The organism is Bacillus sp. FSL L8-0199 (genome assembly GCF_038005705.1).
Taxonomy (GTDB): Bacteria; Bacillota; Bacilli; order Bacillales; family Bacillaceae_G; genus Bacillus_A; species Bacillus_A cereus.
Window position 1 is genome coordinate 891,158 of sequence record NZ_JBBOTS010000001.1, and the last position, 114,949, is coordinate 1,006,106.

The following is a 114,949-nucleotide window of genomic DNA, read 5'->3' on the forward strand; positions in this document are numbered from 1 at the left end:
ACATGCGCTAGATTCTCTTGCGGATGCGCTAGAAGTTATCATCTCATTAGCACGTGCAGAAGGTGCATCGATTGAAGATGTAGAACGCCTTCGTAAGCAAAAAGAGATAGAGCGCGGTGGATTTGAAAGAGGGATTTATTTATTAGACGTTTCAGAAGAATAGTTTTATAGGAAAAGCATAGCGTTACTGAGTAACGCTATGCTTTCTTGTTGCAATGAAGCTAATAATGAAGAAGATAGCTGTTAATATCCAGCCGATTGTAATAGAAGTAGTAGTATGAATGGCATAAGAGATTTGTAAACAAAATAATGATGCTAAAAACCAAATGAGTGCAATGTGTATATATTTTTTTGATATATTCATATTTCAAGGCTCCTTTTGTATACTAAAAAGAATTTTACTACAATTTAGAAAATTAGGCCATATAAGTAGAGGTTTTCTGGCGAATTTTGTATACTGAATAGTAGAGAAAATGAGGAGGAAACGACAATGGCACACCATACGAAAGAAACGATGGAACTGATTAAGGAGCTTGTCTCTATTCCAAGTCCATCTGGAAATACAGCAAAAATTATTAATTTCATTGAAAACTATGTCAGTGAGTGGAACGTAGAAACGAAACGTAATAATAAGGGAGCTCTTATTTTAACGGTAAAAGGGAAGAATGATGCGCAGCACCGCTTATTAACGGCACACGTTGATACGTTAGGTGCGATGGTGAAAGAAATTAAGCCTGATGGTCGCCTGAGTCTTTCTATGATTGGTGGATTTCGCTGGAACTCTGTAGAAGGGGAATATTGCGAAATTGAAACATCAAGTGGCAAGACATATACAGGAACGATTTTAATGCATCAAACATCTGTACATGTATATAAAGATGCAGGTGAAGCAAAACGCAATGAGAAAAATATTGAAGTTCGTATTGATGAGCGCGTATTTTCAGCTGATGAAGTACGCGAATTAGGAATTGAAGTAGGAGACTTCATTTCATTTGATCCGCGCGTTCAAATTACAGAGAGTGGATACATAAAATCACGTCATTTAGATGACAAAGTAAGTGTTGCAATTTTATTAAAATTAATTAAAAGATTACAAGATGAAAACGTAACATTACCATATACGACGCATTTCTTAATTTCTAATAATGAAGAGATTGGATACGGTGGTAACTCTAACATTCCAGAAGAAACTGTTGAATACTTAGCAGTTGATATGGGAGCGTTAGGTGATGGACAAGCATCTGATGAATATACAGTATCTATTTGTGCAAAAGACTCTAGCGGCCCGTATCATTATGCACTGCGCAAACATTTAGTAGAGCTTGCGAAAACGAATCATATTGAATATAAAGTAGATATTTATCCGTACTACGGATCTGATGCATCAGCTGCGATTCGCGCGGGATTTGATGTGAAACATGCGTTAATTGGAGCGGGTATTGATTCTTCCCACGCATTTGAACGTACGCATGAAAGTTCTATTGCGCATACAGAAGCATTAGTGTATGCATATGTAATGTCTAATTTAATTGAAGAATAATTTCATAGATAATAGAGAGCTGATTAAAGATATTATTTTTAATCAGCTTTTTATTTGGCAAAGCGATTAGGAGACATGTCCTAATCGCTTTTTTATCCCGCTATTTGCCGGGCAGTAAGACTCCTACCTCAAAATTCAGCGAAAGCAAAAAAGTTAGATGGGGGCGGGCTGCCCGTAAAAGCCCGATTGGTGAGGGCTGATTAAAGTTTTTTATATACATTCATTATAAGTTATATATATGCGATTTTTGTTATACGGCCGGAAACGTATTTACTATAGATATATAATGTTATACACTATGAAAGGAATTAATTAATAGTTAATATTTTTTAGTTAGCTTGATTAAAAAAATGAATGAATATGAAGTTTTGAGAGGAGATTTATTTTTCATGAAGTACAAAGCAATAGCCGCAGGTTTATTAGCAGCAAATTTACTAGCACATCCAATTAGTAGTTTAGCAGAAACGAAGAAATTTCCTGATGTTTCAGATAGTGCGTGGTCAAAAGACGCAATTTATTATTTAGTAGAGAGAAATGTAATTAACGGTATGCCAGATGGTAACTTTATGCCATACGGAAATTTAACACGCGCTCAGGCAGCAAAGATTATCGCAACAGCAATTGGTGCTAAAATAGATCCAAATGCAAAGCCGTCTTATAATGATGCAAAAAATAGTTGGGCAGCTTCATTTATTGCAGCCATGGAAAAAGAGAATATTATTAAAGGGCGAGAACCAGGAGTATTTGATCCTGAAGGAAAAGTAACTCGTGCTGAAATGGCAGCTATGCTTGTAAGAGCATATAATCTGAAAAGCAAAGTAACAGGACCAGTTCCTACAAAATTTGCTGATTTAGAGAATCATTGGGGTAAAGAAGAAGTTAATATTTTAGTAGAATTAAAACTTTCTTTAGGTACAGAGGATGGCTGGAAACCGAATGATTCTATTACGCGTGAACAAGCAGCTCAACTTACTGCGCAAACAGATAAATTTAGCAAGAATAGTGATCGTCCAGTAGAAACAAAGAAAATGTACATAGATAGAAAATTCATTACATATCACGCACCATCATTAAGTTCTGGGATTAGTGCAAATCAGCATAATCCACAAATGGTTGAAATTAAAGAAGAGCGAGATGGATGGATCAAAATTGCAACAAGTAAAGGTGATAAATGGACACCTTTAGTAGAGAAAACAGAAGTTATTAATGAAGGATTCACTACTTATGCAGAAGCTTCTTCTTCTTCAAAAGTAATGGGAACACATAACGCACAGCAAGTAACTGTTATTGAAGAGAACGGCAGCTGGATTCGTATCCGCATGGGCGCTGGTTTCCAATGGGTTAATAAAAATCAATTAAATCCAGTGAAGCAAGGTAACTTCTTAGAGGGCAAAGCGATTATCATTGATCCAGGTCATGGTGGAGTTGATTCAGGTAATCCAGGTTATTATGAGAAAGAAAGTGAAACTGTATTAGATGTATCACTACGATTACAGAAGATATTTGAGAAAAAGACACCATTTACTGTGTTATTCACTCGTACAGATGATACACGTCCAGGAACAAGTGCTTCTGATTCTTTAAAGAAACGTGTAGAATTTGCTCAAAAAAATAATGGGGATATTTTTGTAAGTATCCATGGTAATGGTACGGAAAGTAAAAATGGGCAAGGTACAGAAACGTTTTACTATGAATCAGCGACAGCAAGAGGAACAAATCCTAACGTATCAGAAAGTCGTTTACTAGCAGAAAAAATTCAAGAGCGTCTTGTAGATGCACTGGGAACAAAAGATCGTGGTGTGAAAAAAGGCGATTTATACGTAATTAGAGAAAATACAATGCCAGCTGTATTAGCAGAATTAGCATTTGTAGATAATAAAAGTGATGCAGATAAAATAGCTACACCAGCGCAGAGACAAAGTGCAGCGGAAGCAATTTATCAAGGTATTTTAGATTACTATGAAGAAATGGGTAACAACGTGTCTTCTTTCCGTTAATAAATAATAAGAGATTGCCATTGGCAGTCTCTTTTATTTATTAACGTTTCTCTTTATTTCCGGCATATGATATCATTTAATTTTATATACAAAAGAAAAGTATTTGAGTAATTGTAATCAGAACAATTTTAAACGATAGAGGATGATAATAGATTGAATAATCATAGTAAAACACCTGCCTGTATATATACGTATGCATTTCGTGAGGAGGAGCGTGCTTTATGTTACTTGGAAATGCGCTCGTTCTTTGGAATGGAGTCCCACGTTAATATTTTAAAAAGTGATGTCAAAATTGACCCGAGTAGAAGTGCGTTTATAAAAGAGCGCGTTGAGGTTATGTATGAAGGGGACGACTTAGAAAGTATCTTAAAACAAGTGGAACAAATTGATTTGGCGGGAGCGACATTTAAAGTTATCTTCGTTAAAATCAATGACCTCGTTGGAGAGAATAAAATTGAATATGGAGAAAGACGTCTTATTGAACGAGACCTCGGCATGCATATTGAAGGAGAAGCGGATGTTCGTAATCCAGAGCGTGTATTCGGGATTGTTCCTCTTGGAGGACGCTGGTACTTCGGGCACTATGTAGAAAGCGAACCCGTTTGGTATCATCACATAAAAAAACCGCATAGTTATTCGACATCACTTAGCACACGTGTTGCGAGATCGGTTGCAAATATCGCTGTACCAAATCCAGAGGGAGTACGAGCAATTGACCCGTGCTGCGGTATTGGAACAGTAGTAGTAGAAGCACTTTCTATGGGGATTAACATCGTTGGTAGAGATATAAATCCACTTGTAGTTCTTGGAACAAGAAAAAATATCGCACATTTCGGATTTGAAGGAACAGTAACAAAAGGACCAATCGAGGAAATTACTGAGAACTACGACGTTGCCATTATCGATATGCCGTACGATCTATTTACGCACGCCACACCAGAAGATCAACTATCAATTCTTTCAAGTGCACGCCGCATCGCGAAAAAAGTAGTCGTTGTCACGATGGAAACAATGGACGACATGATCCATGAAGCAGGATTTGAAATTACAGATCGCTGTATTACAAGAAAAGGGTCATTTACTAGACAGATTCTTGTTTGTGAATAAGAAAGAAAGGTCACCCGTTTGGGTGACCTTTTTTGTTTGTATTGATGTGTAATTGGTTGGTGGTTTAGGTAGATGAATTAGCGAAATTTGTCGGTAAGTCGATATTGCATGTCGAATCGCCGATAAATTTAAAAAATCGCTGATATATTGTGTTGAATCGCTGATAAATTTAAAAAATCGCTGATATATTCCGAGAATCGCCGATATCGTTACATTAGAATGTTACTGTTCTTTTAATTTCTCTTGTTGTGCAAGTAGTAAATTGCGCAAGATGTGTCCGCGGTAACTTTCTAGTTTTCGTCCTTCATGATAGCGTACGCCTAATTTTTTTAGTTCAGCTACGTACCAGCCCTTTGTTCCGTAATACATGGGATCACTTCCTTTTTGCTTTTGAACAGTATATGTTGGGGGTGGAAGTAACTTTCCAGTGAAAATAATAAGAATGGTTGTATCAAGGGGCTCCATAACATAGCCTCTGGACAGTGTATAAAAAAATAGACAGTAATGTATACTTTTTTAAACAATGTATACAAATTTATACCCTATGCGTTGGCATGATATTTGCAATGAAAAGAGTATCAACATATAGGGGAGAGATAGAAATGAAGGTTAGTAAAGTGTACACGACAATTGATGCTCACGTAGCTGGGGAACCGCTTCGAATTATTATGGGCGGAGTGCCAGAAATAAAAGGAGAAACGCAGCTGGAAAGACGCGTCTACTGCATGGAACATTTGGACCACCTTCGTGAGGTTCTTATGTATGAACCGAGGGGGCATCACGGGATGTATGGTTGTATTATTACCCCGCCTGCAAGTGCTCACGCTGATTTTGGCGTATTATTTATGCACAATGAAGGCTGGAGTACGATGTGTGGGCACGGTATTATCGCTGTTATTACAGTTGGAATTGAAACGGGTATGTTTGAAGTAAAGGGGGAAAAACAAAAGTTTATTATTGATAGCCCGGCTGGGGAAGTCATTGCGTATGCAAAATATAACGGGAGCGAAGTAGAGTCCGTATCATTTGAAAATGTTCCTTCATTTGTATACAAAAAAGACGTTCCTATTAAAATAGATAACTATGAATTTCAAGTAGATATCGCGTTTGGCGGAGCTTTTTATGCGGTAGTAGACTGTAAAGAATTTGGCTTGAAAGTCGATTTCAAAGACTTATCTGCTATTCAAGCGTGGGGCGGTAAAATTAAGCACTACATCGAGAGCAAAATGGAAGTGAAGCATCCACTTGAAGAAGGATTAAAAGGGATATACGGCGTTATTTTTTCAGATGAACCGAAAGGGGAAGACGCAACTTTACGAAATGTAACAATCTTTGCTGATGGGCAAGTAGACCGTTCTCCTTGCGGTACAGGAACTTCTGCGAGAATCGCAACTCTTTTTGAAAAAGATGCTTTACAAAAGGGAGAAATTTTCGTCCATGAATGCATTACTGACGGGAAATTCGAGGGGGAAGTATTGTCGGTAACCGCAGTAGATACATATGAAGCTGTCGTTCCAAAAGTAACGGGGCATGCCTTTATTACAGGATTTCATCAGTTCGTTGTAGACCCGAGAGATGATTTGAACCGTGGATTTTTGTTAGGATAGAAGGAGGGGGTGGAAAGATATGCTAGTCATAAGTGCGAACGAACAAAGAAACTTAGTAAATATGAATGAAGTTATTGAATACGCGGCGCTTGCTTTAAAAGAATTTTCCGCAGAAAGAACAATCACGCCAATTCGAGGTTCATTACCATTTGCGAACGAGAAAAATACGGCATTAATTATGCCTTCAGTAGCGGAAGGGCTTGAGGCACTTGGCTTAAAAGTAGTAACAGTAGTCCCCGAGAACAAAAAGGTAGGAAAGAAAACGATCAACGGGATTGTGATGCTATCAGACTTTCAAACGGGAGAACCGCTCGCACTTTTAGAAGGATCGTACTTAACGATGATTCGAACAGGCGCCTTATCAGGAGTAGCGACAAAATATTTAGCTCGTCATAACGCAAAAACTTTATGTATCATCGGGACGGGTGAACAGGCGAAGGGAATTGCTGAAGCTGTATTTGCGGTAAGAGCTATCGAAAAAGTCATTTTATACAATCGAACAGAAGAAAAGGCGTATGTATTTGCGGAGTATATACAAGAGAGATTCAACAAACCTGCATATGTTCACACAAATGCAAATGAAGCAATAAGCGAAGCAGACATCATCGTCACAACTACGAACGCATCCACACCAGTCTTCTCAGAAAAACTACAAAAAGGCGTCCACGTAAACGCCGTCGGCTCATTCAAACCGAGCATGCAAGAACTACCCTCACATGCCATAGCTAAAGCAAACAAAGTAGTAGTCGAATCAAAAGAAGCAGCACTAGACGAAACAGGAGACCTTCAAGTTCCAATAAAAGAAGGGCTATTCAAAGCAAACGCCATTCACGCTGAACTTGGTCAAATTATAAGCAAAGAAAAAGCTGGACGCGAAAATGATGAAGAGATTACTATTTTCAAATCAGTTGGTTTGGCGGTAGTAGATATTATCGTTGCGAAGTATTTGTATGAGAGAGCGGTGGAGCAAGGAGTAGGGAATAAGATTGAGTTTTGAGGGACTGCCTTTTGGTGGTCTTTTTTGTCAGGATGGGTGTGCTAGTATTTATAATTAAATACTTTTAATATTATGTTTAAATATATGAATTCTGCGCGGACATCACATCATTCATTCAATTGGTGTATGAAAAAAGCTGTACCTCTAATAATTAGAGGTACAGCTTTTTACCATTCACGCCATTCTTCTGTTATATCTTCCTCGGATTCTAAGCCAGCTATTCGTGCTGCTGTATCGATAAATTCATAGAGATCTTCTCTTTCCATTGTTTCGATAAAATGTTCATGTTCGATATTTAATTCATTTAATTTAATAACTACCTCTTTAACAACTTGCATTACTTCGACTTCGGTTGGATTCTCTCCTAATCGCTGTAAGTTGTTAATGTAAGTGTCAAGAACTGTATTTGTTGCACTTATATTTTCTTCAGTAAAAAATTCCCCATCTTCATCATACTCAACCCATGAGGTTGTTGGTTTATTTTTTTTCAATTCATCAAATGTCATGATAACCTCCTAAATGTGTTTTTTGTCTTTAATTTCATTCTACATTTTCGATCATATAAAACAATCATTTTAGAGGGGTTTTCTGTAAGTTGATAGTTTTTTAACTCATTTTATGAGGCTACTTATTCGTGGTCTTTTTATTTTCTCCTCCGCATAAATATAGTTTATCCCGCATTAACGGGCAGTAAGACTCCCACCTCAAAACTCGGCGAATGCGGAGGAGTTAGGTGGGAGTCGGGCTGCCCGTAAAAGCCCGATTGGTTCAACTAATAATCAGTGGGGGATGGACAAACCCTCCACTGATTAAAGTTTCACTTTATCGCAAGAATGCATTAATAGATTACAAACTTTCTACCTTTGCGAAAAAGTTTGACAATACATACCGGTAGTGGTAATTTAAAACCTATAAGAAAACTCGGTATTAATTCCGAGTTTTCTTATAGGTGTAAATAGTCGAGAGGGGTCGAAATATGAAGAAGAAGTTGTTTGTATTACCATTTGTCCTACTATTATTTATTGCATTAGCTGCTTGTTCAGGGGAAAAAGATTCGAAGCAAGCGGGCACTAGTAAATCAGGGACTCCGAAAGATGGAGGAATGTTAACGATTGGTGTTAGCGATAATCCAGATACGATGAATCCACTTTATGCGAATGATCGTGTGTCATTAACTGTGCAGCAAGCTTTATATGCGCCGCTATATCATATGGAAGACGGTAAGAAAAAGTTTGTTCTTGCTGAGAGCTTTACGCCTTCAGAAGATCAATTAACGTGGACATTGAAATTAAAAGATAATTTGAAATGGCATGATGGTAAGAAAATTACATCAGACGATATAGCATTTACATTCCAATCTATTTTGGATGAGAAGCAAAATAGCTCAAGTCGTGAAAACTTTATTTTTAAAGGAAAGCCGCTTGAGGTGAAAAAGGTAGATGAGTTAACAACTCAATTCGTTTTACCACAAGTAAGCGCATCTTTCGAAGGTGTGATGAATGATTTCTTCCCAATTCCGAAACATGTATTTGAAGGGGAAGCAGATTTAGCGAAGAGTAAGAAAAACTTACAGCCTGTAGGGTCAGGGCCGTTTAAATTTAAAGAGTATAAATCAGATGAGTACGTTGCATTAGATCGATTCGATGATTATGTAGGTGGGAAAGCTAAGTTAGACTCTATCGTATACCGAGTTGTAAAAGACCGTAATACAGCAAATGTTTCACTGCAAAATGGTCAAATCAACATGAAGATGATTGAGCCGCAAGACTTTAAGAAATTAGATAGCACTGGGAACTTCTCAATGGTGACATTCCCTGAAGGTAGATTATTCTACTTATCTTATAACATGAATACTGATCTTATGAAGAAAAAAGAAGTGCGTCAAGCAATTGCGCATGCGTTAGATAAAAAAGAAATGATTAACTCAGCATTCGTTTCAGGTGAATTTGCAGAACCAGCAAATTCAATCTTAACGCCAGACGCTATGTATTATGCGAAAGATATTAAAGACTATAAGTATGATAAAAAAGAAGCGAAAGATTTATTAGCAAAAGCTGGCGTGAAAGATAAGGAAAAAGTACGTGTGATGTATGTAACGAATAATAAAATTATGGAAAGCTTAGCGTTATATACACAACAAAAATTAAAAGAAGTTGGCTTAGAAGTTGAACTAAATGCATTAGATGCTAGTGCGGCAAGTGAAAAAGGCTTAGATAAAGAGAATAAAGAATATGACATTACATTTGGTGGTTACATAATGGGACCTGAGCCAGATTCATATAAGAGCTTATTCTTAAGCAATGCTGAATACAATTATGCACGATATAAAAACGCTGATTTCGATAAGTTATGGGAAGAAGCTGCAGTTGAGACAGATAAAACAAAACGCGCAGAGCTATACCATAAAATTCAAGAGACAGCTAGAGAAGACGTACCTTATCTACCAATCGCGTATCCGAAAGCAGTTATTGCAGTAGATAAAAAGTTTGATGGATTAAAAGAAGCGAAAGCAATTCCTGTCACAATGTTTGAAGATCTATCTAAGATTTATGAAGTGAAATAAGAAACAATAAAGAAGCTGGTGGAAATCAGCTTCTTTAGCTTGAGGGGGGAAGTTTGTGTATAAAGTAATTGCGAAGAGGCTTTTAAATGCAATTCCGCTTTTATTTGTTATTTCTATTATTTCTTTTCTATTAATAAAACTAGCACCGGGGGATCCGGTTCGAAACTTTGTAACGCCAAACATGAGTCCAATTGATGTGGAGCGTATTCGCAAAAGTTTAGGACTAGATCAACCAATTTACGTGCAGTATTTTTTATGGTTAAAAAACATTTTAACAGGAAACTTTGGTTACTCACTTCAAAATCATCGTCCTGTTTTGGAACTTATCACAGAAAGATTACCTGCAACAATTGGGTTAATGGGATCATCTTTACTCGTCTCATTCGTAATCGCAATACCGCTTGGACTATTTACAGGTGTGAAAAAGAATTCATTCTTTGACCGCATTGTAAACTTTATTTCATACGTTGGTATTTCTATGCCGGTTTTCTGGTTTGCACTACTATTAGTCTACTTATTCTCTTTAAAATTGAACCTACTTCCGAGTATGGGTATGCGCACCGTTGGTAAAGATTCTGTCTGGGATATTGTGCAACACGGCATTTTACCTTGTATGGTGCTAGCGTTCCAAAACGTATCTGTTTATATGAGATATATTCGTTCAAGTACGATTCAGCAATTAGAAGAAGAATATGTACAAATTCAATATGCGTACGGCGCTTCAAAGAAAACAGTGTTATTTAATCACGTACTTCGAAATGTACTAATACCGATCATTACAATTTTCGGATTATCGATTCCAAGTTTAGTAGGCGGAGCGTTTATTACAGAAACAGTATTTTCATGGCCGGGTCTTGGTTCACTGGGGGTAAATGCTATTTTTAGATTTGATTATCCGATTATCATGGCAATTACATTACTATCATCATTCATGTTAATTCTCGGTAACTTAATTGCTGATATTTTATATGGCGTAGTAGATCCGCGCATTCGAATGAGGGGGTGATTTGGAATGAATAATAGGAGATTTCAAACGATAAAACATAGCTTTACGAAAAATAAGTTTGTTGCAATGGGAGTTATTATACTTGCGATTTTAACGGTCGCATCAATTTTCGCATTCGTATCGCCGTACGATCCTAGCAAAATGTCGATTCCAGATCGCTTACAAGAACCAAGTATGAGTCATCCTTTCGGAACGGATGATTACGGAAGAGATTACTTAACGAGAGCGTTATATGGCGGACGAGTTTCACTTGCGGTCGGTTTTCTTGCGATGGTTGTTTCTATTACAATCGGTACCGCAGTTGGAACAATTAGCGGATATTTTGGTGGAAAGTTAGACAACTTCTTAATGAGGGTTGTTGAAGTACTTATGTCAATTCCATCATTCTTTTTAATGCTACTATTAAATGCGTATTTAAAACCAGGAATTACGACGTTAGTTCTTATTATCGGATTACTAACATGGATGGACACCGCCCGTATTGTAAGGGCAGAAACGTTATCTGTAAAAGAGCGTGAGTACGTTTTATACGCAAAAGTATCAGGACAAAAATCACTTATGATTATTGTAAGACATATCATTCCTAACATTTTATCAACCATTATTATCGCTGCGACATTAACAATTGCGACATCGATTTTAATGGAATCATCACTTAGTTTTTTAGGTTTAGGTATTAGAGAACCAGATTCTTCTTGGGGCAGCATGCTAAACAATGCGCAAGGATATATTGGTGAAGCTTGGTATTTAACACTCTTCCCAGGATTCCTTATCCTTTTAACGGTACTTAGTTTTAACGTAATTGGTGAAGCATTGAAGAAAGCTTTCGCACCAAAAGGAGCCGGACATGAAAACTAAAGTGTTAAGTGAAAGGAGTGAGAAGCGTGTCTGAAAAACTACTAGAAGTGAAAAATTTAAAGACTTCTTTTTTCATAGAAAGTGGCGAAGTTGAAGCGGTTCGCGGCGTTACATTTCGCTTAAATAAAGGAGAAGTAGTCGGTATCGTTGGGGAATCTGGAAGCGGAAAGAGTGTAATGGCGAAGTCTGTTATGTCTCTCGTTACGTCACCAGGAAAAGTGAAAGAAGGGGAAATCCTTTTTCATAATGAAAACATACTTTCTAAATCTGAAAAAGAATTACGTTCTATTAGAGGAAATCAAATTTCACTTATCTCTCAAGACCCAATGTCAGCGCTAAATCCAGTCGTGAAAATTGGGAAACAAATGACGGAAGTAATTATACGTCATCAAAAAGTGAAAAAGAAAGAAGCAGAGCAGATTGCGATCAACTTGTTAAAACAAGTCGGCCTTTCGTCACCAGAAGAAAGGGTAAAACAATATCCGCATGAACTAAGCGGTGGTATGAAGCAGCGGGTTATGATCGCAATGGCGATGTCTTGTAATCCGGACCTTCTTATTGCTGACGAACCGACGACTGCACTTGATGTAACGATACAGGCGCAAATACTAGATTTAATGAAAAACTTAAAAAACGAAACGAACATGGCGTTACTTCTTATTACGCATGACTTAGGAATAGTCGCACAAAACTGTACGCGCGTTATCGTTATGTACGGCGGGCTTATTATGGAAGAAGGACCTGTACTTGATATTTTCCAATCGCCGAATCATCCATATACGAAAGGGCTATTAAACTCTTTGCCAAAAATAGCGAACGGAAAAGAAAGACTCGCTCCTATTCAAGGTGTAACGCCAAACTTATTAAACCCGCCACAAGGTTGCCCATTCGCAGAGCGTTGCCCGTATGCGATGGATATTTGTGAAAAAGAACGTCCACCATATTTTGAAATCGGAAACGAACGACGTTCCATGTGCTGGCTAAACGATAGGGCGGTAGGTGATTTCCATGCATGAAGAAAACTTAATTGAAGTTCGGAACTTAAAAAAGTATTTTCCTATTAAAAAAGGACTATTTGGCAGGAAAACAGAGCAATTAAAAGCAGTCGATGACTTAAGCTTCACTATTAAAAAGGGTGAAACATTCGGGTTAGTAGGAGAATCTGGCTGCGGAAAATCAACGACAGGAAGAAGTATCATTCGCTTACACGATGTCACTTCAGGTAACGTTTTGTTTGACGGAAAAGATATCGCAAGTTTAAAGGAAAGTGAACTAAAAGAATATCGAAAAAGAATGCAAATCATTTTCCAAGATCCATACGCATCATTAAACCCGGCAATGAACGTATTCCAAATTATTAGCGAGCCAATGAACATTCACGGCTCTTACGAAAAAGAAGAACAAAAAGAAATCATTTTAGACCTTCTGAAAAAGGTAGGATTAAAAGAAGAACACTTATATCGCTACCCGCACGAATTTAGCGGAGGCCAAAGACAGCGCATCAGCATTGCGCGCGCACTATCTGTAAAACCAGATTTCATCCTATGTGACGAACCAATCTCAGCACTAGATGTTTCCGTCCAAGCACAAGTCGTAAACATGCTGCAAGACATCCAAGAAGAAACAGGCGTCACATATTTATTCATCGCGCATGACCTATCCATGGTAAGACACATATCAGACCGAATCGGAGTCATGTACCTAGGAAACATAGTAGAAATTGCCGACAGCGAAGACCTATACACAAAACCGGCACATCCATACACACAAGCACTACTCTCATCTATGCCAGAACCAGATCCAACAAACATAGGAAAAGAACGGATCATCCTAGAGGGAGAAGTGCCAAGCCCACTAAACTCACCATCCGGCTGCAAATTCAGAACGCGCTGCAAATTCGCCACTGAAAAATGCGCGCAGGAAGTACCGAAGATGGTGGAGATTGCGAAGGGGCATGAGGTGGCTTGTCATTTGTTTTAGAGGGAGAGCACTAGGGGGGACCTGGTGCTTTTTTCTTTGCAGGGGTATTACGATTTACAAACGCTTAAAGCTGAAAAAGGAAATGTGGAAATTCCTTATGAGGCAGCAGTTGAAGAAGGTACGATTTTATTGCAAGTCACAAAAGATGATAAGGTCATTTATGAAGAAGAAGTCACTTCTCAAAAAGAAGGTTTGCTTTCTTTTGAAGCGCCAAAACCTGGGTCATATGATTTAATTGTACGCGTGAAGGGTGAAGAAGAGAAAGCGAAAGGGATTCAAATACATACGAAGCTATGAAAAAACGGCAAGCGGAGTATACTCGCTTGCCGTTTCCATTTCCAGTTGGTTCTGGCATAACAAATGCTCATCAATTTTAAAAAGTAAACGTAAAGTAATTCTAAAATATACAATATTTCACTTTCGGCGATGTAATCTCTAATAAAAGATTCAATAAATTTCATAATATAAATAATTAATTCTAATCATTAAAAATCCTACTTTTTCTTACTTTAATTGTTTCTAAAATATAAAGAAGAATACCTAAACCAAATATTTTTTCAGCATTAGAAATATTATTACCTAATTTAATAATCGGTACATTTAAGCCAAATCTTTCACTCCATTCTAAAGGCATATATCCCCTCTTGCAGTTTATTAATATACGATCATCCATTGTACGAAAAGACGTTTCGAAAAAATCAAATTCCACTTCTATCTCAGAAATTTTTATCTCTTTTTCATTCATCAAAGAACCACGTACCATTCCAAATCCTTGTATCATATTTTCTTTAAACATACCTACACAATTATAATTCGAATCATAAATAGCCCAATCATAATTTTCAACTTCACTTTGAAAATATGCAAGAATTTCTCCATCACTTGCTTCCAATCCAAAAACTTCTTTATTTTTTAAAATAGGTAATGTTGAAGAAATCATCTTTGTTCCTGCTGCATATCTTCCATCAGGAGTATATAAACCTAAATGTTTATTATTGCCGGGTAATTCTAACAAAACATAAGTATCAATATCCCAAAATGTTAAATCATTTTTAATTATATTTTTTTCTAGTAAATTTCCTTTTCTTAATTGCCAAAATCCAATACTAAAAAATACAAGAGAAGCTATAATAATTAAGATTATTGGTCCCCAATTAATATTACCCCAAGTATTATACATGCCACTTAATCCATAAAGAAAAAGCCCAGTTCCAATTAAACACTTCAACTTCCCCTTTTTTTTATAATACTCAAATAATTCCACGCAAACACCTCTATCAGTTGGTCTTAATATTTCAATTATCCTTCAAATGGGGGGCACATTACCGAAAGTAAAAAATTGTATGCTAACGGTGTAAAAACCTATTATAGCAGGTTTTATAGACGTTATATTTACCTTTATAATAAAAGAGGACGTGGAGTAACTTGATTATTCTTAATCATTCGACAAGATGCAACAATTTAATGTGGTGTTTTTTGCTATGATAAGTAAGAAATTTACATATCGTGTTATTGGGGGATAAAAAGAGATGTTGAAAAAATTTACTACATGTATTTTAGGTGGCGCTTTAGTATTCAATTTATCTGGTTGCGGCAATACATCCGACAAAACTTCTTCAGAATCTAAAGAAACCAATTCTAAACAAGAAGAAAAGAAAGTGCAAACGACTGATGAGACGAAAACGAAAGAGAATACAAAGCAGAAAAATACAGAACAAGCAAAAGAGAAATCAAAAATAAAAGAAAAAGAGTATGCTGTAAACAAGGATTTTCATACACCTAAATTTGATGTAACTGTAAAAAGAGTTGTAGAAAGAGATAAGGTTGGTAAAGAGAGTATAGGATTCCAAAAACCTGAAGATGGACATGTCTTTATTGTTGTAGAAGCAGAAGGGAAAAATATCACAAACGAACCGATGAAATTAGCCGTTTTACCATCAGTGGATTTAGTAGATGAAAATGATAATGCTTACCAAAGTGATGTGTTGGCAGCTAGTAGTTATGCGGTTGAAAAAGGCGAGACCTCTAGTATTACTAAGGGATTAAAACCAGGGGAGGTAATGAGAGAAAGTAAAGTTTATGTGATTAATAAAGAAAAATTTGATACAGGAAAATGGTATGTAGTTGTTAACCGTGAGTACAAGGAACAAATTAAATAGTGTTTATTTATTAAGAGGAGATGGCTCCTCTTTTTTTGTTACAAGTTAACACAGAATTTCGTTATAATGTAGAAATTTAATGTTTTCGAAAAAAAGAATTGACTTCTATATTAGTTGTAACTAAAATGGTTACATAATGATGTAATTAATTTAGTTACAACTAATATCTGCTAAAAATATGATTTATATATTTAATTAAGGATGGTGGTCCATACGTTGCCACCCGGTGTAGAAAGTTACTAACACATTCAAATCAATGCATATTCCAAGCTTTAGTATTTTCTGTTACGGGGCAATAAAGTGCAATGTTATCTTTTGTTAAAAATCTTGGTGGGTCTTTCTTTGGAAATATTAGTTTTGGGGAAATATAGTAAGGTATCTAAAAAAGAATAAGGTATAAAAAGATGTACCTATATAAACCAAAAATTTAGTTGAGCTGGATAATAAAAAAAAGGTAGGAGATTTAAATGGAGACGAAACAAGATAATCTTATTTACGTATGGGATGCATATTGTGGATGGTGCTATGGTTTTTCAGAAAGTATTAAAGGGTTTTACAAAAACCACACTGAAGTGCCATTAACGGTTTTATGTGGAGGGTTATTTTTAGATAATTTACCAATGAAAAACTTCTCATATATAGAAGAAGGAAATAAAAGAATTAATCAACTTACAGGTGCTGAATTTGGTCCTTCATATCAAAAATTAGTGGAGGAAGGGACTTTTAAAATGAATTCGAAAGATGCTGCAATTGGCTTTTCAGCTTTACGCTCATTAGCGCCAGACCGTTTATTAGAATTCACTTCGGCTATGCAAAAAGCGTTTTATTATGAGGGCCAAAGTCTGAGTGATCCTGAAACATATCGCAAGATTGCAATCGAGCATGGTTTAGACCCTGAACAAGTATTAGAACGTTTAAACGCTCAAGAAACAATAATAGATGTCCAAAATGATTTCAATAAAGTTCGACAGCTTGGTGTTAATAGCTATCCTTCATTACTTTTACAAAAGGATAATCAAATTATTCCTATTGGTGGTGGTGTAATGACGCCGGATAAAATTGAAGCGCGTTTTAAAAATTTATATTAAGAAAATTTAGGATATGGTAGCAAACATGTTATCTTAGGCCACCTGACATTCATCTCCGGAATATTCGCCAGTACTATTACACTTTGAGATAAATGGGAGTGGGAGATTTTATCCCGCTTTAACGGGCAGTAAGACCCCCACCTCAAAATTCAGTGGAAGCAAAGAAGTTAGGTGGGGGATCAACTGTCCGTAAAAGTCCGATTGGTTCAACTAATAATCAGTGGGGGATGAACAAAACCCCCACTGATTAAAGTTTCACTTTATCGGAACATGATAAAAATATGATAATTAGTTAATAACTTTAACAAAAGGAGAATAACATACTATGTTTAAAACAATCGATACAAATCAAAAAGATGTGAAATTAACGGTGTTTAGTTCGGACGAAAAAAGCTTTATGGTCACAGCAACATTAGTTGAGAAAGCAGGACATGCATTTTTAATAAACTCAAAATTTACGCAGTTTGATTCGAAAGAAATTGTAGAGTATTTGAAAAAAAACAACTTATCTCTAGATAAAATCTTTATTATTCATGGGGATCCAGACTACTACTTTGGATTAGAGAGCATTAAAGCCGTTTACCCAGAAGCTATAGCGTATGCTACGGAGTCTACTGTTGAACATATCGTTCATTCTGTCTTAGGGAAATTAAAAGTTTGGAAAGACGCCCTTGGAGAAAATGCACCAAGTAACGTGGTATTACCTCAAGTATTTAAAGAAAAAGCGATTGATTTTCAGGGGTTAACATTTGAACTAGTAGGCTTAGATCATTACAGAACTAGCCTATTTAATAAAGAACTAAAAGTATTAATTGGTGGTATTGATGTATTTAACGAAATACATGTATTCTTAGCGGATACTAACTCAAAAGCGGCTATGGAGGCATGGATTGAGAACTTGAAAGTATTACAAGCATTACATGCTGACATAATTGTGCCTAGCCATGGATCAATCGAAAAATCCCTAAATAATCAAGCACTTACTGCGACAATGGATTATCTAAGAACGGCGGTTCAAGCTTCTGAGGAAAGTGGAACTTCAAAAGATTTTGTGGCAAAACTTGAAGCAGCATATCCAGGCTATGCAAATAAAGGTGTATTAGAATTAAGTGCAAAAGTTGTAACAAAAGAAATGCCTTGGGGTTAATGATATGAATAAATATCAAAAACTATTACATGAAACGTATGTGTTAACTGGCGAAGGGAAATTGGATGCGTTCAAAACGTATTTAAGTGAAAATGTATCTTGGACAGAAGCTGCTGGGTTTCCATATGCAGGTACTTATATAGGTCCAGATGAAGTAGTGAAAAACGTACATGAACGTCTTGGCACGGAATGGGATGACTATAGTGCTAAAGATGAAATTTATACTTTTAATAACGATACTGTTATCGTGTATGGAAAATATAGTGGAACATATAAAGCTACAGGGAAGTCATTTGTAGCAGATTTTTGTCATCTTTATAAGTTTGATGAGAACGATAATGTTAAGAAGTTTATTCAAATTGTGGACAGTGCAACTGTTAATGAGGTATTAAGTTAGAGTTAATCGTTTCTAATATGCCTTGTATAGGGGGAGGTTAGGATAAATGAAATTCCTAACATTACCCCTGACATTACATTTTGGGGAAGGTTTCTCCTTCTTCAAGCTTTTTATAGAAGAAAACTTATTTAAGTAGAAGAGGTAGGTATATATGAAATTAGAGAAAAGTTTAATAGTAATAATTATTTCTGTGTTTATTTTAGGAATTGTATCGACTTTGATATTTCAAGCTTCCACCGGTAATAACAAAGGGAACTCAATAAAGAGCGAAAATGTCGCTTCTGTATCAAAAGAAGTAAAAGAAAATGAAAAGAATAAAAAGATGGTAGTTGATTTCTATAATGAAGTTTTTAACAAACATAATATCGATACTATCCCTAAATATGTTAGTGAAGATTATAAGCAACATAATCCTTTTGTTGCTGATGGACGAAAAGCCTTCATGGATTTCTTTAAGGAGGATTTTGTTAAAAATCCTAATTCCTCTGCAGAGATTAAACGTGTAGTAGCTGAAGGGGATACAGTTGCTCTTCATGTACATTCTCGTACTAATTCTCAAGATAAGGGAGTTGCTATAGTGGATATATTTCGTATCAAGGATGGAAAGATTGTCGAACACTGGGATGTAATTCAAGAGATTCCAAGTGAAGCAGCTAATGATAATACGATGTTTTAGTTAGAAGATATATTTAATAATTGTTTAAATGATAGTGCTGTATAGAGTTTAGAAATTTAGATAAGTAAAGGAGATGTCCTAGTACCATGCCTGGGACATCTCCTTTTTGTTTTAATGATATTTAATTTATTGTTATTTGTATTTTTTTATGTACTACTATTCAAGTACATATCATTTCAGGCGGTTTTCTTTTATCCCGCATTAACGGGCGGTAAGATCCCCATTTCAAAATTCAGCGGAAGCAAAGAAATTAGGTGGGGGGGCGGGCTGCCCGTAAAAGCCCAATTGGTGAGGGCTGATTAAAGTTTCACTTTATGTTTCTATATCTTTTCCCTCTTCTACACCAGCAGAAGCAAATCAGATAAAAATGTAGGGCTTAAGTAACTAAAATAAAGAAAAAGCCATACAAGTAGTATGACTTTCTTTGCAGAACAATTAAGCTTGTGGTGCAGGCGGTCTTCCATTGAAGTTAGAACGTTTTGGAATTCCTTAAATTAAGAACAGAGTGGGATTAATCCTAGCCCAATTACTAGCGCTGTTTTCTACATACCTTACTTTTTTACGAACAGATTTCAACTGATTTAATAATTCATCACTATTAAATCGTTATAAGCTTCTTTTATACAATATTTCATACAACAATATCAGCTTCTCGATTTTTTGCAACAGGCCCCATTTTAATGACTTTAATAAGGATACGTATAGTAACGAAGAGACGATTCTATAAATACATAAAAATCGTCCTTTCGTTTTGCAAATGATGCATTAATATCAGTCTCATACTATTTTAATGGTAGGGGTAAAAATAGTTTCTTTTTAACCTACGCTAAATTGTTATAATTTTTTTTGCTCTAGAGGCCAATTCCATATCATGTGTAACAAATATTATCGTTTTTCCATCTTCATTAAGGTCTTTTAATATATTAAACACTAAATCTCGATTATTGTTATCTAAATTACCAGTTGGCTCATCAGCTAAAATGTAGTCGCATTTTTTAATAAGTATTCTTGCTAAAGCGATTCTTTGTTGTTCTCCACCACTAAGCTCAAAAATTTTTTTCTTCTCATAATTAGGCAAATTCACTTTTTGTAAAGCTTCTTTTATTATTTTTCTTTTATCGATATTTTTTTGATATTCTAGGGCTATTAATAAATTTTTCTCTACCGTTTCGTTTTCCATTAAAGCGTAATTTTGAAATAGATAAGCTAATTTTTCACGTTGCAATAGTAAGGTTTGCTTTTTGTTTGGATTCATTTGTTCTTCTATAATTATATCTCCAGAGTCGCTTTGTTCTAATAAACCAATAATATTTAATAACGTCGTTTTTCCTTTTCCACTTTCCCCAACGATTGCGATGAAGTCTGTATCTTCAATCTTCAATGAGAAGTCTTTTAATACAACTTTATTACCAAATTTCTTATTTATATTCACTAATTCAATCATTACTAATGTTCTCCTTTTATGATAGCATTGAATGTTTGATTGCTTAATTTCTTATCAAAGAAATAGCTTATTAAAATTTCTAAGATTAGGATCAAAATACCTATAGAAATCACATAAGTATCAATAACATATATAGATACAGATATAATAGGTATAATATTTACTAATAACAATAAAGTAATCATAATTTTATTGCGCTTTATAGCGCTAAATCCAAATAATTGTTTAATATACAAATTGAACTTGTTTTTTTCATAGTAACTAGAAATAGTGTTATAAGTTATTAGAAAATTCGAGACGATTAATATGATCATTGCGATCAATAAATTTTCTTTTTCTGTTTTTAGGTTTTGAATTTCAAACGCTAAACGATCATATACTGAGGTGATATTTTGTATAGTTGATTGAGCCTCATTTTTAGTAATAGTAGCCCTTATACTATCGTATGGTTGCTCACTATTAGTTTTAAAATAAAATTCAGATGCAACATATGACAAATAAAAGGATTGATTGAAGATACCTGTATCAATAATTGCAATAGGATCTCTAATGAGATTTTTATCTTCCGCTTTTATAGTTGAATCATAAGTAAAATAATCTTGATTATTTTTTACATATATAATATTTATATTTAACTCTTGTTCTTTAGTATTATTTTTCTCTCTTCCTAGTTCCTCATTATAAATGTTATCAACTTCAACTTTTTGGAAATAAAAATGTTTTCTATAATTCTTATATATTTCCTTCTCATATTCCTTTAATTTTTCAGGCACTAATATATTCATAGTATTCGAATCATGAATAATTTGCTCTTTGATTGTTTTTTTAACTGATTTAATAGGATTATAAGATAAATAGTTTGAATTTATAGTAACACTATTTCCAGAAGGTTCTAACTTCGGATCCCCATTTTCATTATTTAAATCATAGATATACTTTCCATCTATTTTGTCATAATTTGACGTACTAATTAGAAAGCCACCATGTTGTTTTTCCATATCCAAGTAAAGGTCTTTCATTTTTTTGCTAATTTTTTCTTCCGCACCTAAATCGTCGCCCTTAGCGAAAGTAACTTGAGTTTTATAAATATGTTTAGTTTTTGACCAATTAGATAAATTATCTATCTTTTGATTGAGTTCATTCGATAGGATTTTCCAATGATACGTGGACAATAACATTACGACTATAAATAGAAATTTTAAAGTGAAATTTAATGTGCTAACTAATATATATGGCTTGTTACCTTTTATTTTTGAAACATTTATATTTCTAGTAAAGGCTACTATCGTAATTATTGTGATAGGTATAATTAAAATAAAACTCAATGTAATTGCTATAATCCAAAAAATACATGATAATTCAAAATAAAAATCTGTACTATCTGTAAATATACAATACATAATAAATAATACATAAATCATAAGACTTGATAGTATCATGATTTTCCCTAAATTAAAGATAAAGAAGCTAACTATTTTTTTTCTTGTATAGCCCAATGTTTGCATGATAGCTATATCTTTCAATCTACGAATGATATAGTGAATAATCGCAACAAAGATGCATAATACAATCAAAAATATACAAAATATTTGAAACCCATTGCTCTCAAGTAAATATATAAAATTGGCTTTATTTTCGCCAAAAATTTCTGTTTTAGCTACATTTTCATTTAGTTCTTTTAACATGGCATTTATTTTTTCTTTATCTTGAGTCGAGATATAGTACATACCACTTCCATCAAAATTTTCATCTGCACTTAAAGGTTGGATAGTTATTTTAGTTTTCGAATCTATTCTTTTTATAATACCAATTTGATCTGTGCTCTCAATTTCAGAAGTACTTATAAATTTGTTTGAATTTACTTCTGGAAACTTCCCTGATTTTAACTTGATATGGTTATTTAAACCAGTATCAGTTGTGAAAATATGTAAATCATTTTCTCCCGGGTATATGTATTTTGAAATATTCACATTATATTTCTTTGCTAAAATTTGTAAAAATTCAATGTAATTCTTAGTGTAACTTTTCTCTTCTTCAAAATTTAAAGTAATACTAGTTGTATTTTTATAGAATAACTGTTGTGTTTTATATTCTTTAAAAATATTTAAAGATAAAAATGCAGTTAATGCCAGCGTTGCTGCCATTAAAATAAAAATGATTTTTTTCATGCAAACACCTCTTAGAAAAATCTAATATCACTAATTATCTATATTCAAAAACAAGAGAAGTTTTTAAACTTCTCTTGTTTTTGAATATTATTTATTATCGTAATTCGCTTTATTTGTACCACTAGATGTCCATGTAGCTTTTGCTTTGCTAAATACATCTTTCTTCTGCCATTTTCCATCATTGTAGACGCCTTTTCCATTTGTAACTGTTGCTCTACCTTGTTTTGTATAATGTTTATATTCGGAAATGACGTTTCCATCTCTTTTTCCTCTAATCCAATACCCACCGTCTGCTTTACCAGACGTTACACCTGCGTATAACTGAGGTTTATTGCCAGAATTGTTTTCATCTGCTACAAATCCTTCAGTTATTGTGCTATCCGCTGTCACAATTTCGGACTTTCCAACTGTTTTTTCTGCGGCAAATACATTCATTGAAGCTGGAACTACTAAAACACCTGCAGCAATTGCACCGATAATAGCTTTTTTCATACTAATTCCCCATTTCTATCAGTTTATATTTTGTTAAGATTTTACACTAATGTAAAATCTTACAATTTAAATTTACCATATCCTCATTTTTTTGTAAATAAAAAGTAAATTTTCAGTTTATAATAATTGTTTTTAATTCATTGTTCATATATTCATCTTTATTATTTTTGCGGGATCAAGAAAGGGTATTTTAAGATTTAAATGTTAGTTGAAATAATAACGCCTTTCAAATAAGTTAAGAGGTTTTATTATTATTTTATGAGAGAACAACAGCGAAAAAAGCAGTGAAATAGAAGTTTCTAGTAACAAATATTACTGTGGAAAATTTAATAATTATTGGTAATATTGGGATATACTTATATGTTAACATAATATAGGATTGTATTGTTATTAAAAATTAAAATATTCAAAATTAAAAAAGATCAACTCTATTAAAGAGTTGATCTTTGTAGTGGAAGTAGTTTTTAATTGGACAAATTACCCTATGAAAAGAAAACAGTTCTGGTGCAAAAATAAAATACAATAACTTAACATGGCACAATAATATTTGGGACAGAATCCAATACATATTATTAAAATTAAGATAGTTCAAGTCGGCAGAAGGCACCTTTAGGTGTCTTTTTTTATGAATTTCAAGCCCACCTATTTCCGTAGGTGGACTACTTGTGATTTTACACAATTAAGTTATAGCAAAAGCATTTATATCGAAAGTAATTAAAATTAACTTTGTAACCCTAATAATCTTCATTGTTTTATTATCTTTTATTTTAAAATGAAGTCTTTTCCCTATACGTTCACTATATGTAATCAATTTACAAACAATTGATAAGCGAGTAGAATTCCCTAATAACCCTAAAACTTTTATATTTTCTGTATAGAAGCTAAAATCCATATGAAAAGCATGTAACAGATCTTCCAACCTCCTAAAATAAGATGAATATCAACCAAAATATCTTAACATAAAAATAGTGAAAAACCTAAAATATTCCAATTGTTCATTAGGAAAAATAATACTTGAATGGGAGTCCAATACATATTCTTAGAATTAAAGTGATTCAAATCGGAGGAAGGAACCTTTGGGGTGCCTTTTTATTTATGGAGTTTATTAGAAAATATTTGAAATATAATACAGTAGATTATATTATTATGTGTGTATGATTTCTGGTTTTAAAAATTACAAAAATTAATAGGGGGGAAACAATAATGAAGTTAGGAAAATTAGCATTAATTGGGGCATTAACTTTTAGCGGTTTTACTGCAATAGAAATGAGTAAACCTACCTCACAAGCAACTGCAGCTTACTCAGATCCACTTAATGATGATTGGGGATTTAAAACCATTGTGGATTTACAAAATTCAGAGGAAAGTACATATCAACCAGATTGGAAGATTGGGAATTTAATAACTGGTGATACATTTTACTTAACACAGCACTTTGGTAGAGAACATTTTGGTGCGCAAATGAAAATTTTTAAAATCCACACAAATGGTACCCTAGAACGATTCCAAACAATAGAACCAGAATTTATTCCTGGAACAGAAATTTGGCAAACCCCTATCACAGATAGCTATACAAGCGGTACTTATGTCGCTGCAATTAAATATCGTGGTGAATTCACGTATTCAAATCAATTTACAATCAATTAGGGATATAACGTGATCATTTATTTTTTACGAAACCCACCCTTTTGCTTCCGACGGCGACGAGGAAGCAAAAGGGTGGGTTTTTTGTTATCTTTTTCTAAAATTTGTTTCCTAAAAACATACGCAGACACTTCACGTACAATGGCTTTCACAAATTCTTTTAGAAGCTCAAACAAAAACTCCATAGGTATATTACCCCTTTCCTTCCAAATGGAAAGAAGGGATAACCAATCAAACTCACAATAAACAGTTAATCCTATTTTATTATACTAGTACAATCTCACCAATATAAAAAAGACCACCATTACTGGCAGTCCTTTTTTGGTAGTTTTAGAAATTAAATTATAACATATTAATATACGAATTATAAATATGCTTTTACAAAAGATACTATAAGTTTTTTATAATTCTTGATTTCTCAATTTTCATTGCATAATGAATTTTTCTATGAGTATTAACAACTAACATTAAAATTATCAATTCACTAGATTTTTAGAAAAAACTGGTTATCTATATAATTATTTGGTAAAATATAGATATAATTTAAGGGGTAAAGTTAATATAGATCAACTAAGTAATGCTAAGAAAATGTTTTATTGCATAAAAAAAGGCTCCATTGCTGGAGCACTCAAAATAAACAAACGAATTAAAACAAGAAACAGACAATTTAACTATATATATAAAACATAAATAAATCTATATATATGTAAAAATACATATAAAAACTCTATTTATTGATGCTATAATAGGTTTACTCGATGATTGTTATATTTTTTTATGGTTTTTAAGCAATAAATACCTTCTTAACACCAAGTGTACAAGAAAAGAAGACATCTTAAGCGATGTCTTCTTTTCTTATATAATAACAACACAATAAAATTAAGATGGTTCAAGTGGGAGGAAGGCACCTTTAGGTGTCTTTTCTTTGTCGAATTTGCCTAATAGGGCAGCACCACATTGCTATCAAGTTAAAAATTTTTTCACCCAAAACAAAAAAACGAGCTGAATTCACATAAATAACTATGGAAGAAAACAAAAACTTGGGATTAAAGAACTTGTGATGTATGACTATATTGGCTGTTTTTATCCAGAAGGATACATGAATCCTGATTATACATTTGTATTTAATCATGAGGATATTGAAGGAATTATATTTGTAGGTTTTATAGATGAGGAAGAAGAGGCATTTGTAGGATTGCTTAATTGAATAGGATCTAGAAACAGGTAATCTTCAAATTTTGATAAAACTAGCAATCTCCACGCCGAAATTGGTTAAATTATAAGGGGGAAAAGCTGGTCACGAAAATGATGAAGAGATTACTATTTTCAAATCAGTTGGTTTGGCTGTAGTAGATATTATCGTTGCGAATTATTTGTATGAGAAAGTAGTGGAGCGCGGGACGGGATTGAGTTTTGAGGGACTGCCTTTTGGTGGTCTTTTTTGCATAAAATCTTGTAAAGTAAGAAAAAGTTGAATATTAATATTCTAATATTCAATAGAAAGATAAAATGTTTTAAAGTTCAAAATAATACATTATAATATATTTAGTAAAATTAACCAATTTATATTTTGCTCATTATGTATTAAAGGGGAAATGAAAATGGCTGGACAAATTCGTATGTCACCAGAGGAGCTTAAATCGAAAGCAGCTCAATATGGACAAGGTGCAAATCAAATTGAGGACATTTTAAGTCAACTACAAAATTTACAAAATGAATTAAGAGGAGAATGGGAAGGTCGTGCTTTCGAAGGTTTTGATCAACAGTTCAATCAATTAAAGCCAAAAGTACAAAACTTCGCACAGCTATTACAAGAAATTAATATGCAGCTTAATAAAACTGCAGAAGCTGTTGCTTCTCATGATGAAGAATTATCACGTAATTTCGGTTTGAAATAAAAATTGTCATACTCTATATAACAGGCATTTCAAATGAGCCATACAGCTTATAGTGTATGGCTCATTTGATTGCGTGCCCAACTTAGCTGGACACACGTTTAAAAAGAGTGATATTAATAGGGAATTTTCATATATTTATTGGGATTTCTTTGGCATCTTCTGAAAATTAGAGAAAGGATTTGAGTGATGGGACAATTTCAAAGTAATTTTCAAACGGCACAACAAATTGCTACGCAGATGAGAACAGCTTCGAATATAATCCAAAGTGCAACAAATCGTTCTATAACAAAGGCGACGCGTACAACACTATCTGTTAATTCCAAAGCACAAGAAGCGAATCAACAAATGTTAGATTTTACGAAACAATTTTCCACTGCCTTTCAACAAGCGGTCGATAATATTCATTCAGTAGCCCAAGAGTTTGAGAGAATGGATAACGAACTTCACAACACTTTTCGCTAATGTGACAACCTACGTAAAGGTAAAATAGTAGGAGGAATATAATGAGTCAAGATATTGAAAAACAAATCAATCAAGTAAATCAAAAGTTAAGAAGTGTATTTGAAGAACAAGACCGAAATCAATCCGCGATTCACATTCAGGAGCAAGCGGAAGCAGATTTTTATGAATGGAGAGGTCGAAACCATCGTTTGTTTGATCGAATTTTAGGAACTTGGCATGGTGATAGAGAAATGTCTCAGTTTTTTATGAATACATATCAAGAGGCACAACATATTGAACGAAAAGTCACATTTGAATTGGAAAACCAAAAAGAAACGTTGCTTAAAGAAAGACGAAACCTTAGTGATTTAGAAAACGACCTTTCCTATCAACAACAACAATTAGCGAGGGAGGTCAATGCATGAGCTTAAATATGTATTTAGGAGAAGTACAAGGCCAAACTCAAAGTATGAATGCTGTATGTAACGCTACTATTCAAGGTATGGAACAAGTCATTCAGTCAATTGATGCCTTTGCAATTGATACTGTTCTACAAGGACAAACTTATAGCAGTGCAAAATCATTTTTTGTACAAACCTTTCGTCCTTTAGCGCAAGGAATCATTTATCTGTGTGAAGAGTTAATTCGCCAGAACGATGCTTTTCCAAGTCAATTTCAATCACAAGTCGCTTCCACAGATGTAATTGAACAAGAAATATTAGAACAAATTCGAGAAGTTGACCGAATGAAAGCAAGTATGGAAGCCATCAGTCAAGCTATGCCAATCCCAGGTATGGACGCTATGGCGAATCTTTTTACTGTGATGAGGAAAAAACTGCAAGAAAAGCTGGATCATTTGTATCAATTCAATCAGACCTCTAGTAATAATTATAGTACAGCCCTTCAATTAGCAGCTAGTATTGCTGCAGGTCTTGCAGAAGTTCAAAGTGGGAAAGGGTTTAGTCCTGCAAGTGGTACATTTAGTACGCAAGGGTTGAATATGGAATGGACAACTTCAATTCAAGCGATTACAGAAGAGAGGGCACGACAAGCTGCCAATTCAATTGAAGAAGGTGAAATGTGTGGTAAGCTACCTGAAAAATCTACTGGTGAAAAAATTTGGGACGGTATTGTAGATGGTACGGGACAAGCAGTTAGCGATACAATAGACGGAATAAAAGCTTTAGGAGATTGGGAAACGTGGGAAAACATGGGGAACGCTGCTTTGCACCCTATTGATACCCTCAGTACGATGTATAATGTATTGTCAGATTCATTTATTAATGATGTAATAAATGGAGATGCTGAAAGTCGTGCTAAATGGGGAAGTTATGCTTTAACACAAGTTGGATTAGGACTTATTGGTGATAAAGGATTAAGTAAAGTATCGAAGGTAGCAACTACTGCAAATCTAACAAAATTCTCAGAAGGTATTTCGTCTGTTTCGAATCATTTACCATTGAAAGAACGATTTGCATTCGCAGGTACTAGTGGCTTTGGTAGCAATCAGATAAAAACATTTGAAGCTTTACAAGAAGCCCGTGATACATTTATGTTTTCTGAAACTGGTGGAAGAAGTAGAGTTAAAGGTGTACAAGAAGTAATAAAAGATTATGCGGATAAAGTTCTTGATAGAGTTGAAGTGAAAAATGAGTATCCTGATTCGTATACAGCATCTAAAATATTACGTGAAGAACTTAAGGATGCAGGGATTGAACCACCCCCATATTCTAATGCAGCACATCATCTAACACCTTGGAATGATAGTAGGGCAGAAAAGGCACAAAAATTATTAAAGGAATTTGGGATAGACCATGATTCGGCGGCTAATGGAGTATTTTTACCTTATAAAGTTAATAAATACGTGACTACTGAAGTCTTACACATAGGAAAGCATAGTTCAGAGTATATACTTGAAGTAGAGAGAGTATTAAGTCTTGTTAAGAAACGGGGCGGTACTCAAGAAGATGCTGTTGACGCCTTACATGATATAAGAGAACGTTTATTGAATGGTGAATTAAAATTAAATAAACCGAAGAAAGAGTAATCTTATAATAGAAAAATAACAAAGGAGAGTAAAAATGAAAATTTGGGAATTAAAGAGTTCATTTGATGACTATGAATCCTTTCAACTATTGAACTTAGAAGAAGATTCTAAAAAGTATTTTGAAGGGAAAATTGACTCGGCAGTAAAAGCATCTGATTCATGGGGAGAAATACGTATTAAATGTGTAGAAGAAGGAAATCAAAGTGATTTGCCTCATTTTTGGGGAGAAGTTGGTACGCCAATGGTTAGTGGGAAAGCTAAAAAATTTTTAGAGTCTATACTTGGTGATAATGTAGAATTTCTTCCCCTAATTCATGATGTGACGGGAGAAGTGTATTATATAATTAACGTTTTAAATGCACTAGATGCTATTAACTATGAGAAAGCTATACTAAAGAAACTACGTTCTGGCTTAGTAATAGATTTCAAAAAATACGCATTCTTACCTAATATGGTTAAGAACCAAACAATATTTAAAGTTTACTTAAATGAAATATTACATATTCCTTCCGTTTTTGTATCAGATGAATTTAGAAATACAGTGTTAGAAAGTGATTTAAAAGGTTTTGAATTTATCGAGGTATGGGATTCAGAAGCAAACATGTAAAAGAAAGTCCTAAAATAATTGATAGGAGTTAGTGACATGGATGTAAAGGATTTAAAAATTCTAAGAATGTTAAACAATTATGAGGGAAATGAAAAAGAAATTTTTGAACTGATTCAAGCTGAAGCAATAGTGAAATTTATATGTGGAAAAATATGATTTTGGAAATTGGAGATATATTGAAAAGTGTTAATTATAAGCTGAATACACCCGCAACGGATACTGAAGTTCAAAGATTAAGAGAACATGTAAAAGAGAAATTTAATGTTGATTTACCGAGGGAATACGAAGAGTTTCTTAAAACTGTAAATGGTTTAGACTTTGATGGACTGGTACTTTACGGAGTTGATTCTTCTTTACTAGAAACAAAAAAAGATGAACATATTTGCGGCTTTATAGACACGAATAAGATTTGGTATGAAAATGAATTTCAAAAAGAGTATCTTTTCTTTGGCGATTCAAATATTGCGTGGTTTTGTAAGAGCTTATCAGACGGTACTTATTTAGAACTTGATAAACCATCAGGTACGGTAATGAACACATATAATGATTTTAATACAATGCTTGAGGAAGCGTTAAAAATAACCCTTCTTTAATAGGGGGTATTAAAAATTATGTTTAATTTTTTAAAAGAATATGTTGTAGCAGACAGAAGTGTCCGTTCTAAACAAAAACCTATTTTCTATCCTATATATCAAGATGAGATAGATGAGGCAGAAAGCTTATTACAAATGGAACTTCCAAAAGAACTGAAACGCTTTTATCAAGAAATAGGTTGTGGTTTTTTAAGTCTGATACAAGAACGTTTTTCAACAGATTTATGGACCCGATTTCAGTTGCAGATTTCCGTTTAAGGCAAGATATTTATGAATATAATCCAAACCTAGATGATGATTCATTAGTGTTTTTTGAAGTAACAGAACTTAACTTTTTAACAATTAAATTTAAAGAGGAAAATGAATTAGGTCAATGTCCTACTTACTCTGAAGATGAGAAAATAGCGGATTCTTTAGAAGAATTTTTAATTAAAATGGATGAAAATCCTGACTATTATATTTAACCTTTTTAAGACTTGCTTTAAGGTGTAGCATTTGAAAAATATCTAATCATGAGTAAAAAAGCTTATGTATAACCTGCATAAGCTTTTTTAATGTCCATAATAGGTAAAAAGTATCAAAAACATTCACCATTAAATCACTTGAAAGTTTAAAGCGACTCCTAAATTAGAAAATCATATTAAAAATATAGATCCCTCTGTTCCAAGAAGGAGAGGTATTGATGGAGCACACAACAGTGAAGAGTTCTTTAAAAACAATATTAAAAATAGTCAGTGAATCACCTTCAAAAATTCTAGGTGTAAAAACAGTAGAATACAATATGCCTAAGTTAAATATGGATGGCACCCCTACAGGAGAGTATGGAAATAAAGTATTCACAAACAACATTTATGATCCTAAAATTATAAGTGATAAGGAATTTATTAACCGTGGAATTGAAGCAGCTAATGACGCTAAATTAAAAACCAGTGATGGAGTTCTTTCGAGAGAATGGACAGGTGTTGACGGTAAAGAAATAACTTGGAGAGGATACCATAAAGGTGGAGAAATCTCTTCTTTTTTCCAGAATAGATTAAAGATATACGAGGAGAGATATGTATGCAAAGAGAATTTAGATTAAAAGATGAGGATTTACTAGATTTAACCCATTTTCCTATACAAGCAGTGTTTAATATGGTAGATGATAAAAGATTTTTAAAGGTAATCAATTCAGTTTGTGAAGGAGTAGGATTTGGAGAGGAATATGGCGCATGTACTTTTCCAAGAGATTTGGATGAGTATGATATTGCCAATGGAGATTCATTTGAAGGGGGAGAATTTGCATTATACAGTGGTGATGAGGTAATAATTAATTATCAAACACTTTATCATTATTTAAAAAAAATGTGCGAGGGTTATTCAAAAAAGTATCCAAACACAATTAAGAGATTAGAAGACAGTCTTAACAAATTTATTGAATTATACAATATTAATAGGTAGAGACTATTTATAACTTATCCAAAATCATTATAAAAGGTAGAATGTTTCATGATTAGAATTGATTATATGCTAATATTCAATAGAAGATTAGAAGTTTGAAAATTCGCAATAAAATCTTATGATGCGTTCGGTAAAATCAACCAATATATATTTTGCTCATTATGTATTAAAGGGAAAATGAAAAAAACTTGGTCAACAGTAGCGGGGTGGTTTAATTAACATAAAAAAAATACAGATTTTAATAAAAAAGCTTTTGAATATTATATGGCTCTTTATGCTGTAAATGATATAAGATCGACTATAATTACTCTTGTGATTGGGTGCAATAGGTTTGAAAGGTAGTGTTGGAAAAGAAACTGGTATAACAGTTCCTGTTTTAGAGGGGTTTACTATGGGAAGTAGTTTTAAATTTGAAAAACCTGAGGAGAAAAAATGATATGAAAACTCCATCGTATAAACCATTATATATTTTAGTTTATGTCGTAATATCTGTATCTATTATAGGATTAATGATTACTCCATCCAACAATTGGTGGGAAAAATTGTTAGGAACTATCGTTCTCATTCTTTTGGGAGCAGGTTTAATATGTTTTTTAAAATTTGGACGGTGGGCGCAAGAGAAATTTTATGATAAATTTACAAAAAAACGGGATTAATATAAGACTGGAGTAATTAAGATATGCGTACAATAAATAGAATTCTGACTTTTACTGTATGTATTATGTTGTTAATTGGGGCTTCTTCTACTATACGGTTAGAAGATAAAATTTTACTTATAGGTTTGCTGCTAATTTGCAATGTTATTGCATACTTTACAGTAGAGTATATCTATAAACGTATAGACAATAAGAAAAAGAATTGGATTTATAATTCGCAAAATTCATTTAATATTTAGAAGGCAAAAGTATCAATGAAACTATTACCAAATGGTTGGTTTTACAGTAGCCCAGGCCGGAATAGAACTAGAGAATATTAAAGGATTTGGGATAGGAGCTGAAGCTACTCTAGTAAAATATGAGAGTGCTATAAAAATTCCTATTCCATTTATGGATAAAAAGTTACAAACTGGGGGATCAGCATCGCTTGGAACACTCGGGGGATCTTTTGAAGCTGGAAAAAGTGGATTCAAATTCCATGCACCATTTGGTCCTGATGTAGGTTTATGGGGATTTGGTTTAGAAGTTAATGTTAAGGAATAAAGGAGATAAGTAGCATGAATAAAAAAGTGAAACAATTTAAATATTTTATGATTATATTAGCTTGTATTGCAATTTTTGGTACAATTTTACCTAATGCATTGGATCCAAATGAAACATTAGCAGGTAACATTTCGGTTGCAGTTTTTGGTACAATTGGTACTTGTTTGTTGTTTTCTATCACTTATTTCCTTATAAAAAAGGCTATTTTAAGAAGGGGAAACTAAGATGGTACAAAATTTAGAGTTAGAACTACTTCCAATAGGTTCGGTTGTGAAATTTAAAACATGGGAGCAACCTTTGATGATATATGGTAGAAAACAGGAAGATTCAAAAACTAAGGAAACTTGGGATTATGTGGCTTGTTATTATCCTATTGGAAATGTTTCAACTGAATATAATATGTTTTTTAACCATGAATATATATCAGAAGTTATTTTTACTGGTTACATAAATGAGGATGAAATTAAGTTGCGTGAAGATTTGAAATAATAATTTGAAATTTATAACTATAATAAAACATATATATCTTAATGGATATAATTTTTTATTATAGTTATTTTTATAAGTTTAATGGTGAAAATTTTATTGGGAATAGAAGGGGTAATGATAGTGGGGATTTTTAAAAATACAATTTTATTTGTTTTGTGTTTAGTAATTCTTAGTGGTTGTTTTACAAGAGAGGGAACTATTGTTGGTGGTAAAGTTCATGGTTCTTCAGATAGTGTATCAGGTAGTATCTCTGGAGATTATAGAAAATTTACTGGATCTGCAACTCAAGATAGGAAAGTTAAAAAAGGTGAGAATTGGATTTTTTCTTTTGATGATAAAACTAAACAAGGAACTATAATTGCTTATGTTGTGGATTCAAATGATAATACAATACTAGAGTTTAATAGTGGCGAAGGCGAAAAAAATATTAAAGTGCCTAAGGATGATACATATAAGGTTAAAATTAAAACGGAAGAACATGGTGGGGAATTTCGAATATCATGGAAAAAAGAAAAATAGTTTTTGGATTGAAAAAAGCATCTAAAGATAGAAGCTTTTTTTAGTCTTTAATTAAATAGTTTTGAATCTGTATTCTGGTGAAATATATAGTAGTCATGTTTTTTAAGTAGAGAATCAGCTCCAATTTAATTCAAAGAATTATTAAGTAATGTTTTTAAATCTGATTGTATATCAAATTTTTCTTTATGTTGATCATATATGATTAGATATACAAATTATCTAGTATATTATCTTTTTCTTCCTTATTGATGCCAATATATTTTAGTGTAATTTATGAGGTGCTATGATTGAGTATTTCTTACAATATAGCGAAATCTTTTGTTTATTTATAGAACCAATAGCCGAAGGTTTTGCACATGGTGCGAGTCCCAATAGATTCGATACCAGAAAACTCTCCGGCTTTTTGAAATTTTTGATAAGCCTAGATCTTATTAATGGGTTGATCTTCTTTTCGAGAAGGGAATAATATTTCACAGAAGGTGTGAAATGGGATGTTGATTTAGATGATGATGGTGAAGATGATAGTATTAAAGATATGGTGAAAACGGGTGTGAAAAAAACTTAGTCAACAGTAGCGGGGTGGTTTAATTAACATGAAAAAAAGTATAGATTTTAATAAGAAAGCTTTTGAATATTATATGGCTCTTTACGCTGTAAGTGGTATAAGATCGACTGTAATTACTCTTGTGATTGGGATAGCAGATATATTTGTGCTTTTACCTGCTTTTGCAAATCCTGTTCAACCGATATATATGTACATAATAGTTCCACCAGTTGCTTTTTTAAATGTATGGGCAATATGGATTGTTATAAATCCTAGGAAGCGGCAATTACAATACACTCTATTTCGTGGGGTATTTGGCATCGTATGTTCAGTAGGATTATTAGTTATAACCCAAAAGTTTGCATATGGAATGTTAGGATTACAAACTCCTATCTATTTTATTTTTTCGGTTGGTTTGTATATTTTTGCTTTGTATTATTATTATAAAAATCATATTAAAAAACTTCAGGAATCAATCAAAAAATCAAAAACATTGAAAAAAAACTCTGGTTTTGGAGTAGTGGCTTTTGTAGGATTGGGTCAACTCATTGCTAATATCAGTCTTGGTTTTGCAACGCAAAAGATGGTAGCAATTGTATTAATGTGTGTATACTCCATGCTTTCGTTTATGTTGTTTCATTTCATTATGGAACTCCATAGGTACTATTATTTAAGGAAGCATATAGAAGATGGGGGTAGAACACATGAAACCTTTTAAAGAGGTTTATTGAATTTTAAGTATTGTGATTTATGGAAGGAAACAAAAACTTATGGTTAAAGAACCTGTGATGTATGACTATATTGGCTGTTTTTATCCAGAAGGAGGAAAGCTGATATGCAAGCATTTAAAGTTGGGAAATTAGTCACATTCGTTGCAATTATAATACTTCTTGTAGTTGCTATTTTATCTCCTTACAACTTATTTAAAAAGATTTATTTTATTATTGGTGTTCTTATTATTGGCGCAATTTCACTTGGTACAAATAAATTCTTTGAACTGATACACAGTAAATTTAATAAGAAATGATATTACTTATGTGATAAAGAAATTCCTCTCTAAATCCTTAACGATTTAGAGGGGAATTTCTACAATATGATTTTACTGGATTACGTGGAACTAAATTAGTCCATCACCATATTGGTGGTGGTCAAGCTGTTGGTGTTCCGCTGCCACTACATCCTGGTTTTGGAGGGATTCATAACGCAGAAAAATCGATTGGAGCATGGGGGAAAAGATGCAGGATATGTAGAAATGCTTCAGAAATTTATTGAACATCATACATTAGGCGGTAAATAAAAAAATGAAAAATGAAATGAAAAATTGTTTTGATAAAATAATTAGAGAGTGGCAAGATTGTAATAATTCATTGCCAAAATCTTTATGGATAGAAGAAGCAGAGGCTTTTATCTATGAAGGAGAACCAGATATAGAGGGATACGTATTCTGGAAACCGTTAGAAAAAAATATAATTCATGATTTTTCTAATATAGAAAAAGATTTGGGGATACAATTATATAATTCAATTAAAGAATATTATAATTCTTATTGGTTTTTAGACTTAGGAGGTAATTATTTAGGTTATGATTTTGAATTAAATTCTGTTATACCAGGAATTGAACTGCATGATTTTTATGTATCTTTACAAGGGTACCAAGGCGCACATGATAATCAACTGAATAATATTCCTATTGGTATGGAATTCAATGGTCTCTTGGTAGTTGTAGATAATGAAAATGGACAAGTAAAATTAGAAGCTTATGAAAGCGGAAGCTTCGAAGTAATCTGTGATAGTTTAGCAGAATTAATTTTAAATCTTTCATAATCAGGAACCTGGTCGAATACAACTTGTAGATTATCAGATACATCACGATACTGGTCATACAGGTGGATATAAAATTTGAGGAAAAGATAGGGCGGTTTATAATTATGAACAACATTACATGGATTAATGTAAGTGAGAAAAAAGTTACAGATGAACAAATTGAACAATTAGAAGAGTACTTTGGTATTAAATTTCCTAATGATTTTATTGAGTGTGTAAAGAAATATGATGGTGGCTATCCTACTCCAGATACATTCAATATTCCTAATCAGGATGAAGATTCACTTAATAACCTTTTAACCTTAGACTCTGAGAGAAAAATTTCTATGCTGCAAACATATAATAGTATAAAAGATAGATTGGTAGATAAAGTATATCCTTTTGCTAGAGGCCCGTTTGGTAACCTTCTATGCTTTGATTACCGAAATAATCCTCAGTCACCAACAGTCGTATTTTGGGACCATGAGGAAGAAGAAATGGAAGAATCCATCTATCCTGTTTGTTCATCTTTTGCAGAATTACTTGATAGCTTATATGAGTTTGAAGACGAGGACGAATAATTAATTATGAGTAACAAAAGTAAGACTTATGTGAATTACGCATAAGTCTTTTTAATATTATCTCAAAGTTAAGAAGATTGAGGGGGAAAATTCTCATGAATCTAGGGGAGCTAGTTTAAAAGAAATTAAAAGACAATTAAATATACCTAGATTTCAACACCCGATTAGTCAAAAAATGGTACCATTAACAGATAGTAATGGTAAAAGGATATTAAATGATAATAAACAGCCTATTATAACTCGAGAATTTACATATGAAGTAAAAGGTCAAAAAATTATAATTCAAGATCATTCAGAGGGTCATAAGTTTGGAGAAGGTGGAATTGGAGATCAGTCACCGCATCATAATGTAAGACCTGAATACAATACACGAACAGGACAGGTAGATCGTATGGAGGATCATTATTATTTTGAGAAGAGAAATAAAAAATAGGAAGTATAAAAATGATTGATCAATTTAAATTTTTAAATCCACAAGCGTTAATTAGTATTTTTGGGAAAATACCAAAGTTTGAAGAATCAGAGTTATTAGATGTGCGTCTTAAAAGAGATGGTCCTACTTTAGTTATTCAATTGATGACAAAGGAAAATGTTGAAAACAAGCCAAAAAGATGGGATAAGTGGGATGTAATTTATGTAGAGATATCTTTCTTTACTATTCATAATTTAACAATAAAAGGTTTAGGGACAGAAAATATAATTGATTATTTTGAAATAAATACGATAGAAGAAGGTTTATTAAGAATTAAGTGTAAGAATCAAATGTTAGTTGAGTGCTCGTTTGAATGGGCGAAGGTAGAAGGAGTAATCCCAGGCTTAATAGGATTACCGTAATTTTGATGGGAAGTAGATAGTTAATTTTTATAATATTCATATTTTAATGTTTTGGGGTTAAATAAGGAATGTATAAAGGACATTTGAAACGTTGATAGTGTTACAAACATATGAAGCGGAAATTACTAAAATTAAGATACCTAATTATATACCTGTATTAGGTGATTATGATATAAGTTCCAAAGGTGAGATTGTAATAGGTGGGTATGGTTATAGATTCCGCAGGAGTTTCATTTAAGTTTGAGAAGGAAGCGAGATAATAGAATGCGAAAATTTTCAAAAATAGTTATATGTGTTGGTGCGTTAATAATGATTATACTAGGCATGATTGTACATGATACATGGAAGGATAGGATTTATTTTTCTTTAGCTGTACTTTTTGTTACCGTACTTTCTTTACTATGGAATATAGTTGCTCATAATATTATGGATAAATTTAGGGGGAGAGAATGAATAGTTATGAAACTTTTACTGATTGGAACAGTAGCGGGGTGGTTTAATTAACATGAAAAAAAGTCTAGATTTTAATAAGAAAGCTTTTGCACATTATATGGCTCTTTATCCTGTAAATGAAATAAGAGTCCACGTAATTGGTCTTGTCCTTTTGGGGGCAGATGTGTTTGTTCTTTTGCCTGCTTTTGCGAATCCTTTTCGATTACTCTATGTATATGTAGTAACTCCTCCAGTTGTTTTTTTAAATTTGTGGGCGATATGGATTGCTATCAATCCTCGGAAACGACAGTTACAATACACTCTATTTCGAGGAGTATATGGCGCCATATGTTCAGTCGGATTATTAGTTATAACTCAAAAATATGCTTATGAAGTGTTACAATTACAAACTCCCATCTATTTTATTCTTTCATTTGGTTTGTATAGTTTCGCTTTGTATCATTTTTATAAAAATCATATTGAAAAACTTCAGGAACCAAGAAAAAAATCAAAATCATCGAAAGGAACTGGTGGTGTAAAAGTAGCAGCTATTGCAGCTGGATCGGGGCAGTTAATTGCTAATATAATTCTTAGCATTGCAACACAACAGATGGGGGCAATTGTATTTATGTCTGCATGCACAGTGTTTTCGTTTGCTTTGTTTTATATGATTATAGAACTGCATAAGTATTATTATTTACGTAAGCATATAGAAGATGGAGGGAAAATACGTATAGGCTTTTAAAGAGGATTTGTTGCATTTCAAGTGTATAATTGCATTCTTCTTATGGAAGCCATTTACGAGGCTTATAGCAATAAAAGATGTATAAGTGGAAGATTATATTGTGGTAAAACATCTGAAGGAATGGAAATTAGGTTTGTTCTTATTGATGATAAGATTATAGCTGTTTATCCCGTGTATTAAAGAATGTGAGGTACTCAAAAATGAAAGTAACTAATCAGCCCATAGTTAAAAATGTAAGAAAATATAGAGGTAATTGCTAAGAAGCACTCCCCCTAAGTTTCAGATGAAATTAAATAATTGATTATTTACATTTAAATAATCGACTATTTATGCTTTAATATTTATATGTACATAATTGGGATAATTAGGGATTTACATTTAATATGTTTTAAGAAAGGGGAATGTTTTTTATATGGAAACTCCAGAAAATCAATTTAAACGTGCGCTTAATCCTTGGTTCTCCATTTGGACAAAACCACGTGATACAATGAAAGAAATTTTTATATCCAAACCAAAGAATGTGTTTTTACTCATTTTACTAGGCTCATTCGTACAGACTTTAGATCGAGCATCTTCTAAAAATATGGGGGATTCAATAAGTAGTCCAGTTTCAATAATCTCAATGGTTATATTCGGTACCTTCGTTGCTTTCTTAATTTATTATTTTTTGCTACCAGCGTTATTTAATTGGGTGGCAAAAAAACTTGGTGGACAAGGTACCTTTGAAAAAACACGTTACGCAGTTGCCTATTCTTATATCCCTTACGTTTATTCTCTTATATTAGTTTGGGTGCCTTCATTTTTCTTGTTTGGGATAGAAAACTTTACGAGTGAGACACCGAAAATGGAGAGTAGCATAACTTTAACGATTTTGTTTCTTATTTTTGCCATAATTGATATAGTTATTGGAATTTGGACAATCATTATTTCCTTAAAATGTTTAGGAGAAGCACACCAATTTTCAGCATGGAAAGCATTATTAACAATAATAATATCCTTTATGATTATCATTCTTCCTTTAGTAATAATAGTATTTCTTATAGTAGGGGTTACAACTTTTTAATCATTTATTTGCCTCTTATTTATCCAAATGTTTTCTACGCGCTGTTAGTAATTGTTACAGGGGAACAACCACATGATTCGGATGTTCCACTTGGCGAAGCGTATGACCTATATGATCAAATTGATCGCCCGTTTTACGGCCTGTTTTTCTTATTATCAGTGTTAACAGGAATTTGTGAAGGCAAACTTGAAAATCAAATATTAAACTATTAAAACCTTAAGGGAGCTGAGTAGATTATCTTTGTTCGTCTCTTATTTTCCAATTGGAGGCTAATTATTACCAATTGGTTCTGTAGCTCTTATAGAAGAAATTAATCAACCTCTTATGATTTATGGAAGAAAGTAACAACAAGCTGATAATAAATTATGCGATTATGTTTCTTGTCCATATCCTCATGGTAATTTATCAAAAGAATATAATGTGTTTTTTAATCATAATCAAATAATTCATTTATTATTTAAGGGTTTCGAAACAGAGGATGAATTAGAATTAAGAAGTAAATTATCTGAGTTTTAGTGAAAATGGAGAAAATATAATATGATTTTAGGAATTTCATATTCTGATATTTTTCGTATCATAATTATTGTTTTGGTTTTTTTCATTTTTTGGAGATTGAATACTTGGTATAATAAAAAATATAATGTTCCTAAGGTTTTTCAATGGTTTCCTAGAAGATGGGGAAAAAGAAAAGTTTCAGAGCATTTGTCTCAACTAGATAAAAAGTTAGAAGCTGAAGGTAAAGGTATCTGTGTTACAATCTATGCTATTGATTTGTACATTGTAACTATTCCTTGTACAGTAAAAAAATATAAATCTTAATACATATATGTTTATAAAAAAGACCTTTTATTTTAAAATAAAAGGTCTTTTTTATGATGATTGAAATAGTAATTTTAAGTGAATTAAATTTGAAATGTATCAAGAATATTATCTTTTTCTTCTTTATTAATTCCAATATGTTTCAGGGGGATGTGTGGTGTGCTATGGTTAAGAATTTCTTGTAACATAGCAACATCTTTTATTTGTTTATAGAACCAATAGCCGAAGGTTTTTCGCATGGTGTGAGTACCAATGGATTCTACATTGGCAAAATCTCCGGCTTTTTGCAATTGTCGATAATACGTGTTTTTTCGTCATACAAAAACCCCTACATATAAGTAGAGGTTTTTAAATTATATCTTAATGAATTATGCCTTCTTAGATAAAGTAAATCGAGTTCAGATAAACGAAGATTATAGAATACATCATTTTAACTAGATTTATTATTAACTAAATTGTCCCCACCACCAAGCTCTGCCTCAATCTGCGAAGTCTTCGATGACTCATCCATACGCCAATACGTAATAAAGCTGATCGCGATACATCCAGCTACGTAGAAGTAGAATAGTGATTCCATTCCGATACTTTTTAGCCATAATGCGATGAACTCAGCTGTTCCGCCAAATATCGCAACTGTTAGTGCATATGGTAAACCTACGCCAAGTGCGCGAATTTCAGTTGGGAAGAGTTCTGCTTTTACAATTGCGTTAATAGAAGTGTAACCAGTAACGATAATGAGACCGACCATCATGAGTAAAAATGCTACGATTGGTTCTGTCGTTTTTTCCATGAAGAAGAAGATCGGTGCTGTTAGTAATGTTCCAAGAATACCGAATGCCATTAATAATGGGCGACGTCCAATTTTATCGGATAGTAGCCCAGCAATTGGTTGAAGTACGACGAAAATAAGTAGTGCGGCAAAGTTAATCCAGCTTACAACTTCTTTCGGAAGACCGACTGTGTTTACCATGAACTTTTGTAAATATGTTGTGTACGTATAAAATGCAACAGTGCCTCCTAATGTTAGGCCGACTACTGTTAATACTGCTTTCGGGTGTTTCATAAGAGCGCGAACGGTTCCTGCGCTTTCGCGTTTTTGTGATTTTATGTTTGCGAACTGCTCCGATTCATCCATCGTGCGGCGAAGCCATAATACAGCTACTGCGCCCATCGCTCCAATAATGAACGGAATGCGCCAGCCCCAAGCTTTCATATCGGGTTCGCTTAGCAATTGCTGAAGAACAATTTGAACGCCTAACGCAACCATTTGCCCGGCAACGAGCGTTACATATTGGAAACTTGAATAAAAGCCACGGCGACCACTACTAGCCATTTCAGATAAATATGTTGCGGAAGTTCCGTACTCTCCGCCAAGTGATAAACCTTGCAGTAAACGGGCAAGAACTAAAATAATGGGTGCCATAATCCCGATGCTTTCGTAACTAGGGGTACAGGCGATAATTAAGGAACCACCGGCCATAACCGTAATGGAAAGCGTTAATGCTGCCCGGCGTCCGTGCCGATCCGCATAGCGTCCCATTAATAAACTTCCGATAGGGCGCATTAAAAATCCAACTGCGAAAATAGCTGCTGTGTTTAGTAACTGACTCGTTGGATCGCCTTTAGGAAAGAACTCTGCTGAAAAGTAAACAGCGAAAGCAGAGTAAACGTACCAGTCATACCATTCAATTAAATTACCGACAGAACCTTTAAAGATATTGCCGGCGACTCGATTAGATTTTGCTTGAGCCATACTAATTCCTCCTCTTGCTTAGAAATAAAAGGTATATATGAAAGCGTGTTCAATATAGTTGGATTGTACTGTCTACAGAATGAAATCTCAATATTATGACAATTTTATTCTTTTTGTACTTTATGTACATGGAGAGTTTTAATAGTTGCTTCATTATTCGTTTTGTCATAATAATAGAAAAAGGAGATTGATAGTTTTGAATATTTTATCAAAGGATATGAAGTATGAAGAAATCACGCAAAGTGTCATTACAAACGAAAATAGTAAGCTTAATTATTGCGTTAATTTTATTTGTCGTTCTCCTATTAACGGGAATATTTGTTTACATTCAGTCCGTTGATACGAAGCGACAAGTGGAACAGTTAGCACTGCAAACAGCTAAATCTCTTTCTTTTATGCCAGCTATAAAAGAAGCTTTTCAAAATAATGAGCATAAAAGTACGATCCAATCCATTGCGGAACAAGTTCGCGAGCAAGCTGGTGCGGATTATGTAATTGTGGAAGATCGCTATGGGGTTATGTATTCCCATTCTAATTCTGAGTTGATTGGAACAAAGAGTAACAACCCGTATAACTATGAGGCACTTACTTTTGGTGGTTATTATACACTCGAAGGAAATGGTACAAGTGGTCCAGCTTTAATGGCGAAGGCACCTATTATTGTTCATAACGGAGATTACGATCAAGTAGTAGGTGTTGTGACAGTAGAGTTTTTAATAAAAGGTATTGAATCTAACATACTGAGCAGAACGAAAGAAATTATACTCTTTTCCTTAGCTGTATTACTAGCTGGAATTGTTGGTGGTATTCTTTTAGCGCGTAGCATTCGTAAAGATACACTCGGTTTAGAGCCGAATGAAATTGCAGCGTTATACCGGGAACGAAGTGCGATATTACTATCTATAAAAGAAGGAATCATCGCCATTGATCAAAACGGTTTTATTACGATGATGAATACGTCGGCAGAAGAGATGCTTCATGTAAATGGTGATTATATGCAGCAACACATTTCAAAAGTTTTACCAGAATTTAATATGGAAAGAGTGCTAGAAAACGATCAAGAAATCGCGTTTCAAGATAAAGTGTTTATTTTAAATAGGACGCCGATACTTGAAAATAACAGTACGGTAGGCGTTGTATGTAGTTTTAGAGATAAAACAGAACTGCAAAACCTTGTGAATACAATATCTGAGGTAAGAAAGTATTCAGAGGACTTACGCGCTCAAACACATGAATTTACAAATAAGCTGTTCGTCTTATCGGGATTACTTCAGCTAGGACATTACAAGGAAGCGATTGAATTTATTCAGCAAGAATCTAACATTCATCAAAGCCAAAACCATATTTTATTCCATCAAATTCATGATGCGAAAGTACAAGCTATTTTATTAGGGAAAATCGGAACAGCGTCTGAGAAGAAAATCGATTTTCATATTGAAGGAGATAGTGCACTTCATCCGTTACCAGACCATATAAAAGTTTCGCACCTTATTACGATCCTTGGAAACATAATCGATAATGCATTTGATGCGGTGAGTGAACGAGAGGAAAGGAGTGTTTCCTTCTTCGTTACGGATATTGGGCACGATATTGTGTTTGAAGTGATAGATAGTGGAGCAGGGATACCGGTAGAAAAAATTACGACCATTTTTCAAAAAGGGTTTTCAACGAAAGGAAATGATCGTGGTTACGGACTAGCAAACATGAAAGAAATGGTAGATGTACTAGAGGGAACAATTGAAATTCAAAACGAGAAAAATGGGGGAGCTATTTTTACAATTTACCTTCCGAAAACATTGAAAGAAAGTACATGACAAACAGGGGGATGGGCATATGTTGAAGGTTGCAATTGCAGAAGATGATTTCCGCGTCGCGCAAATTCAGGAAGAGTTTTTATCAAAAATAAAGGACGTAAAAGTGATTGGAAAAGCATTGAATGCGAAAGAAACGATGGAATTACTACAAAGGGAAGAAATTGATTTACTTCTATTAGATAATTATTTACCAGACGGAATTGGAACCGACTTATTACCACAAATCCATGCTGATTTTCCAAACGTTGACGTCATTATGGTTACTGCGGCAAATGAAAACCATATGCTAGAAAAAGCAATTCGAAACGGCGTAAGCAACTATCTTATAAAACCGGTCACGTTAGAAAAATTCGTTCGCACAATTGAAGACTATAAAAGAAAGAAGCAATTATTACATAGTAACAATGAAGTGAATCAAGCACTTATCGATAACTTCTTTGGCCTTTCGCAAACACAAGACATAAAAAACTTACCGACAGGTGTAGATCCGTTAACACTGCAAAAAGTGAAAGGGATTATAAAAGGATTCGAAGAGGGCATTACAATAGAAGAAATGGGCGAACAAATGGGGGCCTCCAGAACAACCGCAAGAAGATATTTAGAATACTTAGTAGCGACCGGCGAATGCACAGTAGAGTACACATACGGCATTATCGGACGACCAGAACGAAAATACCGAATAGGAAGAGGACTATGAAAAAACGATTATTACTATGTATATGGATCATGACAGGAGTAATAGCAGGTTGTTCCTCGGAAGAATCCCATATGAATAAAGTGAACATCGACAAAGTAGAAATCGTTGCGCCGAACGTTCAAGGAGCTGGATGGGACTTAACAGCACGGGCGATGCAAAAAACACTAACAGAAGAAAAAATCTTCACAAAACCAATCACTGTCACAAACAAAGTAGGTGGCAGCGGTGATGTCGGATGGAAATATACGAAACAAAAAGGTGGTCACGTACTGGCGATTAACTCAAGCTTACTCATAACGAACAACCTACTAGGCCACAGTAAACTAACATATAAAGACTTCACCCCGCTCGCAACATTAGCATCGGACTGGGAAGTTGTTGTCGTATCAAAAGACTCAAACATAGAAAACGCAAACGAACTAATGAAACAACTAAAACAAAACAAGAAAAACTTCAAAATCGGAGTTGCCCCCGGCCTAGGAAACGACGATCACCTATCCTTCGTACAAGTAAGCAAAGCATTCGGCATAAACCCAGCCGAACTACAATTCTTCGTCTACGAAAATAAAGAAAAAATCATAAACGCCCTAACGAACAAACAAATAGGCGCCGCAACCATGACCCTATCCGAAGCCGAAAAACAATACAAAGCCGGCAAAATAAAAATACTAGCCGTATCCGCACCAAAACGTCTAGACCGACTACCAGAAATCCCAACATGGAAAGAACAAGGAATCAACGTCATCTTCCAGCACTGGAAAGGAATCATGGGACCGAAAGATATGACAGAGGAAGAGGTTGCTTATTGGGATGGTGTGATTAAGAGGATGGTGGAGAGTGATAGTTGGAAGGGGATTTTGAGGGAGCGGGGTTGGGAGAGTTTTTATAAGGGGAGTGGGGAGATGAGGGGGTTTTTGGAGGAGAGTAGTGGTTGGTATGGGGGGATGGTTGGTGGAGCTAAAGTTGATAAGTAATTTTAGGGACCTCTACTGATGAAATATTGATATCATTTTTAGTATATTTATTTAGAATTTTAAATAGAGAGTATTTAGTTCAATAAGTTTTTATATAGATTTTTCCTCTTATGATAATAATCAATTATCATGGTTTTATAGTTTAAGATAGAAAGGGAAATCTAAAGAGGAGTATAATTGAACTGAATGTTAAAACATTAAAGGTGTAGGACGGGGGAATTATGATGATACATACTTTAGTAAGGGGACAAAAGATAGACGTCACAAAGAATCATCCAGAGATGAAAGGATTACTGGTAGATTTAACTTGGGATGCCCCGATAAATATGGATGTAGATGCATCAGCTTTTTTAGTAGGTTTTAATGGGAAAATTACTAAAGAAGAGGATTTCGTTTTCTATGGACAACCTTATTCTAGTTGTCGATTTGTTCAATTAGATCAAAATATCACAAATGGAAGTAAACAAAGATTTTCAATAGATTTTACTCATATAAAAGATGACGTACAAAAGATTGTATTTTCGATTACAATTCATAATGCCGAAGAGAAGAAACAGGCGCTACGAGATGTTACACATATTCAATTGAAAATAAGCAACGCACAATCAGGATTAGAAATTATTCATTTTCCTATCACACATCCATTTACAGATGAAAGTGCCATTATTGTTGGAGAGCTGTATCGACATGGGGGAGGATGGAAGTTCAATCCTATTGGAGCTGGCTATTTTGGTGGGTTAGCTGCATTGTGTAAAAATTTTGGGATAGAAATCGCAGATGATGAAAAACAAACTGCTCCCCCTGTAGAGAAGAAAATAGTTCCTACTCCGCCTCCAGTACAAAAAACTATTAATGTAGTGAAGGTTGAATTGAAGAAAAAACAATCTATAAATATACAAAAATCTAAAATGGTAACGGCTACTTTAGAATGGGAAACAAATAAAGATTTAGACTTATACTGTTTTTACGTAACAACTAATGGAGAAATAGGAAAGGTTTATTATAAAAATCTAGGTTCGTCTAAAGTCTCTCCGTATATTGTGTTAGATGGTGATTCGCAAGAGCCAGGAAAAGAAACAATTCGTATTTACCGACCAGAAGCTTTAAAATATGTTTTATTTGCTGCGTATAGTGCTGTCGGAAATGGAATAGGTAGTTTCTATTCTATGAGGGCTAAAGCTGTTGTCGATAATCATATGGGAAGCGTTGTAACAGCACCGTTATTAGAAATAAATGACCATGCTTATTGGGTGTGTATTGCTCATATTGATTTTACCAATTCAAATGAGATGAAAATTTCACATGTAGAAAGCTACTCAAAAGACCATTCAGAGGCTTCACCACTATTGTATGAGAACGGGAAATTCCGAATGGATGTAGGGCCAATTGAATTTAAAAATGAAGAGGATTATCAGAAGTATTTTAAGTGAAAATGAAGAAACAACTGATTTCGCATAGGTGGAATTATTGTTAAATATTGTATATAACGTGTATTAATTTTAACGATATATATTAAATGGATTATATCTAGGTAAGTTTTTATATACTATCTAGATATAATCCATTTTTGTTAATAAGAAAGATAATTATTTATTCGTTTTGTTAATGATTTGGGCGATATAAGAGTTATTTAACCAATAACATTGCTTTGTAATATGCTGACCATCAGGTAAAGCTACTTTATCGGCACCGTTGCGGGCTTTTGGTCTAATGTGCGCGACACCGTTGAAGTTTATTTTTGGTAGGTTATTTGCTTCGACGACTTTGTCACCGCGTTTTTTATATTCAATTTGAATACCCTCATGTATTACTTTATTAACTTCTTCCCATAGTTCACGTATTTCTTTTTCTATTGTAGGAGCAGGCATGTTCCAAAGTTTAATACCTTTAAAGTAGAGTTTACGATTTGGATTTTCTTTTTTTGTTTGGTTAAATTCAAAAATTACGAATAAAAACTTTGTTTGATAGAAGCGTTCTCTAATTTCGCTTTCTTCCCATGATTCGTTTGTCCATTGATGAAAATCGATTGTTTCAAATGACATGCTTTGTTCGGGTTTACCGTTAGGCTCTAAACGAACTGTTTTAAATTCTATATTAGCTTTCGCAAATTCTTCAATTTTATCGAGTCGAGTTCCTTTGATACCAAGTAAAGAGCTTACTAATAGTGGAACAAAGCTTTTGGTTGTAGGTTTGTAATCAATAGATAATTTTTGAGCGATTTCTTGATCAGTTAAGCCTATGTAATTTTCAAATTTTGAATAAAGGATTTCTTCTAAAGATTTTCCTTTTAGTTCATTTGTTGTTGTAAAACTTACTAGTTCTTCGTTTAGGTGATACCTGCGAACTAGTGCTGTCATGTAAGAAGGCTTTAACGAAAAAGCTCTTTGCATTGCTGGAATTTCAGAATACGGTTGTGAGCGAAGTGAGTTTTTATTGGAACCCTTAGTGCAAGCTCCTAAATAGTTTGTATCACCTTCAGATAATTCATGTGCTTTGCCGGCACGAATTTTATTTACGATGGTTTCCCAGTCTTGTCTAATTATTTCTAAATCAGCTTCGGGATAGGTGAATAAAAGGCTTTTTGTAATGTGAAAATCTTTACGGTCTACACCAGGTACCCATTCATAGAACATTAATAGTAGTTTTTCGTTTTTCTTCCAAAAGCTTGATGTTTCAAAGTGTGTATGAACTTCTTCCATATAGTTGATAATATTTAAGACTAGCCGCTCTTTGGCAGATAGTGAACCGTTTTTATTTTGTTTAAATGCAGTTACTTTAAGTTCAACACCAAGGTGTTGAAAGTCAGCTTCTGCGTTTGAATTGACTTCATATCCAAAAAAGCTTTCCTCGATTACTTGCCCTAGTCCACCTTTTGATTTCGCATTTGCAAGTCGGTCAGTTGTATCGATTTCACCAAATGTTTTTCCTTCAGCTTCATGTGCTTTTTTCATTAGTTCTTCTATTGTAGTATAGTCCATAATAAACTCCTTTCTGTATCCAGTGCTGCGTTGTATGATTTTAAACAATACATATTAAATCTATGCTATAATAAAAAGCTGTTTCAATTTTATACAAGTAAAATTTATAAGAAGGAAAAGTCAGTTTGTTCTATTAAAGAACAGTTATATTGGATCTATTCAAGGCGATTTGTTTCGTTTATACTATTGATATAGTAACGAATTATTTTCTTAACGGTTACAAGTCAAAAAAGGAACTGTAAAAAAATATGATTCCTAAAATGTTATAGTTGATCTTTTCCTCACTTTTTATTATAATGAAGCATAGATAAATAAAATACCGAAAGGATGTTCGTGTATTTATGGTGAAAGTAGTAGAACTTTTCGCGGGAGTAGGAGGTTTTAGATTAGGACTAGAAGCAAACGAAAACTTTGAAGTTCTTTGGGGAAACCAGTGGGAGCCCTCAACTAAAGCACAACATGCATTTAATTGTTATGCAACTCGCTTTGAAAATAAAGGAATACATGTAAATAGAGATATAGCAGAAGCTTGGCCGGAAATACCTGAGCATGATTTATTAGTAGGTGGATTCCCTTGTCAGGACTATTCTGTAGCACGTACTTTATCAAATGAAAAAGGAATACAAGGAAAAAAAGGTGTTCTTTTTTGGGAGATAATGAACATAGTTAATTCTCGCAAGCCAAGATTTGTTTTGTTAGAGAATGTAGATAGATTATTGAAATCACCAGCAAAACAAAGAGGTCGTGATTTTTCTATTATGCTGGCGAGCTTTAGAGACGCAGGATATGTAGTGGAATGGAGAGTTATTAACGCTGCGGATTATGGAAATTCTCAAAGAAGACGAAGAGTATTTATTTTTGCGTATTTAAAAGAATCTCATTTCACATCTGTTCAAAGTAAAATGAAGCCTTTAGAGATATTGTGTGAAAATGGATTCTTCGCTCCAATTTTTAATGTGCATGAAGCACCTGAAGAAAACAAAAAAAGAGGGCAATTTGAGTTGCCAGTCGATATTATTGAGGTTTCTGATACATTTAAAGCTGAATACTATAATTCTGGCGTAATGATGGATGGACAAGTATATACGGAAGAATTAGTTCCAGTAACTGAAAGTCCAGAGACTTTACGTGAAGTTGTTCAAAAGGTATATGATAAATTTGGCCCTGCAGATGAATCGTATTATTTAAAAATGGATAAGGTTAACAAAAAGGGCAGAACGGAATTTGAGGAACTTAAGTATCTTAAAGGTCCTAAAAAAGAAGAAAGAGTGTCAAAGGCGACAGGTCATAAATATTTCTACTCTGAGGGAGGAATGGCTTTCCCTGATGATTTAGATAAGCCTGGACGTACAATGTTAACAAGTGAAGGAACATGTAATAGAAGTTCACATGTCATTGAGGATCCTTATACAAAAAGATTAAGATATTTAACACCAGTTGAATGTGAATTGTTAAATGGTTTCCCAATGGACTGGACGAATACAGGAATGCCACAAAGAAACAGATACTTTTGTATGGGAAATGCTTTAGTGGTTGATTTGGTGGAGCGAATGGGTCAAAGGATTTTAGAGATTAACAAAGAAGAAGAGAAGATGGATAGTATTGTGCAGTTGAGTTTATTTTAATAAAAGAAGGAAGGAGTATAGTGAATGAGTTCACTATACTTTTTTTGTAAAGAATAACTGCACAAAGCGGATAAACAGAAGGTTATTTGTATTTTGAGTTAAATTTTAACAATGATATTTACATTAAAAGGTTTTAGATGAATAATAATTTTATAGTAGATTACCAAAAGTGAGAATTTGAAATTTAAGTAGGGAAAATAAAATTATGCTAACCTCGATAGAGGATGCTAAGAGTGGAACATAGAGGTGTAAAGTTTGAGAATATTTGTTGAACAGTATAGGTATGAGAAAGAATTATTGTATGAATTGTTTCAGTCAAAATTTATAAAAGATGTGGATGAGCATCATGCAGTACTGCAATGTGTAGGTTTTTATACAAATGGTGCACAAGAAATTTATATAGTCTTACCCAAATTATTTGAGAAAGATGGCAAATTGTTTAATGATATAGATGTAGAGAAGTTTGCGCAACAGGACTATAGAAATGTGCTAAAAGGGAATAAAGAAAAAATAGCCTTTGTTCATGATTTTACAATACTTCTTTTTCAAACTTTAATGAAATATCAAAGGGAAAATCAAAATGAGCATCCACATGAGTTATCTATTTTATCAAATATGGAAGATCGGAAATTGTCCATGATCGAAACAATCTTTTCTGTAATCAAGTTTCATAAACAAAATCAACATCTGTATATTAAGGAGAAGGGTATTGATAAAAAGAAAACAAATAAAATTCATTGGAATAAAACAATAAAAAAAAATATGCCAGTTATGTATGATGAAAATGTACATTATTTTCATTTCAAATACTCGAATTCAAGACTTAGCCAGAATGATATTGTTTTAATGGTATTTTATTCACTCTTAAATAAGATAAAGTGCACTTATAATATAAATATATCTTTAGATAGTCACTTACCAATTATGCCATTAAGAGAATTTATAAAATTTGAAAGGAAAATTCCAAAGATTTTAAAGAATATACGGAGTCTTTATATTAGGGATGATATGAAACGGCTAGTTAAGTTGTTAAATGCATATTATCAATATGAATCTATTAGTGCCCAAAAAGAATGTGTTGAATATATGGTAGTTTTCAATTTTAATTTGTTATTTGAAGATATGGTCAATGAGATTTTATCAGATAAAGAGCATCTAGCAGTTTTAAAAGTACAAAAAGACGGAAAAATTATTGACCATATTTTTAGTGAGCAATCTTTTGTGACAGGAAATAATATTTTCTTTATTGGAGATTCGAAATATTATAAAGGGGAAACTGTACATACAAACTCTATATTTAAACAATTTACGTATTCAAGAAATATCATTCAGGAATTCGAAAAAAATCGCGGTTATTTTGATAAACATAATATTCTCCTGCGTGAAGATTTTTCTAGGGGGTATGATGCGATACCTAATTTTTTTGTATTTGGAGATATAAATTATGAAAAATATAAAAAAATTCCAGAAATACCGATAGTTCCTTTTAACAAACCATTAATAACAAAACAATTTGAAAATGTTTTTTTTGATAGAGATACTTTTCATATTTTTTACTTTAAGATAAATCTGTTATTTTTGATGAAAGCATATACGATTAAAACTCAAAAAATAAAACAACAATATCAATCATTGTTTAGAAAAATAGTAAGAACAAGAATTGCTGATTATTATAATCATGTGTATGACATGTTTATATTGCAGGAACAAACCCTCAAAAATTTTATAAAGAGTAATTACTATATATTTTGGGGAAAAGTGTTTTTTATAGGAGAAGATAGGGCAGTTTTAGTGTTAGAAAAAAACAAGGAAGATTCAAATTTAGTAAAAGAATGTGTTAAGTCCAATAGTAATATTTTAATAAATTCCATTGTTTTCAAATAAAGATAAGAGGTGTTTTTTATGTTACCGAATCTATCACATCAAATAATATTTTATGGACCACCAGGAACCGGAAAGTCATATACTATTAAGCAAATAATGGACCAATTTGGTATACCAGAAGATAATGTATTCCGAACTGTATTTCATCCAGAGTATGATTATAGCGATTTTGTAGGAACCTATCGACCTATTATGGAAAGATTAGAAAATAAGGAAGAACGATTGAATTATAAATTTATCCCTGGAATATTGTTGCGTTCCTATGTAGAAGCATGTATACAGGATGATCCGGTTATTTTAGTAATTGATGAAGTTAACCGAGGGAATTGTAGTGCCATTTTTGGTGACTTTTTTCAGTTATTAGATAGAAATTCAATGACCGGTGAATCACAGTATAGTATTAATGTTCCTTTAGAAATGAGTGAGTTCATAAAAGAACAATTATTATTGGAGGAAGATGAGGAACATTTAAAGTTAGCGTTCCCAAGTAATTTTTATATCTTTGCTACAATGAATACCTCTGATCAATCTGTATTTCCAATAGATTCTGCATTTATTAGAAGATGGTCTTGGCGATATCAAGGAATTAATTATGAAGATGCAGCAAGGTTTTATATTAAAATTAGGGAAGAATATTATTCGTGGGAAGACTTTCTAAGGACGATAAATGCCAAAATTTATTCTCTTACGGAAAGTGAAGATAAACAGTTAGGGAATCGTTTTATCATGCCATCTGGAAATAGTACAGTAATACATACTCAAAGTTTTGTAGAAAAAGTATTATTCTATTTGTGGAATGAAATATATAAGCATGAAGATTCATCTAATGAGGATTATATTTTTAAATATATAAACCATATAAATGAACTCGAAAAAGAAGAAATTGAATTTACATTTAGTCAATTATTTGGTGAGGATTTTGAGGGGGTTTTAAAAGGATTTATGGAATATAATGAGGTTTCAATGGTGGATGTAGAGGAAGAAGAGTTAGAAATAGAGGAAGAATTCCCTAACAAATCACCATTTGGTTACCGGAAAATTCCTGAGAAAGAAATTCCTTTAGATACTATACTGTATTTTACATATAAGGGTATTAAAGCCAGTGGGTTGTGTAAAGGAAAGAATGATAAACGAGATAACTATCAGATACTAGTTCAAAAAGGTTCCCAGATGGCCCTAAATGTTCACAAGAGTATGCCAGATGCTTTTCATGAAACTAGGAATGAGTTAATTGCAAAAGAAATTATTGTGAAGCGAGAGACTTATTATGAATTTGTGCAAGATAAATTATTTGATACACCTAGTGAAGCGGCAGGGGTTATTGGTGGAGCAAGGTTAACAGGGACAAAAATGTGGAAATCAGAGGATGGAGAAAATCTTAATAAGTTAATGGGAAAAGAATAATTTTAAAAATGTTACTTTAGTAAACCGATATATGAATTTATAATTTAGATAACTTAAAGAGTAAGTTTAAGCTTCCTCTTTAAGTTATCTAAGAGTTACTGTGAAAAAAATGAGTTAATTCCCATGTTGATAATGTTAAAGTTAGTTAGTAGCCGATAAGGAATTTATTTGTTCTTTAAAAAATTCTTCATAATCACTAGAAGATTCAATGATTCGGAAATTACCAGTTAGTTCTATTTCATGGTTATTTATATTGTCAAATAGGTTATGTAGATGCTCTCTAGCTTGATCATGCTCAGGAAGGTTTTCTGTAATAATAGTAAAAATATTCTTGGTCTTTTTATTATTGGAAATATTGTTCATTCCTAGAGCTTTTTCGAAATTTGCTAAGGATGCAATAATTTTAATTTGTGTTGCTTCCGTAGATATGGTTTTTTGATGTGTTATATTTTTACATTTCGTTAATTGTGTTTTTAATTTTGTAAGGGTGTCTTTATCATTGTCAACATCGTGTATGACGGTATAAGTACTTTTGAATTGATTAAGGATTTTCATTAAGGTTACAATGGTGTCTTTTCCGCGAGCACGTATAACATGGTAGTTGGATTCTTCTCGTGTTTTCATAAGTGTTTTTAAAGCAATATATTCTGTATCACCCTCAACTACAATTATGTTGTCTGCAAAGAAGAATTCGTTTACAAATGAGTCAACGTAATTTAAAATCTTCATGTTCTTTATATCGTCCTCATCAAATTTTTCTTTATCTGATGTATAGAGCTCTATTGCTTCATTTGATTGGATTCTAAAGATTTGTAGACTTGTATGCTTTTCTGATAAATTTATTAAAATGGGAGAGTGTGTTGAGACAATTAGTGGCATTTCTGCACCGATTTTATATAAAGCATCGCTTAATCCTCTTATAGCCTCAGGATGTAAAAAAGCCTCTGGTTCATCAATAAGTAAGAGTTTATTATCTATGTTTCCTAATAAATTTTCCTGAATCATATTTTGAATTAGGAAAATTAAACTCATTCGCTGGAGTCCGGTTCCTTGATCTTGTAAATACATTGCGCGATTTTTATTGTGTATTAAAACATTAGAATCAGTGTATTTTAAAATATCTTTATAAGTAAATGTATTACCTTCTGCTCCAACAACTTCAATAGATAAATCCGGGTTTGCAAATAGTTTCTTTAAATTAGCACTAGCTTTATCGTTAATAATTGAAAGTGATGCATCTGTATCTTCTTTTAATTTTTTCACGAAGCTAGGTAAGGATTGTATTAAATTTCTATAGTGTTTCGAAAGTTCAGCTGTATCATCAAGCTCACCTTTGGAGATTTTCAATAAATCATTTTCCATTGCTGCCTGGTAAATTGTTTGTACTTGTTTATTAATATCGTCTATTGTCATATATGGAGTTATATAATAAGGTGGATTTGAATGAATCCAGTTAACAATTTCAGATTTATTCGTTAATGGTTTTTCATCCATAAAATATTTTGGAGCAGTATTAAGTGTATATTCTTTTTTTATAGTTATATTTTCGACTTGTTTAGTCGTAATATCAGATTCAGTATTTTCTTTTTCTCTTTCAAATGTTGCAATCATCACAATGTTATCATTTTGATTGTGAAAACAATTTATAGGAATTGTTTTTTGTTTGGACTCATTCATAAAGAAACAGTTAATAGCTTCTAAAAATGTAGATTTTCCAGTATTATTACGCCCAGTTAAAATAGCTATTGAATCGGTTCTAAAATTAACAGAAAACATATCGTGAAATACTTTATAATTTTTTACAGAAAAACTTATAAGTTTCATAAAAATCACTCCTATAGATATTTAATTTCCTACATAATTATATATTATTTATATATAATTATGTAATGTTTTTTGAGTGGGTGAATTGTATATCTAATTTAACTTGGATTTATAGTGGGAACTTTCGAGAAGCACTATTGATAAGATATAACTAATATATTAGATGGAGCATGGGAAAGTAGCCAGGAACTCTATGCAATGATTAATTTTTAACTCTAACTAATAGAATACCCCTTGCACCTCCCCCAACGTCACCCCCTAACCTAAAAAAGACAAATCAAAAAGGGGGCCAAACCACTCATGAAAACCACCACAAAAGAAAAAAGAAACACCATCATCATGCTATTATTTTCAGCTGCAATAGGGATTTTTTCACCACTACTCATGTACATCACGCTGGCACGTAAAAATGAGGTGTACAAATACCATTGCCGAAAGGCGTTCAACTTTCATTTGTTAATCTTTCTTCTATTTAATATTAGTTCGCGTATTAGTGATGTTTTGTTTTGGATTGTGTTTGCCTTTGAGGTCGTTCAAGTGATCATTGTTGCGTGGAAAGTAATACGCGACGAGCCATATCGTTATTTCATTAGAATTCCTGTATTTAAAGAAGATAAGTATATAGTGGAAGGAGAATAGGTGATGAAACAAGAAGTGGAGGTAAGGGGAAAGCGAATTTTTATTATGATTGCCGTGTTGTTTATTGCGATTTATATCGTTTTACGAAAAAGAAAGTATGAGTATTTTTATGATGGTATTAGCGAGTATGAAAATCGTTATAGAGGGAATATTCCTTTTTTATTGCTTGTTGTAGGTTTGTTTCAATATTGTAGGCAGAATGAGATGAGTTTTTCTCATATGCTTCAGTATGTGAGAGAGAAGTTAGTAGAGTAGGTGATGATATGGCGTGGATGATTAGTGAGTTTGCAAGTGTTGGGGATGTTACGGTGCGGACGCTTCGTTATTATGACAAGATTAATTTATTAAAGCCGAGCGATTATACTGAGGGCGGGCATCGGTTATATACGAAAGATGATTTGTATGTGCTGCAGCAAATTCAATCGTTTAAGCATCTTGGTTTTTCGCTTGGGGAAATTCAAAATATTATATTGCAGCGTGATATTGAGACTGAAGAATTTTTAAGACAAATGAATTTTCAAAGAGAGATGCTTTTGGCGGAGCAAGAAAGAATTGCGAAGGTACTTTCGCATATGGATGAGATGACGAAGAAGTTTCAAAAGGAAGAACGAGTGGATGTTGCTTTGTTTTCTTCTTTTCTTCAAACTTTTATATGGGAGAAAGAAAATAAAGAATGGTTAGAGGAACATTTTTCAAAGGAGAGTGTTCAAACGTTTTATAATAATAAGGAATTAAAAGATAAGTTTGATCGACGTTTTATGGATGTGATAGGGAAGTTGAAAAAGTATAAGGTAGAAGAGAAGGATCCGAGTCATCATGATGTTCAAGTTACTTTGAAGGAATTTTGTAACTTAATCGAAGAGGTAACGAACTACCTTGATATCTCTCAAAGTGATATAGAGGATATAATCAAACAATCAAAAATCCCATTAGCCGAATTCCCCACTCTTTTTACGGGTGAGGAAGAACAGTATATAAAAGAAGCAATCAATAAAATATAGCCTGTAAGTAAACAGATTCCCTATTAGTAATAAAATGGGGAATCTGTCTTTCTGTTTTATTAAGACTAAAAACTATTTTCGATATCATGCTTTATTCTTTTTTCATTGATCATCATTGTAATACAAATCCTTCCGTTTACTACCTTTATAAGTATTTTTACAGGTAGTTTATTTGATAAGTGTTAATTTTTATTATCTGACAAATCAATCAAATAATTTTGTGTTGAAAAAAACATTAAAACATGGGAATATATAGTTTGAATGAAATTAATTGTAATTAAATAAAAAAGTGAGAGGGATAAGCGATTTGAATACTTTATTTGCATTATTATTTGTTGTATGCTTAATAGCATTAATTATTGGGATTATTAAACCTCAATTAGTAGTTAGATGGGGAGAAGAAGGAAAACGAAATAGAAAAAGTGTGTTAAAGTTCTATGGAATAGGTGTAATAGCAATGTTTGTTTTAGTTGGTGTAACTGCTGATGATACGAAAAAGGCAGAAGAGACAAAAGCTGTGGCTAAACCAGCTAAAGCTGAGCAGAAGAAAGAGTTAACAGCTGAGGAAAAGGCAGCAGCAGAACAAGCAGCGGCAGAGAAAGCAGCGGCAGAGAAAGCAGCAGCAGAGAAAGCAGCAGCAGAGAAGGCAGCAGCAGAACAAGCGGCGGCAGAGAAAGCAGCAGCGGAGAAAGCAGCAAAAGAGGAAGAAGAGCGCATTGGATATGAAACAGGAATTACATATGATCAATTAGCTAGAACACCGGATGATTTTAAAGGAAAGAAAGCTAAATTTACAGGAAAAGTTCTTCAAGTAATGGAAGGACAAGGTGAGACTCAATTAAGAATAGCGGTTAATGGAAATTACGATAAAGTATTATACGTTGTTTATAAAAGTGACATTCTAAATTCAAGAGTGTTAGAAAAAGATAATGTTACTGTTAAGGGGAAATCTGCAGGTATATATACTTATAAATCTACTATGGGTGGCGAAATTAGTATTCCAGCAATGTTAGTAGAAAAAATTGATATTAATTAATAAGAAGCAACAAAGCAGTTTAACACCTAGTTAAACTGCTTTTCCATTATAATAGAAGAAAAATCAAACGGAGGGAAACCCACATGCCAACCTACAACAAACTAATCCGAAACAAAATTCCACAAATAATAAAAGCTAACGGAAAAACACCCACAACAATAATCCTACCCCAAGACGAATACATAAAAGAAATCTGCAAGAAAACAGAAGAAGAACTAACCGAATACCTAGAAGCAGACACAAAAGAACATAAACTAGAAGAACTATCCGACCTACTAGAACTAATAAACGCCCTAGCCGAACACGAAGGCACAACACTAGAAGAAATCAACAAAATCCGAAAAAAGAAAGCAGAAGAACGAGGTGGCTTCTCAGATCGAGTCTTTCTAATCGAAGTAACCGATAACTAGCCCCTTATAAGTCCCTTACAAGCCCCTACCAAGTAATAAATCACTAAGAAAAAACACAACAAAAACAAAAACAACAACAAACACCGTAGTAGTAGTAGTCAAAAAAAATTTAAAATAACACGCCAAAAACCAGGCCAGTCTCCCATATATATTATGAAGAGGTTTTTACTTTTGAACGGAGACGGGAGGAATTAGGATGGCGGTGTATCGTAATGTGCAGGTGAATTTTTGGCAGGATGATTTTGTTTTGGATTTGACGCCGGAGGAGCGATACTTTTATGTGTATTTGTTAACTTGTTCGAAGACGACGCAGTGCGGAATTTTTCCTTTTCCGAAGCGGTTAGCTGAGATGGAGACGGGTTATAACAGGGAGACTGTTGATAAGCTTGTGCAGCGTTTTGTTGATTATGGGAAGATTCTTTATGATGCGGATACGCGGGAGTTATTCGTTTTGAATTGGCTTCGTTATAATCCTGTGACGAATACGAATGTGGAGAAGTGTGTGCTTCGTGAGCTGAAGGGTGTGAAGAATAAGGAGTTTGTACATATGTTTCTTCAGAAGTGCGCTGAGGAAGAGCTGAGTGTTCCGATGCTTTTAGCGCATTTCGGTATGCCGAGTGATTTGGCTGTGGATGATGTTGAGCCAGTTTGTGAGGAGACAGAGGCGCAAGAAGAGGTTATAGAGGCAGAGACGGGAAGTCGCGTGTTTTCTTTTTATGAGCAACATTTCGGTAGTTTGTCTCCTTTTGCGGTGGAGGAACTGAGTGCGTGGATGGAAGATTTGTCAGAGGAGCTTGTGCTGAAGGCTCTTCAAATTGCGTTTGAGAATAATAAGCGGACGATTGCTTATGTGAAGGGGATTCTGCGTGGGTGGCACGGGAAAGGGTTTACGAAAGTTTCTGAGGTTGAGGCGGATACGGCGAGCTTTAGGAAGAAGGAGTCGTCTGTTAGTACGGGGGAGACGGAGGAGTTTTTGGCGAGGTGTGAGGAGTGGGAGAAGAATGCGCCGTCTGAAGAAGAGTTGCAGCGCTTTTTAGCGGAGCGCGGGTGGCGGCCATGAGTATTCAAAATGTGGAGGCGGAGAAGACGGTGTTAGGTTCTCTGTTACTTGATGGAGAGCTTATTAAGGAGTGCCGTTTGACGGAGCAGTATTTTTCTATACCAGTACATAAGTCTATATTTCAGTTAATGCGAAAAATGGAAGAAGAGGGGCAACCGATTGATCTTGTGACGTTCATTTCTCGGGTAGATCCGAAGTTTTTAGAGGGAATCGGGGGAATGGAGTATTTTATAGGGTTAATGGATGGTGTGCCTACAACTGCCAACTTCTCTTATTATGAGGGGCTTGTTCGAGGTGCGTGGAAAATGTATCAGGCTGGTGTTCTCGGGCACAAGATGGGAGAGCGTCTTATTGCGGAGAAGAGTGAGAAAGTTATCGGTGAGACGATTACGGCACTTTGTGAATTAGAGGAGAAAGATTCTGTATGTGAGTTTGATTTGAAGGATGCGTTAGTTGATTTGTATGAGGAGCTTCATCAAGATGTGAAAGAGATTACTGGTATTGAGACTGGTTATACATCGTTAAATAAAATGACGTGTGGACTTCAGGAAGGAGATTTTGTCGTCCTTGGTGCGCGTCCTTCTATGGGGAAGACTGCGTTTGCGCTTAATGTTGGAATGCATGCGGCGAAGTCTGGAGTGGCGGTAGGGTTGTTTTCATTAGAGATGAGTAGTAAGCAATTGTTGAAAAGGATGGCGTCTTGCGTAGGTGAAGTGTCAGGAGGTAGGCTGAAAAATCCGAAGCATCGTTTTGCGATAGAGGACTGGGAAAAGGTGAGTAAGGCGTTTGCGGAGATTGGTGAGTTGCCATTTGAGATTTACGACAATGCAGGCGTTACAGTGCAAGATATTTGGATGCAAACTCGTAAGTTAAAGAGGAAGCACGGTGATAAAAAGATTTTAATTATTGTAGATTACTTGCAGCTTATTACGGGCGATCCGAAGCATAAGGGCAATCGATTTCAAGAGATTAGTGAGATTTCTCGTAAGCTTAAGTTATTAGCACGTGAGTTAAATGTTTGTGTAGTAGCGCTGTCGCAATTATCCCGTTCTGTAGAGTCGCGGCAAGATAAGCGTCCGCTTTTATCAGATTTAAGAGAGACGGGACAAATTGAGCAAGATGCGGATGTGATAATGCTTATGTACCGCGAAGATTATTACGATAAGGAAACGAAGCAGAAAGAGATGACGGAGATTCATGTGGCGAAGCATCGGAATGGGCCTGTGGGGAGTTTTAAGTTGAGATTTTTGAAGGGGTTTGGAAGGTTTGTGGAGGGGGGAAAGTAGTGAAAGGGCAAGTTGTTTTGAAAATAGTATCTGCATGTGAACCAAAGTTGTAACGCTAATTTCATAAGTTATATAATAAAGAAAATGGTAACTAATAGTTAAGGGGGATTAGCTATTGGCAGGGAAGGATATTTCTTATCATAATAAAGATATTCTTATGAAGTTTTTAAGTGAATGTTATAGGGATAAAGGGCTTGAAGCATATGGATTAAAAGGCTTTCCAAAAATAAAAGAGCTGTTATTAAATGAATTCTCGAGAGTTCGTGCAGATCAAAGGCGCTCAGATACTTTATTTGAAATGGAAGATGGTTCAATTTTAATGTTAGAGTATGAAAGTAATACCCGTTTCCTTGAAAACCATTTGAAGTATATGGATTATGCAAATCAAATTATGTATCGTTATTATAATAAGAATAAAGAGTTACCGGATATTCGAATCGTAGTTATTTATACAAGTGAGGTAATGAATCCAATAGAAGAAATAGATGTATGTAGTATACGTTTAAATTCCAAAGCGGTTTTACTAAGCGAATATAATGGTGATGCTATCCTTCAAAAGGTTATTAAAAAAATGGAAGAAGGAAAATCTTTGACGGATGAAGAAACCATGAAATTAATACTTGTACCACTTATGCATAGTAGGGAAAAAAGACAAATTTTAATTGAGAAGACGATAGAAGTAGCAAAATGTATCTCCGATGAGCAAGAACAAATTCAAGTTATTGCCGGAATTCTTGTAGCTACAGATAAATTTATTGATGAAGACTACGCGAAAAAAGTAAAGGAGTGGTTACGGATGACAAAAGTGGGTCGTTTATATGAACAGGAGAAGCAAGAAGAAATTGATAAAGCACTTTCGGCAGCTGGAATGCTCTTTAAGGGAATGAGTATAGAGGAAGTGGCTAAGAAATTAGATGTAACAATTGAAAAGGTGAAAGAGTGGGAGAAGCGTTTATCTCATTAATCGCTGGATTAATGGGAATATTTCGCAAAGGGAAAATGGCAGTGTCTGTATAAATTTATATAAAAATAGCCGACTATTACATAATAGTCGGCTATTTTTATAAGGGGAAGTTGTTAGGTTTAATACGCAAATTTTTTGATTTGCTCTTGAATATACTTCTCATTTCCCCATAAAGAAAGACTTTCTCTCTGCAGTAATCCATTGCTGCAAGTCATCTTGGCTACGTCGGACAAGTCGATTTACTAAAACATCATGCCATACGTAATCCTCTAATAAGTATATATGAACGGGGTCATCTGTATAAAAAGCAATATTACGCTCTTCAAGTGATGGTCCATAAATCATCTCTTTAGAATCTATCGATACAATAAACCAATGTTCTGTAGACAAGGTCTCTGTATAAGGTGTTATGCGGTGGGCTTCTAGATTTTTAATGGGATTTTCAACATGCAGGGTAATACCTTGTATTGTAACTTTATCAGCTACTTCAGATAGATCTTCTTTTAACGCTTCATACATCTCATTCCACATTGAAATGACAATACGCCGTTCTGCTTTTTTTATTAATGCCTGACAATAGCTAATGATTGTTTTATTGTCTTTTAAAGTAATTACTCGATTATCCGTTTTTTCCTCGGAAGTTTCTAGTTTTTTTAATGAATCACTTATTCCTTCATAAGTAGACTGCCATTCTGATTGAGCTTTCTGTAAAAAGATTTCAACAGGTAGAGGTGAATAGCGAGTGGTGTCATTTATTTCTTCCTTCATGACAATTCCTTTTTCTACAAGGTTACCTAAAATCTCATAAATTCGCGCTCTTGGGACCCCTGAATCCTTACTCACTTGGTAGGCTGTAGCAGGCCCCTGTTTCACAAGAGATACATAAGATTTAGCTTCATATTCATTAAAACCAATTTTTTTAAGCTGTTGTACTATGTAGTCCACTTTTTCGTCCTCCGATGTTTGCTGTTATATTTCAACGTTACAATAACTCTTTACATTTAGCAAATTGATAGTTACTATTACAATAGTGACTAAAGGGGAGGCTACTCGTATGGATTTGTATTTAGACCCATCTATATTAATTATTTTGATTGTTTTTGGGTTTGTGGCTGCATTTATAGATTCAGTTGTAGGCGGTGGTGGACTCATTGCCTTACCAGCTTTATTATTTACAGGGCTGAATCCGGCAAGTGCAGTAGCCACGAATAAATTAGCATCGACAATGGGAAGTGCAACTAGTAATATTGTGTTTTATCGTTCTGGTAATCTTGATTTGAAATCGGCTTTAAAATTATTTCCAATCACTTTCATAGGCTCTATAGTAGGTGCATGGACCGTTCATTTAATGAACCCAGAAGTACTGAAGCCATTGATGCTGGTAATGCTTGGTGCAGTCGCTATTTATACAATATTTAAAAAGGATTGGGGTAGTATTTCTACTCATAAGAAATTATCTGGTCGACACGTCATTATTTTTACCTTTTTTATTTTTGCTATTGGTTTTTATGATGGATTTCTAGGGCCTGGCACAGGTTCGTTTTTAATGTTCGCTCTTTTATTTATTGGGTATGATTTTTTAAAAGCAGCAGGTAATGCGAAGTTTCTTAATTTAGGAAGTAATGTTGGTGCATTGTTGATATTTATGTATGTGGGGCAAGTAAACTATGCGTATGGTTTTATAATGGGGATTGCTCAAATTGCTGGAGGAGTCGTTGGCTCTAAGTTTGCTATAAAAAAAGGAAGCGGGTATGTTCGTGCTCTTTTCATTACAGTAACTTGTTTATTGTTAGCGAAAAATCTGTATGACTATGTGCAGTAAGTAATGTAGAAAAGGTTAACCATGCAAGCTACATAAATATAATAATTCCTTGTAACATGTTTTAGATGCTAACTTATTCGAAGGCAGCATCTAAAACAATTAAGGTAAGAGGGTGAAAATAATACAAACGAATATTTTCGGGGTATGTTTATGTACTTTAGCAAAATAACTATTCCATATTCTTCTTATAATTAAGCCTCAACAACCCCTTAAAATCCACCTCCGCAATCAACACACTCACTAATATAAGTGTCGCACCCAAGTATCCTTTCCCCTGTAAAAACGAAAGCAAAACCAGCTGAAAAGACAGGTTCTAATGAAAAAATAAGCCCGGTATGTGTAGGCGTCGTATATTGCTGGGCGATTACTTGCACGATGAATGCGACTGCGGTGCAAAATATGCTTAAGGCTAAGATGATGAGCCATGAGTTGGTTGTGCTAGGCAGTTTTGGTGTTTCGATAATGAATGAAAAAATAAGACTAAATAGGCCGACGAAGCCGAGTTGTATGACTCCAAGTGCAATGGAGTTCACATGTTTCGTTACGCTGCCAGTAATGATGACGTGAATCGCATAAAATAAGGCTGACAGTATGCAAAATATATCGCCATTACCGATCTTGAATTCGCTCGTTAATGTTAATAAGCCGATTCCTATTATCGTTAAAAAGATTCCTACTATCACTTTCTTTTCCGGAATGTGTTTTAAAAATATAGCTGATAAGATCGGAATGAAAATGAGTGTGAGACATAGTAAGAAACCAGCGTTAGAAACACTCGTGTACTTTGTACCGAAAGTCGCGAAAATGTAAACGATAAATAAGACAGAAGCGAGTATAAATGCATATTTTACAGTTTTAAAATCGATTTTGAATAAATGTTTGTAAAATATTAAACCTGATAAAAGAAAGGCAATAATAAATCGTAATGCGATTAAGTTGTATTCTTCTATGCCTTCAAGTCCAACCTTCGTAAGTAAGATGGATGCACCCCAAAAGAATGTAACTAGTAGTAGCCCTAAATCCGCTTTTAATTGTAGTTTCATTTCTATTCCCTCGTTATGTATAAATTTTAGAATCCCATACCCCTATCCCCATTTTATATTTTAATATTAATTCTGAATATTTTTAATTTAAATTTATCGACGTTTTACTGCATAAGAAAGAGGCTGTTTATAAAACAGCCTCTATGTATCTGAAAATCTTAACCTTGACTAAAGATTATGTAGTATTTCTAAACCTTTTCTTGTTAGAGTAATCCCTGCTCTACCTCTTTTTATTTCCACATACCCTTTCATTTTTAGGAAGTTCAATCGGTGTCTCACTTGTGCTTCAGATAAGTTTATTTCGACTTCTTGGCTCTTTTCAGAAATAATTCTTCTTCCGATTGCTTTTCCTTTTTCTTCATAATTCATGATGAGGGTAAGGATGAAAAGTGATTCTTGATCAAGAGCGTTTGAACTTGAAGAAAAGGGTGTTATACTCTCGGCTTGGTCGCTATTTGTTTTCTTATGTGGAGGCTTTTGAAAATAATGTTGATTAGGCAAATCATTTTTTGTTATTTGGTTTCCGGTACGGACAGCAAGCATATAGTCTATCGTATTTTTAAGTTCTCTTACATTTCCGTACCATGGATATCCTTGCAGTTCTTCAATTAGTTCTTGTTCAATTTTGACTTTAGGGTCCGATAGCGCAACAAAATGTTTAGCCAATAATTCAATGTCATTTCGGCGCGCCCTTAATTCTGGAAGGTGTATAAAGAGTACTTTAAGCCGATGGTATAAGTCTTCTCTAAACATATTTTCTTGAATCATTTTTAGCAGATCTTTATTGGTTGCTGCAATAATCCTTACGTCTATCGGGATAATTTGGCTTCCTCCAACGCGCATAATCTCTTTTTCCTGCAATACTCGAAGGAGTCGTGCTTGAAGTTTCAGGCTAATATCTCCAATCTCATCTAAAAAAATAGTGCCACCATTTGCTTGTTCAAATAGTCCCATTTTCCCGCCCTTTTTTGCTCCGGTAAACGCTCCGTCTTCATAACCAAATAATTCACTCTCGACTAAATCATCCGATAAAGCACTGAAGTTAACAGCAAGAAAAGGGCCGCTATTTCGCTTGGAAGCATTGTGAATAGCACTTGCAAACAACTCTTTTCCGGTACCACTTTCACCCTCAATTAATACAGTTAAATCAGTCTTAGCTAATCTTTTTGCAATTTGTTTCGTGTCTTGAATAGTAGAGCTAATCCCAACGATATTATGAAAGTTGTATTTTGCTACATAACCTTTTTTGACAAATTCTTTTCTCAATTTCCGTTCAAACCCGATGGTCTTAAGGGCATTTCTAAAAGTAACAATAATCGATTGATCATTTATATGTAGGCGTTCTACTATTACATCCGAGCCGTTTACAACAAATATTCCGCTTTCTTGTTGTTTATTTGAAAGGATGAAGTTTACTAAATCAATATTATCAATAATGGCATCAATCGGATGACCAATAGCATTTTTACTTTTTATTTTCAGCATGCTTTCCAGAAATTCATTAAAGACAACAATTCTTCCTTCATAATCAATAGCTAGTATGCCATCACCAACACCATCAATTACTTGATGCAGTTGTCGATGAGCTTTAGCTAAATTTTTTGTTAAATCTACTATTTTTCGATAGTATCTTTCAGAAACGTGGTTACCTGATTCCTCCATTAAATGAAATCGATCTAGAATGGACATGATTGTAGTAATATCTATTAATCTATGACCAATATTAATTACTTTTTCTACAAAGTCAGGGATAATTTCAAGTTCGCCAGGTGTAATTGCGAGCTTGATCATTTGTATATTCGTTTTTCCAGGATAGTATGGAAAATATTCAATGTGGTTTAGCCCCAATTGACGCATCGTTTCAATTGATTCGTATACTGTTTCATGATTATCATTCACATATAGAGCTTGTGTTCCTTCTGGTAAAAATAAAAGCTGGTCCACGTTTTCATAATTTAATGTTCGTTTTGCTATTATTACTTCGCAGTTTTCCCCAATAAAGTCTTTCACCGTTTCTATCGTAAATGTATTCGGTAATACAATTAATGTAGAATGAAATACTTTTGGAATACTTTCTTCTACAGAAAAACTTTCGATATCTATGAGATCACCTACCATCTCCGTTAGTTGTTGATGTAGGGCTTTTCGTGTTTCTTTTAAAACGGTGATCAATACAATGTGGTTGGTTTTAAATTTGTTCATAGAGCACCTCTTTAGTTGAATGTAATTGGTCTAAAGTTGGTTATTAATTGGTTGTTATGTAACCAATTAATAACCAATTATAATACATTTCAACATAGTAAACACCGATAAAACGACAAAATATTTAAAAATATGTAAATAATCACTTTAATTTCGATGTTGGCACGATATTTGCTTATATCAATGGTGTGTAAAGAAATAGGGAAATGAGTAGAGTCATAATTTACATATTTAATTCTTTACCACTTGCTAGAAAAGGGAGGTTAAGAGTATACAATTTCAACAGAGAAAGACAACGAAACCATTTAAATTATGAGGTGAGAGAAAATGAAACCACTAATTGGTGTTACTGGGTATTATGTTGATCATAGTGAAATAGGGAAGGAGGGCTTGCGAGGGCTACCAGGTCAAGATATGGCTCTCTTTTCTTATGATTACATCCGTTCCCTTCAAAGGGCAGGTGCAACGGTTGTGCTACTTCCAATTGAGGAAGTTGATCAAATTGAGTCCACACTTAATCAATTAGATGGATTGTTATTGGCTGGTGGCGCGGACATCAATCCTGTTTATTACGGTGATATTCCAAAAGCATATATAGGTACTGTAGAGGAAGAACGAGATAATTTTGAATTAAATCTGGCAAAGCAGGCTTTAGAAAAAGATATTCCTATTTTAGGAATTTGCCGAGGATTACAAGTGTTAAATGTTGCAGCTGGTGGGTCTCTTTATCAAGACTTAGAGCACGAGATGGGACCAGAATATTTCCATGTTCGAGAACAGTTCCGTAAATGGCAAGGCTCTCATTCCGTAGATCTTCTGGAAGAGGGAAAAATTTATGAGGCTATTGGCCAAAAATCTTTAATGGTTAATTCTTTTCACCATCAAGCAGTGAAAACATTAGGGAAAGATTTTGAGGCGAGCGCATGGTCCTTTGATGGTGTAATAGAGGCTATTGAATCGAAGGCTCATCGTTATGTAGCAGCGGTTCAATGGCATCCAGAAATGATGTCGGAAAGGGATGTCTTGCAGCAACGTTTATTTAACCAATTTGTAAATGAAATTAGTAAAAAGGTAGTTAAATCCTAGCGTTTTATAAATAAAAGAATTGATGGATAGCTTGGTACGTCATGGTAGTGGGGAAACCAGACTGCCGGCTGCTTGTAAAAGTAATAATCATTGGGGGATGAACAAAACCCCCGATGATTAAAGTTTCATTCTATTGCAAAGGGGATTGGTATATGAGTCAAGTATCAGAGAAGGCAGTTTCATTCGAGCCAGAAGGAAAAAAGGAAAGAAAAGAATGGAAAATAAACGTATTTGCAATGTTACTTGTCTTGTTAGTTATTGCGGCTGTGATTACACATATATTGCCGGCCGGAAAATATGAACAGATTGAAAAAAATGGGTATACAACAGTAGATCCAAATTCATTTAAGTGGATTGAATCAACGCCACTTGGATTTTTTGATACGGTAAAATCTATTCCTACAGGGATGGTAGAAGCTGCTAATATTATCTTTTTTATTCTTATTATCGGAGGTTTTTTTGGTGTATTAAAGGCATCCGGTACAGTTGAGGCTCTTGTTTCAACGATGGCAAAAAAACTTGCTAACCGTGAAAAGTTAATGATTCCTATTATCATGCTGTTCTTTGCACTTGGCGGGTCATTAATGGGGATGGCTGAGGAAGCTTTAGTGTATGTACCTCTATTTATTCCGCTAGCTCTTGCGGTTGGATTTGATACGATAACAGGGACTGCGATGGTACTAGTAGGAGCGTCCGTCGGATTTACAACGGCAATTATGAATCCGTTTACAGTTGGGCTGGCACAAGGGATAGCGGGTCTTCCTATGTATTCGGGGATGGGGTTCCGCCTCATTTTATTCGTAGTCATATATGTAATTGCGGTTACATTCGTCTATCGTCATGCTATGAAAGTAAAGAGGGATCCTGCAAGCGGAATTTACGGAAAATTCGATACAAAGAAGCAAGACAGCTTACTAACAGCAAAAGTAGAGTTAACAAAAAGACATAAATGGATATTAACGGCCTTTTTAATCAATTATATTATTCTTGTATTTGGTGTTATTAAGTACGAGTGGTATATAAAAGAAATTGCAGCCTTATTTATTATTTTAACTATAATCATTGCAATTCTTGGCAAGATATCTCTTGATGATACTGTAGAATCTTTCACACAAGGATCGGCATCTTTAATCGGTGGCGCTTTAATCATTGGTGTATCACGCGCTATTTTAGTTGTATTGAATCAAGGGCATATTATAGACCCACTACTTTATCAAGTATCGGAAGAAATGAAACATGTGTCTCCTTTTTTAAGTGTTGTTGGAATGTACAACTTCCAAGTAGCGATTCATTTTATTTTAGCATCAGGTAGTGGCCATGCGATGTTGACAATGCCTATCATGGCGCCACTTGCAGATTTATTGGACATTACACGCCAAACAGCTGTATTATCCTTTTCATTCGCCGATGGTATTGGAAATATTATTTTTCCAACAGGTGGTACGCTAATGGCTGGATTAGCAATTGCAGGAATTTCATGGACAAGGTGGGCAAGGTGGATTCTTCCTTTAATTCTAATTGAATACTCAATCGGTTTACTAGCAGTTATAATTGCTCATCTTATTGGTTATGGTCCATCTTAATAAAAGGTAGATATGCTTTCACTTATAGAAAGTTCGGATTTGAAGAAAATCGCTAAATAATGGTGATAGAAAAGCCCGGTTTAGAAGGGCTTTTTTTCTATGCAAAATTTCATTTGTTTTGTTTACATAATATCTTTACAATCATTTGATAAAATATATGCAACTGCATATTGTGAGGGTGGATGGTTATCCCTTCTTTCTATTCGGAAGGAAAGGAGGTGATAATATGGAGTTTTTGATTGATCTTGTAAAAGAGTTTCTGAAAGCGACTGTGCGCGAAGTTTCAGCGTATTTTTTGCGGAAGCAACTTCTGGATAAGGACAACAAAAAACCCACTCCGCGCCGTCACAAGCAAAAGGGTGGGTTCCGCAAAAAGAAATAGCTTATAATAACCACCACCCTAAGCGGTAGCAGTTAGGGAAGAGATGTGAGCGCATCTCTTCCTTTTATTATATGTCATTTTATTTGATGTCATACTTATATAGTATTCTACGGAAAATATATCATATTCCTATTTTTTGGTCAATTTGATCCCGCTTTAACGGGCAGTAAGACCCCCACCTCAAAATTCAGTGGAAGCAAAGAAGTTAGGTGGGGGTCGGGCTGTCCGTAAAAGCCCGATTGGTTCAACTAATAATCAGTGGGGGATGAACAAAACCCCCCACTGATTAAAGTTTCACTTTATTGCATGATTGAAAAGGTGTAGTCTTATTCCTCTTCAAACTGAAAAATATCCCGATTAATAAGTTGGTGGAGATACTTATCCATTTCAGCCGCAGAAACTTTCCTTTCATTTTTAAACCACCATGCGCTTAATGAGGTGATTGCCCCTGAATAAAATTCAATGATTAGATCATTTGGCATCGTATGATTTTTGCGTAGTTGATGTAACGCTTCTATTTCTTGTTTTCTCGTTTCGTGACTTAAATACTGTGTCCGGTTAATAAATTGTTCATCAGACATTTGTGTTTCTAATATTTTACCGATTTCTTCATGATGTAGAAATTGTTCCATTACTTGAAATGGTTTACTTAATCGATCTGAAACCGGTATTTCAGCAATCATCTTGCTGTATCGTTTAAATCCAAATGCTAATAAAGCATCTTTATCTTCGAAGTGTTTATAAAAGGTTGTTCGGTGTACCATCGCACGGTCACATATTTGGTTAATTGTGATCGTACTATATTTCTGTTTTGATTGTGTCATTAATTCAAATAAGGAATCCCATAGTAATTTATGTGTACGTCTAATACGTAAATCAAGTTGTTTTTCATTATCGTTCATCTACAATTCTCCTTTTTTGTAGATTAAATATACAGTGGCTGAAAATTGATTCTCCCTTTTTAATCTACATATGTATATTATATTACATGTGTTTAGGTATATTTATCGTTTTTTAGTAAGAAACAGGAGGAGAATTTGTAAATGAATATGACAACTAAGAGCCCTGCAAGTGGCAAAGTTGATACTTCTAATTTGAAACATACCCCCATTTTAATTGCATTACTTCTAGGGGCAATGGTTGCATTATTAAACGAAACGTTACTTGGTAATGCGTTAACCGTATTAATGAAAGAATTTGGCGTAACAGCTTCAACGATTCAATGGCTTTCTACAGCTTACATGTTAGTAGTTGGGGTTTTAGTCCCGATTACAGCGTTACTTCAACAATGGCTCACAACGAGGCAAATGTTTTTAATCGCTATGGTAACGTTTTTAGCTGGTACATTAATTGCGGGATTTGCGCCGACATTTTCCGTTTTATTAGTCGGCCGTATCGTCCAAGCGGTAGCGACAGGGTTAATTTCACCGTTATTAATGAATACGATTTTAATTATTTGTCCGCCTGAAAAACGTGGTGCAACAATGGGATTAATCGCACTTGTAATGATGGCAGCTCCAGCAATTGGCCCTACATTATCTGGAGTAATCGTGGATTCATTAAATTGGCGCTGGTTATTCTATATTGTTATTCCAATCGTGATCATTTCCATTATGATTGGGATGAGGTACATTCAAAATGTTTCAGAGTTAACAAGGCCAAAAGTAGATTACCCATCTATCCTTTTATCGACACTCGGATTTGGCGGGCTTGTGTATAGCTTTAGTGCATCAGGTGATTTAGGATGGTCCGATGCAAAAGTGTATGGCACTTTAATTGTTGGGCTTATCTCATTATGTATTTTTGTCGTTCGACAATTGAAAATTGAGAATCCAATTTTAGAATTACGAGCATTTAAAGTTCCGATGTTTACATTATCAGTTGGATTAATTGTCATTGTGATGATGTCGTTATTTTCAACGATGACTTTATTACCGATGTTCCTGCAAACCGTTTTACTCGTTACAGCTTTTAAATCAGGAATTATCATGCTTCCGGGAAGTGTTATTAGCGCCATAATGGGACCAATCGCAGGTAAACTATTTGATAAATTTAGTCCGAAAGTTATTATCGTTCCCGGCATTGTCTTAGTAGGAATTGCAATGTTCTTATTTAAAGGCATTACTCCTGATACATCAATGGTACAAATTATTGTCATGCATAGCGTATTAATGGTTGGACTCATGTTTGTCATGACAGCACAAACATACGGTTTAAATCAATTAACACCAGATTTATATCCGCACGGAACAGCACTGTTTAGTACACTGCAACAAGTAGCTGGCGCAATTGGTACGGCTATCTTTATTTCGAAAATGTCTTCAGGAACAGCTAGCTATATGGAAAGCTCCGCAAATCCAATGGACCCAGTAGAGAAGTTAAATGGTTTAACGTCTGGATTCCAAGGTGCATTTGCACTAGGGTTAGTCTTTATCATTGTTGCTTTTATCGTATCGTTGTTTTTAAAAGAAGAGAAAGAGGGAGTAAAGGCAGCGAGGGTTTTACAGAACGAGAATTAAGATTTAAATAAAAAAGACATCTTTAAGAGGTAAAGATGTCTTTTTATATTTCTTTCGTAACACTTGTTTTTGATGTCTTAATACATAAGAATTGGTATGTAAAATATTTGTATTTTTTGAATATGAATAATTATTGAGAATAACGATGCAAAGCTGTGCTAATAACTAAAAGTCCAATAATGAGAGAAAGTGTTCTTATAATAAGTTCTGCCACTAATAGTTCACCAAATGATTTAGTGACATCGTATATAGATCCTGTTATGAGAATAGGTGCAATCATAATTATAATTCCAATTATTATTTGAAGAAGTAGATTGATGTTTTTATTCAAGACAATCACCTCCAAAAAAATAGGGAATGGGAATATGATTTTTTTTGTATTATAAAATGATTATATCGTATTACATTAGACGATGAGAATATTTTTAAATAGTAGAAATTAGAGACTCTTCAATAAAAAGGAATTAAATATGGTATTCTTTAGTTAAGATATGTAAACGAAGACGGGGGAAATGAAGATGGATAAGAAGCTAAAGTATTGGCTAGCATCTATTATAGGGGGAGTAGTACTTGCAACTGGTATGACTTATGGAATATTACAGTTTGCTGAAGTCCCGCTTAAGAGTGAGGACCATGTTTTTGCAGAGGTTAATAAAGAAGACATACTATCGAATGAAGCAGAAGTGAAAGGTTCAAATGCACAACTTCACATTACAGTAACTTCTACTGAAGAAGAAGTTATTTCAGCTATGCATAGCATGACTCATCAAAAAGTAAAAGCGTGTGAAGGAAAGGGAGCAACCCCTATGTCCAAAAAGAATGCAGAGAAAGTAAGAAACATTCTAAACGGAAACAATTTCAAGAACAAAGAAGAGCTATTAGCAATTACTGAAAGATGGGCAAATAGAGATTTTAGTAAAATTGTAGAAGAACATAACTATTTTATTAAACTTCAAGGTGGCGTGATAGGTGAAGCTACAGTGATGGATAAGGTAGACGAGCAAGTATTCTGTCTCAATACTTTCGGTGATGATGTAACGGCCGCATTAATTAAATCAGGAGATCTTCAAGCGCTGTAAGGTGTTTTTTCTCTGATATAAAGAAAGCCTCAAGTATTCATATACTTGAGGCTTTTCCAATGGAAAGATAGGAATGGTCCGAATTCTTTACATTAAGAACAAAGTGGAATTACTCCTAAACCAATTAATAAAGCTGCAGCAACTGCTGGAATTGGTACAGGAATTTGAATACCTTCTACAAATAAGAAATATTGACCACTTACTATTTTAAAACAAACTAATTGCATGGCTATTCCTCCCTTCTTTTAGGGTTAATACATTATATTAATTTATCTATCTATTGATATAGTTAAATTATTTATTTTTAAAAATATAGTTAATATGTGAATAGTTTTCGAAAGGACCTGCTCAATCAATGCGGAAAAACATAAGATGAAACGAATCCATTAAAATACATGAGTGAACCTTAGTTTTCCCCTCTTATCTAAAGGAGGAACTATTATGGGTTATGGTGGTAGTTGTGGCGGTTGTGGCTTCTCGGGAGGCTTTGCTTTATTAGTTGTGTTATTCATTTTATTAATCATCGTTGGAGCTTCTTGCTTCTGCTAAAAACTATTGGAAAAGACACTCATATGGAGTGTCTTTTCTTTCGTGCAAAATGATTCCTGACAATAGCCAACTGTATAAAGTATACGGTATACTTTTGCCTCATTAGACATATAAAAATGTTGGAGGGATGTTATGAAACTAGTAGGGAAGCACATTTATATTCGGCTTTATAAAACTGATGATGCCAACGAGTTAGCTAACTTACATATTAGAAATCGTGAATTTTTTCAACGAGTTTGTCCGTTGCTCCCAGAAGTTTTTTATACAGAAGAACATCAAAAAATACGTCTTGAACAAGCTCTAAAAAAGACAGCTGAAGGGCAAGTATACCCTTTTGGAATCTTTTTAAGAGAAAATGATAAACTGATTGGAGACATTTCATTAACTCAAATTGTTAGGGGAGACCTCCAAAGCTGTTATACGGGATTCACTTTAGATAAGGAGCATAATGCAAAGGGCTATACAACAGAGGCTCTTCAACTTGTTGTAGATTTTGCTTTTAGGGAATTAAAGCTACATAGAATTGAAGCAGGAGCGATGCTTGATAATATAGCATCTATTCGTGTATTAGAAAAAGTGGGGTTTAAAAAAGAAGGTATAGCGAAAGAAAATATAAGGATTAATGGCAAATGGACAGTCCATCAAATATTAGCTATTATCAATAGTTTGGATGTGTAAGTTTATTTTGATTCCAATAAAGATAATCATGTAACTCTTCAAACTCTACCAACAGTTTTATAGAGACCTGTACAATTTTCGGATCAGAAACTAACCTTACAAGTCTTGAAATTCCACCTAACTCTACAATTACTCTATTTGAAAATTTTACAACTAACCACACTAAGACTCTTATTCGTTTTAGTTTTAGCTTTAGCTTTGTATTTGCTGCGTTCGTCACATTGACTAGTAGAACATTTAAATCCACAACTCCACAAACAATTAGATTAACACCAGGGAGATACAAGGACTTTCTTATTTGAGGAGGTTAAATGCCACTTCAGTTAACGCCTCATCAAGGCCATTATTTATCCAACAAACAACATATATTTGTTGTGATAAATCAAATTCATATTACTGTGAGAATAGTGACTATGGTTAGTATTAGTTATTAAAGAGAGCTTTGGCTCTTTTTTTATTTTCTTTCGACATAATATGACAATATATGAATTAATAGTTTGGTATTATTATCTAGAAATCTTACATTTATCTACAAATTATTATTGTATTTTTAGATTTTTAAATGTAAAATATTTCAATGTAAATACATACCATTTAGGGGGATAAAGAAATTTATGAAAAAATTATTAGCTTCAGCAACAGCGGTAACACTATTAACAGTGGGGTACAGTTCTTCTGCATTTGCAGCTAAGAGTCCTAATGATACAAAAAACTGTGGTCATTTTAAAAGTCAACAAGATGCTCAAGCATTCTGGGATCAAAATGGATATGGTGTTGGAAATGATCCACACCGTTTAGATAATGATAAAGACGGCATTCCATGTGAAGATTATAAATATCCAAAGAGCACAAATACTACAACAGAAAATAAAGAAACTACTAAACCTCAAGAGCAACCTAAACAAGAAAATACTAAACAGGAAAACACTAAACAAGAACCTGTTAAACAAGAAAACACTAAGCAAGAGAATTCAAAACAAAATAACCAAACAACAAATAATAAACAAGAACAAAATAAGCCTCAAACAACTGCAAAAGAAACAAAGAAAAATACTAATACAGTTGTGAAAAAAGAAACGAAAAAACAAGGTGAAAAATTACCTAATACAGCATCAAACGGTGTTACAATGATGTTAGCAAGCTTAGGATTAGCATTAGCTGGTTCTGTATTAATGTTCCGTCGTAAAAAGACAAACGCATAAAATAGTTCCTTAAAACGGCAGGAGAAATCCTGTCGTTTTCAAATGGAGTGATAAAAGTGAATAAAAAACAATGGATAGGCTTATGTTTAACTGTTATTGGACTTACTATCTTTTCCTATTATTTTCTAGAATGGTATAGTGCTAGACAATCAGCAGAGTCGTTAACAACTAACGAGGCTAAACAATATGAGACCTCCACACCTTCTAAAGAAAATGAAACGCAAAACATCAATCAAACAGAGACAGAGACAAAGATTGACACTTCATTACAACCTGAAGAACCTGTACAAATTCCCGCTTCAAAGGTAAACCATCAGTTAGGAGATAAAGTAGCATATTTAATTATCCCTAAAATACAAAAGAAATACTCTATATTTTGGGGAGCTGATGATAAAGTACTAAAAAAGGGTGTAGGTATGTTTGTTAGTGACTTAACTACTACACCATCTGGAAATGGTCATACAGTTTTAAGTGGACATAGAGATACTGTTTTTACCGAGCTTGGTGAATTAAAGGAAAATGACCAACTTATCGTAGAATATGAAAATAAAACATATACATATGAAATTAACAAGCATTGGATAACAGATTCAGAAGATCGAACAGTTATTGTAGAAAAAAGTGAGCCAACATTAACATTAACAACTTGTTATCCTTTTGACTATATAGGAGACGCTCCAGATCGGTACATAATTGAAGCATCTCTATTTTCCATTCATTGAGGATGGAAAGTCCAATACACATTAATTTTAATAATATGTATTGGACTCCCATTCAAGTATCATTTTTCTTAATGAATATTTGGTATATTTTAGGGTGTTTTTTACTATTTTTATGTTAAGATATTTTGGTTGATATTCATCTTATTTTAGGAGGTTGGAAAATCTGTTACATGCTTTTCATATGGATTTTAGTTTCTATACCGAAAGTATAAAAGTTTTAGGGTTATTAGGGAATTCTACTCGCTTATCAATTGTTTGTAAATTGATTACATATGGATCGTTGTCAGTTTCTGATTTAAGTAAGCAAACAAGAATTACAGAGGATTTGATTGTACAACATTTGCGTAAATTAGCCTTTGGAAATATTGTAATTAGTGAACGTATAGGGAAAAGGCTTTATTTCAAAATAAAAGATAATAAAACAATTGAGATTATTAAGGTATTAGGATTACTAAGTTAATTTTCATTACTTTCAATATAAATGATTTTGCTATAACTCAATTGTGCAAAATCACATTTAGCCTGCCTACGGAAATAGGGAGGTTTTTAATATACAAAAAGGCGCCCATATAAGGGTGCCTTTTCCAATAGTTTTTAGCAGAAACAACTGCATCCGATAATGATTAATAAAATAAACAATACAACTAATAAAGCGAATCCTCCAGCGAAACCGCAGCCTTCGCCGCAACTACCACCATATCCCATAACAATAGTGCCTCCTTTAGATTAGAGGGTAAAACTAGGGTTCATTCCATGGATTTTAATGGGTTCACTTTACCTTATGTTTTTAAGAATTAATTGAGCAGGTCCTTTTGAAAATAAGGGAAAGATGATCTAAGGCGCTTCACCTGAAGAGGGGTACGGCCAGCAAGTTACAGCTATGCATGAAGGGTTTAAAAGCAGATTACCTGAATATAAACAAATGGCTTCTGATTTGCGTGTTGTAAATCAAAGTTTCCTTAAATTTGGTGATTCTGTACAGAAGGCTGGGGCATCACTTCATAAACAAGCCGTAATGGCTGATGGACTAATTAATAGTGTTTCAAAGCATGTTGCAGAAGCTCAACAAGCATTTCCAACAATACATACAGACATTATGTCTGGTTTAGATGCTGCTAATAAGATTTCAGGCTACAAAATAGATACGTCTAATGTTGTTAAAAATGTTGGTAATATGGATGGGTTAACAACCCGCCTTAAAGATTTTGGTGTACCACCAAGTGTAGTAGAAGAAACAATTAAGTATGCTACTAAAAAACCTGGAAATAAACCTGGTCTATGGCAATACGATGGGAAAGATGTTAGAGTCGTATTGAATGATAATGGCGATGTTGTTTCCGTTGTACCTAATAAATCGTGAATATTATAAATAAAGTGGATTGAGCCCATTCACGTAAGGAGTTGTTAAATTGAATATACAATATGATGAATATGAATTATTAGAAATATTCGAGAGTGAACCAGAAGATTATTTTATTCCAGGTGCAGGTGCATATAGGTATAATAAAATAGATAAATTAGGTTTTGAATTAGTAATGATTATGTGTTATTACGAGGAAACTGTTGAATTAAATTTGTATTATAAAAATAAATGCATCTTTGAAACCAAGATGCATTCGGCGAAACGAATCTATACCCGTAATGACTCATTATATGTCCAAGGTGGCGTAGAAAACAAAACAATCGAAGTAAAATTCAAGCCACATTTTACAGTTACAATAAATGAGTTTTAAAAACTTGAAATCAATGTTCGTAAATATTCTGAACATGCTTTAGAAAGAATGGCTCCGGATACAATACAAGTTCGAGCTGAATTAGAGGCACATGCCAAAAGTAGAGGGCTTGTACGTAGTACACAGAAATTTAAAGAATTTGTTAATCCTAGAGGTATCACAACTTCTGTAGTAGATTTTCTGTGCCTTTCCATTGGAAAATCAAGACTGATATAAAAAATGAGTAGAAAAAACAAGGCTTTTACTTCGTGGATACCACTACAAAGTAAGAGCCTTGTTTCATTATATTTGTTCATACAGTTTTCCTTGTAGTCTTCTGTTTTCATCCTTCAATCTCTTATTCTTTATCAATTTTTCGAACAGGTTGCTCCCAAAAGTTTTTTATACAAAATAACATCAAAAAATACGTCTTGAACAAGTATGAAAAAAGAAAGCTGAAGGGCAAGTAATCCTTTTGGAATCATTTTAAGAGAAAATGATAAACTGATCGGAGACATTTCATTAACTCAAATTGTTAGGGGAGACCTCCAAAGCTGTTATACAGGATTTACTTTAGATAAGGAGCATAATGCAAAGGGCTATACAACAGAGGCTCTTCAACTTGTTGTATATTTTGCTTTTAGGGAATTAAAGCTACATAGAATGGAAGCAGGAGCAATGCTTGATAATATAGCATCTATTCGTGTATTAGAAAAAGTCCTACATAAGGGGACTTTTTCTAATACATATAGATTAAAATAATAATAGAAATTTTTTATTTTTTTCCACAACTATTAATTAAATCATATTGTTTAGAAATCATTTCATTTCGAATTTGATTGAGATGTTTATGTAATGTTTCTTTTATTGCACTACCTGTTTTGCTTTCAAAACTTTTGTTTAATTCAATTCCTTGTTCAGATAAACTTTTGCATACATCATGAAATGCTTCTTTGTTTTTTTGAATGGCATGTTTTTGGCTTGCTACTATGCTATTTGTTTTGAATGCTACATCAGTTTTTAAAAGTGATTGTTGCAGTTCTTTTTCTAATTGCTTTTTAACAGCTTGCAACTCATCTATAATAGTTCCAACTGCACCAACTGTAGCTTTCTCTATTTCTTTCTCTATTTTTTGAATTTCCCCTATAAAATCCATCATATTATCTCGCCGCCAGTCCTTCAAAATTTGTTCCTAATTGATTATCTTTATCTCGTAATGAATTAGCTGCATAAGCAATATCATCTCCAAAATGAATCAATTCTTTTTGTTTTTTCCGTAAAAGATGAATTAGTTCTTCTGCTAGTTGTATATCATGAAAATAGTCTTTTCCGTTTTGGGATATTTTCGCAACCTCTCTAATTGCTTCATCTACTTCATGTTCTTCTAACAGATGATATTTTCCTCCAGGGCCTGTCTCATGCTTCAATTGACTCTTTAATTTCGCAACTTCCTCTTCTTCTTGTTGTTGGAATGTTTCTATATTTCTAATAATATCAGATAATATATCGCTTATTTTTTGTATCTCTTTTGCATGACGAATGATATCATCTGGTTCTAATTCTAGTCGAACACTACCATTATTGTGGAACATTTCTAGAAATGTTGACATTGGATGTTGTCCCATAAATACAGCCGCGAGAATACTATCTGTTCCATTACTTTTTGTTGTAAATTGTTTACCAATCATAGGTGCTCCAAATTGATCAAAATTTCCTACAGCATCTTTTCTATGAGTATAATCTACTACTTTATTTTCCATTACGCCTTCATCTACTCGTTTTTTTGCTTTATCACTTAGTAATCTATAAATATTTGGTGCAGCATATGTTGTTGCATAACAATTCATTTCTGCTGCTACATATTGGGCTTCTGCAGCACCTTTACTATGTCCGGTAGTGTGAATAGATGTAGGGTTATATTTTTTCTTAATTTTTTCTGCAAATTCTACTGCACTATCAAATGATGTCGGTACCTTTTCACCTGCTACACCAAGGTTCTTTTTCTGTCCAAGTGTAATTTGAACTATATCTGTGGTTTTATCTCCATCGAATCTACCAAATTCAGTACCGCGGTATGCAATGATTACATCGTCATACTGTTTTTTACCAGATTTATACTTATCTGCGGGTACTACAGCGATTGCTTGTAATCCATTTTTCACCTTTGTGTGATCTGCATCGAAGGTGTCTATTACCTTCCATAATTTACCGTCAATTCCTTTTATCTCTTTCCCTTCTTCCAAATAATCTTTTTTATAAACCATACTTGAAAGCTCAAAATAATCTTCATCTGTCGCAATGGTATTCTTTTTCAATTCATTCATCTGCCTTAACTCACTTCGTGGTATATTTTAAATATATTTAATGATAAGGGGAATAGGAATGAAAAAAGCAATAATTATTATAATATCCATAATTTTCATTATAACAGGAGGTTATTTAGGAATGGAATACTTACAAAAAAAAGAACAAGAGGGACTGTTTTGGAAACAACAAGAGACAAGAATTGAGAAATACATTCGTTATAATATTAAAGATGTGCAATCGATTACCTTCACAAAACATGAAGTAAATCCGATGGGAGTTCCTTCTGTGGATGGATATATAAATAATGATAAAGAATTGAATTTCTCAGCTAGTATTAGTACTACGAAGAATTTTGAAGATAAACTTTCACGTTCTGGAAAATTAGGGGAACTTGTAAAAAAACCTGAAAAATCAGTATCTGAAATTGAAAAAGAAGAGAAGGAAAAGAAACAAGAGTAGTCTTTGCACTACTCTTATTTTCTGTATCCCATTTTTAAGAAGAATGCATTGGTAAGTTTTTTATAAGGAGATTTTCAATGAAGAAAGTAATGATTTTGGTTGTATCTGCTGTGGTGCTCATAGCAGGAGGATATTTTACTATGGAATATTTAAAACAAAAAGAAATTGAAGAGAAGTTTTGGAACGAGCAAAAAGAACGAGTAGAAAAGTATATTCACTATAATATTAAAGATGTAAAATCGATTACATTTAGAGAACATAAGGTAAGTCCAATGGGCGTTCCTCATATAAGAGGTTATATAAATGGTGATAAGGCATTATGGTTTGATACTGGTATAGGTACTACGGAAAATTTTGAAGATGATTTTGGATGTTCTGGGGAATTAGATAAACTTATAAAAAAACCTGATAAGTCGGTATCTGAAATTGAAAAAGAAGAGAAGGAAAAGAAACAAGAGTAGTCTTTGTACTATTCTTGTCTTCTCTATCCCATTTTAAGAAGAATACATTGGTAGGCTTTTTATAAGGAGATTTCCAATGAAGAAAGCAATGATTTTGGTTATATCTGCTGTGATACTCATAGCAGGAGGGTATTTTACTATGGAATACTTAAAACAAAAAGAAAAAGAAGAACAATTTTGGAAAGTACAAGAGGCACGAGTAGAAAAGTATATTTATTATAATATTGAAGATGTAAAATCGATTACGTTTATAGAAAAGGGTGTAAGTCCTATGGGAGTCCCTAAATTAAAAGGTTATATAAACAATAATAAAGAATTAGATTTTATAGCTAGTATAAGTACAACTAAAAACTTTGAAAATAAATTTACGCGTTCTGGAGAATTAGATGAAATGATAAAAAAACCTGCAAAATCTGTATCTGAAATCGAAAAAGAAGAGAAGGAAAAGAAACAAGAGTAGTCTCTTTAACTACTCATGTTTCTTTATTCTAGGGGTACCGCCCATCACCGTTAAGCTCACAGAACAGGTTGCTCTTAAAATGAACTTCATTGCTATAAAAGACTCTAATTTTTCGTTTTGGGGCAAATATTATATAAAATAATAGCTATCTCTGAATCACTAGTTTCAAAAAGCCTTCACGCAATAATGATTGCATGAAGGCTTTTGATGTGTGCTTATTTTTTTGTCTCGTTAACCCATGTAATAATGTCCTGGATGACGTATTCGGGAACGTTAGCAGGGATTTCATATTCACTAGGGAGGCTTAATTCTCCGTCACCCTCCGTGAAGAAATGATTCAATTTCGGATATTTTTTGAACTGAACATTCCCGCGGTTTGAAAGTCCTTTCTGCCATTTTGTATATTCATCTTTTACTGTTACTTGATAATCACGTGCTCCTTGCAGAATGAGTAAAGGCTCTTTTCGTGATTTTGCCTCTTCAACTGGACGCCACCTAGAAACATCATACATAAAATGAGGTGACCCAAAATTGTAGTCAGCTGGAGGATGGTCAGGATTGAAAGTAGGATCCTGAATAAAAGCGACCTGCCTTTTTAGTTCGTCGATTTCTTCCTTTGACGCCCCAAGGTATTGAGAATGATCAATAGCAATGTCAGTCAAAGGGCGTGCAGGTGGTGCGAGTAAGATGCTTCCTCGGACAAGTGTGGAAGGCGCTTTGCTCAGTATACGTGGCATTGTGCCAGCTCCTAGACTATGTCCAAGAATGAAAATATTATTTGGATCAATGCCTTCCTGCTGCGCTGCTGATTTTGCTGCAAATATAGCATCATCTGTAGTATCACGGTCTAACGTAACAGGTTCTGTACTCATCTTTAATGCATGTTCTAAGGTGCGTTTTTCATAGCGCAACACTGCAATTCCGTTGGATGAAAGGCCCACCGCAATGTCTCGTAAGATTTTTGTTCCCATATATGTGCTATCGCGATCATGGATGCCAGCACCATGAACAAGAACAACTACGGGCAGTTTTTCACCACGCTTATGTTTCGGAACTGTTAATGTCGCTGGTAACGGATAGGTGGAATTTCCAATGACGATTTCACGTTCTTGATAGGAGTCAGGTTGATCATAGCTAGGATGCGGGATAGTATAAGATTCCTCGGGTGGCCTTTCTCCAATTTCATCTACTTTCCCGCCAGGTGTGAATTTAAGGAGTAGCGGTATGGTAGTTCCTTCGGTATCTGCTGGAATTTCCACCGTCTGATGGACCAAGTTTCGTTCTTTTATCACGGGGATTCCCATGCTTTTTATCCCGCTCCAACCACTTTGTGTCCACCAGTTTTGTAATGTGGTTGCTGTAAATTTGGATTGAAAAGCAGCAGACGTCAACTGTATTGCCTCTGCATACTTACCTTTCTGGAGATATTCAAAAAATAATGATGTACGCTCCGTTAAAGAGACTAGTTTCTTTTCAGCAGATTGTTCCTCGCTTGTATCTGCGTGAATAGTTGTTGTAAGCGAGAAAGATGAAATGCCTAAAGAAAAGAGTAGGATAAAGGTAAGTACTGATCTTTGTATTTTCTTTTTTGCATTCATGTTTTAACCTCCAATATGTGATGGCAAAAAACAAGTATGGTAATTAGAATTCTGGTACAAAAACTTTAAAATACTTGCAAGTAATCTCAAAAACTTGGACATACTAATATTATTATTCTAAAAAAACGTCAATTTCTTCTCTTGTCACATGTATATTAATCCCAAAAATAATCTTTTTTCCTTCACTTTATATTTTGATTATACGAAGCAAAGCTCTCGTTTTTCTTACTTGATACTTACAAATTCCTTAAGTAGAGGATATTTTAAAATCTTAGCTTGATGAATATGTAGCGGTACTCTTATGTTAAGAGATAGCTTAAGGAACGAGGATTATATTGTTTTTATAAAGAGTTGATGCTATGTTTGTTTTGTAACATATGGTGTTTTATGCATGTAGGAGGATTTATTGAAGAAATTATTAATATTGTTTTTATTAGCTACATTTTGTCTACAGATTACAGGATGTTCTAATAATATGGGTACACTAAGGGAGAAGTCTAAAACTTCAACACTTGTGAAGTTTAACCGCATCAATAAAGGGTGGTACAAACATATGTAATAGTTTGTATCACCCTTTGTTGATGTTAGAAGTCATAAGGAAAAGGTTGATAGTTAGATATTTTTCATAAAGAAAAGACACCCATATAAGAGTGTCCTTTCTAATAGTTTTTTAGCAGAAGCAACTGCATCCGATAATGATTAATAGTATAAAGAGTACAACAAGCAAAGCAAATCCTCCAGCAAAACCACAGCCTTCTCCGCAACTACCACCATAGTCCATAATAGTTCCTCCTTTAGGTAAGGGGATTAAAACTAAGGTTCATTCATGTATTTTAACGGGTTCACTTTACTTTATGTTTTTAAGAATGAATGGAGTAGGTCCTTTTGAAAATAAAGAAAAGCCCCCCTAAAGTGCCTTCCTTCGACTTGAACCATCTAATTTTAATAATATATTGGACTCCCATCAGAATACTATTTTACTATGTTAATTTTTTTGTTCATTGAGGGGTACCGCCACATCGCTATCAAGCTAAGAAAATACAACTACCCCCAGAACAAGATTTTGTGCTAATTTGTAATAAAAAAGCTCATTTTTTCGTTTTGGGGATACCTTAAAATTTTAAGTTGATGGGCATGGGATCCCGCCCACATTTTAACGAAAATATACGCTAAGCAAATTCCAACATAAAGCGAGCCGAATTTTCTACTCATAAGAAAAATTTCGGTTCGTTTTATGGTTTCATGACAAGTTGTTTACTGAACAATAAAGTTCTTTATTGGAACAGGCTACTTTCTTCAACAATCGGGCCAGATTGTTGAAGAAGAAATATAATAAAAATACTTTTGATTGTTTTATTAAACGAATTAAACCGCAAAAAACAAGAAGAATTCCCCCCCCTTTTACTAGTACACTAAATTCTATAAAGGGGGGAGATCATGAACAATAAAGCCATTGGATTATTTCAAGGAATTGCGTTATATATTTCAGCTATTCTAGGATCAGGTGTCCTTTTTTTATCGGGGGTAACGGCCTCAATAGCGGGCCCTGCATCTATTGTATCCTGGTTTATCGTTATTATAATTAGTTTTCCGCTTGCTTATTCCTTTGCTAGTTTGGCACGGATATATCCTGATTCCGGTGGAGCAGCAACCTTTGTTAGAAATTCTTTTGGATATCATCTTGGCAATATCGTTGGGTGGTTTTACTTTGTAACAGCAGCAGTTGGTCAAACGATTGTATCTTTAACTGGTGCTTTTTACGTCAGTCAGGCATTTGGATTTTCGCATTTTGAAACAATTTTAATTGCCGTCTTTATTTTGGTAATTGCAGGTGTTTCCAATTATTACGGCGTAAATGTTAGTGGTAAAGTTGCATTGATTTTAAGTTCCTTATTACTGATTCTTTTAGCGTCAGCTGTATTTGTGGCGTTTCCAAGAATACAATGGGGAAATTTTACTCCCTTTGTTCCAAATGGATGGTTTTCTGTCGGGAACGCTATAACGGTTATCTTTTGGTCATTTTTCGGTTGGGAGGCGATTTGTAATCTGGCTGAGCACTTTAAAAGGCCAGAAAAAGATATTGTCAAAGGAGCAGTTATTAGTGCAGTTGTCATTGGATTATTATTTTTAGCGCTAAGCCTTGTCACTATTGGAACGGCCACGTATGGCAGTCAAGAAAGCAACCTGTCTCCTATTGGTGTTATAATGGGAGATACAGTAGGCGGAGGTGCCAAAGTCGTTACAGCTGTTTTAGCTTTAATTATTTGTACAGGGACAGCGAATGCTTTTGTAGCCAGCCTAACGCAATTAGGATATTCATTAAGCAGAGATGGTGCTTTCCCAAAATTTTTCTCAAGGCTGCATGCAACTACTCAAATTCCAAGACAGATGGTATTGTTTGTTATCTGTTTTTCGGTAGCAGGTGTGTTAGTGACAAAAGCTTTGTCACTAACGTTTGATGATATTTTGTTTATACCGACTTCTCTTGGGATTCTAGTTTATGTTCTTTCAATGGCAGCAGGCGTTAAATTATTTAGGAAGAACACACGGGCATGGTGGGCATCGTTAATCTCTTTCATTTTATGTTTGCTGGTGATTCCATTTTTTCAATTGTATATATTTGTTCCGTTAATTGTCGTGGCTATATATGCGATTTATATGATTTTGAGTAATAAGATTTTCGCCTACAAGGGAGGGTTAAATTCTAATGAAGGATCAAAATAACCTTTCCAGAGATACCATGTGGAAAGCAACAGTATCATGTGATTCAGCGTATGACGGGATATTCTTTTACGCAGTCAAGACAACTGGAATTTTCTGCCGGCCTTCTTGCAAGTCTAAGGTTCCTAATTATGAAAATGTATCCTTTTTTTCAAATGCGCACGAAGCTCAAAGGGCAGGCTATCGCCCATGCAAAAGATGCCGATCAGATCTAAATATAAAAATATACGACCCGTTCGAATGCGTTTTGGAAGATACTATGCGATTGATAAAAAATAATTATGTTCAAAACATGTCTTTAAATGAAATTGCATCAAGGGTAGGAGTTAGTCGTTTTCATTTAAATCGGATTTTCAAAGAAAGAACAGGGTATACTCCTCGAATATATTTAGAAAGGATCAGAGTTAAGAAAGCAAAGGAACTTCTCTTGACAACGGTCTTTAATAGTACAGAGATTGGTTATCAAACAGGCTATCAAAGTGTATCTAGCTTTTATAATGCATTTAAAAGAAATACAGGATTTTCACCGAGTCAATTCCGTGCTTTCCATAGTGGAAATACCGTAAACCAAGAACTTGACTGAATTCACGTTCTTTAACAAAAGATAACATGAATTAACAAGAGTGCTTTGTACTCATCGTATTTTTTGATAAATCATTACTGATTGATTAAAAGTAAGCAACTTTGTATTGAACAATAATAAGCCATTTTTTCTCTGTTATAGAATTGTAAGCTTTTTAATTCAATCCTCAACAAACGGGCAGGATTATTGAACAAGTTTTATGAACTTTAGTGGTAGCATCATTAGTGAAATGCTTTATAACAACTAATTAAGGAGGGATAGAATATGAGAAATAACTTTCAAATCGTTGCGTTACAAGAGAAGGAGTTTAATAACCTATTTCTAATGAACGAAGAAGTATTAAAAAGTATCGGGGCAGTCAAAATAATAGCAAATAAAAATCCTGGATATCCTTGCAGGATAAGTTTGAAGGATGCAGAGGTAGGAGAAGAGGTAATTTTACTGAATTACCAATATCATAGTGTTAATTCGCCTTATAAAGCAAGTGGTCCTATATTTATACGAAAGGGAGCAACTACTGCTAAGCTAGATGTAAATGAAATTCCGCATATGTTACATCATAGGTATCTATCTGTACGCGGCTACAATGCTGACTCAATGATTGTAGAAGCAAGGGTTACAGAAGGTGTCAATTTAAGAGAAAATATAGATGAAATTTTTGATAATAAAGAAGTAGAATATATTCACATTCTTAACGCTAAACCAGGATGCTATAACTGCCTTGTTAATAGAGTGTGAAAAAATTGAAAATGCAAACTTCTATTATCCTATAAGGGGTACCACCAATCGCTATCAAGCTAATTCAACAAAATCCCCCCTAAAATGTAAAAATACTCTGCTATCTAGTGAACAGTTTTATACTTTCCGAATAATAGTCAAATAAATGGATGATACTATACTTATATAATCATTATCAGGAGGATCTGCAGATTTGCAGATTCTTTTTTATTTTATCGAAAGTAAACTTTTAGCCAGCAGTTTATTTTCCTACTATTGATTTTTTATACGTATTTGTTGAAAAATCAAGGAGCTGCAAAAAAATACTATACCGAAATTTAGTTCGGTAATAGTAACGTGCATATAAAAGATCCCACTTTGGTATATCTCCGAAAGAGTCATAAAAATCTATGTTTTTTTAATTCAGTTGCAAACTACAAAACTTCTTTTGAAAGAAATGTACATACAAATTATATTTTATTCCATAACTCTCTAACTTTTGTTCATGGTAGTCTGATATTGAAAAAATATAATATTTGGTACGACATGACTTTGTTTTTTTATAAAGTTTTGTAATTAAACTATAATATTGTATTTTTTTTTGTATTATTGAAATTAGTAATAATAAAATGTATTATTGAAAAGCACAATTTATAATTCAAGTAATCAGGACTATGCGCCCATTATAATTTGAACATTCAGAAATTATAATATTGTCTAAAAATGAGGTGAGATTCATAGAAACAGTACATATTAAATGGTATGGAATGTATAGTATAAATGATTTTTATAATAGGGAAAAAGCTTCTAAGAAGGGGATATTTGCAATCTCTAGAGTATGTGCTAAGAGTGTAACATTGCTATATATAGGACAAACCAAAAGAAGCTTTATACAAAAGATAAGGGAACTTAACAAGGAGTGGCCTTTCGATGAGAGCGAATTAAAGATTACATTAGGAATAATAGAATTTCCTAGTGGTGAAATTTACTCTGAAAAGAAGGTAAAAGAGATAAAATCCCTTTTGATTTTACGACATACCCCATTAGAAAACGAAACATCTTTATTATACTATAGAGGGAAATTTAATTTAAAAATTATAAATAAGGGAAGAAGAGGTTTAATTGTTAAAAAGCTTTCTACAGGAGATCTAATATGGACATAATTGGAATCACCTTTGAATAAAATTGAAGGTTTCTTAAGTGCAGAAGCTTATCAATTTTTAATGTATTAAACTATTTTGAATAACATATGTCAGATACTTGAAAAAACACAAATTTTATTATGATATGAAATCCTGTATGGAAAGTGTAGTTTATTTCTATTGTTTAATAAAAATATTAAGAATTTTAGGGATAATACATAAAGAGTAGAGGAGAAAGTAAACACGGAGGTTTGAAGAATGGGACAAGTAAGCAGATTTCAAGAAAAACAACAGAATCGTCGTCAAAAGGCAATTTTTAATATTGCATTTACTTTGGTATTAGTGACAGTTGGTATAGTGACATACCAATTGTTTACCCCTTCTAATACATCAACGAAAGCAATTGCTCAAGAAAAGAAAGTAAAAAAGATAGAAGAGAAGAAAACTGAAGATAAAGAAACAGCAAAGATAGAAGAGAAGAAAACTGAAGATAAAGAAACAGCAAAGATAGAAGAGAAGAAAACTGAAGATAAAGAAACAGCAAAGATAGAAGAAAAGAAAAATGAAGATAAAGAGGCAGCACAGCTAGAAGAGAAATCAAAAACAGAAAAATCGGTAAAAACGAACGGAACTGAAAATAATGAGGAAGAAAAAACGGCATCTCAAGAAAAGGGTTCTCAAACTAATCCTTCTTGGAAGCCAATTGGTACCGAGCAAGGAGCAAAACCTGAAATGAAATTTAAAGAAGGAACAGTAGATTGGAGTGAGATGAAAAAAGCAATTTCTTATGCTGTTGATGTTCCAGAGAGCCAATTGATTTTCGATTTTATTGGGAATAATGGTAATAATAAAGCCTACGGTAATGTACGAGATAAGCAAAATAATAAAAAATATAAGGTTAATATTGATTGGGTAGAAAATCAGGGGTGGAAACCAGTATCTGTACAAGTGGTAAGATAAATAATAGAAATGTAATGATGTAAATCAGCTGTCCATATGGACAGCTGATTATTTTTTTTGCTTAGCGTATTTTTTTGAAAATGCTGGTGGTACCTCGTTGAGAAACATGAATTAAATCTATATTTTGTTTTATTTACCTCACTACTTTATCCATAACTTCTTTATATTTATAATAGTAATTAGTTTCAAATAAATAGTTGTATGGAAGAAAATGTTCCTTGTAAGTAGTAAGCATCCTTTACAATTTTAATTTATCATTATTTATAAAAAAGAAAAGACACCCTAAGGTGCCTTCCTTCGACTTGAACCATCTTAATTTTAATAATATATTGGACTCCCGTCCAAATATTATTTTACCATGTTAAATTGTTTTATTCATTGAGAAATATAGTTTCATTTTATATTTAAAAGAATTCTATAGGCTAGAACCACCTATTAATTAGGGGGAACTGACATGTTAAGCTAATATTATAATACTTCTAGAACGGAAATTTTGAGCAAGATGTATACGAGCCACATATTAAAAAAAAGACACTCTCAAGAGTGCCTCTCCTTAGCAGCCGAATCCGCCGCCCCAACAGCTAGCGCCAACGATGATTAATAAGATGAAGAGCACAACAAGTAAGGCAAATCCGCCGCCGAAACCACAGCCTCCACCACAACTACCGCCATAGCCCATATTAACTCCTCCTTTCATAAAGACCATTTATTAATGGATTTAATTTACTTTATGTTTTTAAGGATGAATGGAGCAGGTCCTTAAAAAAATAAAAGGACTTTGGAAGTTAAAAAGAGTTGACGACCTTATTTTTGTCACCGGTATCCCGCCTTCTACATATTGTATTTTATTCTGTGTATTGGGGGAAGGAGGATCTTATGGCTAATTCTGAGATGATTTTACGTTTACTTACGGATTTAAAGATTGAACAACAATTGTTGAAAGAACAGTTAGAGAAAATGCAAACAGCTGTGACCATTCTTGAAGAAAAATCAGTGACGCTTAAAGAAAAACCAGCGACGCTTAAAGAAAAAACAATGACTCCTGAAGAAAAACCATCTGTTACAAAGCAAAGAGCTTTTTCTGGACGCCCAACATCTTTTCGTGATTGGAGAGCATCTAGTCAAAAAAATTAGAGAATGTTATGTGAAATGAAATGATAAAAAAAGTACAGTCTGCTGTAGAAAAGACTGTACTTTTTTATGTTAGTAGAGAATGTTAAGGGAGACGTATTTATTTTGCCTATTCCAATTCCACTTTTAATTGGAGCTCTTTATCTAACTTATCATTATTAAATTTTAAAGTTAATCCTCGCGTGTTTTTCGGTACATCGAATACAATGTTTCCGTCCGAATGTTCATCAGGGTTAACAATACCAAATTTAAATGTAGAGGTATTTGCAGCTTTAAGTACGGATTGATATTCATTGGAAATGTGATATTCTCTTCCAAATCCATCAATTAATTTAAAGTTGTTAATATCTAGTGTAATGGGTTCTTCTTTACGATTATAAACTGCGATGTCTAATACTTTAAAGACACCTTGTGCTTTAACTTCTCCAGTCCCTAGAACATCTAATGACTCGGCAGATCCCATTGACATGTATACATCAGAGGAATCTACATTGGTAGGAAGTTCTTTTTGCGAATCCTTGCTGCTAAGTTTGTCATTCTCTGTTTTTTTGGAAGTCGCCTGCTCATTTTTTGCAGGCGCATCATGTGAACTGCAAGCTGATACTCCAAACAAGAATGTGCTACATAATAATGATGCTAATAACTTTTTGTTCATCGTTTCTTCCTTCCAAAATAGAAGCACTTTTAATGAGTGCTATATATATTTGTCTTTATATGTATTACATTTTATATCTTATTATATTATTTTTGGAAAGAAAAGGGAAAGTATTGTACATTTCTCTGATTCGAATTATTTATCTGTCTAAAAGTTGAAATTAAAATGAGCCCCATAAATGATAAACCATTCCACTAACAAAAAACACTAATCCTAAAAATAAAACAATTAAAGCAAGCATTCCATTTTTATTATGTTCCATAAAATTAGCTCCTTTTTTCATTTACTTACATACAAAAAGCCTTTAGTCGTAATTATGGCTAAAGGCTGTGGTCATTATACTTTTGTGGTCAATATTACTTTATCTAGCTGTATCTGAGTAATATTCCTCAGCAAGAAACTCTTTAATAAGTGATATTTCATTTGTATCTGGATTAAACTTAAATATTTTAATTTGATTAGATTCGCCTTTGTATGCAAATGTATTCTCACCAACTTGGGTCATATTGCTGGTGTTTAAGATAGGATCGCTACCGTGATCAGTAATTTCTACAGTTTTCTCCCGGTCCCAGAATGCAATGATAATAATCAAAATGATAAGACATACCCGTATAAAACGTAATTCTCTTGCAACAGGATGTTCCATCTGTTAGTTTCCTTTACTGTTTGATAGAGTCTGTTTATAAAAGAGATAATTCCTAGGAATATAAATAAAAAAGACACCGTAAAGTGTCTTTTTTATTTTAGTTATGCGCATTACTTAATAAGACGCTAGTTCCTCAGTCTGGCTATGAGTAACTATGTAGGGTAATTCCATTATAACATTTTAACCAGTAATGGGTCTATATGGAATTTTATTGATTTTCTTTTTGATTATTCAGAATGACTTACCGAGTATTTGGATGAGGAAAGCAGTGAGACAGAAGCGACTAAACTTGTTTTAGAAGAGTGTCTTTTTTGTATCATTGTGAGTAGAGTGTAGAGTTATATTTCCCTTTACACAAACATAACGGTATAATATAGTTAAGTTAAGTAAACTTAACTATTAAACGAAACGAAATAAAAGCATGGAGGATGCTATGACTAGAACGTATAAAGAAGTAATTAATGAAATGAATCGAGCCTATACGGAACTCTATATTTTACTATTTCAAGATTTAAAGGATGAGTTCGGTCTTACTGGGCAGCAAGAGAGCATGTTATTTCATATTCATTTAAATGAAAACACGACAGCAAATAACATTGCGAATACGTTTAATATAACGAAAAGTGCGGTGAGCCAAGTTTTATCGAAATTGGAAAAGCAACAGATGATTTCAAAACAAGTAAACCCTAATAATAAAAGGGAGTATTTTCTTACACTTGGTCCAAACGGTAGTAAGTATATAGAGCGGTTGTCTGAGTTAGATGATGTATTAATTGAGAAATACTTTTCTAAAATCGATATAAATGCCCTAGAGCAAATGACAGAGACGTTAACGAAAATAAATAAAGTGATATTGGAAGAAAAGCAGAAGGATCTTGATTGTAATGAGTAAGAACTTAGATGAAGCAATTAGTAGAAAGGAGGGGAAGCATGTGATGAGTTACATACCAAATATGATTACGATAGCAAATTTTGTGTGTGGGCTTTTGGCTATTCATGCTGTTTTCGTTGAGGATATGTACGGTGCAGTTATGTTCATTATTACAGGTATGGTCCTTGATTTGTTTGATGGCATGATTGCTCGGAAACTTGATTCTGTTTCAGAAATTGGTGGAGAGCTGGACTCATTTGCGGATTTAGTTACTTTTGGTGTGGCACCATCTATTCTTGCATATAATGCTTCGTTAAAAGATTTGCAGTCTATCGGGATGATATGCGCGCTCGCTTACAGTATTTGCGGAATGCTTCGGCTTGCGAGATTTAACACACAGCAAAGCAAACTCCCAACATTCATCGGAATGCCCATTCCATTCGCGGCGATGTGTCTCCTCATTTTATGTCGCCTAAATAATCCAGTTTCCGTGGCATTTGGTACAAGCGTACTCGCTTATTTAATGGTGAGCAAAATCAAATTTCCTCATTTTAAAAAAGATATAGCTGAAAGCTTGGATTCTGAAAGATTGGATTGATAATACGGAATTACAATGAGAAAGATAAAGGAGAATAACATGATTCGTATGGCATTAAGATCATTCAACATACAAATGTATTGTTTGCTAGGCGTAATGTTATTGGGATGGCTCGTGACACCTTTTCGAGCCCAGTTTGTCGGGATAAGCATTGGCCTTTTGGTGAGTATGTACTGCGCCTGGATTTTAGGAAGGCGTATTGAAAAGTTCGGAGATAGCATTGTAAAAAAAGAAAAAGCACCGATGCTCGGAATGATAAATCGGTTCGCAGCCGCAATACTCGGCGCGATTATTATGTATGAAATTGAACATCATGAATTCATGTGGACATTTGCAGCTGGAATTATGGGTGGGTATTTCTTGATTATTATTAATTTGGGGTATTACAGTATGAGGGATGAGAAGGGATAGATGAGTAAACTCTCAAGTATAGAATGATATACTTAAGAGTTTACTCATTTTAAATTTATCTATTACTTGTTGTAACATATCCATTAGAAAAATCCCCATTGCTGTACTGTTTAGCTTTTTCAGTACGTCTAACAATATAACATATATATTCATTATTTTTGGAAATCTTAATCTATTAAATGTCCCTTTTTCGGAGGTCACTTCATTTCGCTAGAAGGCTTTTCTATTTTTCCCGAGAATGAACAGTAATATATAATCTAATTTTCGTGAATGTAATGGGGAGGCAGTAAAATTTGAACAGAAAAATTTGGTTTGTATTCACTTTTTTTGCTCTTTTAGTATCTGGTTATATTGTTGTCCAATATTCTATTATGGATGGATTTCAAACAGGGCTTGTAAAAGCGAAGCTTATGTTTGGATCTAAATTAAGTGATTTCTGGTATAGTATGTTATTTATACATATTACGACTAGTATAGTAGCATTAGTAATTGGTCCTTTCACATTATCCACTAAATTTAGAGAGAGGAATATCAACCGTCATCGAATAGTTGGGAGAATCTACATGGTTGGTATATTATTAGGAGGCGTTTCTGGACTATACCTATCCTTTTATGCTACGGGAGGATTGGTAGCGAAGCTAGGCTTTGGTTTGTTATCTGTATTTTGGCTAACATCAGCATATCAAGCGTTACATAGAGTTAAGAATAAAAAAATTAAAGAGCATCGGAACTGGATGATTAGAAATTATTCTTTAACCTTTGGAGCAGTTACATTAAGAATTTGGCTACCCTTGTTTATAGTTCTATTTGGAATAGAGCGGTTTGAACTTAGTTACGCTATTATTGCTTGGTTAGCATGGGTACCTAATTTAATTGTGGCAGAATTATTTATAAGAAAAAGACTTAATAAAGGAAAATACGAAGGAAATGAGGATTTACATTTTTGATGTGAATCTGCTGTTATATTGAGGACAGAATTCTTCAGTAATTCAATACTTTTATAGGTGTAAGCATGGCGTTACCTAACAACGAATAGCGGATTCCTAATAAGAGTAATAATAAAAACTAACATAAAATTTAAGAAAAATTTTATATTTACCCCACTTTTTATTTTAAAAGTTTTTCCTATCCTATAAACAAGTTACATCAAGGAGGAGACTGAAAATGAAGGAGTGGGGATTTTTTATTTTTAGTATATCCCCTATATTCGAAGACAAAGTAGAAGATTAAATATATGAACAAAGTACTGGTTCTTAAACTATATTCTAAAATAATAGATGAAAATGTAAAGTTAGGGGATTCCACATGCATACAGGAGTTTTGATTAGTTATTTGTATACGTATTTTTTCACTATAATTTTTTGTATTTTGTTTCAAATTGGATTTTATTTTAAAGCGAAAAGAAACATATCTATTTGGCATTTTCTATGGGTATATGTTTTTCTGTTCTACCTTTCGTTAGTGTATAGAGTGACGCAGATCGCGACTGTATGGGATATAAGTAGATATGAAACGTGGATTCGTGTAAATCAAATTAATTTGACTCTATTTGATACGGCAGGTAGTACGACGTATCTTTTGAACATTGTACTGTTTATGCCATTAGGTTTTTTATTACCGACTATTTGGCCGCAGTTTAGAAAAATGAAAAACACCGTATGTGCGGGATTCTTTTTTTCGTTGGCAATTGAGTTAAACCAATTATTAAATAATAGAATTACAGATATTGATGATGTATTTACGAATACCCTTGGGGCGATTATTGGGTATGTATTATATACAGCATTATTTAAAATGATATTGAAAAGAGAGGGGGGAAAGCTTGATACGAACTCTTCTTTAGTCATAAAATACGAAGCTGTTTTTTATCTAGTATGTTCATTTGTAGGTGCGATGTTCATTTATCATCCAGCTTTATTTGGAAGACCTGTCATCCTTCAGTGAGGTGATTACGAATTTCTTTTGAACGCTCGTACGATATTTCAATTTGCAAAAGCCTTTAACACGTTATAGTTAAAGGCTTTTATCATCATAATTTTTACTTACCAATTACCCACGCCAACATCCGCCTTCAACCACTTCACCCAATCCAAATCTTCTACCTTAAGCAAACTAAGCGAAACACCCTTCATATCTAAAGAAGTTAGCAGCGTACCAACTTTTACGAATGTAATCTGTAATCCTTCCAGCTCACATAAACGGCGAATGTCATTTGCGAAAATGTATTGTTCCATTAGTGGAGTTGTGCCTAATCCGTTAATGAGAATGGCGAAGTTGTCGCCTTTTCTCCAGCGATAAATGCTTTTAAGTTTGTTCATTAGTTCGATCGCTAATATTTCAGAAGAGGATAGTGCTTCTTTACGGTATCCTTTTTCTCCGTGGATACCGACTCCATAAAATACTTCATCGTCGTTTAATGTGAATGAAGCTTTTCCTTTCACTGGATCGTTTGCAGGTGAAAGGGCGACGCCTAATGTGTGTAAGTTTTCGGTGATAGAATGGCCGAGTGTTGTTAGTTCATCTAAAGAGTGACCTGCAAGAGCGGCCGCACCGAGTATTTTTTGAACGAAAACAGTACCAGCTACGCCGCGTCTTCTTTTATTAAACGAAGCATCATCTTCAATTGAAACGTCGTCATTTACGATGATGTGGTCAATTTGTCTTCCTTCTTCTTTTATGATTTGTTCTGCTGCCAAAAAGTTTGCTACGTCATCTTTAAAGTTTTTGATGATGAATAAAATACTTTTATCCTTTGGCATGAGGCGAGTTGCCGAAATAATTTGTTCCACTGTAGGCGGAGTGAAGATGCTGCCGTTTACTGCCGCCGTAAGCATACCTTTTCCTACATAACCGATATCAGCAGGTTCGTGTCCGCTACCACCGCCGCTTATGATGACAACGTTTTGCTTCAGTTTTTCAATACCTTTTACATAAATGATGTTATTTGTTTCGTCGTAATTCACTTTGTCGTTATGTTCAAAATAAAAACCATGCATCATATCTTGAACGATATGTTGTACATCATTCATAATCTTTTTCATTGCTTTTGCCACCCTTTAATTACTTTGCAGATTGCTCCAGTAATAGTAGTAATTGATTATTTATCATATTTTTCATGAGAGAAGACATAATGGACGGGTCTACTTCGCATTTGCTTTCAATCCAATCTTTTATCGTTCCAACGAAGCCGTGACTATAAAAGGAGGCAATCGTATTTTTTGTCTCATCAGAAAGGCTGAATCCACAGCTCACAGATAGTTCATCAATAATCTTCATATATAAGTTTTTCGTATGCTCAAATAAATAGTGATTAAACGAGTTTTGCTCAATGACTTTAAAAGCATTTCGGTAAAATTTTTGATTTTCATAAAAGTAATCAAATAATAAATCAAAAATGTTTTCCCACGTTTCATAGTCGAGAAAGTCGATAATGTTTTCTTTCGTTTCTTCTCTGTAAATCCAGCTTAATAGTTCAAATTTATCTTTAAAATGATAATAAAAAGTTTGCCTACGCATTTGACAGTGTAACATAATATCGCTCACTGATATTTTATGAAAGGACTCTGTTTCCATTAAATACTTCAATGAATTCGCGATTATCTTTTTAGAAATTATAGAAGAGGTCATCTCAATCATCCCTAGAATGTTAGTAATATGAAAATCCTACCCATAAATGAGAGCGTTGTCTTTAGACAAATTGTCCATTTTGTCCGTTTACTATAAAACGCTTTCATTTTAACATGAGTAGTAAGAAGAAGATTTCAAATATATCACAATATATTAAAGGAATTGAGGGAGAATCACAATGAAAAAGATTATAAACAAACCAGAAACATTAGTAATGGAAATGTGCAACGGAATGGTTATGGCTCATCCAGAGCTTGAGCTTTTGAAAAAATATAAAGTCATTAAGAAGAAAGAAATGAACGAAAACAAAGTAACGTTAATTAGTGGCGGCGGTAGTGGTCATGAGCCGGCACATGCAGGATTAGTCGGAAAAGGAATGTTAGATGCGGCAGTGTGCGGAGATGTGTTCGCGTCACCTTCACAAATTCAGGTATATCAAGCGATTAAAGAGACAGCTAGTAAAAAAGGAACGTTATTAATTATTAAAAATTACAGCGGCGATATTATGAATTTCAAAAACGGAGCTCATTTAGCGACGGAAGATGGAATTGAAGTTGACTACGTAAAAGTGGACGATGATATTGCGGTGGAAGATAGTTTGTACACAGTAGGACGCCGCGGCGTTGCGGGCGTTATTTTGGTTCATAAAATTGCCGGCGCAGCAGCGGAAGCAGGTATGGATTTAGGAGCGGTGAAAGCTGTAGCAGAAAAAGCAGCTGCTAACGTGCGCACAATCGGTTTAGCGTTAACGTCTTGTACAGTTCCGGCGAGTGGATCACCTACTTTCACACTTGCGGAAGATGAAATGGAATACGGCGTAGGTATTCACGGAGAGCCAGGAATTAAACGTGAAAAAATGTTGTCAGCAGATGAACTAGCGAACCGTATGACAAATGATCTAATGAAAGATTTAGGAGTAAAAGACGGAGAAGAAATTGCGCTTTTAGTTAACGGTTTTGGCGGAACACCACTGCAAGAACTTTACTTATTTAACAACGCCGTTACGAGAGAACTAGCTGCAAGAAACATTAAAATTAATAGAGTATTCGTCGGTAACTATATGACAAGTATTGATATGGCTGGTATGTCTTTAACGGTAATGAAGTTAGATGAAGAGCTAAAAACATTACTATCAAAAGAATGTAATACACCAGCGTTTAAAGTAGATGGACCAGTTGAAAGTGTAGAGTATGTAAATGTACTGGAAGAGGCAGAAGAGAAGGAAGTTTCTTTTGAACTAGAAACGGCAGAAGAGCACGCTGTTATAAAAGATAATGTTATCACATTAAACAACATGGTGTATCTCGTTGATAAAATGAGCGACATTATTATTAAAAATGAAGTACCGTTCTGTGAGCTAGATACGCATGCTGGCGACGGCGACTTCGGAATGAGTGTAGCAAAAGGATTTAAGCAATTAAAACGTGAGTGGCATTCTATTGTAGATCAAGAAAACGTAACGATCGGATCATTCCTTGACGGTTGTTCGATGATTATTATGGAACATTGCGGCGGCGCATCAGGTCCAATTTGGGGCGGAGCATTCCGCGCAGCTAGTAAAGCAGCAGGCGAGAAGCGTGAGTTAACAGTGAAAGAATTCGCTGAAATGTTGCAAGCAGCACTGCAAGGTATACAATCTATCGGTGAAAGATCATTTGGTAGAGGAGCGGTAGTTGGTGACAAAACACTTGTTGACGCACTTGCTCCATGTGTAGACTCTTGGTTAGCTAGCGCTTCAAACGAGGAAGACATGAAAACTGCCTTCGAAAAAGGAGCAGAAGCAGCGGTCAAAGGAGCAGAGTATACGAAAGAAATCGTAGCTCGCATGGGCCGCGCTGGTACAGTTGGTGAAAGAAGCTTAGGATATCCAGATGCAGGTGCACATGCACTTGGAGTTATCTTTACGGAGATTGCGGGTAGTTTGAAATAGTAATTGGAAAGTCCCTCTGCCTTAAGGTGGAGGGATTTTTCTGTAGTTTTCGAGAATAATAGTATGTGTCTTTTTGTATCACCAAAAACGACCGATTTTGGTGATACAGAAGGACATAAATCTCGTTTTTTGTTATGTCTTCATTTACAACGATTTTCAAAGGAGATATTCTTAGTAAGAAATTATATTGAAAAGAGGTTTTGATTGTATATGATGAAGCTTATTAATCGCTAATTAAAATTCAAACGAATTTTATACTGTAAAAGGTCAAATTAAGGATAATTCCTTGATTTTATTTGTTATACCCTTTTACTAGTAGCGGTTAGAAGACATTATATCTTATCAAAAAATTTCATGTTATTTCACGATATCTATTCTTTCGAGATAGGTGTATTTATAATAGACAGAAATTTGACCATGAGAAGATGTTTCTTCTTGTGGTCTTTTTTTGTCGTTTTTTGATTCCGGAAGCATGTTTCTATGCCGTTACACCTATTATAAGGCGGTGATTAACGAAAACTTAGTAGTAGATTGTTGTAAGAAATATACACTCTTTTTAGGAAAATATAATAAAAAATGGAGGATTTATCATGAATGAATATCAATTAATTAGTGACTACAAGCAAAATGAAAAATATAAGGAAAGTTTTAATGACCTTGCAAAACATGTATTTGAATTGGATTTTAAAGGATGGTATGACAGGGGTTGTTGGAATGATAACTATATTTGCTATTCTTATGTGGATGGAGATAAAGTCATCGCAAATACATCTATTAATAAAATGAATGTAATCTCTAACGGTAAGGAATATAAAGTAATTCAATTGGGTACAGTGATGACACATCCGGATTATAGACATCAAGGTTTAGCGACTAAATTAATGAATCATATCATTAAAAAATACGAGAAGGATTATGATTTTATATACTTATTCGCGAATGATACGGTGTTAGAATTTTATCCTAAATTTGGTTTTGGAAAGGTGCAAGAAAGTAGCTTCAGCCTGAAGGTTTCAAATATGATACGTCAAATAGACAAAAAGTACGATTTACGAAAGTTAGATGTTAATAATCAGGCTGATTTTGAGCTGATGAAGGAATATGAAGCCGAAAGAATTCCGGTGTCTTCTAAATTAGGTTTGAAAAATAGTAACATTATTCACTTTAATATGTTAATTATTTTTTGTTGTCTTGTTAGTTAAAGGGGTACTTAGTACAAAAAATAACCGTAGATAGTAGCACGAACACTGTTCTTGTTATAATTAATTTTTTTCAGAACGTCTATAATCCTCTTTTAAAAAATATATGTAAATATAATAAAAAACGAATGATTAATAGAAATATTCTACACCACTCGTTTTTTATCGGACTTCTTTTTATTGTACTTTTATTTTCTTTATGAGTTATTGGAAAAATAATTATCTATATAAGTCTTTATTTTTTCAAAATTCTTTTCCATAAATAAGATTGCTGGTACTTCAATTATTGGAAGATTATTTTCATTATCAAAAGCTGGACATGGTTTGGGAACTACCAAATAGTCAACTGAGTTTTTATCCCTAATATAATTAATTGAAACATCATAATACTTAGAGAAATATTCCTTCAAATCATCCTGATTCCTTAAAAATGGTAGAGAAAATATTGAACCATAATTTATACCAGCGTCGACAATTAATACAAAGCATATTTTTTTCATGATACACCCTCCTCGTATAATAAGTTTTAAGTTAATAACTGTTCCTTGAAAATTAAATAGTTTTTATCTTCAAGAGCTACATCAAAAAATGATGTATGGGTAAAATTTAGTCTTGGATACTGGGGGATTTCCCTAGATAATGGAAGTATAGAAATGGATCCATCGGGAATATGCTTACTCCCCCTGTAGTTCGACCACGTTAAAAGACTGTGACCCAGGCCAAAATGCACTGCATACGCACAAGCTGTATCGGTTTCCTTCACTTACCTCTCATAGTGGTGGGAGGGCAGCTAAAAAGAAGTCCTGGTGGAAGTTTTGGAAATTAGTACCATTTTTTTAATTAATACAAGTAAAAGAGACCTTATAGGGTATTTTACTGTTTTCGCTCACATGGATTGTCTTATACATCTAAGTTGTTTCTACATAAATATCTGTAATCTCACCTATTACTATATCTTTAAAAAATTTCCAACAGAACCAATAAACCGTTATAAAAAGTATTTAAAATAATAACAAATAGGTATAATAATTCCCACTATAGAAAATACAATACTTCCTAAATTAAATGCAGAAAGTTTCGCACGATGAACTTGAATTTCACCTAAATCTACCCCTCCACTAAAATGCTTATCCATAACTTTAGCGACGTTTTGTTGTTGATTAACAAAATAAGGTATTAGCCATATACAGCAGAACAAAATAATACTACCAAAAAAGAGTGTGTCAATAATTGAAGCTCTCCAATTTAATGAAGTAATGACTATGAGAACAAATTCTCCCACCATAACAATTACCATAGTTACTACATATCTGGATTTTTCAGAAACGTTTTTAAATACAGTCTCGTCCAGAATTTTTTCTATTTTAGTCCATATTACACTGATTAACACGATTAGGCTAATTAAGAAAATAGTAAATAAAGCTTTAACTAAAAGATACTCAAACACTACTGACACCACCTAATAATTTCTAAATTAGAATGTAAAGTTGATTTTTTTAACTCTATTAAAAGATTAAATTCAATAATCTATTAACTAGCTTATCGAAAAATTTATTGATTTAAAGATACAACGCTATATGTATTAGTTATATAGGATAAGATTTCCCAAAATTCCTTTTCTAATATATATATCTTCTAATCGTTGTTGGACTTCAATTGTCTAAATATTTTATTTAGCACTTTATATTGCTTAATGGTTTGAATTTTCTGAATTAAAATTCCGTGATATTGTTAAGAAAATAATTATTATTATGATATCTCGATGTAATTGCTGCTAATGCTTTATCTTCAAGGGGAAATATCAGGTTTTCGTTACCGTAATACTAATAACAACCTAACAAATTGAATAGTTACCAGAAAATACTAAAATATGTCCCTCAGCAATTTACAGTATAATACACTTTTAGAAAAAATGGAATATTTAAGTATTTCTTTATTAATAATATGAATTAATAGAATGTTTATATTATTATACGGATTAAAGATAGCTCAGCTGTGGTGATCTTTATTCATTTTTTCTAGAGTTTATATTAACTTAGCAAACTTTGTAACAGAACCATATATAAGATCAAATATGATAAAAGCAATATCACAAGTTTTTTATTTTTTGTACAGTAACCATTTGTTAGCCAATCCCTTCTCTTTATTCGGAATATTCCGTTGTTTTTTATCGATTTACAATTGCAGGTTGAACTATTATATAATATGCAGAATAATGGTAATATTTAGGGGGGTGGAAGTAGTTGAGGAGGACGTAGTGATATGAGCACAAATATTTTAATGCATGAAGCAGTTATGCAACAACTTAATGATTTTTATCAAATGATGTTGTCGCAGCAAATTGAATAAGCATGAAAAAGTTAGTGATTATTTCGATGTATGTTACGAAGCGAAACAAAAACTACTAAGCAAAGGGGCGTTAAAATAATGAAGAAGCTTGTATTAGCGACGTTAGGATTAGTGATAGTATTATTATTTAGTAACAATACAGGTGATACACAACATGCTCTAAAAAAGGAAGAAATTATACAATATTCACATGCTGATCATTTTTAATATCCCATTAACAAAGGGACTCCAATTATGGAGTCCCTTTGTTAATGGGATATTGCTTTAGTTTATCTAATTGTAATAATGTTTGTAAAAAGTGTAGATATTTTCTAAATTTGCAGAGGTAATTATTTGTTAATCTTTTAAAACATTGGCTTAGTAATACCAAGGGTTATTATAAATATATTAATTACATAATTTGTCCATATCAAAATGAACGTTTTTTGCATTTAATATATTGTAAATATATTTTATTTTGGAAGGATCTGATTATATGGCTCATAAATCTACTGGAGTGTTTCGAGTTCCAGTTTCTGAAAATGGGATTATTCCAACTGCTCTCAACATTATGTTAAACAATGATTCACGCTGCCATACTAGTAATGTAACGGTAACTGTTAAGAGAAGTCGAAACACCTTTTTCCCAACTCAAAATGAATTAGTTGAAATCTCTCGTACTTTTGTTTCTTTAGAACCAAACAGAACAACTAAGATTGTGTTGTTTACTCCAGAATTTCAAGTAGAAGATTTCCTTGATGTCATCATTAGTGGAAATAAAGAGGATGTTAAGGATGTTCTTGTATATTCTTTCTTAGCAGATTCAGTAGGTCACAATCTGCCATCTACTGTTTTCAGAAATGCAGAATACACTTTTGCTTGCTGACACTGTGATAATGTATTCTTTACTGTCGTATATCTAAATTGAAATGTTACAAGTAGCACTTCACGGCATACAATCTATCGGTGAAAGATCGTTCGGCAGAGGAGTGGTAGTTGGTGAAAGAAGTTTAGGATATCCAGATACACATGCGCTTAGGGTACCTTTACGGAAATTTTGGGTAGTTTGAAATAGAAATTAGAAGATCCCTTCTACCTTAAGGTGGAGGGGTTTTCTTAATATTATTTTTTGATATATATCGCTAAGTATGTTCCAATAATTCATTCTATTGTATTGAGAATAATGTCATCTACATCAAAAAAACGGCTTATAAAAGGAACTAGTATTTGAGGTGGGTTTATTAACGAATTTTATATATAGCATGAATGAAAATGAGATAAATAAAACAATATTCCCTATTATGTTTTTAAAAATTAATTGAGCAGGTCCTTGTAAAAATAAAGAAAAGACACCTAAAGGTGCCTTCCGCCGGCTTAAATTATTTTAATATTATCGATCTAAGTTTAAAAGCTATAAGGATTTTTTCTATAGGATTTGTAAGTAGTTTTTATGAAATTATGAGTGTTTTTTATTTTGTAATTCAATAAGTTCATCTGGTATCACTTTTGTATAATATTCTTTTTCTGTTAGTTCAAATATAAATAATGCTTTTTTCCAGTTATAAATAACATCTTCTACATTATGTTGTTTCATTTTTAATAAACACTGACCTTTTAAATAGAATAGTTCACCTAGTAGGTATAAAGTATGTAGATTAATTGCTAATTTGATACCCTTATCAATGTACTTTATTGCCTCTTCATATTGATATGTGAAGTCGAAACATTTTGCTAAATTTAACATGAGTTTTAATTTAATTTCTTTATCTCTAGGAAAATCTAACTTATTAAAATTAGTTAAACATCTTTTGAATATATTAATACTTTTTTCATATTCTTTATTTTCTGCATAAAATATAGCCATTGTTTGCATAATATCTATTTCTCTTTCTGATAAAAAATCAGAATTAGTTAAAGTCAGTTTTAATGCATGATTTAAAAAATCTAAAGCAGTTTTTATTGATTTATCCACCATAAATACAGCAATTGCTTCATGCCACATTAGAAATTGTTTCTCATCTTTTGTTTGAAAATTATTTAAGTTTTTCTCTTTTTTTACTATTTCATAAAGTTCTTTATATTGTTTTTGCTTTAAGCAATCTTTTATTACGTATTTTACATTTTCTACATATTTTAATCTTTTGTTTTGAGTTAGTGCAAATATGTTATTCGGATCAATACCAAGTCTTTCTGATAATTGATATAACAATATACTAGATGGATAAATCATACCTTTTTCAATCTTGCTAATTTGACTTTGTGAACATATTCCATGACATAATTCGGATTGTGATATATTTTTTTTGATTCTAAGTTCTTTAATGGTAATACCCAAATCGTTAAATTCCATTTTTCCACCTACTATTTAGCACTTTATTAAAATAAGAACATTCTCTAACCTTAATGTAATGTAAAATTAATATAGTTGCAATTATTGTTTTACAGGGCTTATCGTTTCTATAAGATGGTGAGATTTTTTATGTACAAAAAAGACACCAAAAGGTGTCTTTCGCCGACTTGAACCACGTTCATTTAATATAAACCTATCTGTATTTTCACATGCTTTTCTAATTCCTCTATTTTCCATTTGATAAAATATAATCCCAATATTACCAATAATTAAATAAATATTTCTACATATTCAAGATATTTACATAAATTACAAAAGTGATACATTTAAGTTGTAATCTATAAAAAACTATTAAAGGGGGATTTATTATGTTCAAGAAATTAGTAGTAGGAGCGTTAGCAACAGGTATTGCATTAACAGGAGGAATTGGTGCAGCTTCAGCTGATACACAAAAAGCTGTGAGCTCTCCGAAGCAAGCAACATGCTCAATTCCTTATGAGTATTCTAATGGTAAATTCAAAAGAACTCTTTATTACTCAAATGGAGTATATGCTAATAGTTTTAATGAAAATGTTTGTGGCGGGACGATTACGTGGTATTTAAAACATGTTCAAAATGGAGTTGCTTTTTACGAAGGTAATTTAAAATAGTAGATTTTTTGAACCTCATTTATTGAGGTTCTTTTATTTTTAGTTTTTAAACTGATTCTCTATAAAAAAGACACCCTAAGGTGCCTTTTTGCGATTTGATCCATTGTAATATGGTATTGAATGCCAGTCCGATTATTATTTTACTATGTTAAGTAGTTTCGATTATTGAGAAAAAATACAACTCATTGTTTGAATGCAAAAAAGCCCTAGGGGGACTAGGACTTTTTGCTAGAATGAATAAGATTTAAAAAAGGACTTATATAACGTAACATATGAATGTTTCGTAAATGTATCGAAAAAGTGAACAAAAGCTTTAATTTAAATAAAAAAAGCTCCGCGATAAAAGCTGCGGAGCTTCATAAGGTCGAGTTATGTCGTACTCACAAGGGATTTTAACATGAATGTTGTGGTAAAAATACTGGTAAATTTATCCTACAAAAGCCTGGTTGGTTTAACTAATAATCAGTAGGGGATGAATAAAACTCCCACTGATTAAAGTTTCACTTCATTCGAAGGAATTCATGTTTTATAAATTAGATTATGATAGTTGATATTCTCCATATTGACCAGAAAAGAACTAAAAATTCTAGTGAAATTCCAAGTGTTCGTTTCCTAGTTTTTTGAAATTCTTTTATTAAATAGCCAACAGCACTAATTGCTATAAGAATGAAAAGAATAAGTTCGAGTGTAACTGGCATTTCATCTACTCCCAATACATTAATTTGTTATATAGAGATTATAAGATATTTTTACGGCTAGTAGTGAAAAATTTAATAAAACTATCTCTAATGGAGTTTTGTTTGAACTTCTAAAGGTATTTGTGAAAAACATTGTATGTAAAGTTTATGCGTATGTTTTTAGGAAACAAATTTTAGAAAAAGATAACAAAAAAACCACTCCTCGTCGCCGTTGGAAGCAAAAGGGTGGGTTTTGTAAAAAATAAATGAGCCCTAATGGATATAATGTACAAAAGAAAAGACACCCAAAGGTGCTTTACTCCGACTTGATAACAACATTTTATGTATTAAAGGTCATCAAAAAATGTTGTATTTGAAACACGTGACGTTTCATTGATATATTTTAAACTAAATGTAATTATATATTGAATATAAAATTTAAAAGTTGGTGGGAATAATAAAATGCATAAAATCCTTATTAAAAAAGAAGCCCTAGGATTAGGGGGCTAGGGCTTCCTATGTTGGTATATCTCGCACGACATTATAAAAAGAAAAGAACTTAATGAAGATAACAGAGAAATGTTTCGTAAATGTATCAAAAAAGTGAACAAAATAGTTATTTTAAAAAGAAGAGCAACTAGCAAAAATTAGATACTGATGTATAAGAAAGGAATAGATTAATAATTTAATATAAAAAATACAAGATATGCAATATTGCATATCTTGTATTTTTTATTACATTGAACCCAATTATGCCTTGAATAGAGAGGGTTTAAAAGAAATATAATAATCTAAATTGTTTACCAATTAATATGGTAAATTATAGATAAATAAAGAAATTTATGTTAATGTACTTATGGTAATATACTGTTAAAAAAAGGAAGAGGTGAAAAATTTATATGTTTAAAAAAGGCGTATCATTGCTATTAATTCTCATTTTATCTATTTCTACATTTAGTATAGTAACTCACGCTACTAGTAGTTCAGAATATGTGAATCAATCATTCTATGGGTATAAGGAACCATCTTTTAATTCAGCTAAAACAAATGGCGGATCAGAGTATGGTGCTCAAAATGTAGGAGTCGTGGAAAAAAGAGATAATGGCTGGTGGAAGATTGAAACATGGGAAGGTCCAGTTTGGATTAACTTAAATGGGGAAGTACGTGTCATGGGAGATTTCTATGCATATGATGAACCTTCTCTCTCATCAAAGATTGCGAATGCTGGAGCGAAGTACGGGCGACAAACATTTAGAATAGTAGATGGAACAACAGATGGTTGGCTTAAATTTAAGACGTGGGAAGGCGAAAAATGGATGAATCCTGCGGCTGAACAAATTACCGTCAACAAAACGATTTATGCATATAATGAGCCTTCATTTAATGCAAAGAAAGCAAATTATGGAGCACCATTTAACCCACAAAATTGGGGAGTAGTAGAAAGAAAAGAAAATGGCTGGATGAAAGTAAGTACTTATGAAGGTTATAAGTGGATCAATCCAGATGGAGAAGAAAGATTCGTAAACAAATCATTCTATGCGTATAACGAAGCTTCATTTAATGCAGCAAAAGCAAACGCTGGAGCATTATATAATCCACAGAATTTTAGAGTAGTGGATGGGACAACTAGTGGGTGGTTAAAGGTTAAAACATGGGAAGGCGAGAAATGGATGAATCTAGATGGAGAAGAAAGATTTATAAATAAATCATTCTATGCGTATAATGAACCTTCATTTAGTTCAGCAAAAGCAAACGCTGGAGCATTATATAGTCCACAGAATTTTAGAATAATAGATGGGACAACTAGTGGCTGGTTGAAGATTAAAACATGGGAAGGCGACAAGTGGATTAATTTAAATGCGGAAGATACAGGCGTAGAATTCTACGTGGAAGCTACTGCATACAGCGTAGAAGGTAGTCCGCCACATGAAAGAATTACGGCGGCTGGAATAGACATAGGAAAAAATCCTAACATCAAGTTAATTGCAGTTGATCCTAAAGTTATTAAACTAGGAACGAAAGTTTGGGTTGAAGGATACGGTGAAGCAATTGCTGGAGATACAGGTGGAGCTATTAAAGGGAATAGAATTGATGTTCTGTTTCCTACAGAAAAGCAAGCACGTGAATGGGGACGTAAAAAAGTGAAGATTAAAATAATGAAATAGGATATATCTATTCTTAGCTTTGAAAATTATATATTAGAGAAAATAAAAGGGAGGATATTTTTATGTTTAAGAAAAGTATAGGAATTTTATTGTTTTTAATTCTATCTATCTCGACATTTAGTATAGTAACTCACGCTGCTAGTAGTTCAGAATATGTGAATCAATCATTCTATGGGTATAAGGAACCATCTTTTAATTCAGCTAAAACAAATGGCGGATCAGAGTATGGCGCTCAAAATGTAGGAGTCGTGGAAAAAAGAGATAATGGCTGGTGGAAGATTGAAACATGGGAAGGTCCAGTTTGGATTAACTTAAATGGGGAAGAACGTGTCATGGGAGATTTCTATGCATATGATGAACCTTCTCTCTCATCAAAGGTTGCGAATGCTGGAGCAAAGTACGGGCGACAAACATTTAGAATAGTAGATGGAACAACAGATGGTTGGCTTAAATTTAAGACGTGGGAAGGCGAAAAATGGATGAATCCTGCGGCTGAACAAATTACCGTCAACAAAACGATTTATGCATATAATGAGCCTTCATTTAATGCAAAGAAAGCAAATTATGGAGCACCATTTAACCCACAAAATTGGGGAGTAGTAGAAAGAAAAGAAAATGGCTGGATGAAAGTAAGTACTTATGAAGGTTATAAGTGGATCAATCCAGATGGAGAAGAAAGATTCGTAAACAAATCATTCTATGCGTATAACGAAGCTTCATTTAATGCAGCAAAAGCAAACGCTGGAGCATTATATAATCCACAGAATTTTAGAGTAGTGGATGGGACAACTAGTGGGTGGTTAAAGGTTAAAACATGGGAAGGCGAGAAATGGATGAATCTAGATGGAGAAGAAAGATTTATAAATAAATCATTCTATGCGTATAATGAACCTTCATTTAGTTCAGCAAAAGCAAACGCTGGAGCATTATATAGTCCACAGAATTTTAGAATAATAGATGGGACAACTAGTGGCTGGTTGAAGATTAAAACATGGGAAGGCGACAAGTGGATTAATCTTAACCAAACAGATTCTGGTAATTCTGGGGTGGTTGACCTTGCTTTAAAACAATTAGGAAAACCATATGTATTTGGAAATAGTGGACCTAATTCATTTGATTGTAGCGGTTTTATTTATTATGTATTTAAAAATAATGGATACAATATTGGAAGAACAAGCGTAGCTGGATATTGGGGAATGGTTACAAAAATAAGTGATCCTCAACCAGGAGATTTAGTATTCTTACAGAATACATATAAAGCGGGTCCTTCTCATTTAGGAATATATTTAGGAAATGGTGAATATATTCATGCTGCTGACGAAACAACAGGTGTAATTAAAAGTAAGATAAATAGTTCATACACTCAAAAGCATTTCTTGGGGTATGCTAGATTTTCAAAATAATTAAATTGGATTCAATAAAAAGACAGTTATCTACGGATAGCTGTCTTTTTATTATTTGTGTTGGTTTGACTACTTATATATATACAAAAGAAAAACAACATAATATTAATACGGAAAAATATATTAATATGAATTTTTGCATATTTTAAAATTTAATATATCCCTTAAAAACTTTTAATTGTATAATATATTTTGTCATATTTTTAGATTTTTCGACATAAACCAACAAAAATAGAGAGCGTATTGGGAGAAGACATTATGTATACAAAACTATTAAAATCAATTACATCATTATCACTTATTGGTGGTGCGTTGTTATATACAAATGGCAGCGATGTAAAAGCTGCTGAAGTGGGTGTTTTTTCTGATGTGCCGACATCACATTGGTCATATCCTGCGATTAAAGATTTAGCGAGTAAAAATATTATTTCCGGTTATGGAAATGGGATATTTGGTTTTGGAGATGTTGCGACAAGGGAGCAAGTTGCGGCTTTAATTTATCGAGTGTTAGTACCGAATAAACAAGGCGGTTCGTTTAGTAATGATGGAACTCGTTACGTATTAAAGGATGGGTCTACGTTTAAAAATCCTTACGGTGATATTAATCAAAGTTCTACAATGTTTCCAGAAGAGGTATTAACTTTAACGAATTTAGGAGTTTTTAAAGGTGATGAAAATGGCCAATTTAGACCGAAAGCTTCTGTGAATCGTGCGGAAATGGCACAAATTCTTACGAATGCTTTCCATCTTGCGGCAAAACAAAAACATACCTTTAAGGATGTTCCAAATCCATTTTGGGCAGAAAATGCAATTAGTGCGGTGCAGTCAAATGGAATCGCAGATGGCACAGGGAACGGGAATTTTGAACCGTATGGCACAGTAACACGTGAACAGTATGCGCAGTTTTTATATAAAACTTTGAAGTATAAAAATGCTGATGTGAAAGATACAGGGGATGCGGCATTATTAAAAGCGTTTAAAGAGGAAGTACAAAAGCGTATTAATACATACGAGACAAATATTACACTGCCATATAAAACGAAAAATAATAATACAAACGAAGTGATGAATACACTTTTTAACGCATATAAAGAAGTGGCAAGTAAAAATGAGTATACAAATAATAATAGATCGAATGTTTCATATGGGCTTTCTGGATCACCTGGAAATTATACGTTTACGCTTAAGATTACATATCGTGAAACGAAAGAACAGACGGAATATGTCATGAAACAAGCGAAAGCAATCGTTTCTTCTATTACTCAAGTTGGAATGGATGATCACGAAAAAGTGAAGGCGATTCATGATTACGTAGTAAAGCATGTTTCTTATGATACGTCTTATAAAGCTTATACAGCATATGAAGCACTTGTAAATCGTTCTGCGGTTTGCCAAGGTTACGCACTATTAACTTATCAATTATTAAAAGAAGCAGGAATTGAAAATCATTTCGTGACAGGAACTGGGGACGGACAACCTCATGCTTGGAATTTAGTGAAAATCGAAAACAAATGGTATCACCTTGATACAACATTCGATGATCCGGTTCCAGATGAGCAGGGCCGCGTAACGTATTCGTATTTCAATTTATCAGATGAACAAATCGCAAGAAATCATGAGTGGAACCGTGGAGACTATCCGCAAGCTACAACAAATTATTATAGTACACTGACAAACAAAATTGCGGCAGGTAGTACGAAAACGCCTGCATATCAGCAAATATTAAAAGATACAAAGTTAAACTATTTAGGAAATGAATATATCGCAAATAACTATACCGAATTAAAAAATAAAATGCAGCAGGGTTATAGTGCAAAGCCAGAAAAGATAGAAGTACTTTATAAGCAATCAATGAACGGTGCACTGCAAGATGTGAAAAAGGCAATTGGAGAAATCGGTTATCCGCAAGGGTCCAACCGTGTTTCTTATAAAGCGGAGCCTTACAATGCGAAAGAAGGGTATTCTTTAGTGACGATTACGTTTACGTATTAAGAATGAGAAAAAGCATCTGTTTTAGATGCTTTTTTTATTGTATTAATTCGACAAAATATGACAGGTAAAAGGGAATTGGTCTGTTATGATAATTTTTGAAATTTTACATTTTGGAGGATTAATCATGAATAAAAAGAAGATTTTCGCTGCGTTAATAGGAATTATAGCTTTATTTGTAATTATTAATGTAGTTGTTACGAAAGAGAAAACGACATCAACTAGTGAAAAAATGTACTCTGAGAAAGAATATAATAAATTAGTAGATGAACATTTTGCAAAAACGCAAAAGTTGAAAAGTGATATGAGTGTGTTAGAAACTGAAAAAAACTCTCTTGATGAGCAAATGAAGGCGAAGAATAAGCAAGGGTAAAATAAAAACGCTATCTTTTAAAAAGGTAGCGTTTTTGTTTTGGGTTATAAAGTTATTCCTACATTTGACATATACAGTCTAACTGTATAAAATCAAACTATACAGTTTAACTATATAGTTTAGCTATATAGTTATCGTTACATTGGAGGTCTTTATGAATAGAGATAAAAATTTACCATTAACGGAAACAACGTATTACGTTCTTTTAGCTTTATTAGAGCCAGCTCATGGATATTTAATTATGCAAAAGGTGGAGGAACTGAGTAATCATCAAGTGAAAATCGCAGCGGGTACATTGTATGGTGCGGTGGAAAATTTATTAAAACAAGGGTTAATAGAATCGGTAAAAAGTGAAGATAAACGAAGAAAAGTGTATGTCATTACAGAACGCGGGAAAGAAGTATTGCATTTAGATTTTATGAGAATGCAGCACATTATTGCGGTTACAAAAAGTTTATTACACGTATAGTTAGGGGGAAACGATGATGTGGAGATTGAAATTCTTTTTAGACTTTGAGAAAGAGGAAAAATGGTTAGAGGAGATGGCTTGGAAAGGCTATCAACTAGAAAGCAATACATTTGGTTATACATTTAGATATACAGAACCGGAAGATGCGACGATTAAAATAGACCATAGAGTATTTAGTAGAAAAAGTGATTTTATTAATTACTGCACATTATTTGAAGATAGTGGCTGGGAGCATATAGCTGGTAATCGGTGGTCAGGTACGCAATATTTTAAAAAGGTAGATGAAGAAAGTGAAGATGACATTTTTTCAGATCCAATGTCACGAGCAGGGAAGTATAAGCGTCTATCTAAAACATTTTTAGAATTAGCGATCTGTTATTTGCCGATATTATTTTTATTTGTGTATAGTAATACAATGAATTTAGGAGCCTTTGTAAATCCGAAAGAACTATACTTGACGCCAGGATTATGGGATAAGCAAGGTGTATCATTTCTATGGTCATTCTTATTTGAAACGCCATTTGCATTAATGAGAGGACTTTTTTTGACATTTATCCCCGTTGCGACATGTATGTTTTTCGTTTGCTCGTATAAAGCAAATCGATTGTATGAAGAGAGAAGATGATAGGAGAAATCCCCTTAAAGTAGATGCTTTGAGGGTTTTTTTGAATTTGTAAATGACTCTTCTTAAAATAGATATGAGATTAGAGAAGGACAATGATGTATTGGAGGTCACTATATCAAAAAAAGAAAATTGTACGTCTAGACGCATTTTAAATACAAAATAACCGATTCCTTAAATGTTAAGAAATCGGTTATGTATTTCCCTACTTTTTTAGAGATCTTTTTCTTGTAATGGTTTTAAATGATTGATTTAAGGTTATAAACTTAAATCATAAATAAAAGATAGAGTAAAAACTATATAAGAAATAAATGTAATGAAAACAAGAAAACATATAAACTGAGCATTAAATACATATTGTTCTATTCTTCTTTTCATGTTAATTCGTATTATTTTTCAAATGTGAAGTATCAATTTGAAATTGACCTTTCCAAGATCCAACTACTTTTCCAATTCTAGTTATATTTACATCTAAAGTAAGGGGCTGTTTAAAATCGTCTCTTCCTTCATTAACTATAACAAATGTAGAAACACCTTCGGGTCTATCATTATCACGAATACCTATATCATTTAATTTTTTACCTGCTGCCATAAGT

The 114,949-nt window shown here is 33.6% G+C and carries 124 protein-coding genes and 15 pseudogenes (2 of these 139 cut by a window edge); 103 read left to right on the forward strand and 36 right to left on the reverse strand.

The window, feature by feature from the left end; all coding sequences use genetic code 11:
• A protein-coding gene (locus NST86_RS04575) for a nucleoside triphosphate pyrophosphohydrolase (RefSeq protein WP_001277350.1) crosses the window boundary here: on the forward strand, positions 1-163 show its 3' portion. It extends 164 nt beyond the left edge of the window; the window shows 163 of its 327 coding nt (coding positions 165-327); its start codon lies beyond the left edge, outside the window; the stop codon is at positions 161-163.
• Between the two features lie 21 nt (positions 164-184).
• Here NST86_RS04575 and NST86_RS04580 read toward each other — a convergent pair whose 3' ends face one another.
• Positions 185-364, reverse strand: coding sequence for a hypothetical protein (locus NST86_RS04580; protein WP_001027085.1), 180 nt, complete (start codon positions 362-364; stop codon positions 185-187).
• A gap of 126 nt (positions 365-490) precedes the next feature.
• Between NST86_RS04580 and NST86_RS04585 the strand changes: the two genes are divergently transcribed.
• The 3 genes from NST86_RS04585 (at position 491) to NST86_RS04595 (ending at position 4,644) form a co-directional block, all read left to right on the forward strand.
• Complete coding sequence (locus NST86_RS04585; RefSeq protein ID WP_086424016.1) at positions 491-1,540, forward strand: M42 family metallopeptidase; 1,050 nt, start codon at positions 491-493, stop codon at positions 1,538-1,540.
• 389 nt (positions 1,541-1,929) lie between these two features.
• Positions 1,930-3,537: an N-acetylmuramoyl-L-alanine amidase gene (locus NST86_RS04590; RefSeq protein ID WP_000875324.1), complete on the forward strand. Its 1,608-nt coding sequence runs from the start codon at positions 1,930-1,932 to the stop codon at positions 3,535-3,537.
• Positions 3,538-3,690: 153 nt separating this feature from the next.
• Positions 3,691-4,644, forward strand: coding sequence for a TRM11 family SAM-dependent methyltransferase (locus tag NST86_RS04595; protein ID WP_001059316.1), 954 nt, complete (start codon positions 3,691-3,693; stop codon positions 4,642-4,644).
• A 222-nt stretch (positions 4,645-4,866) separates the two neighbouring features.
• On the opposite strand, the gene NST86_RS04600 is transcribed toward NST86_RS04595, so the two are convergent.
• Positions 4,867-5,109, reverse strand: a complete 243-nt coding sequence (locus NST86_RS04600) for a YflJ family protein (protein WP_103572747.1) — start codon at positions 5,107-5,109, stop codon at positions 4,867-4,869.
• Positions 5,110-5,246: 137 nt separating this feature from the next.
• Between NST86_RS04600 and NST86_RS04605 the strand changes: the two genes are divergently transcribed.
• Both NST86_RS04605 and NST86_RS04610 read left to right on the forward strand, forming a co-directional pair.
• Positions 5,247-6,251: a proline racemase family protein gene (locus NST86_RS04605; protein ID WP_061664296.1), complete on the forward strand. Its 1,005-nt coding sequence runs from the start codon at positions 5,247-5,249 to the stop codon at positions 6,249-6,251.
• A 19-nt stretch (positions 6,252-6,270) separates the two neighbouring features.
• Positions 6,271-7,248 carry an ornithine cyclodeaminase family protein gene (locus NST86_RS04610; RefSeq protein WP_061664297.1) on the forward strand — a complete coding sequence of 326 codons (978 nt, stop codon included), beginning with the start codon at positions 6,271-6,273 and terminating at the stop codon, positions 7,246-7,248.
• Positions 7,249-7,415: 167 nt separating this feature from the next.
• On the opposite strand, the gene NST86_RS04615 is transcribed toward NST86_RS04610, so the two are convergent.
• Positions 7,416-7,754 (reverse strand): hypothetical protein, encoded by a 339-nt coding sequence (locus NST86_RS04615; RefSeq protein WP_000141783.1) that lies wholly within the window; start codon positions 7,752-7,754, stop codon positions 7,416-7,418.
• A gap of 470 nt (positions 7,755-8,224) precedes the next feature.
• Here NST86_RS04615 and NST86_RS04620 point away from each other — a divergent pair, with 470 nt between their 5' ends.
• The 6 genes and pseudogenes from NST86_RS04620 to NST86_RS04645 form a co-directional block, all read left to right on the forward strand.
• Positions 8,225-9,811, forward strand: a complete 1,587-nt coding sequence (locus NST86_RS04620; RefSeq protein WP_227593430.1) for an ABC transporter substrate-binding protein — start codon at positions 8,225-8,227, stop codon at positions 9,809-9,811.
• Positions 9,812-9,866: 55 nt separating this feature from the next.
• Positions 9,867-10,817, forward strand: a complete 951-nt coding sequence (locus tag NST86_RS04625; RefSeq protein ID WP_000278778.1) for an ABC transporter permease — start codon at positions 9,867-9,869, stop codon at positions 10,815-10,817.
• Positions 10,818-10,823: 6 nt separating this feature from the next.
• Positions 10,824-11,675 carry an ABC transporter permease gene (locus tag NST86_RS04630; protein ID WP_001065278.1) on the forward strand — a complete coding sequence of 284 codons (852 nt, stop codon included), beginning with the start codon at positions 10,824-10,826 and terminating at the stop codon, positions 11,673-11,675.
• Between the two features lie 26 nt (positions 11,676-11,701).
• Positions 11,702-12,691 carry an ABC transporter ATP-binding protein gene (locus NST86_RS04635; protein ID WP_340933226.1) on the forward strand — a complete coding sequence of 330 codons (990 nt, stop codon included), beginning with the start codon at positions 11,702-11,704 and terminating at the stop codon, positions 12,689-12,691.
• The gene (locus tag NST86_RS04640) at positions 12,684-13,655 is read left to right on the forward strand and encodes an ABC transporter ATP-binding protein (protein WP_000544129.1); all 972 of its coding nucleotides are present in this window, start codon (positions 12,684-12,686) and stop codon (positions 13,653-13,655) included. Before NST86_RS04635 ends, NST86_RS04640 begins: the two co-directional genes overlap by 8 nt.
• Positions 13,656-13,676: 21 nt before the next feature.
• Positions 13,677-13,952 (forward strand): annotated as a pseudogene (locus NST86_RS04645) (BA_1872 family lipoprotein); the annotation flags it as partial.
• Positions 13,953-14,133: 181 nt separating this feature from the next.
• On the opposite strand, the gene NST86_RS04650 reads toward NST86_RS04645, so the two are convergent.
• Entirely contained in the window at positions 14,134-14,919 is a 786-nt protein-coding gene (locus NST86_RS04650) for a hypothetical protein (protein ID WP_061664301.1), read from the reverse strand.
• Positions 14,920-15,184: 265 nt separating this feature from the next.
• On the opposite strand from NST86_RS04650, the gene NST86_RS04655 reads away from it, so the two are divergent.
• The 5 genes from NST86_RS04655 (at position 15,185) to NST86_RS04675 (ending at position 19,122) form a co-directional block, all read left to right on the forward strand.
• Positions 15,185-15,814 carry a hypothetical protein gene (locus NST86_RS04655; RefSeq protein WP_016117280.1) on the forward strand — a complete coding sequence of 210 codons (630 nt, stop codon included), beginning with the start codon at positions 15,185-15,187 and terminating at the stop codon, positions 15,812-15,814.
• Between the two features lie 467 nt (positions 15,815-16,281).
• Positions 16,282-16,902 carry a DsbA family protein gene (locus tag NST86_RS04660; protein WP_000448622.1) on the forward strand — a complete coding sequence of 207 codons (621 nt, stop codon included), beginning with the start codon at positions 16,282-16,284 and terminating at the stop codon, positions 16,900-16,902.
• A 325-nt stretch (positions 16,903-17,227) separates the two neighbouring features.
• Entirely contained in the window at positions 17,228-18,049 is an 822-nt protein-coding gene (locus tag NST86_RS04665) for a hypothetical protein (RefSeq protein WP_000477257.1), read from the forward strand.
• Positions 18,050-18,053: 4 nt separating this feature from the next.
• Positions 18,054-18,446: a nuclear transport factor 2 family protein gene (locus tag NST86_RS04670; RefSeq protein WP_001046365.1), complete on the forward strand. Its 393-nt coding sequence runs from the start codon at positions 18,054-18,056 to the stop codon at positions 18,444-18,446.
• 151 nt (positions 18,447-18,597) lie between these two features.
• Complete coding sequence (locus NST86_RS04675; protein WP_000764220.1) at positions 18,598-19,122, forward strand: nuclear transport factor 2 family protein; 525 nt, start codon at positions 18,598-18,600, stop codon at positions 19,120-19,122.
• 826 nt (positions 19,123-19,948) lie between these two features.
• On the opposite strand, the gene NST86_RS04680 is transcribed toward NST86_RS04675, so the two are convergent.
• The 4 genes from NST86_RS04680 to NST86_RS04695 all read right to left on the reverse strand — a co-directional run bounded on the left by NST86_RS04680 (position 19,949) and on the right by NST86_RS04695 (position 24,118).
• Positions 19,949-20,566 carry a putative bacteriocin export ABC transporter gene (locus NST86_RS04680; protein WP_000571715.1) on the reverse strand — a complete coding sequence of 206 codons (618 nt, stop codon included), beginning with the start codon at positions 20,564-20,566 and terminating at the stop codon, positions 19,949-19,951.
• Between the two features lie 2 nt (positions 20,567-20,568).
• Positions 20,569-22,734 carry a DUF1430 domain-containing protein gene (locus tag NST86_RS04685; protein ID WP_016117281.1) on the reverse strand — a complete coding sequence of 722 codons (2,166 nt, stop codon included), beginning with the start codon at positions 22,732-22,734 and terminating at the stop codon, positions 20,569-20,571.
• An 87-nt stretch (positions 22,735-22,821) separates the two neighbouring features.
• Positions 22,822-23,226, reverse strand: a complete 405-nt coding sequence (locus NST86_RS04690; RefSeq protein ID WP_000709112.1) for a lactococcin 972 family bacteriocin — start codon at positions 23,224-23,226, stop codon at positions 22,822-22,824.
• A 679-nt stretch (positions 23,227-23,905) separates the two neighbouring features.
• Positions 23,906-24,118, reverse strand: a complete 213-nt coding sequence (locus tag NST86_RS04695) for a hypothetical protein (protein ID WP_061663210.1) — start codon at positions 24,116-24,118, stop codon at positions 23,906-23,908.
• A gap of 311 nt (positions 24,119-24,429) precedes the next feature.
• Between NST86_RS04695 and NST86_RS04700 the strand changes: the two genes are divergently transcribed.
• Positions 24,430-24,873, forward strand: coding sequence for a DUF5065 family protein (locus NST86_RS04700; RefSeq protein ID WP_061663209.1), 444 nt, complete (start codon positions 24,430-24,432; stop codon positions 24,871-24,873).
• Between the two features lie 17 nt (positions 24,874-24,890).
• On the opposite strand, the gene NST86_RS04705 is transcribed toward NST86_RS04700, so the two are convergent.
• A complete protein-coding gene (locus NST86_RS04705) occupies positions 24,891-25,055 on the reverse strand; it encodes a hypothetical protein (protein ID WP_000394761.1) in 165 nt (54 codons plus the stop codon).
• 836 nt (positions 25,056-25,891) lie between these two features.
• Here NST86_RS04705 and NST86_RS04710 point away from each other — a divergent pair.
• The 16 genes and pseudogenes from NST86_RS04710 to NST86_RS04785 all read left to right on the forward strand — a co-directional run.
• Positions 25,892-26,077, forward strand: a pseudogene (locus NST86_RS04710) (DUF4176 domain-containing protein); the annotation flags it as partial.
• A gap of 76 nt (positions 26,078-26,153) precedes the next feature.
• Positions 26,154-26,345 (forward strand): annotated as a pseudogene (locus tag NST86_RS04715) (hypothetical protein); the annotation flags it as partial.
• Positions 26,346-26,471: 126 nt separating this feature from the next.
• Entirely contained in the window at positions 26,472-26,768 is a 297-nt protein-coding gene (locus tag NST86_RS04720; RefSeq protein ID WP_000918587.1) for a WXG100 family type VII secretion target, read from the forward strand.
• Between the two features lie 186 nt (positions 26,769-26,954).
• Positions 26,955-27,230, forward strand: coding sequence for a TIGR04197 family type VII secretion effector (locus tag NST86_RS04725; protein WP_000529655.1), 276 nt, complete (start codon positions 26,955-26,957; stop codon positions 27,228-27,230).
• Positions 27,231-27,271: 41 nt separating this feature from the next.
• A complete protein-coding gene (locus NST86_RS04730) occupies positions 27,272-27,634 on the forward strand; it encodes a DUF3958 family protein (RefSeq protein ID WP_000076120.1) in 363 nt (120 codons plus the stop codon).
• Positions 27,631-29,256: an AHH domain-containing protein gene (locus NST86_RS04735; protein WP_061664144.1), complete on the forward strand. Its 1,626-nt coding sequence runs from the start codon at positions 27,631-27,633 to the stop codon at positions 29,254-29,256. Before NST86_RS04730 ends, NST86_RS04735 begins: the two co-directional genes overlap by 4 nt.
• A 34-nt stretch (positions 29,257-29,290) precedes the next feature.
• On the forward strand, positions 29,291-29,863 hold the full coding sequence (locus NST86_RS04740) for an imm11 family protein (protein ID WP_000707085.1): 573 nt from the start codon (positions 29,291-29,293) through the stop codon (positions 29,861-29,863).
• 140 nt (positions 29,864-30,003) lie between these two features.
• On the forward strand, positions 30,004-30,456 hold the full coding sequence (locus NST86_RS04745) for a YrhA family protein (protein ID WP_000265803.1): 453 nt from the start codon (positions 30,004-30,006) through the stop codon (positions 30,454-30,456).
• 18 nt (positions 30,457-30,474) lie between these two features.
• Positions 30,475-30,920, forward strand: a pseudogene (locus NST86_RS04750) (SMI1/KNR4 family protein).
• A 218-nt stretch (positions 30,921-31,138) separates the two neighbouring features.
• On the forward strand, positions 31,139-31,537 hold the full coding sequence (locus tag NST86_RS04755; protein WP_061664143.1) for a CdiA family toxin C-terminal domain-containing protein: 399 nt from the start codon (positions 31,139-31,141) through the stop codon (positions 31,535-31,537).
• On the forward strand, positions 31,516-31,896 hold the full coding sequence (cdiI, locus tag NST86_RS04760; protein WP_061664142.1) for a ribonuclease toxin immunity protein CdiI: 381 nt from the start codon (positions 31,516-31,518) through the stop codon (positions 31,894-31,896). The genes NST86_RS04755 and cdiI overlap by 22 nt, the downstream gene beginning before the upstream one ends.
• Positions 31,897-32,333: 437 nt before the next feature.
• Positions 32,334-32,552, forward strand: coding sequence for a hypothetical protein (locus NST86_RS04765; RefSeq protein WP_000856866.1), 219 nt, complete (start codon positions 32,334-32,336; stop codon positions 32,550-32,552).
• A 270-nt stretch (positions 32,553-32,822) separates the two neighbouring features.
• A complete protein-coding gene (locus NST86_RS04770; RefSeq protein ID WP_016117288.1) occupies positions 32,823-33,095 on the forward strand; it encodes a hypothetical protein in 273 nt (90 codons plus the stop codon).
• A 14-nt stretch (positions 33,096-33,109) separates the two neighbouring features.
• Entirely contained in the window at positions 33,110-33,319 is a 210-nt protein-coding gene (locus tag NST86_RS04775; RefSeq protein ID WP_001036924.1) for a hypothetical protein, read from the forward strand.
• Position 33,320: 1 nt separating this feature from the next.
• Positions 33,321-33,584 carry a DUF4176 domain-containing protein gene (locus tag NST86_RS04780; protein ID WP_000250495.1) on the forward strand — a complete coding sequence of 88 codons (264 nt, stop codon included), beginning with the start codon at positions 33,321-33,323 and terminating at the stop codon, positions 33,582-33,584.
• 81 nt (positions 33,585-33,665) lie between these two features.
• On the forward strand, positions 33,666-34,103 hold the full coding sequence (locus NST86_RS04785; protein WP_001999201.1) for a hypothetical protein: 438 nt from the start codon (positions 33,666-33,668) through the stop codon (positions 34,101-34,103).
• 202 nt (positions 34,104-34,305) lie between these two features.
• On the opposite strand, the pseudogene NST86_RS04790 reads toward NST86_RS04785, so the two are convergent.
• A pseudogene (locus tag NST86_RS04790) lies at positions 34,306-34,569 on the reverse strand (tyrosine-type recombinase/integrase); the annotation flags it as partial.
• 127 nt (positions 34,570-34,696) lie between these two features.
• Between NST86_RS04790 and NST86_RS04795 the strand changes: the two are divergent.
• The 13 genes and pseudogenes from NST86_RS04795 to NST86_RS04855 all read left to right on the forward strand — a co-directional run bounded on the left by NST86_RS04795 (position 34,697) and on the right by NST86_RS04855 (position 40,923).
• The gene (locus NST86_RS04795; RefSeq protein ID WP_061664141.1) at positions 34,697-35,365 is read left to right on the forward strand and encodes a hypothetical protein; all 669 of its coding nucleotides are present in this window, start codon (positions 34,697-34,699) and stop codon (positions 35,363-35,365) included.
• Between the two features lie 13 nt (positions 35,366-35,378).
• Positions 35,379-35,471, forward strand: a pseudogene (locus tag NST86_RS04800) (DUF4176 domain-containing protein); the annotation flags it as partial.
• Positions 35,472-35,482: 11 nt separating this feature from the next.
• On the forward strand, positions 35,483-35,674 hold the full coding sequence (locus NST86_RS04805; RefSeq protein ID WP_001147554.1) for a hypothetical protein: 192 nt from the start codon (positions 35,483-35,485) through the stop codon (positions 35,672-35,674).
• A 104-nt stretch (positions 35,675-35,778) separates the two neighbouring features.
• Positions 35,779-35,919, forward strand: a pseudogene (locus NST86_RS04810) (hypothetical protein); the annotation flags it as partial.
• 29 nt (positions 35,920-35,948) lie between these two features.
• Positions 35,949-36,470 (forward strand): SecY-interacting protein Syd, encoded by a 522-nt coding sequence (locus NST86_RS04815; RefSeq protein WP_000787238.1) that lies wholly within the window; start codon positions 35,949-35,951, stop codon positions 36,468-36,470.
• A pseudogene (locus NST86_RS04820) lies at positions 36,466-36,549 on the forward strand (HNH endonuclease); the annotation flags it as partial. The gene NST86_RS04815 and the pseudogene NST86_RS04820, both read left to right, overlap by 5 nt.
• Positions 36,550-36,574: 25 nt before the next feature.
• On the forward strand, positions 36,575-37,030 hold the full coding sequence (locus NST86_RS04825; RefSeq protein WP_061664140.1) for an SMI1/KNR4 family protein: 456 nt from the start codon (positions 36,575-36,577) through the stop codon (positions 37,028-37,030).
• A gap of 175 nt (positions 37,031-37,205) precedes the next feature.
• Positions 37,206-37,463 carry an HNH/endonuclease VII fold putative polymorphic toxin gene (locus NST86_RS04830; protein WP_061664139.1) on the forward strand — a complete coding sequence of 86 codons (258 nt, stop codon included), beginning with the start codon at positions 37,206-37,208 and terminating at the stop codon, positions 37,461-37,463.
• Positions 37,464-37,474: 11 nt separating this feature from the next.
• Positions 37,475-37,864 (forward strand): immunity 50 family protein, encoded by a 390-nt coding sequence (locus tag NST86_RS04835; RefSeq protein ID WP_016078029.1) that lies wholly within the window; start codon positions 37,475-37,477, stop codon positions 37,862-37,864.
• A gap of 505 nt (positions 37,865-38,369) precedes the next feature.
• Entirely contained in the window at positions 38,370-39,041 is a 672-nt protein-coding gene (locus NST86_RS04840; RefSeq protein ID WP_061664138.1) for a hypothetical protein, read from the forward strand.
• Positions 39,042-39,453: 412 nt separating this feature from the next.
• On the forward strand, positions 39,454-40,104 hold the full coding sequence (locus NST86_RS04845) for a Yip1 family protein (protein WP_000449724.1): 651 nt from the start codon (positions 39,454-39,456) through the stop codon (positions 40,102-40,104).
• A 324-nt stretch (positions 40,105-40,428) separates the two neighbouring features.
• Positions 40,429-40,620 (forward strand): annotated as a pseudogene (locus NST86_RS04850) (DUF4176 domain-containing protein).
• 21 nt (positions 40,621-40,641) lie between these two features.
• On the forward strand, positions 40,642-40,923 hold the full coding sequence (locus tag NST86_RS04855) for a hypothetical protein (protein ID WP_061664136.1): 282 nt from the start codon (positions 40,642-40,644) through the stop codon (positions 40,921-40,923).
• 83 nt (positions 40,924-41,006) lie between these two features.
• Here the strand turns inward: NST86_RS04855 and NST86_RS04860 are convergent.
• A pseudogene (locus tag NST86_RS04860) lies at positions 41,007-41,222 on the reverse strand (tyrosine-type recombinase/integrase); the annotation flags it as partial.
• A 131-nt stretch (positions 41,223-41,353) separates the two neighbouring features.
• Positions 41,354-42,676 (reverse strand): MFS transporter, encoded by a 1,323-nt coding sequence (locus NST86_RS04865; protein WP_061664135.1) that lies wholly within the window; start codon positions 42,674-42,676, stop codon positions 41,354-41,356.
• A 224-nt stretch (positions 42,677-42,900) separates the two neighbouring features.
• Between NST86_RS04865 and NST86_RS04870 the strand changes: the two genes are divergently transcribed.
• The 4 genes from NST86_RS04870 to NST86_RS04885 all read left to right on the forward strand — a co-directional run bounded on the left by NST86_RS04870 (position 42,901) and on the right by NST86_RS04885 (position 47,591).
• A complete protein-coding gene (locus NST86_RS04870) occupies positions 42,901-44,490 on the forward strand; it encodes an ATP-binding protein (protein WP_061664134.1) in 1,590 nt (529 codons plus the stop codon).
• A 19-nt stretch (positions 44,491-44,509) separates the two neighbouring features.
• The gene (locus NST86_RS04875; protein ID WP_061664133.1) at positions 44,510-45,187 is read left to right on the forward strand and encodes a response regulator; all 678 of its coding nucleotides are present in this window, start codon (positions 44,510-44,512) and stop codon (positions 45,185-45,187) included.
• Complete coding sequence (locus tag NST86_RS04880) at positions 45,184-46,161, forward strand: tripartite tricarboxylate transporter substrate binding protein (RefSeq protein WP_061664132.1); 978 nt, start codon at positions 45,184-45,186, stop codon at positions 46,159-46,161. The genes NST86_RS04875 and NST86_RS04880 overlap by 4 nt, the downstream gene beginning before the upstream one ends.
• Before the next feature lie 224 nt (positions 46,162-46,385).
• On the forward strand, positions 46,386-47,591 hold the full coding sequence (locus tag NST86_RS04885; protein ID WP_061664131.1) for a TerD family protein: 1,206 nt from the start codon (positions 46,386-46,388) through the stop codon (positions 47,589-47,591).
• Positions 47,592-47,747: 156 nt separating this feature from the next.
• Here NST86_RS04885 and NST86_RS04890 read toward each other — a convergent pair whose 3' ends face one another.
• A complete protein-coding gene (locus NST86_RS04890; RefSeq protein ID WP_000386746.1) occupies positions 47,748-49,139 on the reverse strand; it encodes a Sau3AI family type II restriction endonuclease in 1,392 nt (463 codons plus the stop codon).
• Positions 49,140-49,480: 341 nt separating this feature from the next.
• On the opposite strand from NST86_RS04890, the gene dcm reads away from it, so the two are divergent.
• The 3 genes from dcm (at position 49,481) to NST86_RS04905 (ending at position 54,052) form a co-directional block, all read left to right on the forward strand.
• Positions 49,481-50,764: a DNA (cytosine-5-)-methyltransferase gene (dcm, locus tag NST86_RS04895; protein WP_061664130.1), complete on the forward strand. Its 1,284-nt coding sequence runs from the start codon at positions 49,481-49,483 to the stop codon at positions 50,762-50,764.
• A 255-nt stretch (positions 50,765-51,019) separates the two neighbouring features.
• Positions 51,020-52,648: an LlaJI family restriction endonuclease gene (locus NST86_RS04900; protein ID WP_061664129.1), complete on the forward strand. Its 1,629-nt coding sequence runs from the start codon at positions 51,020-51,022 to the stop codon at positions 52,646-52,648.
• Between the two features lie 18 nt (positions 52,649-52,666).
• The gene (locus NST86_RS04905; RefSeq protein WP_061664128.1) at positions 52,667-54,052 is read left to right on the forward strand and encodes a DUF4357 domain-containing protein; all 1,386 of its coding nucleotides are present in this window, start codon (positions 52,667-52,669) and stop codon (positions 54,050-54,052) included.
• 141 nt (positions 54,053-54,193) lie between these two features.
• On the opposite strand, the gene NST86_RS04910 is transcribed toward NST86_RS04905, so the two are convergent.
• Positions 54,194-55,876, reverse strand: a complete 1,683-nt coding sequence (locus tag NST86_RS04910) for an ATP-dependent nuclease (protein WP_061664127.1) — start codon at positions 55,874-55,876, stop codon at positions 54,194-54,196.
• A 300-nt stretch (positions 55,877-56,176) separates the two neighbouring features.
• Between NST86_RS04910 and NST86_RS04915 the strand changes: the two genes are divergently transcribed.
• The 8 genes from NST86_RS04915 (at position 56,177) to NST86_RS04950 (ending at position 62,272) form a co-directional block, all read left to right on the forward strand.
• On the forward strand, positions 56,177-56,515 hold the full coding sequence (locus NST86_RS04915; RefSeq protein ID WP_061664126.1) for a DUF4870 domain-containing protein: 339 nt from the start codon (positions 56,177-56,179) through the stop codon (positions 56,513-56,515).
• A gap of 3 nt (positions 56,516-56,518) precedes the next feature.
• Positions 56,519-56,770, forward strand: a complete 252-nt coding sequence (locus NST86_RS04920) for a hypothetical protein (protein ID WP_061664125.1) — start codon at positions 56,519-56,521, stop codon at positions 56,768-56,770.
• A gap of 8 nt (positions 56,771-56,778) precedes the next feature.
• Positions 56,779-57,516, forward strand: a complete 738-nt coding sequence (locus tag NST86_RS04925) for a MerR family transcriptional regulator (protein ID WP_061664124.1) — start codon at positions 56,779-56,781, stop codon at positions 57,514-57,516.
• A 307-nt stretch (positions 57,517-57,823) separates the two neighbouring features.
• Positions 57,824-58,552, forward strand: a complete 729-nt coding sequence (locus tag NST86_RS04930) for a hypothetical protein (protein WP_016122017.1) — start codon at positions 57,824-57,826, stop codon at positions 58,550-58,552.
• An 83-nt stretch (positions 58,553-58,635) separates the two neighbouring features.
• Positions 58,636-58,962, forward strand: a complete 327-nt coding sequence (locus NST86_RS04935; RefSeq protein ID WP_048656431.1) for a nucleoside triphosphate pyrophosphohydrolase — start codon at positions 58,636-58,638, stop codon at positions 58,960-58,962.
• A 196-nt stretch (positions 58,963-59,158) separates the two neighbouring features.
• Complete coding sequence (locus NST86_RS04940) at positions 59,159-60,022, forward strand: DnaD domain-containing protein (RefSeq protein WP_193533365.1); 864 nt, start codon at positions 59,159-59,161, stop codon at positions 60,020-60,022.
• Complete coding sequence (gene dnaB, locus NST86_RS04945; protein ID WP_193533364.1) at positions 60,019-61,308, forward strand: replicative DNA helicase; 1,290 nt, start codon at positions 60,019-60,021, stop codon at positions 61,306-61,308. Before NST86_RS04940 ends, dnaB begins: the two co-directional genes overlap by 4 nt.
• A 115-nt stretch (positions 61,309-61,423) precedes the next feature.
• A complete protein-coding gene (locus NST86_RS04950) occupies positions 61,424-62,272 on the forward strand; it encodes a transcriptional regulator (RefSeq protein WP_144405402.1) in 849 nt (282 codons plus the stop codon).
• 159 nt (positions 62,273-62,431) lie between these two features.
• Here NST86_RS04950 and NST86_RS04955 read toward each other — a convergent pair whose 3' ends face one another.
• The gene (locus NST86_RS04955; RefSeq protein ID WP_340933252.1) at positions 62,432-63,217 is read right to left on the reverse strand and encodes a TrmB family transcriptional regulator; all 786 of its coding nucleotides are present in this window, start codon (positions 63,215-63,217) and stop codon (positions 62,432-62,434) included.
• A gap of 109 nt (positions 63,218-63,326) precedes the next feature.
• Between NST86_RS04955 and NST86_RS04960 the strand changes: the two genes are divergently transcribed.
• A complete protein-coding gene (locus tag NST86_RS04960; protein ID WP_025966954.1) occupies positions 63,327-64,094 on the forward strand; it encodes a TSUP family transporter in 768 nt (255 codons plus the stop codon).
• 169 nt (positions 64,095-64,263) lie between these two features.
• Here the strand turns inward: NST86_RS04960 and NST86_RS04965 are convergent.
• Together NST86_RS04965 and NST86_RS04970 are read right to left on the reverse strand one after the other, a co-directional pair.
• Positions 64,264-65,137, reverse strand: a pseudogene (locus NST86_RS04965) (DMT family transporter).
• 168 nt (positions 65,138-65,305) lie between these two features.
• Positions 65,306-67,339: a sigma 54-interacting transcriptional regulator gene (locus tag NST86_RS04970; protein ID WP_340933256.1), complete on the reverse strand. Its 2,034-nt coding sequence runs from the start codon at positions 67,337-67,339 to the stop codon at positions 65,306-65,308.
• A 327-nt stretch (positions 67,340-67,666) separates the two neighbouring features.
• Between NST86_RS04970 and NST86_RS04975 the strand changes: the two genes are divergently transcribed.
• The 3 genes from NST86_RS04975 to NST86_RS04985 all read left to right on the forward strand — a co-directional run bounded on the left by NST86_RS04975 (position 67,667) and on the right by NST86_RS04985 (position 70,390).
• The gene (locus tag NST86_RS04975) at positions 67,667-68,425 is read left to right on the forward strand and encodes a gamma-glutamyl-gamma-aminobutyrate hydrolase family protein (RefSeq protein WP_340933258.1); all 759 of its coding nucleotides are present in this window, start codon (positions 67,667-67,669) and stop codon (positions 68,423-68,425) included.
• A 152-nt stretch (positions 68,426-68,577) separates the two neighbouring features.
• Complete coding sequence (locus tag NST86_RS04980) at positions 68,578-70,008, forward strand: YfcC family protein (RefSeq protein ID WP_016117322.1); 1,431 nt, start codon at positions 68,578-68,580, stop codon at positions 70,006-70,008.
• 226 nt (positions 70,009-70,234) lie between these two features.
• Positions 70,235-70,390 carry a hypothetical protein gene (locus NST86_RS04985; RefSeq protein WP_002169017.1) on the forward strand — a complete coding sequence of 52 codons (156 nt, stop codon included), beginning with the start codon at positions 70,235-70,237 and terminating at the stop codon, positions 70,388-70,390.
• Positions 70,391-70,716: 326 nt separating this feature from the next.
• Here the strand turns inward: NST86_RS04985 and NST86_RS04990 are convergent, their stop codons facing one another.
• Entirely contained in the window at positions 70,717-71,292 is a 576-nt protein-coding gene (locus NST86_RS04990; protein ID WP_001970441.1) for a TetR/AcrR family transcriptional regulator, read from the reverse strand.
• Positions 71,293-71,433: 141 nt separating this feature from the next.
• Here NST86_RS04990 and NST86_RS04995 point away from each other — a divergent pair, with 141 nt between their 5' ends.
• The gene (locus NST86_RS04995) at positions 71,434-72,909 is read left to right on the forward strand and encodes an MDR family MFS transporter (protein WP_227593398.1); all 1,476 of its coding nucleotides are present in this window, start codon (positions 71,434-71,436) and stop codon (positions 72,907-72,909) included.
• A gap of 130 nt (positions 72,910-73,039) precedes the next feature.
• Here the strand turns inward: NST86_RS04995 and NST86_RS05000 are convergent, their stop codons facing one another.
• Positions 73,040-73,240, reverse strand: a complete 201-nt coding sequence (locus NST86_RS05000; RefSeq protein WP_001038824.1) for a hypothetical protein — start codon at positions 73,238-73,240, stop codon at positions 73,040-73,042.
• 187 nt (positions 73,241-73,427) lie between these two features.
• On the opposite strand from NST86_RS05000, the gene NST86_RS05005 reads away from it, so the two are divergent.
• Positions 73,428-73,988, forward strand: a complete 561-nt coding sequence (locus NST86_RS05005) for a PRK06770 family protein (protein ID WP_000358641.1) — start codon at positions 73,428-73,430, stop codon at positions 73,986-73,988.
• Positions 73,989-74,080: 92 nt separating this feature from the next.
• Here NST86_RS05005 and NST86_RS05010 read toward each other — a convergent pair whose 3' ends face one another.
• The gene (locus NST86_RS05010) at positions 74,081-74,215 is read right to left on the reverse strand and encodes a hypothetical protein (RefSeq protein WP_001177693.1); all 135 of its coding nucleotides are present in this window, start codon (positions 74,213-74,215) and stop codon (positions 74,081-74,083) included.
• Between the two features lie 214 nt (positions 74,216-74,429).
• Here NST86_RS05010 and NST86_RS05015 point away from each other — a divergent pair, with 214 nt between their 5' ends.
• From NST86_RS05015 to NST86_RS05035, 5 genes are all read left to right on the forward strand, one after another.
• On the forward strand, positions 74,430-74,537 hold the full coding sequence (locus tag NST86_RS05015) for a YjcZ family sporulation protein (protein ID WP_000540375.1): 108 nt from the start codon (positions 74,430-74,432) through the stop codon (positions 74,535-74,537).
• Positions 74,538-74,669: 132 nt separating this feature from the next.
• Positions 74,670-75,215, forward strand: coding sequence for a GNAT family N-acetyltransferase (locus NST86_RS05020; RefSeq protein WP_227593397.1), 546 nt, complete (start codon positions 74,670-74,672; stop codon positions 75,213-75,215).
• Between the two features lie 614 nt (positions 75,216-75,829).
• Complete coding sequence (locus NST86_RS05025; RefSeq protein ID WP_227593396.1) at positions 75,830-76,417, forward strand: excalibur calcium-binding domain-containing protein; 588 nt, start codon at positions 75,830-75,832, stop codon at positions 76,415-76,417.
• A 56-nt stretch (positions 76,418-76,473) separates the two neighbouring features.
• Positions 76,474-77,139, forward strand: a complete 666-nt coding sequence (locus NST86_RS05030) for a class D sortase (protein WP_227593395.1) — start codon at positions 76,474-76,476, stop codon at positions 77,137-77,139.
• A gap of 181 nt (positions 77,140-77,320) precedes the next feature.
• Positions 77,321-77,599 carry an ArsR/SmtB family transcription factor gene (locus NST86_RS05035; protein ID WP_000347623.1) on the forward strand — a complete coding sequence of 93 codons (279 nt, stop codon included), beginning with the start codon at positions 77,321-77,323 and terminating at the stop codon, positions 77,597-77,599.
• Between the two features lie 134 nt (positions 77,600-77,733).
• Here NST86_RS05035 and NST86_RS05040 read toward each other — a convergent pair whose 3' ends face one another.
• Positions 77,734-77,844, reverse strand: a complete 111-nt coding sequence (locus tag NST86_RS05040) for a YjcZ family sporulation protein (protein WP_000540371.1) — start codon at positions 77,842-77,844, stop codon at positions 77,734-77,736.
• A gap of 175 nt (positions 77,845-78,019) precedes the next feature.
• Here NST86_RS05040 and NST86_RS05045 point away from each other — a divergent pair, with 175 nt between their 5' ends.
• Positions 78,020-78,499, forward strand: a complete 480-nt coding sequence (locus NST86_RS05045; RefSeq protein ID WP_227593394.1) for a hypothetical protein — start codon at positions 78,020-78,022, stop codon at positions 78,497-78,499.
• Positions 78,500-78,548: 49 nt separating this feature from the next.
• Positions 78,549-78,872: a hypothetical protein gene (locus tag NST86_RS05050; RefSeq protein WP_001025896.1), complete on the forward strand. Its 324-nt coding sequence runs from the start codon at positions 78,549-78,551 to the stop codon at positions 78,870-78,872.
• Here the strand turns inward: NST86_RS05050 and NST86_RS05055 are convergent.
• Positions 78,869-79,198, reverse strand: a complete 330-nt coding sequence (locus NST86_RS05055) for a hypothetical protein (protein WP_000845490.1) — start codon at positions 79,196-79,198, stop codon at positions 78,869-78,871. The genes NST86_RS05050 and NST86_RS05055 overlap by 4 nt on opposite strands.
• Positions 79,199-79,236: 38 nt before the next feature.
• Here NST86_RS05055 and NST86_RS05060 point away from each other — a divergent pair.
• A pseudogene (locus NST86_RS05060) lies at positions 79,237-79,613 on the forward strand (GNAT family N-acetyltransferase); the annotation flags it as partial.
• A gap of 13 nt (positions 79,614-79,626) precedes the next feature.
• Here the strand turns inward: NST86_RS05060 and NST86_RS05065 are convergent.
• A complete protein-coding gene (locus NST86_RS05065) occupies positions 79,627-80,010 on the reverse strand; it encodes a hypothetical protein (protein ID WP_044796009.1) in 384 nt (127 codons plus the stop codon).
• Between the two features lies 1 nt (position 80,011).
• Positions 80,012-81,175, reverse strand: a complete 1,164-nt coding sequence (locus NST86_RS05070) for a hypothetical protein (RefSeq protein WP_109139986.1) — start codon at positions 81,173-81,175, stop codon at positions 80,012-80,014.
• Positions 81,176-81,233: 58 nt separating this feature from the next.
• Between NST86_RS05070 and NST86_RS05075 the strand changes: the two genes are divergently transcribed.
• The 3 genes from NST86_RS05075 to NST86_RS05085 all read left to right on the forward strand — a co-directional run bounded on the left by NST86_RS05075 (position 81,234) and on the right by NST86_RS05085 (position 82,538).
• Positions 81,234-81,617, forward strand: coding sequence for a DUF1433 domain-containing protein (locus tag NST86_RS05075; protein WP_000709122.1), 384 nt, complete (start codon positions 81,234-81,236; stop codon positions 81,615-81,617).
• 77 nt (positions 81,618-81,694) lie between these two features.
• Positions 81,695-82,078, forward strand: coding sequence for a DUF1433 domain-containing protein (locus NST86_RS05080; protein ID WP_000757432.1), 384 nt, complete (start codon positions 81,695-81,697; stop codon positions 82,076-82,078).
• Positions 82,079-82,154: 76 nt separating this feature from the next.
• Positions 82,155-82,538, forward strand: coding sequence for a DUF1433 domain-containing protein (locus NST86_RS05085; RefSeq protein ID WP_000710033.1), 384 nt, complete (start codon positions 82,155-82,157; stop codon positions 82,536-82,538).
• A 215-nt stretch (positions 82,539-82,753) separates the two neighbouring features.
• Here NST86_RS05085 and NST86_RS05090 read toward each other — a convergent pair whose 3' ends face one another.
• The gene (locus NST86_RS05090; protein WP_000992192.1) at positions 82,754-84,136 is read right to left on the reverse strand and encodes an alpha/beta hydrolase family protein; all 1,383 of its coding nucleotides are present in this window, start codon (positions 84,134-84,136) and stop codon (positions 82,754-82,756) included.
• A gap of 406 nt (positions 84,137-84,542) precedes the next feature.
• Here NST86_RS05090 and NST86_RS05095 point away from each other — a divergent pair, with 406 nt between their 5' ends.
• A complete protein-coding gene (locus tag NST86_RS05095; RefSeq protein WP_000734751.1) occupies positions 84,543-84,695 on the forward strand; it encodes a hypothetical protein in 153 nt (50 codons plus the stop codon).
• 111 nt (positions 84,696-84,806) lie between these two features.
• Here the strand turns inward: NST86_RS05095 and NST86_RS05100 are convergent, their stop codons facing one another.
• Complete coding sequence (locus tag NST86_RS05100) at positions 84,807-84,917, reverse strand: YjcZ family sporulation protein (protein WP_000384438.1); 111 nt, start codon at positions 84,915-84,917, stop codon at positions 84,807-84,809.
• Positions 84,918-85,573: 656 nt separating this feature from the next.
• Between NST86_RS05100 and NST86_RS05105 the strand changes: the two genes are divergently transcribed.
• The 5 genes from NST86_RS05105 (at position 85,574) to NST86_RS05125 (ending at position 90,259) form a co-directional block, all read left to right on the forward strand.
• Positions 85,574-86,860: an APC family permease gene (locus NST86_RS05105; RefSeq protein WP_001060118.1), complete on the forward strand. Its 1,287-nt coding sequence runs from the start codon at positions 85,574-85,576 to the stop codon at positions 86,858-86,860.
• Positions 86,844-87,440, forward strand: coding sequence for a bifunctional transcriptional activator/DNA repair enzyme AdaA (locus NST86_RS05110; RefSeq protein ID WP_000654819.1), 597 nt, complete (start codon positions 86,844-86,846; stop codon positions 87,438-87,440). Before NST86_RS05105 ends, NST86_RS05110 begins: the two co-directional genes overlap by 17 nt.
• A gap of 264 nt (positions 87,441-87,704) precedes the next feature.
• Positions 87,705-88,178, forward strand: a complete 474-nt coding sequence (locus NST86_RS05115; RefSeq protein WP_001245414.1) for a DUF1203 domain-containing protein — start codon at positions 87,705-87,707, stop codon at positions 88,176-88,178.
• Positions 88,179-88,885: 707 nt separating this feature from the next.
• The gene (locus NST86_RS05120) at positions 88,886-89,320 is read left to right on the forward strand and encodes a sodium:proton symporter (RefSeq protein ID WP_227593495.1); all 435 of its coding nucleotides are present in this window, start codon (positions 88,886-88,888) and stop codon (positions 89,318-89,320) included.
• 237 nt (positions 89,321-89,557) lie between these two features.
• Positions 89,558-90,259, forward strand: a complete 702-nt coding sequence (locus tag NST86_RS05125; protein ID WP_340933284.1) for a YrrS family protein — start codon at positions 89,558-89,560, stop codon at positions 90,257-90,259.
• A gap of 553 nt (positions 90,260-90,812) precedes the next feature.
• On the opposite strand, the gene NST86_RS05130 is transcribed toward NST86_RS05125, so the two are convergent.
• The gene (locus NST86_RS05130; protein ID WP_000540377.1) at positions 90,813-90,938 is read right to left on the reverse strand and encodes a YjcZ family sporulation protein; all 126 of its coding nucleotides are present in this window, start codon (positions 90,936-90,938) and stop codon (positions 90,813-90,815) included.
• 197 nt (positions 90,939-91,135) lie between these two features.
• Between NST86_RS05130 and NST86_RS05135 the strand changes: the two genes are divergently transcribed.
• Complete coding sequence (locus tag NST86_RS05135) at positions 91,136-91,393, forward strand: hypothetical protein (protein WP_000013694.1); 258 nt, start codon at positions 91,136-91,138, stop codon at positions 91,391-91,393.
• A 106-nt stretch (positions 91,394-91,499) separates the two neighbouring features.
• On the opposite strand, the gene NST86_RS05140 is transcribed toward NST86_RS05135, so the two are convergent.
• Both NST86_RS05140 and NST86_RS05145 read right to left on the reverse strand, forming a co-directional pair.
• Positions 91,500-92,045 carry a DUF4352 domain-containing protein gene (locus NST86_RS05140; protein WP_016117338.1) on the reverse strand — a complete coding sequence of 182 codons (546 nt, stop codon included), beginning with the start codon at positions 92,043-92,045 and terminating at the stop codon, positions 91,500-91,502.
• Positions 92,046-92,406: 361 nt separating this feature from the next.
• Positions 92,407-92,691, reverse strand: a complete 285-nt coding sequence (locus NST86_RS05145; RefSeq protein ID WP_000400961.1) for a YmzC family protein — start codon at positions 92,689-92,691, stop codon at positions 92,407-92,409.
• A 433-nt stretch (positions 92,692-93,124) separates the two neighbouring features.
• On the opposite strand from NST86_RS05145, the gene NST86_RS05150 reads away from it, so the two are divergent.
• The 5 genes from NST86_RS05150 to NST86_RS05170 all read left to right on the forward strand — a co-directional run bounded on the left by NST86_RS05150 (position 93,125) and on the right by NST86_RS05170 (position 96,515).
• On the forward strand, positions 93,125-93,583 hold the full coding sequence (locus NST86_RS05150) for a MarR family winged helix-turn-helix transcriptional regulator (protein ID WP_000198946.1): 459 nt from the start codon (positions 93,125-93,127) through the stop codon (positions 93,581-93,583).
• Positions 93,576-94,160, forward strand: coding sequence for a CDP-diacylglycerol--serine O-phosphatidyltransferase (gene pssA / locus NST86_RS05155; RefSeq protein ID WP_000042028.1), 585 nt, complete (start codon positions 93,576-93,578; stop codon positions 94,158-94,160). Before NST86_RS05150 ends, pssA begins: the two co-directional genes overlap by 8 nt.
• A gap of 39 nt (positions 94,161-94,199) precedes the next feature.
• On the forward strand, positions 94,200-94,571 hold the full coding sequence (locus NST86_RS05160) for an ATP synthase subunit I (protein WP_000620602.1): 372 nt from the start codon (positions 94,200-94,202) through the stop codon (positions 94,569-94,571).
• Between the two features lie 293 nt (positions 94,572-94,864).
• Positions 94,865-95,518, forward strand: coding sequence for a DUF2306 domain-containing protein (locus tag NST86_RS05165; RefSeq protein WP_001080296.1), 654 nt, complete (start codon positions 94,865-94,867; stop codon positions 95,516-95,518).
• 358 nt (positions 95,519-95,876) lie between these two features.
• A complete protein-coding gene (locus tag NST86_RS05170; RefSeq protein ID WP_227593482.1) occupies positions 95,877-96,515 on the forward strand; it encodes a VanZ family protein in 639 nt (212 codons plus the stop codon).
• A gap of 98 nt (positions 96,516-96,613) precedes the next feature.
• Here NST86_RS05170 and dhaQ read toward each other — a convergent pair whose 3' ends face one another.
• Positions 96,614-97,612 carry a DhaKLM operon coactivator DhaQ gene (dhaQ, locus tag NST86_RS05175; RefSeq protein WP_227593481.1) on the reverse strand — a complete coding sequence of 333 codons (999 nt, stop codon included), beginning with the start codon at positions 97,610-97,612 and terminating at the stop codon, positions 96,614-96,616.
• A gap of 19 nt (positions 97,613-97,631) precedes the next feature.
• Positions 97,632-98,198: a dihydroxyacetone kinase transcriptional activator DhaS gene (gene dhaS, locus NST86_RS05180; protein ID WP_000204220.1), complete on the reverse strand. Its 567-nt coding sequence runs from the start codon at positions 98,196-98,198 to the stop codon at positions 97,632-97,634.
• Positions 98,199-98,376: 178 nt separating this feature from the next.
• Here dhaS and dhaK point away from each other — a divergent pair, with 178 nt between their 5' ends.
• Together dhaK and NST86_RS05190 are read left to right on the forward strand one after the other, a co-directional pair.
• Complete coding sequence (gene dhaK, locus NST86_RS05185) at positions 98,377-100,128, forward strand: dihydroxyacetone kinase subunit DhaK (RefSeq protein WP_227593480.1); 1,752 nt, start codon at positions 98,377-98,379, stop codon at positions 100,126-100,128.
• A gap of 590 nt (positions 100,129-100,718) precedes the next feature.
• Entirely contained in the window at positions 100,719-101,330 is a 612-nt protein-coding gene (locus NST86_RS05190) for a GNAT family N-acetyltransferase (protein ID WP_016117343.1), read from the forward strand.
• A 194-nt stretch (positions 101,331-101,524) separates the two neighbouring features.
• On the opposite strand, the gene NST86_RS05195 is transcribed toward NST86_RS05190, so the two are convergent.
• The 3 genes and pseudogenes from NST86_RS05195 to NST86_RS34800 all read right to left on the reverse strand — a co-directional run.
• On the reverse strand, positions 101,525-101,827 hold the full coding sequence (locus NST86_RS05195) for a hypothetical protein (protein ID WP_000717611.1): 303 nt from the start codon (positions 101,825-101,827) through the stop codon (positions 101,525-101,527).
• Between the two features lie 488 nt (positions 101,828-102,315).
• Positions 102,316-102,774 (reverse strand): hypothetical protein, encoded by a 459-nt coding sequence (locus NST86_RS05200; protein ID WP_000464473.1) that lies wholly within the window; start codon positions 102,772-102,774, stop codon positions 102,316-102,318.
• 104 nt (positions 102,775-102,878) lie between these two features.
• Positions 102,879-102,984: pseudogene (locus tag NST86_RS34800) on the reverse strand (BtrH N-terminal domain-containing protein); the annotation flags it as partial.
• 770 nt (positions 102,985-103,754) lie between these two features.
• Between NST86_RS34800 and NST86_RS05205 the strand changes: the two are divergent.
• From NST86_RS05205 to NST86_RS34805, 3 genes and pseudogenes are all read left to right on the forward strand, one after another.
• A complete protein-coding gene (locus NST86_RS05205) occupies positions 103,755-103,883 on the forward strand; it encodes a hypothetical protein (protein WP_016117345.1) in 129 nt (42 codons plus the stop codon).
• 268 nt (positions 103,884-104,151) lie between these two features.
• Positions 104,152-104,541: a hypothetical protein gene (locus NST86_RS05210; RefSeq protein WP_000940662.1), complete on the forward strand. Its 390-nt coding sequence runs from the start codon at positions 104,152-104,154 to the stop codon at positions 104,539-104,541.
• Positions 104,542-104,581: 40 nt separating this feature from the next.
• Positions 104,582-104,668: pseudogene (locus NST86_RS34805) on the forward strand (dihydroxyacetone kinase, ATP-dependent); the annotation flags it as partial.
• A 443-nt stretch (positions 104,669-105,111) separates the two neighbouring features.
• Here the strand turns inward: NST86_RS34805 and NST86_RS05215 are convergent.
• A complete protein-coding gene (locus NST86_RS05215; RefSeq protein ID WP_000395469.1) occupies positions 105,112-106,005 on the reverse strand; it encodes a helix-turn-helix domain-containing protein in 894 nt (297 codons plus the stop codon).
• Positions 106,006-106,373: 368 nt separating this feature from the next.
• Between NST86_RS05215 and NST86_RS05220 the strand changes: the two genes are divergently transcribed.
• From NST86_RS05220 to NST86_RS05250, 7 genes and pseudogenes are all read left to right on the forward strand, one after another.
• Positions 106,374-106,655, forward strand: coding sequence for an LCI fold-containing protein (locus tag NST86_RS05220; RefSeq protein WP_000473814.1), 282 nt, complete (start codon positions 106,374-106,376; stop codon positions 106,653-106,655).
• 1,576 nt (positions 106,656-108,231) lie between these two features.
• Positions 108,232-109,497: a 3D domain-containing protein gene (locus tag NST86_RS05225; RefSeq protein WP_277517234.1), complete on the forward strand. Its 1,266-nt coding sequence runs from the start codon at positions 108,232-108,234 to the stop codon at positions 109,495-109,497.
• A gap of 62 nt (positions 109,498-109,559) precedes the next feature.
• A complete protein-coding gene (locus NST86_RS05230) occupies positions 109,560-110,900 on the forward strand; it encodes an NlpC/P60 family protein (protein ID WP_109140006.1) in 1,341 nt (446 codons plus the stop codon).
• A gap of 258 nt (positions 110,901-111,158) precedes the next feature.
• Complete coding sequence (locus tag NST86_RS05235; RefSeq protein WP_000288177.1) at positions 111,159-112,892, forward strand: S-layer homology domain-containing protein; 1,734 nt, start codon at positions 111,159-111,161, stop codon at positions 112,890-112,892.
• 124 nt (positions 112,893-113,016) lie between these two features.
• Positions 113,017-113,241 (forward strand): annotated as a pseudogene (locus NST86_RS05240) (hypothetical protein); the annotation flags it as partial.
• A 175-nt stretch (positions 113,242-113,416) separates the two neighbouring features.
• Complete coding sequence (locus NST86_RS05245; RefSeq protein ID WP_001078063.1) at positions 113,417-113,731, forward strand: PadR family transcriptional regulator; 315 nt, start codon at positions 113,417-113,419, stop codon at positions 113,729-113,731.
• 13 nt (positions 113,732-113,744) lie between these two features.
• Positions 113,745-114,356, forward strand: a complete 612-nt coding sequence (locus tag NST86_RS05250; protein ID WP_001999228.1) for a DUF2812 domain-containing protein — start codon at positions 113,745-113,747, stop codon at positions 114,354-114,356.
• Between the two features lie 376 nt (positions 114,357-114,732).
• Here the strand turns inward: NST86_RS05250 and NST86_RS05255 are convergent, their stop codons facing one another.
• Positions 114,733-114,949: the end of a DUF4179 domain-containing protein gene (locus tag NST86_RS05255; RefSeq protein ID WP_227593446.1), read on the reverse strand. The gene runs 761 nt beyond the window's last position; the window shows 217 of its 978 coding nt (coding positions 762-978); the start codon falls outside the window, past its right edge; its stop codon occupies positions 114,733-114,735.

Coding starts and splice junctions, on each gene's coding strand:
- NST86_RS04580 (WP_001027085.1), bottom strand. CDS start 364: ATGAATATATCAAAAAAATATATACACATTGCACTCATTTGGTTTTTA.
- NST86_RS04585 (WP_086424016.1), top strand. CDS start 491: ATGGCACACCATACGAAAGAAACGATGGAACTGATTAAGGAGCTTGTC.
- NST86_RS04590 (WP_000875324.1), top strand. CDS start 1,930: ATGAAGTACAAAGCAATAGCCGCAGGTTTATTAGCAGCAAATTTACTA.
- NST86_RS04600 (WP_103572747.1), bottom strand. CDS start 5,109: ATGGAGCCCCTTGATACAACCATTCTTATTATTTTCACTGGAAAGTTA.
- NST86_RS04605 (WP_061664296.1), top strand. CDS start 5,247: ATGAAGGTTAGTAAAGTGTACACGACAATTGATGCTCACGTAGCTGGG.
- NST86_RS04610 (WP_061664297.1), top strand. CDS start 6,271: ATGCTAGTCATAAGTGCGAACGAACAAAGAAACTTAGTAAATATGAAT.
- NST86_RS04615 (WP_000141783.1), bottom strand. CDS start 7,754: ATGACATTTGATGAATTGAAAAAAAATAAACCAACAACCTCATGGGTT.
- NST86_RS04620 (WP_227593430.1), top strand. CDS start 8,225: ATGAAGAAGAAGTTGTTTGTATTACCATTTGTCCTACTATTATTTATT.
- NST86_RS04630 (WP_001065278.1), top strand. CDS start 10,824: ATGAATAATAGGAGATTTCAAACGATAAAACATAGCTTTACGAAAAAT.
- NST86_RS04640 (WP_000544129.1), top strand. CDS start 12,684: ATGCATGAAGAAAACTTAATTGAAGTTCGGAACTTAAAAAAGTATTTT.
- NST86_RS04655 (WP_016117280.1), top strand. CDS start 15,185: ATGTTGAAAAAATTTACTACATGTATTTTAGGTGGCGCTTTAGTATTC.
- NST86_RS04660 (WP_000448622.1), top strand. CDS start 16,282: ATGGAGACGAAACAAGATAATCTTATTTACGTATGGGATGCATATTGT.
- NST86_RS04665 (WP_000477257.1), top strand. CDS start 17,228: ATGTTTAAAACAATCGATACAAATCAAAAAGATGTGAAATTAACGGTG.
- NST86_RS04670 (WP_001046365.1), top strand. CDS start 18,054: ATGAATAAATATCAAAAACTATTACATGAAACGTATGTGTTAACTGGC.
- NST86_RS04675 (WP_000764220.1), top strand. CDS start 18,598: ATGAAATTAGAGAAAAGTTTAATAGTAATAATTATTTCTGTGTTTATT.
- NST86_RS04680 (WP_000571715.1), bottom strand. CDS start 20,566: ATGATTGAATTAGTGAATATAAATAAGAAATTTGGTAATAAAGTTGTA.
- NST86_RS04685 (WP_016117281.1), bottom strand. CDS start 22,734: ATGAAAAAAATCATTTTTATTTTAATGGCAGCAACGCTGGCATTAACT.
- NST86_RS04690 (WP_000709112.1), bottom strand. CDS start 23,226: ATGAAAAAAGCTATTATCGGTGCAATTGCTGCAGGTGTTTTAGTAGTT.
- NST86_RS04695 (WP_061663210.1), bottom strand. CDS start 24,118: ATGGATTTTAGCTTCTATACAGAAAATATAAAAGTTTTAGGGTTATTA.
- NST86_RS04700 (WP_061663209.1), top strand. CDS start 24,430: ATGAAGTTAGGAAAATTAGCATTAATTGGGGCATTAACTTTTAGCGGT.
- NST86_RS04705 (WP_000394761.1), bottom strand. CDS start 25,055: ATGGAGTTTTTGTTTGAGCTTCTAAAAGAATTTGTGAAAGCCATTGTA.
- NST86_RS04720 (WP_000918587.1), top strand. CDS start 26,472: ATGGCTGGACAAATTCGTATGTCACCAGAGGAGCTTAAATCGAAAGCA.
- NST86_RS04725 (WP_000529655.1), top strand. CDS start 26,955: ATGGGACAATTTCAAAGTAATTTTCAAACGGCACAACAAATTGCTACG.
- NST86_RS04730 (WP_000076120.1), top strand. CDS start 27,272: ATGAGTCAAGATATTGAAAAACAAATCAATCAAGTAAATCAAAAGTTA.
- NST86_RS04735 (WP_061664144.1), top strand. CDS start 27,631: ATGAGCTTAAATATGTATTTAGGAGAAGTACAAGGCCAAACTCAAAGT.
- NST86_RS04740 (WP_000707085.1), top strand. CDS start 29,291: ATGAAAATTTGGGAATTAAAGAGTTCATTTGATGACTATGAATCCTTT.
- NST86_RS04745 (WP_000265803.1), top strand. CDS start 30,004: ATGTGGAAAAATATGATTTTGGAAATTGGAGATATATTGAAAAGTGTT.
- NST86_RS04755 (WP_061664143.1), top strand. CDS start 31,139: ATGGAGCACACAACAGTGAAGAGTTCTTTAAAAACAATATTAAAAATA.
- cdiI (WP_061664142.1), top strand. CDS start 31,516: ATGCAAAGAGAATTTAGATTAAAAGATGAGGATTTACTAGATTTAACC.
- NST86_RS04765 (WP_000856866.1), top strand. CDS start 32,334: ATGAAAACTCCATCGTATAAACCATTATATATTTTAGTTTATGTCGTA.
- NST86_RS04770 (WP_016117288.1), top strand. CDS start 32,823: ATGGTTGGTTTTACAGTAGCCCAGGCCGGAATAGAACTAGAGAATATT.
- NST86_RS04775 (WP_001036924.1), top strand. CDS start 33,110: ATGAATAAAAAAGTGAAACAATTTAAATATTTTATGATTATATTAGCT.
- NST86_RS04780 (WP_000250495.1), top strand. CDS start 33,321: ATGGTACAAAATTTAGAGTTAGAACTACTTCCAATAGGTTCGGTTGTG.
- NST86_RS04785 (WP_001999201.1), top strand. CDS start 33,666: ATGGTGAAAATTTTATTGGGAATAGAAGGGGTAATGATAGTGGGGATT.
- NST86_RS04795 (WP_061664141.1), top strand. CDS start 34,697: ATGAAAAAAAGTATAGATTTTAATAAGAAAGCTTTTGAATATTATATG.
- NST86_RS04805 (WP_001147554.1), top strand. CDS start 35,483: ATGCAAGCATTTAAAGTTGGGAAATTAGTCACATTCGTTGCAATTATA.
- NST86_RS04815 (WP_000787238.1), top strand. CDS start 35,949: ATGAAAAATGAAATGAAAAATTGTTTTGATAAAATAATTAGAGAGTGG.
- NST86_RS04825 (WP_061664140.1), top strand. CDS start 36,575: ATGAACAACATTACATGGATTAATGTAAGTGAGAAAAAAGTTACAGAT.
- NST86_RS04830 (WP_061664139.1), top strand. CDS start 37,206: ATGGTACCATTAACAGATAGTAATGGTAAAAGGATATTAAATGATAAT.
- NST86_RS04835 (WP_016078029.1), top strand. CDS start 37,475: ATGATTGATCAATTTAAATTTTTAAATCCACAAGCGTTAATTAGTATT.
- NST86_RS04840 (WP_061664138.1), top strand. CDS start 38,370: ATGAAAAAAAGTCTAGATTTTAATAAGAAAGCTTTTGCACATTATATG.
- NST86_RS04845 (WP_000449724.1), top strand. CDS start 39,454: ATGGAAACTCCAGAAAATCAATTTAAACGTGCGCTTAATCCTTGGTTC.
- NST86_RS04855 (WP_061664136.1), top strand. CDS start 40,642: ATGATTTTAGGAATTTCATATTCTGATATTTTTCGTATCATAATTATT.
- NST86_RS04865 (WP_061664135.1), bottom strand. CDS start 42,676: ATGGCTCAAGCAAAATCTAATCGAGTCGCCGGCAATATCTTTAAAGGT.
- NST86_RS04870 (WP_061664134.1), top strand. CDS start 42,901: ATGAAGAAATCACGCAAAGTGTCATTACAAACGAAAATAGTAAGCTTA.
- NST86_RS04875 (WP_061664133.1), top strand. CDS start 44,510: ATGTTGAAGGTTGCAATTGCAGAAGATGATTTCCGCGTCGCGCAAATT.
- NST86_RS04880 (WP_061664132.1), top strand. CDS start 45,184: ATGAAAAAACGATTATTACTATGTATATGGATCATGACAGGAGTAATA.
- NST86_RS04885 (WP_061664131.1), top strand. CDS start 46,386: ATGATACATACTTTAGTAAGGGGACAAAAGATAGACGTCACAAAGAAT.
- NST86_RS04890 (WP_000386746.1), bottom strand. CDS start 49,139: ATGGACTATACTACAATAGAAGAACTAATGAAAAAAGCACATGAAGCT.
- dcm (WP_061664130.1), top strand. CDS start 49,481: ATGGTGAAAGTAGTAGAACTTTTCGCGGGAGTAGGAGGTTTTAGATTA.
- NST86_RS04905 (WP_061664128.1), top strand. CDS start 52,667: ATGTTACCGAATCTATCACATCAAATAATATTTTATGGACCACCAGGA.
- NST86_RS04910 (WP_061664127.1), bottom strand. CDS start 55,876: ATGAAACTTATAAGTTTTTCTGTAAAAAATTATAAAGTATTTCACGAT.
- NST86_RS04915 (WP_061664126.1), top strand. CDS start 56,177: ATGAAAACCACCACAAAAGAAAAAAGAAACACCATCATCATGCTATTA.
- NST86_RS04920 (WP_061664125.1), top strand. CDS start 56,519: ATGAAACAAGAAGTGGAGGTAAGGGGAAAGCGAATTTTTATTATGATT.
- NST86_RS04925 (WP_061664124.1), top strand. CDS start 56,779: ATGGCGTGGATGATTAGTGAGTTTGCAAGTGTTGGGGATGTTACGGTG.
- NST86_RS04935 (WP_048656431.1), top strand. CDS start 58,636: ATGCCAACCTACAACAAACTAATCCGAAACAAAATTCCACAAATAATA.
- NST86_RS04940 (WP_193533365.1), top strand. CDS start 59,159: ATGGCGGTGTATCGTAATGTGCAGGTGAATTTTTGGCAGGATGATTTT.
- dnaB (WP_193533364.1), top strand. CDS start 60,019: ATGAGTATTCAAAATGTGGAGGCGGAGAAGACGGTGTTAGGTTCTCTG.
- NST86_RS04960 (WP_025966954.1), top strand. CDS start 63,327: ATGGATTTGTATTTAGACCCATCTATATTAATTATTTTGATTGTTTTT.
- NST86_RS04970 (WP_340933256.1), bottom strand. CDS start 67,339: ATGAACAAATTTAAAACCAACCACATTGTATTGATCACCGTTTTAAAA.
- NST86_RS04975 (WP_340933258.1), top strand. CDS start 67,667: ATGAAACCACTAATTGGTGTTACTGGGTATTATGTTGATCATAGTGAA.
- NST86_RS04980 (WP_016117322.1), top strand. CDS start 68,578: ATGAGTCAAGTATCAGAGAAGGCAGTTTCATTCGAGCCAGAAGGAAAA.
- NST86_RS04985 (WP_002169017.1), top strand. CDS start 70,235: ATGGAGTTTTTGATTGATCTTGTAAAAGAGTTTCTGAAAGCGACTGTG.
- NST86_RS04990 (WP_001970441.1), bottom strand. CDS start 71,292: ATGAACGATAATGAAAAACAACTTGATTTACGTATTAGACGTACACAT.
- NST86_RS04995 (WP_227593398.1), top strand. CDS start 71,434: ATGAATATGACAACTAAGAGCCCTGCAAGTGGCAAAGTTGATACTTCT.
- NST86_RS05005 (WP_000358641.1), top strand. CDS start 73,428: ATGGATAAGAAGCTAAAGTATTGGCTAGCATCTATTATAGGGGGAGTA.
- NST86_RS05010 (WP_001177693.1), bottom strand. CDS start 74,215: ATGCAATTAGTTTGTTTTAAAATAGTAAGTGGTCAATATTTCTTATTT.
- NST86_RS05015 (WP_000540375.1), top strand. CDS start 74,430: ATGGGTTATGGTGGTAGTTGTGGCGGTTGTGGCTTCTCGGGAGGCTTT.
- NST86_RS05020 (WP_227593397.1), top strand. CDS start 74,670: ATGAAACTAGTAGGGAAGCACATTTATATTCGGCTTTATAAAACTGAT.
- NST86_RS05025 (WP_227593396.1), top strand. CDS start 75,830: ATGAAAAAATTATTAGCTTCAGCAACAGCGGTAACACTATTAACAGTG.
- NST86_RS05035 (WP_000347623.1), top strand. CDS start 77,321: ATGGATTTTAGTTTCTATACCGAAAGTATAAAAGTTTTAGGGTTATTA.
- NST86_RS05040 (WP_000540371.1), bottom strand. CDS start 77,844: ATGGGATATGGTGGTAGTTGCGGCGAAGGCTGCGGTTTCGCTGGAGGA.
- NST86_RS05045 (WP_227593394.1), top strand. CDS start 78,020: ATGCATGAAGGGTTTAAAAGCAGATTACCTGAATATAAACAAATGGCT.
- NST86_RS05055 (WP_000845490.1), bottom strand. CDS start 79,198: ATGAAAACAGAAGACTACAAGGAAAACTGTATGAACAAATATAATGAA.
- NST86_RS05065 (WP_044796009.1), bottom strand. CDS start 80,010: ATGATGGATTTTATAGGGGAAATTCAAAAAATAGAGAAAGAAATAGAG.
- NST86_RS05070 (WP_109139986.1), bottom strand. CDS start 81,175: ATGAATGAATTGAAAAAGAATACCATTGCGACAGATGAAGATTATTTT.
- NST86_RS05075 (WP_000709122.1), top strand. CDS start 81,234: ATGAAAAAAGCAATAATTATTATAATATCCATAATTTTCATTATAACA.
- NST86_RS05080 (WP_000757432.1), top strand. CDS start 81,695: ATGAAGAAAGTAATGATTTTGGTTGTATCTGCTGTGGTGCTCATAGCA.
- NST86_RS05085 (WP_000710033.1), top strand. CDS start 82,155: ATGAAGAAAGCAATGATTTTGGTTATATCTGCTGTGATACTCATAGCA.
- NST86_RS05090 (WP_000992192.1), bottom strand. CDS start 84,136: ATGAATGCAAAAAAGAAAATACAAAGATCAGTACTTACCTTTATCCTA.
- NST86_RS05100 (WP_000384438.1), bottom strand. CDS start 84,917: ATGGACTATGGTGGTAGTTGCGGAGAAGGCTGTGGTTTTGCTGGAGGA.
- NST86_RS05105 (WP_001060118.1), top strand. CDS start 85,574: ATGAACAATAAAGCCATTGGATTATTTCAAGGAATTGCGTTATATATT.
- NST86_RS05110 (WP_000654819.1), top strand. CDS start 86,844: ATGAAGGATCAAAATAACCTTTCCAGAGATACCATGTGGAAAGCAACA.
- NST86_RS05115 (WP_001245414.1), top strand. CDS start 87,705: ATGAGAAATAACTTTCAAATCGTTGCGTTACAAGAGAAGGAGTTTAAT.
- NST86_RS05125 (WP_340933284.1), top strand. CDS start 89,558: ATGGGACAAGTAAGCAGATTTCAAGAAAAACAACAGAATCGTCGTCAA.
- NST86_RS05130 (WP_000540377.1), bottom strand. CDS start 90,938: ATGGGCTATGGCGGTAGTTGTGGTGGAGGCTGTGGTTTCGGCGGCGGA.
- NST86_RS05135 (WP_000013694.1), top strand. CDS start 91,136: ATGGCTAATTCTGAGATGATTTTACGTTTACTTACGGATTTAAAGATT.
- NST86_RS05140 (WP_016117338.1), bottom strand. CDS start 92,045: ATGAACAAAAAGTTATTAGCATCATTATTATGTAGCACATTCTTGTTT.
- NST86_RS05145 (WP_000400961.1), bottom strand. CDS start 92,691: ATGGAACATCCTGTTGCAAGAGAATTACGTTTTATACGGGTATGTCTT.
- NST86_RS05150 (WP_000198946.1), top strand. CDS start 93,125: ATGACTAGAACGTATAAAGAAGTAATTAATGAAATGAATCGAGCCTAT.
- pssA (WP_000042028.1), top strand. CDS start 93,576: ATGAGTAAGAACTTAGATGAAGCAATTAGTAGAAAGGAGGGGAAGCAT.
- NST86_RS05160 (WP_000620602.1), top strand. CDS start 94,200: ATGATTCGTATGGCATTAAGATCATTCAACATACAAATGTATTGTTTG.
- NST86_RS05170 (WP_227593482.1), top strand. CDS start 95,877: ATGCATACAGGAGTTTTGATTAGTTATTTGTATACGTATTTTTTCACT.
- dhaQ (WP_227593481.1), bottom strand. CDS start 97,612: ATGAAAAAGATTATGAATGATGTACAACATATCGTTCAAGATATGATG.
- dhaS (WP_000204220.1), bottom strand. CDS start 98,198: ATGACCTCTTCTATAATTTCTAAAAAGATAATCGCGAATTCATTGAAG.
- dhaK (WP_227593480.1), top strand. CDS start 98,377: ATGAAAAAGATTATAAACAAACCAGAAACATTAGTAATGGAAATGTGC.
- NST86_RS05190 (WP_016117343.1), top strand. CDS start 100,719: ATGAATGAATATCAATTAATTAGTGACTACAAGCAAAATGAAAAATAT.
- NST86_RS05195 (WP_000717611.1), bottom strand. CDS start 101,827: ATGAAAAAAATATGCTTTGTATTAATTGTCGACGCTGGTATAAATTAT.
- NST86_RS05205 (WP_016117345.1), top strand. CDS start 103,755: ATGAAGAAGCTTGTATTAGCGACGTTAGGATTAGTGATAGTATTATTA.
- NST86_RS05210 (WP_000940662.1), top strand. CDS start 104,152: ATGGCTCATAAATCTACTGGAGTGTTTCGAGTTCCAGTTTCTGAAAAT.
- NST86_RS05215 (WP_000395469.1), bottom strand. CDS start 106,005: ATGGAATTTAACGATTTGGGTATTACCATTAAAGAACTTAGAATCAAA.
- NST86_RS05220 (WP_000473814.1), top strand. CDS start 106,374: ATGTTCAAGAAATTAGTAGTAGGAGCGTTAGCAACAGGTATTGCATTA.
- NST86_RS05225 (WP_277517234.1), top strand. CDS start 108,232: ATGTTTAAAAAAGGCGTATCATTGCTATTAATTCTCATTTTATCTATT.
- NST86_RS05230 (WP_109140006.1), top strand. CDS start 109,560: ATGTTTAAGAAAAGTATAGGAATTTTATTGTTTTTAATTCTATCTATC.
- NST86_RS05235 (WP_000288177.1), top strand. CDS start 111,159: ATGTATACAAAACTATTAAAATCAATTACATCATTATCACTTATTGGT.
- NST86_RS05245 (WP_001078063.1), top strand. CDS start 113,417: ATGAATAGAGATAAAAATTTACCATTAACGGAAACAACGTATTACGTT.
- NST86_RS05250 (WP_001999228.1), top strand. CDS start 113,745: ATGATGTGGAGATTGAAATTCTTTTTAGACTTTGAGAAAGAGGAAAAA.